This is a genomic window from Gardnerella leopoldii, assembly GCF_003293675.1.
In the GTDB taxonomy this organism is placed as follows: domain Bacteria; phylum Actinomycetota; class Actinomycetes; order Actinomycetales; family Bifidobacteriaceae; genus Bifidobacterium; species Bifidobacterium leopoldii.
On record NZ_CP029984.1, the window covers coordinates 1,435,815 to 1,551,157 of the forward strand.

102 protein-coding genes and 4 tRNA genes (1 of these 106 only partly in view) are annotated in these 115,343 nt (G+C 41.8%); 84 read left to right on the top strand and 22 right to left on the bottom strand.

Annotated elements, in window-relative coordinates:
- Window positions 1-221: 221 nt before the first annotated feature.
- The 4 genes from DOD25_RS05770 to rho all read left to right on the top strand — a co-directional run bounded on the left by DOD25_RS05770 (window position 222) and on the right by rho (window position 5,465).
- Window positions 222-1,130 carry a GNAT family N-acetyltransferase gene (locus DOD25_RS05770; protein ID WP_112928846.1) on the top strand — a complete coding sequence of 303 codons (909 nt, stop codon included), beginning with the start codon at window positions 222-224 and terminating at the stop codon, window positions 1,128-1,130.
- Window positions 1,130-1,444, top strand: coding sequence for a DUF2469 domain-containing protein (locus DOD25_RS05775; RefSeq protein WP_004105898.1), 315 nt, complete (start codon window positions 1,130-1,132; stop codon window positions 1,442-1,444). The genes DOD25_RS05770 and DOD25_RS05775 overlap by 1 nt, the downstream gene beginning before the upstream one ends.
- A gap of 91 nt (window positions 1,445-1,535) precedes the next feature.
- Window positions 1,536-3,155 (top strand): NAD(P)/FAD-dependent oxidoreductase, encoded by a 1,620-nt coding sequence (locus DOD25_RS05780; RefSeq protein ID WP_101885833.1) that lies wholly within the window; start codon window positions 1,536-1,538, stop codon window positions 3,153-3,155.
- Between the two features lie 339 nt (window positions 3,156-3,494).
- Complete coding sequence (gene rho, locus DOD25_RS05785) at window positions 3,495-5,465, top strand: transcription termination factor Rho (RefSeq protein WP_162720544.1); 1,971 nt, start codon at window positions 3,495-3,497, stop codon at window positions 5,463-5,465.
- Window positions 5,466-5,579: 114 nt separating this feature from the next.
- Here the strand turns inward: rho and DOD25_RS05790 are convergent, their stop codons facing one another.
- Complete coding sequence (locus tag DOD25_RS05790; protein ID WP_064340313.1) at window positions 5,580-6,785, bottom strand: pyridoxal phosphate-dependent aminotransferase; 1,206 nt, start codon at window positions 6,783-6,785, stop codon at window positions 5,580-5,582.
- A 282-nt stretch (window positions 6,786-7,067) separates the two neighbouring features.
- On the opposite strand from DOD25_RS05790, the gene DOD25_RS05795 reads away from it, so the two are divergent.
- From DOD25_RS05795 to nucS, 24 genes are all read left to right on the top strand, one after another.
- Window positions 7,068-7,529 (top strand): Lrp/AsnC family transcriptional regulator, encoded by a 462-nt coding sequence (locus DOD25_RS05795; RefSeq protein ID WP_004105907.1) that lies wholly within the window; start codon window positions 7,068-7,070, stop codon window positions 7,527-7,529.
- A gap of 11 nt (window positions 7,530-7,540) precedes the next feature.
- Entirely contained in the window at window positions 7,541-7,882 is a 342-nt protein-coding gene (locus tag DOD25_RS05800) for a chorismate mutase (protein WP_004574199.1), read from the top strand.
- Between the two features lie 147 nt (window positions 7,883-8,029).
- On the top strand, window positions 8,030-9,085 hold the full coding sequence (fbaA, locus tag DOD25_RS05805; protein WP_101892179.1) for a class II fructose-bisphosphate aldolase: 1,056 nt from the start codon (window positions 8,030-8,032) through the stop codon (window positions 9,083-9,085).
- Between the two features lie 116 nt (window positions 9,086-9,201).
- Window positions 9,202-10,503, top strand: coding sequence for an adenylosuccinate synthase (locus DOD25_RS05810; protein ID WP_012913739.1), 1,302 nt, complete (start codon window positions 9,202-9,204; stop codon window positions 10,501-10,503).
- Between the two features lie 95 nt (window positions 10,504-10,598).
- Window positions 10,599-11,102: a fluoride efflux transporter FluC gene (locus DOD25_RS05815; RefSeq protein ID WP_004574196.1), complete on the top strand. Its 504-nt coding sequence runs from the start codon at window positions 10,599-10,601 to the stop codon at window positions 11,100-11,102.
- Window positions 11,102-11,512 (top strand): fluoride efflux transporter FluC, encoded by a 411-nt coding sequence (locus DOD25_RS05820; RefSeq protein WP_004574195.1) that lies wholly within the window; start codon window positions 11,102-11,104, stop codon window positions 11,510-11,512. The genes DOD25_RS05815 and DOD25_RS05820 overlap by 1 nt, the downstream gene beginning before the upstream one ends.
- Before the next feature lie 39 nt (window positions 11,513-11,551).
- Window positions 11,552-12,919 carry a ClC family H(+)/Cl(-) exchange transporter gene (locus DOD25_RS05825; RefSeq protein WP_004574194.1) on the top strand — a complete coding sequence of 456 codons (1,368 nt, stop codon included), beginning with the start codon at window positions 11,552-11,554 and terminating at the stop codon, window positions 12,917-12,919.
- A gap of 123 nt (window positions 12,920-13,042) precedes the next feature.
- Window positions 13,043-14,218 carry an ATPase gene (locus DOD25_RS05830; RefSeq protein WP_112928848.1) on the top strand — a complete coding sequence of 392 codons (1,176 nt, stop codon included), beginning with the start codon at window positions 13,043-13,045 and terminating at the stop codon, window positions 14,216-14,218.
- Window positions 14,205-15,281 carry a CpaF family protein gene (locus tag DOD25_RS05835; protein WP_112928849.1) on the top strand — a complete coding sequence of 359 codons (1,077 nt, stop codon included), beginning with the start codon at window positions 14,205-14,207 and terminating at the stop codon, window positions 15,279-15,281. Before DOD25_RS05830 ends, DOD25_RS05835 begins: the two co-directional genes overlap by 14 nt.
- 29 nt (window positions 15,282-15,310) lie before the next feature.
- Window positions 15,311-15,886 (top strand): type II secretion system F family protein, encoded by a 576-nt coding sequence (locus DOD25_RS05840; protein WP_004574191.1) that lies wholly within the window; start codon window positions 15,311-15,313, stop codon window positions 15,884-15,886.
- 3 nt (window positions 15,887-15,889) lie between these two features.
- A complete protein-coding gene (locus tag DOD25_RS05845) occupies window positions 15,890-16,537 on the top strand; it encodes a type II secretion system F family protein (protein WP_004574190.1) in 648 nt (215 codons plus the stop codon).
- A gap of 138 nt (window positions 16,538-16,675) precedes the next feature.
- The gene (locus tag DOD25_RS05850) at window positions 16,676-16,951 is read left to right on the top strand and encodes a DUF4244 domain-containing protein (RefSeq protein WP_004574189.1); all 276 of its coding nucleotides are present in this window, start codon (window positions 16,676-16,678) and stop codon (window positions 16,949-16,951) included.
- Window positions 16,952-16,980: 29 nt separating this feature from the next.
- On the top strand, window positions 16,981-17,361 hold the full coding sequence (locus tag DOD25_RS05855) for a TadE/TadG family type IV pilus assembly protein (RefSeq protein ID WP_032835337.1): 381 nt from the start codon (window positions 16,981-16,983) through the stop codon (window positions 17,359-17,361).
- On the top strand, window positions 17,358-17,762 hold the full coding sequence (locus DOD25_RS05860; RefSeq protein ID WP_004574187.1) for an Rv3654c family TadE-like protein: 405 nt from the start codon (window positions 17,358-17,360) through the stop codon (window positions 17,760-17,762). Before DOD25_RS05855 ends, DOD25_RS05860 begins: the two co-directional genes overlap by 4 nt.
- Before the next feature lie 105 nt (window positions 17,763-17,867).
- Entirely contained in the window at window positions 17,868-20,273 is a 2,406-nt protein-coding gene (locus DOD25_RS05865; protein ID WP_112928850.1) for a DNA polymerase III subunit gamma and tau, read from the top strand.
- Between the two features lie 6 nt (window positions 20,274-20,279).
- On the top strand, window positions 20,280-20,888 hold the full coding sequence (recR, locus tag DOD25_RS05870; RefSeq protein ID WP_004105782.1) for a recombination mediator RecR: 609 nt from the start codon (window positions 20,280-20,282) through the stop codon (window positions 20,886-20,888).
- Window positions 20,889-21,017: 129 nt separating this feature from the next.
- Window positions 21,018-21,782, top strand: coding sequence for an aspartate kinase (locus DOD25_RS05875; RefSeq protein ID WP_112928851.1), 765 nt, complete (start codon window positions 21,018-21,020; stop codon window positions 21,780-21,782).
- A 63-nt stretch (window positions 21,783-21,845) separates the two neighbouring features.
- Window positions 21,846-22,415 (top strand): ACT domain-containing protein, encoded by a 570-nt coding sequence (locus DOD25_RS05880; protein ID WP_004105778.1) that lies wholly within the window; start codon window positions 21,846-21,848, stop codon window positions 22,413-22,415.
- A 101-nt stretch (window positions 22,416-22,516) separates the two neighbouring features.
- Entirely contained in the window at window positions 22,517-23,584 is a 1,068-nt protein-coding gene (locus tag DOD25_RS05885; protein WP_112928852.1) for an aspartate-semialdehyde dehydrogenase, read from the top strand.
- A gap of 52 nt (window positions 23,585-23,636) precedes the next feature.
- Complete coding sequence (locus tag DOD25_RS05890; RefSeq protein WP_004105772.1) at window positions 23,637-24,257, top strand: DUF5701 family protein; 621 nt, start codon at window positions 23,637-23,639, stop codon at window positions 24,255-24,257.
- A 109-nt stretch (window positions 24,258-24,366) separates the two neighbouring features.
- Window positions 24,367-25,068 carry an ABC transporter ATP-binding protein gene (locus tag DOD25_RS05895; protein ID WP_004105770.1) on the top strand — a complete coding sequence of 234 codons (702 nt, stop codon included), beginning with the start codon at window positions 24,367-24,369 and terminating at the stop codon, window positions 25,066-25,068.
- A gap of 85 nt (window positions 25,069-25,153) precedes the next feature.
- On the top strand, window positions 25,154-27,835 hold the full coding sequence (locus DOD25_RS05900; RefSeq protein ID WP_234025960.1) for an ABC transporter permease: 2,682 nt from the start codon (window positions 25,154-25,156) through the stop codon (window positions 27,833-27,835).
- A 225-nt stretch (window positions 27,836-28,060) separates the two neighbouring features.
- Window positions 28,061-29,494 (top strand): amino acid permease, encoded by a 1,434-nt coding sequence (locus DOD25_RS05905; protein ID WP_100066591.1) that lies wholly within the window; start codon window positions 28,061-28,063, stop codon window positions 29,492-29,494.
- Window positions 29,495-29,530: 36 nt separating this feature from the next.
- The gene (gene nucS / locus DOD25_RS05910) at window positions 29,531-30,238 is read left to right on the top strand and encodes an endonuclease NucS (RefSeq protein WP_004105764.1); all 708 of its coding nucleotides are present in this window, start codon (window positions 29,531-29,533) and stop codon (window positions 30,236-30,238) included.
- Window positions 30,239-30,335: 97 nt separating this feature from the next.
- Here the strand turns inward: nucS and DOD25_RS05915 are convergent, their stop codons facing one another.
- Entirely contained in the window at window positions 30,336-31,322 is a 987-nt protein-coding gene (locus DOD25_RS05915; protein ID WP_064340281.1) for an FKBP-type peptidyl-prolyl cis-trans isomerase, read from the bottom strand.
- A 79-nt stretch (window positions 31,323-31,401) separates the two neighbouring features.
- Between DOD25_RS05915 and DOD25_RS05920 the strand changes: the two genes are divergently transcribed.
- The 3 genes from DOD25_RS05920 to DOD25_RS05930 are packed head-to-tail and all read left to right on the top strand — an operon-like array spanning window position 31,402 to window position 35,322.
- Window positions 31,402-33,198 carry a hypothetical protein gene (locus DOD25_RS05920; RefSeq protein WP_101885841.1) on the top strand — a complete coding sequence of 599 codons (1,797 nt, stop codon included), beginning with the start codon at window positions 31,402-31,404 and terminating at the stop codon, window positions 33,196-33,198.
- Window positions 33,191-34,255, top strand: a complete 1,065-nt coding sequence (locus DOD25_RS05925) for a hypothetical protein (RefSeq protein WP_004574176.1) — start codon at window positions 33,191-33,193, stop codon at window positions 34,253-34,255. Before DOD25_RS05920 ends, DOD25_RS05925 begins: the two co-directional genes overlap by 8 nt.
- Window positions 34,256-34,296: 41 nt before the next feature.
- Complete coding sequence (locus DOD25_RS05930; protein WP_004574175.1) at window positions 34,297-35,322, top strand: tetratricopeptide repeat protein; 1,026 nt, start codon at window positions 34,297-34,299, stop codon at window positions 35,320-35,322.
- A gap of 99 nt (window positions 35,323-35,421) precedes the next feature.
- Here DOD25_RS05930 and DOD25_RS05935 read toward each other — a convergent pair.
- Window positions 35,422-35,495, bottom strand: a tRNA-Met gene (locus DOD25_RS05935).
- Between the two features lie 155 nt (window positions 35,496-35,650).
- Here DOD25_RS05935 and DOD25_RS05940 point away from each other — a divergent pair.
- The 20 genes from DOD25_RS05940 (at window position 35,651) to DOD25_RS06040 (ending at window position 55,607) form a co-directional block, all read left to right on the top strand.
- Complete coding sequence (locus DOD25_RS05940) at window positions 35,651-36,682, top strand: homoserine O-succinyltransferase (RefSeq protein WP_101885842.1); 1,032 nt, start codon at window positions 35,651-35,653, stop codon at window positions 36,680-36,682.
- Window positions 36,683-36,881: 199 nt separating this feature from the next.
- Window positions 36,882-37,736 (top strand): F0F1 ATP synthase subunit A, encoded by an 855-nt coding sequence (gene atpB, locus DOD25_RS05945; protein ID WP_004105753.1) that lies wholly within the window; start codon window positions 36,882-36,884, stop codon window positions 37,734-37,736.
- Between the two features lie 100 nt (window positions 37,737-37,836).
- Window positions 37,837-38,070, top strand: a complete 234-nt coding sequence (gene atpE, locus DOD25_RS05950) for an ATP synthase F0 subunit C (protein ID WP_101885843.1) — start codon at window positions 37,837-37,839, stop codon at window positions 38,068-38,070.
- Between the two features lie 60 nt (window positions 38,071-38,130).
- The gene (locus DOD25_RS05955; protein WP_101885844.1) at window positions 38,131-38,673 is read left to right on the top strand and encodes a F0F1 ATP synthase subunit B; all 543 of its coding nucleotides are present in this window, start codon (window positions 38,131-38,133) and stop codon (window positions 38,671-38,673) included.
- 98 nt (window positions 38,674-38,771) lie between these two features.
- Window positions 38,772-39,353 (top strand): F0F1 ATP synthase subunit delta, encoded by a 582-nt coding sequence (locus DOD25_RS05960; RefSeq protein ID WP_004105743.1) that lies wholly within the window; start codon window positions 38,772-38,774, stop codon window positions 39,351-39,353.
- A gap of 16 nt (window positions 39,354-39,369) precedes the next feature.
- A complete protein-coding gene (gene atpA, locus DOD25_RS05965; protein ID WP_032842365.1) occupies window positions 39,370-41,031 on the top strand; it encodes a F0F1 ATP synthase subunit alpha in 1,662 nt (553 codons plus the stop codon).
- A 3-nt stretch (window positions 41,032-41,034) separates the two neighbouring features.
- A complete protein-coding gene (locus DOD25_RS05970; protein WP_004574170.1) occupies window positions 41,035-42,039 on the top strand; it encodes a F0F1 ATP synthase subunit gamma in 1,005 nt (334 codons plus the stop codon).
- Window positions 42,040-42,045: 6 nt separating this feature from the next.
- Window positions 42,046-43,533, top strand: coding sequence for a F0F1 ATP synthase subunit beta (gene atpD / locus DOD25_RS05975; RefSeq protein WP_004105740.1), 1,488 nt, complete (start codon window positions 42,046-42,048; stop codon window positions 43,531-43,533).
- 2 nt (window positions 43,534-43,535) lie between these two features.
- Window positions 43,536-43,850, top strand: a complete 315-nt coding sequence (locus DOD25_RS05980; RefSeq protein ID WP_032835331.1) for a F0F1 ATP synthase subunit epsilon — start codon at window positions 43,536-43,538, stop codon at window positions 43,848-43,850.
- A gap of 863 nt (window positions 43,851-44,713) precedes the next feature.
- Window positions 44,714-44,899 (top strand): antitoxin VbhA family protein, encoded by a 186-nt coding sequence (locus DOD25_RS05985; protein ID WP_004105736.1) that lies wholly within the window; start codon window positions 44,714-44,716, stop codon window positions 44,897-44,899.
- Between the two features lie 20 nt (window positions 44,900-44,919).
- A complete protein-coding gene (locus DOD25_RS05990; protein WP_112928854.1) occupies window positions 44,920-45,639 on the top strand; it encodes a Fic/DOC family protein in 720 nt (239 codons plus the stop codon).
- 183 nt (window positions 45,640-45,822) lie between these two features.
- Window positions 45,823-45,975 carry an ATPase gene (locus DOD25_RS05995; RefSeq protein WP_080575116.1) on the top strand — a complete coding sequence of 51 codons (153 nt, stop codon included), beginning with the start codon at window positions 45,823-45,825 and terminating at the stop codon, window positions 45,973-45,975.
- 344 nt (window positions 45,976-46,319) lie between these two features.
- Window positions 46,320-47,351 carry an FAD:protein FMN transferase gene (locus DOD25_RS06005; protein WP_162720545.1) on the top strand — a complete coding sequence of 344 codons (1,032 nt, stop codon included), beginning with the start codon at window positions 46,320-46,322 and terminating at the stop codon, window positions 47,349-47,351.
- A 256-nt stretch (window positions 47,352-47,607) separates the two neighbouring features.
- The gene (locus tag DOD25_RS06010; protein WP_112928856.1) at window positions 47,608-49,326 is read left to right on the top strand and encodes an FTR1 family iron permease; all 1,719 of its coding nucleotides are present in this window, start codon (window positions 47,608-47,610) and stop codon (window positions 49,324-49,326) included.
- A gap of 95 nt (window positions 49,327-49,421) precedes the next feature.
- Window positions 49,422-50,066 carry an iron transporter gene (locus DOD25_RS06015; protein ID WP_112928857.1) on the top strand — a complete coding sequence of 215 codons (645 nt, stop codon included), beginning with the start codon at window positions 49,422-49,424 and terminating at the stop codon, window positions 50,064-50,066.
- Between the two features lie 72 nt (window positions 50,067-50,138).
- Window positions 50,139-51,410 (top strand): DUF2318 domain-containing protein, encoded by a 1,272-nt coding sequence (locus tag DOD25_RS06020; RefSeq protein WP_112928858.1) that lies wholly within the window; start codon window positions 50,139-50,141, stop codon window positions 51,408-51,410.
- A gap of 12 nt (window positions 51,411-51,422) precedes the next feature.
- Entirely contained in the window at window positions 51,423-52,757 is a 1,335-nt protein-coding gene (locus DOD25_RS06025; protein WP_004574160.1) for an ABC transporter permease, read from the top strand.
- Complete coding sequence (locus DOD25_RS06030) at window positions 52,747-54,066, top strand: ABC transporter permease (protein ID WP_004574159.1); 1,320 nt, start codon at window positions 52,747-52,749, stop codon at window positions 54,064-54,066. The genes DOD25_RS06025 and DOD25_RS06030 overlap by 11 nt, the downstream gene beginning before the upstream one ends.
- Before the next feature lie 50 nt (window positions 54,067-54,116).
- Entirely contained in the window at window positions 54,117-54,962 is an 846-nt protein-coding gene (locus tag DOD25_RS06035; protein WP_004105693.1) for an ABC transporter ATP-binding protein, read from the top strand.
- A 45-nt stretch (window positions 54,963-55,007) separates the two neighbouring features.
- Window positions 55,008-55,607, top strand: a complete 600-nt coding sequence (locus DOD25_RS06040) for an FMN-binding protein (RefSeq protein ID WP_004105691.1) — start codon at window positions 55,008-55,010, stop codon at window positions 55,605-55,607.
- Window positions 55,608-55,663: 56 nt separating this feature from the next.
- Here DOD25_RS06040 and DOD25_RS06045 read toward each other — a convergent pair whose 3' ends face one another.
- Entirely contained in the window at window positions 55,664-56,275 is a 612-nt protein-coding gene (locus DOD25_RS06045; RefSeq protein WP_004105689.1) for a hypothetical protein, read from the bottom strand.
- A 193-nt stretch (window positions 56,276-56,468) separates the two neighbouring features.
- Between DOD25_RS06045 and DOD25_RS06055 the strand changes: the two genes are divergently transcribed.
- On the top strand, window positions 56,469-57,209 hold the full coding sequence (locus DOD25_RS06055; RefSeq protein ID WP_004105686.1) for a response regulator transcription factor: 741 nt from the start codon (window positions 56,469-56,471) through the stop codon (window positions 57,207-57,209).
- The gene (locus DOD25_RS06060; protein WP_112928859.1) at window positions 57,203-58,420 is read left to right on the top strand and encodes a sensor histidine kinase; all 1,218 of its coding nucleotides are present in this window, start codon (window positions 57,203-57,205) and stop codon (window positions 58,418-58,420) included. Before DOD25_RS06055 ends, DOD25_RS06060 begins: the two co-directional genes overlap by 7 nt.
- 81 nt (window positions 58,421-58,501) lie before the next feature.
- Here the strand turns inward: DOD25_RS06060 and DOD25_RS06445 are convergent, their stop codons facing one another.
- From DOD25_RS06445 to DOD25_RS06090, 5 genes are all read right to left on the bottom strand, one after another.
- On the bottom strand, window positions 58,502-58,675 hold the full coding sequence (locus DOD25_RS06445; RefSeq protein ID WP_004105682.1) for a hypothetical protein: 174 nt from the start codon (window positions 58,673-58,675) through the stop codon (window positions 58,502-58,504).
- Window positions 58,672-58,965 (bottom strand): DUF2089 family protein, encoded by a 294-nt coding sequence (locus DOD25_RS06070; RefSeq protein ID WP_004574154.1) that lies wholly within the window; start codon window positions 58,963-58,965, stop codon window positions 58,672-58,674. The genes DOD25_RS06445 and DOD25_RS06070 overlap by 4 nt, the downstream gene beginning before the upstream one ends.
- Window positions 58,966-59,393: 428 nt before the next feature.
- The gene (locus tag DOD25_RS06080) at window positions 59,394-60,566 is read right to left on the bottom strand and encodes a sensor histidine kinase (protein WP_004574153.1); all 1,173 of its coding nucleotides are present in this window, start codon (window positions 60,564-60,566) and stop codon (window positions 59,394-59,396) included.
- Window positions 60,567-60,600: 34 nt separating this feature from the next.
- Entirely contained in the window at window positions 60,601-61,254 is a 654-nt protein-coding gene (locus tag DOD25_RS06085; RefSeq protein WP_004105678.1) for a response regulator transcription factor, read from the bottom strand.
- 34 nt (window positions 61,255-61,288) lie between these two features.
- A complete protein-coding gene (locus DOD25_RS06090; RefSeq protein ID WP_004574152.1) occupies window positions 61,289-61,750 on the bottom strand; it encodes a hypothetical protein in 462 nt (153 codons plus the stop codon).
- Window positions 61,751-62,320: 570 nt separating this feature from the next.
- Between DOD25_RS06090 and DOD25_RS06095 the strand changes: the two genes are divergently transcribed.
- Together DOD25_RS06095 and DOD25_RS06100 are read left to right on the top strand one after the other, a co-directional pair.
- A complete protein-coding gene (locus DOD25_RS06095) occupies window positions 62,321-62,533 on the top strand; it encodes a hypothetical protein (protein ID WP_004105675.1) in 213 nt (70 codons plus the stop codon).
- A gap of 190 nt (window positions 62,534-62,723) precedes the next feature.
- Window positions 62,724-62,984 carry a hypothetical protein gene (locus DOD25_RS06100; RefSeq protein WP_004105674.1) on the top strand — a complete coding sequence of 87 codons (261 nt, stop codon included), beginning with the start codon at window positions 62,724-62,726 and terminating at the stop codon, window positions 62,982-62,984.
- A 177-nt stretch (window positions 62,985-63,161) separates the two neighbouring features.
- Here DOD25_RS06100 and DOD25_RS06105 read toward each other — a convergent pair whose 3' ends face one another.
- From DOD25_RS06105 to nrdH, 5 genes are all read right to left on the bottom strand, one after another.
- The gene (locus DOD25_RS06105) at window positions 63,162-63,755 is read right to left on the bottom strand and encodes a hypothetical protein (RefSeq protein WP_004105672.1); all 594 of its coding nucleotides are present in this window, start codon (window positions 63,753-63,755) and stop codon (window positions 63,162-63,164) included.
- A gap of 353 nt (window positions 63,756-64,108) precedes the next feature.
- Window positions 64,109-65,203 carry a class 1b ribonucleoside-diphosphate reductase subunit beta gene (gene nrdF / locus DOD25_RS06110; protein WP_004105670.1) on the bottom strand — a complete coding sequence of 365 codons (1,095 nt, stop codon included), beginning with the start codon at window positions 65,201-65,203 and terminating at the stop codon, window positions 64,109-64,111.
- 97 nt (window positions 65,204-65,300) lie between these two features.
- Complete coding sequence (nrdE, locus tag DOD25_RS06115) at window positions 65,301-67,526, bottom strand: class 1b ribonucleoside-diphosphate reductase subunit alpha (protein WP_100066576.1); 2,226 nt, start codon at window positions 67,524-67,526, stop codon at window positions 65,301-65,303.
- A gap of 75 nt (window positions 67,527-67,601) precedes the next feature.
- Window positions 67,602-68,102, bottom strand: coding sequence for a class Ib ribonucleoside-diphosphate reductase assembly flavoprotein NrdI (nrdI, locus tag DOD25_RS06120; RefSeq protein ID WP_064621463.1), 501 nt, complete (start codon window positions 68,100-68,102; stop codon window positions 67,602-67,604).
- 3 nt (window positions 68,103-68,105) lie between these two features.
- Entirely contained in the window at window positions 68,106-68,366 is a 261-nt protein-coding gene (gene nrdH, locus DOD25_RS06125; RefSeq protein WP_004574150.1) for a glutaredoxin-like protein NrdH, read from the bottom strand.
- Between the two features lie 427 nt (window positions 68,367-68,793).
- On the opposite strand from nrdH, the gene gndA reads away from it, so the two are divergent.
- Window positions 68,794-70,248: an NADP-dependent phosphogluconate dehydrogenase gene (gene gndA / locus DOD25_RS06130; RefSeq protein WP_112928860.1), complete on the top strand. Its 1,455-nt coding sequence runs from the start codon at window positions 68,794-68,796 to the stop codon at window positions 70,246-70,248.
- A gap of 100 nt (window positions 70,249-70,348) precedes the next feature.
- On the opposite strand, the gene pgl is transcribed toward gndA, so the two are convergent.
- The 4 genes from pgl to DOD25_RS06150 all read right to left on the bottom strand — a co-directional run bounded on the left by pgl (window position 70,349) and on the right by DOD25_RS06150 (window position 76,276).
- Window positions 70,349-71,173, bottom strand: a complete 825-nt coding sequence (pgl, locus tag DOD25_RS06135; RefSeq protein ID WP_004574148.1) for a 6-phosphogluconolactonase — start codon at window positions 71,171-71,173, stop codon at window positions 70,349-70,351.
- Between the two features lie 54 nt (window positions 71,174-71,227).
- Entirely contained in the window at window positions 71,228-72,169 is a 942-nt protein-coding gene (locus tag DOD25_RS06140) for a glucose-6-phosphate dehydrogenase assembly protein OpcA (protein WP_004105661.1), read from the bottom strand.
- Window positions 72,166-73,746 carry a glucose-6-phosphate dehydrogenase gene (gene zwf, locus DOD25_RS06145; protein WP_004105660.1) on the bottom strand — a complete coding sequence of 527 codons (1,581 nt, stop codon included), beginning with the start codon at window positions 73,744-73,746 and terminating at the stop codon, window positions 72,166-72,168. Before zwf ends, DOD25_RS06140 begins: the two co-directional genes overlap by 4 nt.
- 103 nt (window positions 73,747-73,849) lie before the next feature.
- Complete coding sequence (locus DOD25_RS06150; protein WP_196776767.1) at window positions 73,850-76,276, bottom strand: acyltransferase family protein; 2,427 nt, start codon at window positions 76,274-76,276, stop codon at window positions 73,850-73,852.
- Window positions 76,277-76,579: 303 nt separating this feature from the next.
- On the opposite strand from DOD25_RS06150, the gene DOD25_RS06155 reads away from it, so the two are divergent.
- On the top strand, window positions 76,580-77,074 hold the full coding sequence (locus tag DOD25_RS06155; protein ID WP_004105658.1) for an inorganic diphosphatase: 495 nt from the start codon (window positions 76,580-76,582) through the stop codon (window positions 77,072-77,074).
- 151 nt (window positions 77,075-77,225) lie between these two features.
- Here the strand turns inward: DOD25_RS06155 and DOD25_RS06160 are convergent, their stop codons facing one another.
- Window positions 77,226-78,017, bottom strand: a complete 792-nt coding sequence (locus DOD25_RS06160) for a hypothetical protein (RefSeq protein WP_004574144.1) — start codon at window positions 78,015-78,017, stop codon at window positions 77,226-77,228.
- A 241-nt stretch (window positions 78,018-78,258) separates the two neighbouring features.
- Here DOD25_RS06160 and DOD25_RS06165 point away from each other — a divergent pair, with 241 nt between their 5' ends.
- From DOD25_RS06165 to DOD25_RS06215, 11 genes are all read left to right on the top strand, one after another.
- A complete protein-coding gene (locus DOD25_RS06165) occupies window positions 78,259-79,050 on the top strand; it encodes a response regulator transcription factor (protein ID WP_032835323.1) in 792 nt (263 codons plus the stop codon).
- Between the two features lie 20 nt (window positions 79,051-79,070).
- Window positions 79,071-79,724, top strand: a complete 654-nt coding sequence (nth, locus tag DOD25_RS06170) for an endonuclease III (protein ID WP_196776781.1) — start codon at window positions 79,071-79,073, stop codon at window positions 79,722-79,724.
- A 112-nt stretch (window positions 79,725-79,836) separates the two neighbouring features.
- Window positions 79,837-81,342, top strand: a complete 1,506-nt coding sequence (locus DOD25_RS06175) for an ABC transporter substrate-binding protein (protein WP_174164407.1) — start codon at window positions 79,837-79,839, stop codon at window positions 81,340-81,342.
- Between the two features lie 48 nt (window positions 81,343-81,390).
- Window positions 81,391-84,156 (top strand): valine--tRNA ligase, encoded by a 2,766-nt coding sequence (valS, locus tag DOD25_RS06180; protein WP_112928864.1) that lies wholly within the window; start codon window positions 81,391-81,393, stop codon window positions 84,154-84,156.
- Window positions 84,157-84,286: 130 nt separating this feature from the next.
- Complete coding sequence (gene argS, locus DOD25_RS06185) at window positions 84,287-86,083, top strand: arginine--tRNA ligase (protein WP_112928865.1); 1,797 nt, start codon at window positions 84,287-84,289, stop codon at window positions 86,081-86,083.
- Window positions 86,084-86,339: 256 nt separating this feature from the next.
- Complete coding sequence (brnQ, locus tag DOD25_RS06190; RefSeq protein ID WP_112928866.1) at window positions 86,340-87,842, top strand: branched-chain amino acid transport system II carrier protein; 1,503 nt, start codon at window positions 86,340-86,342, stop codon at window positions 87,840-87,842.
- Between the two features lie 374 nt (window positions 87,843-88,216).
- Window positions 88,217-89,497: an ABC transporter substrate-binding protein gene (locus tag DOD25_RS06195; protein WP_004105646.1), complete on the top strand. Its 1,281-nt coding sequence runs from the start codon at window positions 88,217-88,219 to the stop codon at window positions 89,495-89,497.
- A gap of 2 nt (window positions 89,498-89,499) precedes the next feature.
- Window positions 89,500-90,465 (top strand): carbohydrate ABC transporter permease, encoded by a 966-nt coding sequence (locus tag DOD25_RS06200; RefSeq protein ID WP_004105644.1) that lies wholly within the window; start codon window positions 89,500-89,502, stop codon window positions 90,463-90,465.
- Entirely contained in the window at window positions 90,449-91,291 is an 843-nt protein-coding gene (locus tag DOD25_RS06205; RefSeq protein WP_050397215.1) for a carbohydrate ABC transporter permease, read from the top strand. Before DOD25_RS06200 ends, DOD25_RS06205 begins: the two co-directional genes overlap by 17 nt.
- Window positions 91,292-91,346: 55 nt before the next feature.
- Complete coding sequence (locus DOD25_RS06210; protein ID WP_004105641.1) at window positions 91,347-92,741, top strand: glycoside hydrolase family 13 protein; 1,395 nt, start codon at window positions 91,347-91,349, stop codon at window positions 92,739-92,741.
- The gene (locus tag DOD25_RS06215) at window positions 92,738-93,802 is read left to right on the top strand and encodes a LacI family DNA-binding transcriptional regulator (RefSeq protein ID WP_032842347.1); all 1,065 of its coding nucleotides are present in this window, start codon (window positions 92,738-92,740) and stop codon (window positions 93,800-93,802) included. The genes DOD25_RS06210 and DOD25_RS06215 overlap by 4 nt, the downstream gene beginning before the upstream one ends.
- 27 nt (window positions 93,803-93,829) lie before the next feature.
- Here the strand turns inward: DOD25_RS06215 and DOD25_RS06220 are convergent, their stop codons facing one another.
- The gene (locus DOD25_RS06220; protein WP_064340643.1) at window positions 93,830-94,177 is read right to left on the bottom strand and encodes a phenylpyruvate tautomerase MIF-related protein; all 348 of its coding nucleotides are present in this window, start codon (window positions 94,175-94,177) and stop codon (window positions 93,830-93,832) included.
- An 84-nt stretch (window positions 94,178-94,261) separates the two neighbouring features.
- On the opposite strand from DOD25_RS06220, the gene DOD25_RS06225 reads away from it, so the two are divergent.
- From DOD25_RS06225 to DOD25_RS06270, 10 genes are all read left to right on the top strand, one after another.
- On the top strand, window positions 94,262-94,768 hold the full coding sequence (locus DOD25_RS06225; protein WP_032835361.1) for a GtrA family protein: 507 nt from the start codon (window positions 94,262-94,264) through the stop codon (window positions 94,766-94,768).
- 34 nt (window positions 94,769-94,802) lie between these two features.
- On the top strand, window positions 94,803-95,495 hold the full coding sequence (locus DOD25_RS06230) for a histidine phosphatase family protein (RefSeq protein ID WP_064340644.1): 693 nt from the start codon (window positions 94,803-94,805) through the stop codon (window positions 95,493-95,495).
- Between the two features lie 28 nt (window positions 95,496-95,523).
- The gene (locus DOD25_RS06235) at window positions 95,524-96,480 is read left to right on the top strand and encodes a hypothetical protein (protein ID WP_101892184.1); all 957 of its coding nucleotides are present in this window, start codon (window positions 95,524-95,526) and stop codon (window positions 96,478-96,480) included.
- 56 nt (window positions 96,481-96,536) lie between these two features.
- Window positions 96,537-98,099, top strand: a complete 1,563-nt coding sequence (gltX, locus tag DOD25_RS06240; RefSeq protein ID WP_112928867.1) for a glutamate--tRNA ligase — start codon at window positions 96,537-96,539, stop codon at window positions 98,097-98,099.
- A 190-nt stretch (window positions 98,100-98,289) separates the two neighbouring features.
- Window positions 98,290-98,362: transfer RNA gene (locus tag DOD25_RS06245), tRNA-Glu, on the top strand.
- 40 nt (window positions 98,363-98,402) lie between these two features.
- A tRNA-Gln gene (locus DOD25_RS06250) sits at window positions 98,403-98,474 on the top strand.
- A gap of 549 nt (window positions 98,475-99,023) precedes the next feature.
- On the top strand, window positions 99,024-100,316 hold the full coding sequence (locus DOD25_RS06255) for a metallophosphoesterase (RefSeq protein WP_004105623.1): 1,293 nt from the start codon (window positions 99,024-99,026) through the stop codon (window positions 100,314-100,316).
- A gap of 91 nt (window positions 100,317-100,407) precedes the next feature.
- Window positions 100,408-101,769 (top strand): UDP-N-acetylglucosamine 1-carboxyvinyltransferase, encoded by a 1,362-nt coding sequence (gene murA, locus DOD25_RS06260; protein WP_004109784.1) that lies wholly within the window; start codon window positions 100,408-100,410, stop codon window positions 101,767-101,769.
- A 190-nt stretch (window positions 101,770-101,959) separates the two neighbouring features.
- A complete protein-coding gene (locus tag DOD25_RS06265) occupies window positions 101,960-103,873 on the top strand; it encodes a serine/threonine protein kinase (protein WP_112928868.1) in 1,914 nt (637 codons plus the stop codon).
- 27 nt (window positions 103,874-103,900) lie between these two features.
- Entirely contained in the window at window positions 103,901-106,234 is a 2,334-nt protein-coding gene (locus tag DOD25_RS06270; protein WP_112928869.1) for a hypothetical protein, read from the top strand.
- An 88-nt stretch (window positions 106,235-106,322) separates the two neighbouring features.
- Here the strand turns inward: DOD25_RS06270 and DOD25_RS06275 are convergent.
- Together DOD25_RS06275 and DOD25_RS06280 are read right to left on the bottom strand one after the other, a co-directional pair.
- Window positions 106,323-106,395 (bottom strand) — tRNA-Ala (locus tag DOD25_RS06275).
- A gap of 115 nt (window positions 106,396-106,510) precedes the next feature.
- Entirely contained in the window at window positions 106,511-107,197 is a 687-nt protein-coding gene (locus DOD25_RS06280) for a DedA family protein (protein ID WP_004105614.1), read from the bottom strand.
- Between the two features lie 227 nt (window positions 107,198-107,424).
- On the opposite strand from DOD25_RS06280, the gene DOD25_RS06285 reads away from it, so the two are divergent.
- The 6 genes from DOD25_RS06285 to DOD25_RS06310 form a co-directional block, all read left to right on the top strand.
- Window positions 107,425-108,168 carry a teichoic acid transporter gene (locus DOD25_RS06285; RefSeq protein WP_112928870.1) on the top strand — a complete coding sequence of 248 codons (744 nt, stop codon included), beginning with the start codon at window positions 107,425-107,427 and terminating at the stop codon, window positions 108,166-108,168.
- A gap of 130 nt (window positions 108,169-108,298) precedes the next feature.
- Complete coding sequence (rpsO, locus tag DOD25_RS06290; RefSeq protein ID WP_004109774.1) at window positions 108,299-108,568, top strand: 30S ribosomal protein S15; 270 nt, start codon at window positions 108,299-108,301, stop codon at window positions 108,566-108,568.
- Window positions 108,569-108,932: 364 nt separating this feature from the next.
- Window positions 108,933-111,695, top strand: coding sequence for a polyribonucleotide nucleotidyltransferase (locus tag DOD25_RS06295; protein WP_004105607.1), 2,763 nt, complete (start codon window positions 108,933-108,935; stop codon window positions 111,693-111,695).
- Window positions 111,696-111,942: 247 nt separating this feature from the next.
- The gene (locus tag DOD25_RS06300; protein ID WP_004105605.1) at window positions 111,943-112,806 is read left to right on the top strand and encodes an aldo/keto reductase; all 864 of its coding nucleotides are present in this window, start codon (window positions 111,943-111,945) and stop codon (window positions 112,804-112,806) included.
- A gap of 14 nt (window positions 112,807-112,820) precedes the next feature.
- A complete protein-coding gene (locus DOD25_RS06305; RefSeq protein ID WP_004105603.1) occupies window positions 112,821-113,786 on the top strand; it encodes a polyphenol oxidase family protein in 966 nt (321 codons plus the stop codon).
- Between the two features lie 176 nt (window positions 113,787-113,962).
- Window positions 113,963-115,343: the 5' portion of a coiled-coil domain-containing protein gene (locus DOD25_RS06310; RefSeq protein ID WP_004574116.1), read on the top strand. It continues 53 nt past the right edge of the window; the window shows 1,381 of its 1,434 coding nt (coding positions 1-1,381); the start codon lies at window positions 113,963-113,965; its stop codon lies beyond the right edge, outside the window.

Here is a 115,343-nt window from a genome sequence, read left to right on the forward strand (position 1 = left end):
TAACGCTAATGTATAAACGTAAAAGCGTAATCAATATTCAAAAGTAAGTGCTGCGTACTTGCTGCATACTCAAATCAGATTTGTTTGTGTAGCAGGTGCGCAGAATTTACTATTTATCAACATTGCGAGGCATTTTTCGTCTTCTGGATTATCATATATTATGCGATGTGAGAATTATGCGAAGGGCTTAATTTTCAAAGGCACAATACAAGTAGGTGACTATGCAACAAACCAATGATGGTGTTATTAACTCTCGCGAGTTACCAAAATCTATAGTAATTCCTCAAATTCGTGGAGAGATGGCGCACCTTCGTCCAGCTACGTGCGATGATTTTCAAAGAATGGATGATTTGTGCGCATTTGATGGTGCTGCAGTTATTACTGGAAAGGATGCTAATTCAGAGCGTTCTATGGTTCATTCGTGGGTTGAAAGCTCTATGCAATGGACTAAAGATAGTCTTATTGGCGAAAATCCTTCTGAATCTTGTCGTTTTGCTGGCGATGTTCAGTTGCGTCACACTATTGCGTGGGCGATTGTTCCTGATGTTTTGGATGATTCAAATAACGCTTCCGGCGATATTATCGGCATGATTTTCCTTATAGATATTGACGGATGGTCTCGCAGTGCTCGAATTCAAGTTGTTTTAGGCAAAAATTATCGAGGAAGAGGCTATTCGCGCGACGCAATGCCTAGGGTTATGACTTATGCTTTTGCATCAGAGCCGACTGGTCTAGGGTTGCATAGAATTTGGGTAGGAGTTCCGGCAACTAATACTCGCTCACTTTCTGTATATCAATCTCTTGGATTTGTAAAAACCGGCACTGCGCGCGACGCATTATGGGATGCTCAAAATCAAAAATATCAAGATTTTGTTGTAATGGACACTCTTGTAGATGAATATGATGCCATTCGTTCGCTGGATGCGTTTGGTCTACACGTTATTGAAGAAAATCCTGGTGTAATCGAAGCTTTGAGCGCGCATGAACATTCTGTGGCTATACCTGTGCATCGTGATAATCTTGATGAAGCATGGCCGTACAATGCAAACGTCTCTGAAGGAAGTTCATCAAAAAAAGCTTGGTGGCGCATTATAGGTCGTGGACGCAATCGTAATACGGAAGGTAAGTAATGAGCGCCGAAGATCTCGACAACTATGAAACCGATGCAGAACTTGCGTTATATAAAGAATACCGTGATGTTATTAAGCTTTTTACTTATGTTGTAGAAACAGAGCGACGGTTTTATTTAGCCAATAAAGTTGATTTTAATGTGCGTTCAGCAGGTCAGGATGTTTATTTTGATGTTCAACTTACGGACGCTTGGGTATGGGATGTTTACCGCCCTTCGCGTTTTGTTAAAAATGTGCGAATAGTAACTTTTAAAGATGTAAATGTTGAAGAAGTACAGAAAACAGACATTGACATTCCTGAATCTATCGCGTGATGCGCGTATGCTCAATAAGGATATATAGAAATTGCTTACCTAGCACGCAAAGTGTTTTCGTAAAAATTTGATGTATTAAGATGGAGGACAAGTGACGGATACACAATCCCCAAAGGAATCTGTGGTAATTATTGGTGGCGGTCCGGCAGGGTTGACGGCAGCCTGGGAACTCGTTAAGGATGGCGGATCCAGCCGCTACGACGTAACAGTACTCGAAGCCACGCGTGAATTTGGTGGTATTTCGCGTACTGTGAAGTATAACGGCAATCGTATGGACATCGGCGGTCATCGTTTCTTCTCAAAAGATGACCGTATTATGCAGTGGTGGCGTGAAATGCTGCCTCTACAGGGTGCGCCTTCATATGATGATAAAAAGCTTGGTCGTCATCACGATTTGGAAGCAGGTGGACCTGATCCTGAAGTTGAAGATGAAGTGATGTTGAAGCGTCATCGCGTTTCTCGTATTTTCTGGAATCATCATTTCTTTGATTATCCAATTTCTCTTTCTGCAGCAACCTTGCGCTCTATGGGCTTTATTTTGACAATGAAAGTTGGCTTCAGCTATTTGTGGTCTATGATTCACAAATTGCCAGAAACTAATCTTGAGAATTTCTACATTAATCGTTTCGGCAAGAAACTTTATTCCATGTTCTTTGAGGGCTATACAGAGAAGCTTTGGGGTAGGCATCCAAGCCAGATTTCTGCCGATTGGGGTGCTCAGCGCGTTAAGGGTTTGAGCATTGTGGAAGTGTTGAAGAATGCTTTTTCCAAGCTTTTCCCTAAGAAAAAAGGCAAGAAGAAGGAAGTAGAAACCTCATTAATTGAGGAATTCTGGTATCCAAAGCTTGGTCCTGGTCAGTTATGGGAAACGGTTGAGCGCCGTTGCCGCGAAAACGGTGCTACTGTGCGCACAGACGCAAAGGTAGTTGCTATTAAGCAAGCAGACGGAAAGATTTCCAGTGTTGTAGTTGAAGATGCAAATGGAGAGCGTTCAGAATTGCACGCCGACCAGTTTATATCTTCTATGCCAATTAAGGATTTGGTAGCTGCTCTTGAGCAGGGTGCAGATGGTGACGAAAAGGCTGATGTTCCAGCAGAAATGCAACGCGTTGCCAAAGGTTTGCCTTATCGCGATTTTGTGACTGTAGGCTTGCTTGTTAAGCGCGTGCGTCTGCGTAATACTACTACTATTCCAACGCTTGGTAATCCTCCTATTGTTCCTGATTGCTGGATTTACGTGCAGGATCCTGGATATAAAGTCGGACGTTTGCAAATCTTCAACAACTGGAGCCCATATCTCGTTAAGGATGTTGATAACACTGTTTGGATCGGTCTTGAGTACTTCTGCGAAGAAGGCGACGACTTCTGGAATATGAGTGATGATGATGCTCGCAAGATGGCTATTGACGAGTTGACTCGTATGCAAGTTATTAATGGTGAGGAAGACGTTCTTGATTCTCATCGTGAGCGAGTTCCAAAGGCATATCCTGCTTACTTTGACACATACGCTCAGATGCCTGAATTGATTGATTATCTTGATGGCTTCGGTAATTTGTATTGTGTTGGTCGCAATGGACAGCATCGTTATAATAACCAAGATCATTCAATGGCAACTGCTATTGAGGCTGTAGAAGATATCCGAACTGGAGAAACTTCTAAGAAGAACGTGTGGTCTGTTAACACTGAAAAGTCGTATCACGAAAAGAAGTAGTAATTAATTCTCGTATAAATTTGAGCGTTTGATTTTAAAGCGCAAATAATTTAGCGATATAGCGTCAATAATACTGGGTGTTACCCATATTATTGGCGCTTTTTGTTTATTCTAATATCGCTTTAAAAGCTTTATAAAAATTGTAATAAAAAATACTAAATACTATGGCGCGTCGCGTTGTACAGCGTCGTATAGCTGTAGTAGCATACATAATGTTCGTTGTTATGTACATATGAATTGTTATGAAATGGCAGCGAGTTCGTGACGGATTTTTCCGTAATCTTCCATGTAAAGACTTGCCGGGGCTCTATTCCGTGTGAGTTAAGGAAAGGTAAAATTGTGGCAACAGGCCAGAATCTTGAAAAAATGAAGCTTTCAGAATTGAAAGATCTTGCAAAACAGATGGGTTTGCGCGGAACATCTACAATGCGTAAGCCTGAGTTGGTGGCTACACTGACGGCTGCTCGTAATGGGGGAGAAGCGCCTGCAGGTGTAAGTGTTCGTGTTCCTCGTGATGTTGTAAATCCTAATAAAACTGCAGATACTAGTACAGATATAGAAGATGCTGGATCATCGAAAGACAATAGTGATTTAGAAGCATTAGAAGTTTTGGTTCCCAATGCTACTTCAGATCGTCGCTATAGAGACGAAGAAGATTTTGGGAATAAAAATTATCGACGCGATGCGAATCGTAATAATACATTCCAGCGTCGTCGTTCCTCAGAAGATCGTGATGATAATCGCGATCGTAGAGAAGATGGTATGGACTCGCATGAGTTGGATCAAATTTTGGCAACATTGCCTGGTGAAGATTCTCATGCAGAGGGTGAACCGCGTCGTCAGCGTGTAGCTTCTCGTGACTTTGATAGAGAAGAACAGCAAAATCGTGCTGATCGTTTCCAGCGTCGTATGCGTGGTCGTGCACGTGATTACGATGAGTCTCGTTCAGATTATTCAGATCGGCAGAATCGTTCAGAACGCATGGATCGAGTAGAACGTGAAGATCGTGATGAACGTCGTGCTGAGCGTGGAGAACGTCAAGATCGCAACGATCGCAATGTTCGTCTTGATCGCGATGCACGTGATGCGCGCGATGCTCGCGAAGAGCATGATTTACGTGAGCCTCGTCGTGAAGAGCCTCAGGAAGAGCTCGTGCCAGTAGCTGGAATTGTTGATGTCTTAGAATCTTACGCATTCGTGCGCACTTCTGGTTATTTGCCTGGTCCTAACGATGTTTATGTTTCAATGAGCCAAATTAAAAAATATGGCTTACGCAAGGGTGATGCAGTTCAAGGCTCCATTCGTGCTCCTCGCGAAGGCGATCGTCGAAATCAGCGTCAAAAGTTTGTTCCTTTGCAAACAATCGATAGCATTAATGGAATGAGCGTTGAAGAAGCTCAGTCCCGCCCGCAATTTGCTAAGTTGACGCCGTTATATCCGCAGGAGCGTTTGAAGCAAGAAACTACTCCGAATCGCATGTTGGGACGTGTTATTGATTTAGTTGCCCCAATTGGTAAAGGCCAGCGCGGTTTGATTGTGTCGCCACCAAAGGCTGGTAAAACCATTACTCTTCAGAATATTGCAAATGCAATTACTACAAATAATCCTGAAGTGCATCTTATGGTTGTGCTTGTAGATGAGCGCCCAGAAGAAGTTACCGACATGGAACGTACTGTGCAAGGCGAAGTGATTTCTTCTACATTCGATCGTCCTGCAACAGATCACACTACTGTTGCTGAGCTTGCTATTGAGCGCGCTAAGCGTTTGGTTGAGCTTGGCCAGGATGTTGTGGTTTTGCTTGATTCTATGACTCGTTTGGCTAGAGCTTACAATATTGCAGCTCCTGCTTCTGGTCGTATTCTTTCCGGTGGTGTTGATGCTCAAGCGTTGTACCCACCAAAGAAGTTCTTCGGTGCTGCTCGAAATATTGAAGACGGCGGTTCTTTGACGATTATTTCTTCTGCATTGGTTGAAACCGGCTCTAAGATGGATGAAGTAATCTTCGAAGAGTTTAAGGGCACTGGAAATATGGAATTGCGCTTGAGTAGAGATTTGGCTGATAAGCGTCTCTTCCCAGCGGTAGATATTAATGCTTCTGGAACTCGTCGCGAAGAGTTAATTACTCCAGCTGCAGATTTGCCAGTTATTTATCGTTTGCGCCGTCTCTTTGGTGGTCTTGAGGCAGAGCAAGCGTATCAGACTTTGATTCCTCGATTGAAGAAAACTGCTTCAAACCGTGATTTCTTAGCTGCTATAACTCAACAAACTGGCACTGCTACGAATAATTCTTCTTCTACGACTATTGCGTAGTTCTTATTTCGTAAGGAATTAAAATTATTGCCCTTTGGATTATCTACCAAGGGGCAATAATTTTATTTATATTTATATTTATATTTATATTTATATTTATTAATAACTAATATTTTATGCAGCATGTAAAGCTTGTTGCGCAAGTGCAAATTTGCTTATGCGCGCTACGCCTTCTTTAAGTTCTTCTGCTCTTCCAGCGTAAGATAGTCGCACGAATCCGCTTCCTTCTGCGCCAAAGGCTTCTCCTGGTACAACAGCAACTTTTTCTTCATCTAAAAGTTTTTTGCTAAATTCTTCTGAACTTAAACCAGTTGGTCGAACGTCAACAAAAACGTAGAATGCACCTTGAGGCTCTATAAGACGCAATGCATTGCAATTTGCCAATCCGTCTATAACAAGCTGACGTTTTGCGCGATATTCTTCTCTCATTTCACGCACGTGATCTTGTGGACCTGTTAATGCAGCTACGCCGCCATATTGTGCGGTAGAATTTACAGAAGAATGCATCATTTCTGCAATTTTGCTGGTTTGCTCAATAACTTGACTTGGTGCAAGAATATATCCAATTCTCCAGCCTGTCATTGCGTAAGTTTTCGATAAACTTTCTACAATAATGGTTCGTTCGTGCATTCCTTCAGCTGCTGCAATAGATGGTGCTACAGCATTTCCGCAAGGTTCAGTTTCTGGATTGCTTGCGAATACGAATGGATGGTAGACTTCGTCAGAAATTACCCAAAGATCAAATTCTTGGCATAATTTTGCAATTTTTTCGAGTTCTTCTGCGGTTGTTACTGCACCGGTTGGGTTGCATGGAGAATTGATAATGATGGCTTTAGTGCGTGGTGATATAGCTTTGCGTATTTCTTCTGCATTAATATGCATTCCATGTTCTGGCTTAAGGGCTACAGTTACTGGAATTCCTTCGCACATTAGCACTTCTGCATCGTATGATGTGAAGTATGGAGATGGAATAATAACCTCATCTCCCGGATCTATTACTGATTTAATAGCTAAATATAATCCAATAGTAGCGCCGTCAACGGCTTGAATTTCTGTGTCTGCGTTGTAGTTTAAACCTTTTACTCTATTCGTATAATTTGCAGCTGCCTCGCGGAATTCTGGTATGCCTAAAACGTCTGTGTATTTTGTTTTTCCCTCTCGTAATGAGTTGCACGCGGCTTCAACAATGTGTGAGGAAGCAGTTTCGCCTGGTTCTCCTAGGCATAGTGAAATAGCGTCTGGTATTTGTTCTACACGGTCAAATACATCTCTAATACCTGAACGAGGTATTGAAATTGCATGTTTCGCTACTTTTGCCATGCTGTGCTCCTTTTTGATTGTTGGTTTTGATTTTATAAGAATAATCTTTAAAGGTTATAGGTTTCGTTTATACGCTTATTATGCGAATTGTACAACACTATTACGGCTGATGTTAAAAGAAAAAATTATTTTTAACATAATAATTTGTATTTTTTATTATTTTTTGAATAAATTTGTTCTTTTTCTGTAAAAAATACTGTACCATAAAAGAGACTGCAATGTGGCGCTACATAGATTCGTTTTAGATTCTCAATTCAGCGTCGACTGGAGAATGGAGGACGTATGGCTGGAAATCCTCATAAAGCTGAAACTAGTATAGCTATGGATTCAACTGATGCAATCATTGTTGATATTCTCGAACATGATGGTCGAGCGACGTTAACTCGTTTGGCTAAGGCTTCGGGTTTGTCTGTTTCTGCGGTTCAATCTCGAGTGCAAAAGCTTGAGCGTAAAGGTGTTATTACCGGTTATCGCGCCTTAATTGACTATGAGCGTCGTGGTTTACCTGTAAGTGCATTTGTGTCTGTTACGCCACTTGATTTTGGGCAGGAAGCTACAATACCTAACAAATTGCGTGATATTTCTGGTATTGAAGCTTGCTATTCGATTACTGGTAGTCCAAGTTTTATGCTGGTAGTGCGTGTTGCTACGCCAAGCAAATTGGAAGAACTTATTAATACCATTCATCGCATAGTCCCTGTCAGTACAGAAACAACTATGGTTCTGCAAACATATTTCGATTAAACGCCTTTAATATGTGTGATTTTTCTGAAACAACGGTTGACGCGCGCGATACATCTCTTACGACATGTTGCAAAGTTGCTGCCGAAGAGATTATTGTGTTGCGTCAATCTGTTGATAATTTTGATAATGCAATAATTGCGCTGCTTGCTGAGCGGTTTAAAACTACGAAACGAATTGGTGAGTTGAAGGCTGAAGCTGGATTTGCTCCTGAGGATTCTAAAAGAGAGCAGCAGCAAATAGAAAGTTTGCTAAATATTGCGGAAAATGCCGGATTAGATTCTTCGATTGCGTTGAAATATCACGAGTTTGTTGTTACTGAGGCTAAAAAACGTCATCAGCAAATGCAGTTTTGAGATTAGATGTTTCTGTTATTTTAATTGAGCTGAACTATAGAATCACAATCAGTTTGTAGATTTTGAAGATAGATTTTCGCATACCAGTATGTAATGTTTTTGTGCATATGCATAGCTATCTGAGTAATAAAGGCGGATAATACAAGTATGACTATTGCAACTGTTGAACGTTATGCGCATATGCTTGATGCTGCAAGTCGAGGTGGCTACGCATACCCTGCTATCAATGTTACTAGTACGCAAACTCTTAATGCAGCTTTGCAGGGGTTCGCTCAAGCTGAATCTGATGGCATTATTCAAGTTTCTGTCGGTGGTTCTGCTTATTTTTCAGGTCAATCTCTCAATAATCGTGTTGTTGGTTCAATAGCATTTGCAAAGTTTGCGCACGAAGTGGCAGCTCAATACCCTAATATTACTATTGCGCTTCATACAGATCATTGTGCTGAGCAATATTTAGATGGTTGGATTAAACCACTAATTTCTTATGAAACAGAACAAGTCAAAAAAGGCGAAGAGCCGTTATTCCAGTCGCATATGTGGGATGGTTCAACAGTGCCTTTGCAACATAATCTAGACGTTGCAGAACAGTTGCTTGACGCTTCGCAAAAATCTCGCACAATTCTTGAAATTGAGATTGGTGCTGTTGGCGGAGAAGAAGACGGGCATCGTGCTGATATTGACGAGAGATTGTATTCTACGCCTGAAGATGCTTTGCGTGTTGTAGATAAGCTTGGCTTGGGTGAACGTGGCAGGTATATGGCAGCGTTTACTTTTGGCAACGTTCATGGAGCCTATAAGCCTGGCGTTGTAAAACTGCATCCTAAATTATTGCAAGAAATCCAAAAAACTGTATATCAGAACTATCAAAATATTTGTGATACTCGCACCTTTGGCGCTTCTAAAAAGCCGTTCCTGCTGGTATTTCATGGCGGATCTGGTTCTACTGCTCAAGAAATTGCTGAAGCTGTGCGCTACGGCGTAATTAAAATGAATATAGATACTGACACTCAATATGCTTTTACTCGTGCAATTGCTGGTCACATGTTCAGTAATTATGACTCTGTTCTTAAAATAGACGGAGAAGTTGGCGAAAAGAAGTTATATGATCCTCGATCTTGGGGTCGTGAAGCCGAAAAAGCCATGGCTCAGCGTGTAGTAGAAGCTTGTGTGCAGTTAGGTTCTGCTGGTAAAGCACTGAAATAGTAAATTTTTTAATTTTATATATTTCTTTTTCTTATTCGGTAGTGGCATAGAGATAGTCTTAACAGGTAAGAATTGTGCTTATTTGAGCAGCGTTAGCTCAAAAATGGAGGTGCGGCATGCCTGGTATTGTGCTTATTGGAGCTCAATGGGGTGACGAAGGTAAAGGCAAAGCAACAGATTTAATTGGTTCAAAGGTTGATATTGTCGCACGTTTTAATGGCGGTAATAATGCCGGACACACTGTTGTTGTTGGCGATAAATCTTATGCATTACATTTACTTCCAAGCGGAATTATCAGCCCTAATGTTACGCCTGTAATTGGTAATGGTGTTGTTGTTGACCCAGAGGTATTGCTTGAAGAAATTGACGCTTTGGAATCTCGCGGTGTAGATTGCTCGCGCTTGCTTGTGAGCGAAGCCGCGCATGTTATTACTCCGTATCATCGAGTTATTGATAAAGTAACTGAGCGTTTCCTTGGTAAACACAAGATCGGCACGACTGGTCGTGGTATTGGACCTACTTACGCGGATAAAATTAATCGTGTTGGTATTCGAGTGCATGATTTATTTAATGCTGATCACTTGCGCGACAAAGTTGAAGCAAGTTTGCATCAAAAGAATCAAATGCTTGTAAAACTTTATAATCAACATCCTATTGATATTGATGCAGTTACCGCTCAACTTGTGGAGCTTGGCAAACGCTTGAAGAAATATGTTGCTGATACTTCATTAGTATTGAATGAAGCAATGGATGAAGGCAAAACTGTGCTGTTTGAAGGTGGACAAGCCACAATGCTTGACGTCGATCATGGCACTTATCCGTTTGTAACTTCTTCAAACCCTACTGCTGGTGGCGCTTGCACGGGTACTGGTGTTGGTCCTACTCGTATTACGCGCGTAATTGGAGTAGCGAAAGCGTATATTACTCGTGTTGGTGAAGGTCCATTCCCAACTGAACTTTTGGATGAGCAGGGTGACTGGTTGCGTGAGCAAGGCCATGAATATGGTGTTACAACTGGTCGTCCTCGTCGTTGTGGATGGTTTGATTCTGTAGTAAGCCGTTATGCAACTCGCGTAAATGGTTTGACGGATATTGTTCTTACTAAGCTTGACGTTTTGACTGGTTTGAAGGAAATCCCAGTTTGCGTGGCTTATGATGTGGCTTTGTCTGATGGAACAGTTCAGCGTATGGAAGAAATGCCTGTAGATCAATCACTATTTGCTTCTGCGAAACCAGTATACGAGATGCTTCCAGGCTGGAATGAGGATATTTCTCAAATCCATAAGTTTGAAGATTTGCCTCAAAATACGCAAAGTTATGTAAAGCGTTTGGAAGAGCTTTCTCATTGCCGTATTTCTGCTATTGGAACTGGTCCGCAGCGTGATCATATCATTAGTGTTCACTCACTAACTGACTGAAATTGTTTATTATTTTATGATCAACTTAGCAAAACGGCACTTCTCGATTGGGAGTGTCGTTTTGGTTTATGACGATAATTTCAAAAAGAGTGAAAATGAGTAAAATAAGCGGAAAAAATAAAAAAAATAATTGTCGATTATACTTTTTAGTTTTTATTGGTGGTACATGTGGAGCTTTCGTGCGCGCAGTAATTTCTTCTTATGCGCACACGATTCACCAAGTAGACGGACAATCATTTATATTTGGCCAGCTTACTTTAGGGACTTTTTTGTCAAATATGATTGCATGCTTTATTTTTGCTCTTGTTACTGCAATATCTGTTAAAGCTTTAACGCAAGAAAAGCAAACTTTGTATAAATATGCGCTAGGAACAGGCTTTTGTGGCGGATTGTCGACTATGTCTACTTTCGCGTTTGAAAGTGCAATGTCTTTCATGGCTCCACGCATGACGCTTGTTGTTTTGGGCATGCTTTTTTCGCTGCTTTTTGGCGTTTTTATGGCTTTTGTTGGTAATTGGGTTGGAGCAGGAATTGCGAATTGCATGAATAAAAAGCAAAGTCGATCTGTTGCAGAAGCTAATACTAAGGTGATGAAGTGATGAATTCTTTATACGTTTTTATTATGTTTATTTTGCCTTGCTTTTTTGGCGGTTTAGGTGCTGTTTTAAGATGCGCAATGACTAAAAAAATTTCAGCTGCTCATAAAAGCGAAGTTCCAGTTGCAACGCTATTTATCAATTGCGTTGCTTCATTTGCTATAGGTGTTGTGTCTAATGTTTTCATGGTTGCAGCTGCAATATGTGGAGTACGTTTTGCTTATTTGATGATTTTGGGATTTTTGGGTGGATTTTCCACGTTTTCTACTGCAATTTTTGAAGGTGTGGATCTTATTCAAAGAAAGCGCATAAAAGATGGAGTGTTCTTGCTTTTTGCAGAACTTATTGTTCCATTCTTTGCTGCTTCTGTTGGGTATATTGTTTCGCAAATATTGTTACTGCACGTAATTTAGTATTTAGAAGTTAAGTGTTGTGCGCAGAATCGAGTTGTAGTGAAGTTTAAGAATGCATTGAGCTTTTTAAGCAATAAGTTAAAGCAAATATCAAAAACTTTTTGCCAGCTTCGTTGGAAAGTAATATTAGCTGGGATATTTGTCGGCGCTGTTTCTGGTTCATTAGTAGCTTCTTACAGGCTTGGTATTGAATACGGTACGGATTTTGCGCGTTGGATGTATTTACAAATCCGGCATAACGCATGGTGGATTTTGCCATGTTTAATTTTTGCTGTAATTGCAGGTCTAATTATTGGCTGGATGAGTCGTAAAGAAAGTATGGCTTCTGGAAGTGGTATTCCTCAAGTCGTGGGGTATGTTAATCGCGGTTTGAATATGCGATGGCACACGATTCTGCCAGTGCGTTTTGTTGGCGGTTTACTTGGTTCTTTATTTGGATTGTCTCTTGGACGTGAAGGTCCATCTATTCAAATAGGTGCATGTGGTGCTCAGATGTTGTCTCGAATTTTCCGTAAAGGTAGGCGTGACGATATTAAAGAGCATTATGTGGTAACTGCTGGAGCTGCAGCCGGCTTATCTGCTGCGTTTTCTGCGCCACTTTCTGGAGTTATGTTTGCTATGGAGGAGATTCAGCACGGCTTAACTTCAATTGTTCTTATAGGAGCTGCTGCAGCTGCTTTATGTGCTGATTTTGTTTCGCAAACTTGTTTCGGATTGCGTCCAGTTCTTGATTTTGGTCAGATTCCAGATTTGCCGATGAACTTGCATATTTGGATTATTCCTCTTGGTATTTTTGCAGGTTTTGTAGGCTCGATAATGAATCGTTCGTTACTTGGTTTGCAAACATTATACGGATATTTGCCAAAGTGGATGCCTGTTGCTATTGCTTGCTTAATTGCAATACCAGTTGGCTTGTTCCTGCCTGAAGTTCTTGGTGGCGGATCTAATTTAGTGCGACTTTCTGAATATGGAAAAGCAAGTCTTGCAATGCTTTGTTTGCTATTTGTGGCAAAAATGTTGTTTACTTCTACAAGTTTTGGCTGTGGTGCTCCTGGCGGTATTTTTATGCCTATTCTTGCAGTAGGTGCGCTCGCAGGTGGTGTTGCTGCGCGCTGGATTACTAGCGTTTCAGCATTTGGCATTGATGCAAAATTTGTATCTGTGTTTGCAGTTTGCGTTATGGCTGGTACGTTGTCTGCATCTGTAAAAGCTCCACTCACTTCGATTTTGCTTACTGTTGAAATGTCTGGAACTATGATTCATACGCTCCCAGTTGCAGCTTCTGCATTTATCGCATTGCTTATTTCAGATATTCTAAAAACTAAGCCAATTTATGGTGAGTTACTTGAACGCTATATGAAAGTTAATAAAGATTTAGTATTGCCATCTGTAAATTCTATAAAATAGATGTTTTTATAGATAATTTTTGTGCAATATTTGCTTATTCTTAATATTTCCTGAGCTTTTAACCACATTGCATGAATATTGTTGAAAACTCATTGCTGTATGCGTTTCAATAGGCGCATGAGTATGAATATGAGTGTAAACAATAAATCAATTGGCGTTAAGCAGATTGATAAGAATTATAACAATGGCGAAGCTGTAGGCGCATTTAGAGATGTTAAACGTTATGTTTATCCTCCTCAAGTTGCAGATAAATCTATATACGAATCTGTGTCTAATGGTATAAAAATTGCGCCATGTATAGCTGACGATCATACTGTGATGACTCTTTTTCCTAAGGGTTCTCAAGATGTGGAGAGTTTTCAAAATACTGAACGCTCGCAAGATATTTCTATTAAGCATAAATCTCGTATGTTTAATAATGCTGAAGAAGATAATCTTATTGCGTGTGATTCTTTAGATCCATTGCCTAAAAATATTTTGGTTGGAATGTCTGCTGCAGATGGCATTGGGCTAAGCACTTCTCTATCTATTCTTTCTCGCTATATAAGTGAACAAGGCCATAGTGTTGCTCTTGTAGATGCTGATTTGACTCATGGCGGTTTAGACGTTCTGCTTGGTTTGGAATCAGATGAAGGTCGCAGGTTGCAAGAAGTTGATGCTCCCTTAGGTAGATGCGATGGCTATGTGTTGCGCAATGAGCTATTGCATTGGGATAATGTGGATGTTTTAGCATTTTCTCCATGGCATGGTAAATATCCTGAACCTTGGGTTTTAGAGGCTGCTATTAGAGGTCTAGCTGATGCTGTTGATGTAGTTATTGTAGATATAGGTTCTGGCGAGACTGCTATGAAGTCTTACCGTAATATTCCGCAATTTATTGACAGTGCGACTCTTGCTGCGGTTGAGCTATCTGTGCTTGATTTAGCAAGGTTTAGAGCGTTGCTACAAAAATTAGATACTTTGTGTGATTCTGGCGTAAAGTTCAACAAATTTGCTGTTGTGGGATTGCCTCCTCGTGGTTTAACGCAAAAATCTTATGTTTTAAGTATCGATGAAGCTTCTGAATATCTATCAACTACATTTCTTGGTTCTTTGCAACACGATGCTCGCATGTACACCGACATTATAGGGGGCTACGGTATTCGAAATGTGCCATCTTCAATGAAGGAAACCATGAAACGCATAAATAATTGGCTTATCGGAGATGTTATATCAAATACAAAAAATGCTGTAACTAAATATCGTCGTTCGCAATATCGTCGTTCGAAATACTCAAGAGGTAAATATGATCGTAAATAATATTCGTGATATCGATTTTGGAATTCTGCAGGAATTTGCCAATGACGTAAGAGTCACAGACATGGTTGTAAGCGAGTCTGGTCGTGTGTGGGTAGATTGTGGACAAGGTCTTAAGGAACGCGCAACTCGAGTTCCGCTTAACAACCCTGCTTTGTTAAGAGAATATGCTGTATGGCTTTGTGCACAATTAGGCAAAAGACTGGATGATGCGTGTCCTATTGCTGATGCTTCAAGTACTTCTGGCATTCGCATACATGCTGTTTTAGCGCCACTTGTATCTCAAGGAGCAGCATTGTCAATTCGTTTTCCTTCAATTAATCGTTATGATCTTGTTTCTTTGAGTGATCAAGGCATGTTTCCAAAAGAATTGTCTTGTATTCTAAGCGTTCTAGTTAAAAAGCGAGCAAATATAATGATCACTGGAAGTACTGGATCTGGGAAAACCACACTTATGAAGGCTTTGTTGGCTGCTGCTGATTGCGAAGATCGTATTGTATCTGTTGAAGAAATTAGAGAGCTTGGCGAGTTGACACAAAATCATGTTTCGTTAAGTGCGCGAGAAGCTAATGTAGAAGGTGTAGGAGAAATTGGCTTATCTCAATTAGTAAAAGCAACATTGAGAATGCGTCCGGATCGCATTATTCTTGGTGAATGTCGTGGGGAAGAAATTGCTGATTTGTTGAGAGTGTTTACTTCCGGGCATAAGGGTGGAATGACAACTCTTCATGCAGATGAAATAGAAAAAGTTCCCGCTCGTCTTATGGCATTAGGGTTATTGGCTGGGTTGGAGCCTGCAGCTTTATGTGCTTTAGCTGCTGGAGCATTCGATGTTGTTATTCATGTAGAGAGATCCTCTAACGGGCGTCGAATGATCAAAGAACTCGGTATTTTGCAATACGCTTCTAGCGCTTCGTTGCTGTGCGGCGTTCCCGTTTTGCAATTATCTTGTGGAATTGACGGCAGTATTGTCATGAAATTTTTGCCTGCATGGGTTAAGTTTTCAAATTATTGGAATCTTCCCGAAAATATGACCAGCATATGTGTTGACAGTTCAAATAATTAGTAGTCGATTGTGTTGCTTGGAGCATAAAAATGGATATTGAAGAAGTTCTTGCTGGAATGATTGCTGCATTACGTTCTGGTTCTACTTTTGCAATGATTGTTCACAGTGACTCTAAGTCTCAACAATGTATTTGCAGTAGTGCAGTTAATACAAAAATTATTTATAAATGGCTTTATGAACGTTGTTTTCCAAAGAAGCGCAATATGAATAAGACTCAACGTCGTCAGCTTGAAAAACATATGCATACTGTTTCTGAAAGTCTTATGGCTTCATATGAATTGAGTAATACTCTTGGTTGCGCTATGGCAGAATGTGTGGAAGCTACGGCAGCGTCATATCATGCTCAGAAGCGTGCAGAAGATTTACGTGCTGACGTAGCTGCAATGCCAAAAGCAACAATAAAATTACTTACTGCTCTACCTATTTTGGCTCTTTTTGCTGGTGAATTACTAGGTGGGCACCCTATTTTGATGTTAATTACAACAGTAAATGGATGGATTTTATTAACAATAGGTGGAATATGTTATGGATTGGGTTTGGCGTGGGTTAGTTCTATGTTGCAAATATCTCAGCATGCAATGGATGCTGCTTCTCTGGAAGGATGATTTATGGAGTCCACAAAGCAGCTTTTGTTTATTGTTCCATTGTTTGTTGTAATTGTTTGGCAATGGGTGAGTTTGAAATTAGAGTGCGATTCATTAGATAATCGTATGCGCTTTAACAGTAAAATTATGCTATTTAAATACGAATGGCGTAATTCAAAAGTTTCATATGTAGATCCTCTTCTTGGTTTACATATGATTATTGTTTCACTTCGTAGTGGTGTTGCTATTACTAGGGCTCTTAGTGCTGTTGGGCAAGTGTTTCCTTGCGGTCAAGGCATGTGGCTTTGCTCTGTTTCCAATGCTTTACTTGCAGGAGATACGTGGCATGAAGCATGGTCTTCTACTTATACTAGACAAGATAATTTTGAATTAGAAAATAAATCAAAATTTACTAATCGTAAAAACTTAGATTCTTCAGAAATATTAGCTAGATGGTTAATGACATCTTTAAAAGAATCATGGTGTTATGGTTCATCTCCAGTTCCTGTATTGTCTGCACTTGCTCAACATTATGAGAGAAATATGGCCAATATTGCTAGACAAGAAAGTTCTAGGTTGTCTGTGCGATTGCTGCTTCCTGTTGGATTATGTTTTTTGCCATCTTTTATATGCATAGGAATTTTGCCAACAGTTATGTCACTTATGCGCTAGCTTTTTAAAAATAAATTTCTAGAAAAATAAATTAGCTTTTATCCACAATGCAATTTTTTTATTTTCATTCGCAAAACAAGTTGTAATAATATTTCTATCCGAAAATTTCGGATAGTTTGAAGTGAAAGGTACAAGATGATGGTTGGGATAATGCAAAAACTTGTTGCACGATGCTCTGTGTCTATGCTTCAAGTAAATGAACAATTAGTGAATATTGAGTCATGTTTGTGTCAAAAAAGAAAATTGTACGCTGACGGTCTTAAAAATAAGGATTCTGGAGCTGTAACAGCTGAATATGCAGTAGTTATTATTGCTGCCACTGGTTTTGCTGCACTGCTAGTTGCTATTTTGAAATCAGATACGGTTCGCACAACGTTGACAGATTTAGTTAAAAAAGCATTGAAAATCGGCTAACGGCATGCTTTAGCGGATGAAATGAGCTTATGATGCGGAAAGTTATTGTGTGCAAAAGGTTGTTGCGCAAAATTAGTGATTATGACAGAGGGACGGTAACTGCTGAATTTTCTATTGTTTTGCCTTGTGCATTAATACTGTTATTTGTATTGATTGGCATAGGTAGAGCAGTTGTATGTACTATGAATTGTCATGATGCTGCTGCGCAAGTTGCGTATTATCTTGTGACTCATAAGGACGATAAAGCTGCCGCAAGTATCGTGCAGTCGGTCGCAGGTCAAGGAGCGTCGGTGAAAATAAGTCGTAGCAATAATATGGCGAATATTGTTGTTAAATGTCCTCTTATTCCTGATCCTCTTCATATTTTGCCGCCTCTAGTGGAAAGTCATGTAAGCCAGGTTTTAGTATGAGTAGGCGCAAGAATTTTGTGAAGCATTCAATAAATTTCATTCATAAGCGATGTAAGGGCATCGACTGCGGTTCTGGCACTATGCTTGGCATTATGCTAGTGATCGCAGTCTGCTCAATACTAGTGCTTTCTGCTATTTTATGTAATGTTCTCGGAGCTAAACATCAAGCTTATGCTGTTGCAACTTCTGCTGCTTTATCTGGTGCTTCTGCGTTGCAAAGGATGGAGGATAATGCGTGTGAGGTTGTTGCGCGTACTGTTGCTTCAAGCAATGCTTTTTTGAAATCTTGCAACTCTACTAGTAATGATGTAACTGTTCGTGTTTCTGTTGGGCTGAATATTCCATTTGCTTCTAACGTGGAAGTTTCTGCTAGAGCAGGACTAGAAGATTGCAATAAGTAGTGAGTAGCAAAAACGAATATAAATATCAGCAGTCGGGTGGCGGCTGCTGATAGTCTTAACTAAGATATATCGGGGAAATAGTTAGGTCGCGGTAGGTTAGGAAACATGGCACTTGCACTGTATCGTAGATATCGCCCTGACACGTTTGATGGTGTTATTGGGCAGGATCAGGTTACCATACCTTTGTCTAGAGCATTAGACCAAGGGAAAATAACGCATGCATATTTATTTTCTGGACCACGTGGATGCGGTAAAACAAGTTCTGCGCGAATTTTAGCTCGCTGCATTAATTGCGAAAAAGGACCAACTTCGCACCCATGCGGAGAGTGCCAAAGCTGTAAAGATTTAGCTACTGGCGGTGCCGGTTCCATCGACGTTGTAGAGATTGATGCTGCAAGCCATAACGGTGTCGATGATGCTAGAGAGTTGCGTGAGCGTGCAGGCTTCGCTCCTGCTCGTGACCGTTATAAGATTTTCATTCTCGATGAAGCTCATATGGTTACACAGCAAGGTTTTAATGCTTTGCTTAAGATTGTAGAAGAGCCGCCTGAACATGTAATGTTTATTTTTGCTACCACTGAGCCGGATAAAGTTATTGGCACTATTCGTTCGCGTACACACCATTATCCTTTCAGACTTGTGCCTCCAGAGGTAATGTCTCCATATCTTGAAGATATTTGCAAAAAGGAAGGTATTCTGCCACAGGCGGGAGTTCTTCGCCTTGTTATGCGCGCTGGTGCGGGATCAATGCGAGATACGTTATCTGTGCTCGATCAGCTTATGGTGGGTGCTGTTGATGGTTCAATTTCTTTGGATTCTGCGGTTGCTTTATTAGGTTTTACGCCTAATTCATTGATTAGCGAATTCATTGACGATCTTATTAATCATGATGGTGCTTCGATATACGATGTAGTTCGTCGCGTTATTGTTGGAGGCTACGATACTCGTAAGTTTGTAGAAGATTTATTAGGTAGAGTTCGTGATTTGTTGCTTATGGTATCTGCAGGCCCTAAAGCGGCTTCAAGCTTACTTAATGATGTTTCTCCAGAAGATTTGGAAATATTGAATAAGCAATCTGCAAGCATGACATTGCATGATTTAGCACGTATGGCTCAAACAATTAATGATGCTTTAAGTGCAATGGCTAGTGCAATTTCTCCTCGCATGAATTTGGAAATTTTAGTTGCTCGTTTGCTTGCAGACAGCGAAACTTCAAATACTGTTGCAACTAATTTGCGCATCAATAACGTGCAACAACAAAATATTTCCACTTCTAAGCAGAATATTCAAAATAAAGTATCTTCTGGTGCTCATTTCGTAGGTTCTACAAGCAATAAGAAATATGTTTCTGCAGATAGTGAGAATAATAGTACTTCAAATTCTTCACTACCTTCTGAAACTACAGCATCGCCTATTGCTAAAGCAGAAACGCAATCTGCTACAAACACAAAAGAAACGGAATCTAAAAAAGTGTTTTTGAACGATGCACATAATGCTAATTCAAAGAATGATTCCATGGATACTGATGCAATGTGGGATAAAGTAGTTTCAAAATTGCCTGATGACGTACGTGAGTATGTAACTCGTGAGTATGTTCCTACAGTGCAACTTACTTCAGCACAATCAGGTCGACAGCGTCTTATTTTGACTTTTAATGAGCCTATGAGTCAACATGCGTTTGCGCTCGCAGTATGCACTACTTCTCCATATGATGGACAAAAAGTGCCAAAAGTAGTAATGAATGAAGTGCATGAGATATTTGGCACGCAAGTAATGATTGCTCCTGCACCAGTTGCTGCTAATGGTGAACAAGTAGAATCTGTTGCTCGAATGGATCCGCAGAAGCTTGCAAAAGTTAAGCGCGATATTTTATTGCGTAAAACAGGTATATCTGCTGGTTTTAGTAATAAAACTGATTCTGATAGCAGCGGAATAAATAAAAATCCGACTAAAAAAGAATCTTCGGGTTTTAGTGGCGCTGATGGCTCCGCAGCATCAGTAGCTTCTGAAAATACTGCGGATGAGCTAAGTGATGTTGCGAATGCGGATGATGATGTTTGGGCAGACATGTCGTCTATGCCTATGTCGGATGTGATTGCAATGCCAGAAAACTCTTCTTCTGAAGAGTCTTCTTCTAAAGACTCTTCTATTGAAGATGAGCCTATGAATCATGATGACGAGATTACAATACATAAGAGTTCGCATTCTCATAACCGAGATGAAGCTATTTCTGGTGTCTTGGATCAAGCTAAACTACAGTCTCAAGTTCAGAATGCAACTAATACTTCAGAATTGTCTGCTGAATCAATTCAGACTACTGTTTCTCCTACGAATGGAGCTACTGCTGACGAATGTTCAATGGACGATGCTTCATTAGAATCAGCAACATCTGTAAGCACTGATGAGCTTAAACAAATTTTTGAAGTTAAATCTGTTGAAGAATTTGCTTCCACTGATCCTAAAAATCCTAAAAATGCGATTATGAGCGTTAAGAAAAAGCAAGAGGAGTAGTTTACAGTGCATAATTCATCGTCATATGATGGAGCAATTGGTCGCTTAATTGAAGCATTTTCAAAGCTTCCAGGGATTGGACCTAAAGGCGCTCAGCGTATTGCGTTTTACTTACTTTCTTCCTCGGATAAAGATGTTCAAGAGCTAATAGACGCAATTAATAACATGAAAGAAAGTGTGCGTTTTTGTGATGTATGCGGAAACGTATGTGAGCAGAGTCCTTGCATAGTATGCGCAGATCCTCGGCGTGATCATAGCAAAATTTGCGTAGTTGAAGAACCTAAAGACATTATGAGTATTGAGCGAACTCATGAGTATTCAGGTGTTTATCATGTTCTTGGTGGTGCAATTAACCCAATGGCAAATGTTGGGCCTGGGGACTTAGCAATTACGCAATTACTTGAACGTCTTAAAGATGCAAAAGTTCAAGAAATTATTCTTGCGCTTGATCCTGATATAGAAGGTGAAGCGACTGTTACGTATTTGGCTCGATTGCTCGATCCTCTAGGAATTAAAGTTACTCGCTTGGCAAGTGGATTGCCTGTTGGTGGAGATTTAGAGTATGCGGATGAGATCACTTTAGGTCGTGCATTTTCTGGCCGTCAATCTGTGTAATTTTGAATATTGTTTTTATGTGCACAAATTATTATCAATAAATAGGGCATAGTTGGTAGTCTGATATCGAAGCCATTATTCGGCATATCCTGTGCGTTTATCAATATTGACATGAGCAAGGGGTAAAAATTGGCGCTTATCGTACAGAAATACGGTGGTTCTTCTGTAGCGGATACGGATTCCATACAACGTGTTGCCAAACGCATTCTTTCTACAAAAGCAGAAGGCAATGATGTTGCTGTTGTAGTTTCAGCGATGGGAGATACAACTGACGATTTAATTGATCAAGCAATGAGTGTAAATACTAATCCTCCTGCTCGCGAAATGGATATGCTTATGACAGCAGGCGAACGAATTTCTATGAGTTTGCTTGCAATGGCTATTCATGCTCAAGGATCTCATGCTTATTCTTTTACTGGTTCTCAAGCTGGATTTATGACAGATACTCAGTTCGGAGCTGCGCATATTCGTGCGGTTAAGCCTGATCGTGTCAGAAGAGCTCTTAGCAAAGGCAGTGTTGCAATTGTTGCCGGGTTCCAAGGAATTAACGAAGTTGGAGATGACACGACTCTCGGTAGAGGTGGTTCGGATACTTCAGCTGTAGCTCTTGCGGTTGCTTTAGGTGCTGATATATGTGAGATTTACACGGATGTAGATGGAGTATTTACTGCAGACCCACGTATTGTGCCAACTGCAAAACGTATTCCTGTAATCGATTATGATTCGATGCTTGAAATGTCATCTTGCGGTTCGCGCGTACTTGCTTTGCGTTGTGTTGAGTACGCTCAGCGTTTTGGCATGCCTCTTCATGTTAGAAGTTCATTCTCGCATAGGAACGGAACGCTTATAGTTCCAAATAATATTAATCCGAACGATTTGCCTAATCTGAGTTAGAAAATACAAAACTAAATATTAATAGATAATGTCAAATAATCTTCGAGCTTAAAGGCGGTAACAATGGTAAACCACGATATTCTTTCGACTATGGGCGATTTATTTCCTGATTTAGGTCCGGAAACTCCTGTTATTTCTGGCGTTGCTCATGATCGCAGTGAGGCAATGATTACGGTTCGCGGTATTCCAGATATTCCTGGTATGGCTGCGAAAGTATTTACAACTCTTGCAAAAGCAAATGTAAATATTGACATGATTGCGCAAGCAAGTGCTTCTACTGGTACAGCAGATATTTCTATTACTGCTCCAGGAGCGTCAATGGAAGCAGTCCGTAAAGTTCTAGAAGAAGCGCATGATGAATTGAAATTTACTTCTATGGATGTCGTTCCAGTAGTAGGAAAAGTAGCTGTTGTTGGCGTTGGTATGAAAACACATTCAGGTCTAGCTGCTACCTTCTTCACTGCGCTAAGTGAACATGGTATAAATACTTTGATGATTTCTACTTCGGAAATTCGTATTGCTGCCATGGTTCCTGTTGAACAAATTGATGAAGCTGTTCGTGCTTTGCATACTGCTTACGGTTTGGACGCAAGCCAAGTTGAAGCAGTAGTGTACGGCGGAAGCGGGCGCTGAAGCAATTTAAATTATTAAATTAACTAAATTATTAAATTAACTAAATTGTAGAATTGTAAAAACTGTAGAAATTATACGTACTTACTTTTAGGGGAGTCTCGATGACAATTATCAACGAAAAAGGCGTGAACGTGGCAGTGCTCGGCGCAACTGGCCAAGTTGGTATGGTAATGCGTCGAGTGCTTGACGAGCGCGATTTTCCAATAAAAGATTTACGTTTTATGGCTTCCGCTCATTCTGCTGGCACAGTTTTGCAATATCGTGGCAAAGACGTAGTCGTAGAAGATGTAGAAAAAGCAGATTTGCACGGAATTGACATAGCTATTTTTTCTGCAGGCGGCGGAACTTCAAAAATTTGGGCTCCGAAATTCGCTGAAGCTGGCGCAATTGTAGTAGATAATTCTTCGCAATGGCGTATGCATAACGATGTGCCTTTGGTAGTTGCGGAAGTAAACCCTGAAGATTTAGATACTATTCCAAGAGGAATAGTAGCAAATCCAAATTGCACAACTATGGCTTGCATGCCTGTATTAAAGCCGCTTGCTGATGCTTTTGGATTAAAACGTTTAATAGTTTCGTCTTATCAAGCTGTTTCTGGCGCCGGTCGAGCAGGTGCTTTGCAACTCATGAATGAGGCTCAAGCTGCATTAAACCAAGGAGCAGATAAACTCGTTTTCGACGGTAGTGCAATAGATTTCCCTGAACCTACAAAAGTTGCTCGTACTATTGCTTTTAATGTAGTGCCTTTTATTGGTTCAATAGTTGATGACGGTTCTGAAGAAACTGACGAAGAACAAAAATTGCGCAATGAAAGCCGTAAGATTTTGCATTTGCCAAATCTTGCAGCCTCATGTACTTGTGTGCGCGTAGGTGTTTTCACTGGTCACGGCATGAGTGTAAACGCTGAGTTTGAGCATGATGTAACTCCAGACATGGCTCGCGAAGTATTAAGCAAGGCTGAAGGAGTTGAGCTTAACGATATTCCTACTCCTCAGCTAGCGGCAGGAAAGTCTGCAAGTTATGTTGGTAGAATTAGGCAAGACCAAGCGATCGATGGAAATAAGGGATTGGCACTTTTCATCACTAACGATAATTTGCGAAAAGGTGCTGCACTAAATGCTGTGCAATTGGCTGAAATTATTGCTAAAAAGCGTAATTTCCTAAACTAATTATGGTTATATTGCGCTCGCGATTATGTAAGATTTTGCGTAAACTGGAATTATGTCAATAGCATCTGAAGAAATACAGCAGCAACTCGATCGTATAGTGGCACTTGGGTATCCAGATGTGGCTGATATGAGTGCCGATGCTTTTCGTAAGTTGGCAAATCCTATATTGTGTGCGCTTGAAAATAGTAGTTTAGGTGCGAATATTTTATTGGTTCCTACGCGTGAATTAGTTTCGCCTGAATCGTTGATTTCTCGTACGAGTATTAATCGCATGGCTGGATTCACCACTATGCCTCCGCGAGATATCATAAGTTTTCTTCCCAAAGACGGGTATGAGTTTCCTAAAGGCCCGTTCTATATAGTCGTCGATCCACATACTGGCTCATCGTATTTGAATCGAGAGCCTGATGTCGCTCGTAAGCTTATTGATTCTGATGAACGTTTGCCTCTTACTCTTGAGGAAGGGCTTGCTATTGCAACACAGCATCCAGATTGGCTTGAAAGCAAGAATGGATTTAATTTGCTTGGTTCGCAAAGCGCAGATGGGCGTGTGCCAAGTATATGGATGAGTCAGTGTGCTCCGCGTTTAGGTGCTGTTTGGCCAAATTCTCGTCATACTTGGCTTGGTAATGCATATTGCATGGAAAGATGTGGAGTGTCGTCGCTGAAGTAAGTTAGCGAATTTTGCGCTCATTTAGTAAAATAGTACGAAATATAACGGTAGATAATACAAATAAAGAGAAGTTGAATTTTTATAGTTTCTCATATTGTGAAGGTGCATTGTGGCATATATAACTTTTGATCATGTAGTGAAAGAATACCCATCAGGTTCTGGTGCTGTGCGAGCTTTAGATGATGCCAGTTTTACTGCACAAAGCGGTGAGCTTACAGTAATCTTAGGTGCATCTGGCGCTGGAAAAACTACAGCATTAAATATTTTGGGCGGTATGGATACTGCGACAAGCGGTCGTGTTGTTGTTGGCGATTGCGATGTTACTAAGCTAAAAGGTCGTAATTTGGTTCGCTACCGCAGAGAAGACATTGGTTTTGTTTTTCAATTTTATAATTTAGTTCCAAATTTAACTGCTCTTGAAAACGTAGAGCTAGCTTCGCAAATTTGTGCAGATCATTTTGACCCTGCTCAAACGCTTATTGATGTTGGCTTGAAAGAAAGGCTTCATAATTTCCCAGCGCAACTTTCTGGCGGTGAGCAGCAACGCGTATCTATTGCGCGCGCTCTTGCTAAAAAACCTAAACTATTGCTATGTGACGAGCCTACTGGTGCTTTGGATTATGAAACAGGTAAGGCAGTATTGCAATTATTGCAAGATATTTGCCGAACTGAAGGCATGACAGTGCTGATTATTACTCATAATGCTGCCATTGCTCCGATGGCTCACAAAGTTGTTCGTTTCCGTTCTGGAAAAGTTGTAGACGAAACTGTGCAAGAACATCCTATGGCTATAGCCGATATTGAGTGGTGATTAGGTGGTTGTTATGCGGAAAGTAGCAGCAGTTTCAAAGCAATCTGATAATAAAAATGCCAATAATGGTGGTGAAGTTAAGCGCATGCATTCGTTGCTGCCAATAGTATTTATTAGCGCAATTAGAATGTGGGTTCGCGAATGGCGCCGCTTTTGCGTTCTTGCGGTTATTGCAATGCTTGGCGTTGCTGTTATGACTGGTATTTATGCAGGATGCAACGACATGTTTCTCGCTACTAACGATATGTATGCGAAATTGCATGCTTATGATTTGCAAATCGTATCTACTCTTGGTTTAACTAAAGACGATGTTGCAGCATTACGCGCGTTGCCAAGTGTGAGTGAAGTTGAAGCAGAGCGTTCTTGGAAAGCAACAGCGCACGCAACAGATGATGCAAAGTCTTCATACGCAATGAATTTCGTGCATTATGTAGAATCACAAAAAAATCTTAATCGCTTGCATTTGCTTAAGGGCAACATGCCTAAAAATAATAGTGAAGCTGTTGTAACTCAGCGATTTTTACACGATAGTGGATTGAGCATTGGCAATGTGATAGTAGTCAACGTGCAGCAAAATGCGGGCGTTGGAAGTCTTGGTTCTTCTAATTCAAAGTCTAAAACTTATCGTTTACGCATAACTGGTAGCGTGCTAGATAGCAACGATTTAAACAATCCTGATGGCTATCAATCTAAAGCATTTCGTAACTCTGTGACGTCTAGATACCCAATATTTACTTCTGCTGCTCCTGATAACGTGACTAGCTTGCCGTATACAGCAATATCGGTGCGTTTGAATGATGCTCAACGTGTCAATGTTTTTTCTAAAGATTATCGTGGCATCGTCGACGATGCGTCTGAACAGATTCAAGAACGCGTGCAATCTAAACGCGAAACAGCTCGACGTAATCAAATTATCGACAAACAAGTTAATTTAGAATTAAAAAATATTATTGCAAACGATCCCAGGCTTCAGCGCGCTCCAAATTTTGTTAAAGAGCAAGCAAAAAAGCAAATTTGTAAACAAATTAAGTCAGAGATTCAAAAACGTGTTCCTCAAGCTCAATGGCATATATCTACTCGCATAGCTAACGATAGTTATGCGAGTTTGCGTTCTGATGTTGCTTCAATACAGTCACTTGGATACGCTTTCCCAGCAGTATTTCTTGTTGTAGCAATGATGATGAGTTTAACTGCTATGGCTCGTATGGTTGAAGAAGAGCGAGGGCTTATTGGCACATACTTAAGTTTGGGATACGGTCGTTCTACTGCAGTAACAAGACATGCTTTCTTCGCAATATTCGCGTGTTTTGTTGGCGGCGGAATTGGCGATATTATGGGTTTTCTTGCAATCCCTTCACTTTTACTAAAAATCTTGCGTGGTTTATACGCTGTGCCAGACGTTAGGTTGAAGTATGATTGGCTGTATGGCTCTTTGTGTGTGCTAGCATTTGTGATTCCTGTTGCAATATGCACAATCGTTGTTAGTTGGCGAGAAACAAAGCAAGTTCCTGCAGCTTTGTTAAGACCAAAAGCTCCAAAAGCTGGTTCTCGCGTTCTTCTTGAAAGGTTGCCTTGGATTTGGAAGCGAATGAGTTTCTTAAATAAGGTTACCGTTCGCAATTTGGCGCGATTTAAAGGCAGATTGTGCATGACTATTGGTGGAGTTGCTGGTTGCACAGCGCTTATTGTTTGCGGTCTTGCTTTGAACGATACTGTTGCGACCTTGGGTATTCGCCAATACGAGGGAATTTATCGATACGATATGATTTCTATCTCGGCTCCAGGATCTTTCCAAAATATGAAGAAAAGCGTTGAGCAAGACAAGTCAAACAATAAAGTAGAAACTATACTTCCGGCTTATGTGGGCTCTGGAGAAATAGCTAAAAGTCAATCAAATAAGTCGAATAGTCGTCATGTTGAGGATGCGGAAAGCGTGCAGTTGATTGTTGTAAAAGACACAAAAGCTTTGTCTCATCTTGTAAATTTGCAGGATGTGAACAATAATTTGCAAACTATTAAACTTACGGATGAAGGTCCGTTGCTTTCTCAAAGCGCTGCTGCATCTCTGGACATTACTCGTGGTAGCGAAATTAATGTGACGAATACTAGTTTTAAACGTGCGAAGGTTAAAGTTAAAGCTATTGTTCGTAATCTTATCGGTTCTAATATTTACATGACTGAACGTTGCTACGAACGCTTATTTAATGGTGAAAACAGTAAGCTTCTGAAACATAATGCGTTAATTTTGCGTTTGCGCGGTAGCGATAATAATAAAATTAAATATGCTGACAAGGTTTCTGAACGTGACGGTGTGCTTGCTGTTATGAATATTACGCGTATGAAGCATGCTTTTAGTTTTGATCTTATGAATGCTGTTGTTGCTTTAATCGTAACTTTGGCTGCTGGCTTAGCTTTAGCTGTGCTTTTTACTCTTGCAAGTACTAATATTTCGGAACGTACTCGCGAAATGGCTACGCTGAAAGTTCTTGGTTTTTATCGTAGAGAAGTTCATTCCTATGTGCATAAAGAAATGCTTACTTTAACTGTTATCGGCATTGCAGTTGGATTGCCATTAGGAAGGCTTATTGCAGGATTGTTAACTAGCGCGCTTCGTATGCCGTCTTTGTATTTTGAAGTTGAAGTAGCTCCTTTAAGCTATTGCATTGCTGGCGTTGCAACACTAATTTTTGCGTTAATTGTGCAATGGGCTACCAACCCAGCTTTGGATCGCATAGATCCAGTAAGCTCACTTAAAAGTGTGGAATAGTTGCGCGAATTGTAGAATGCGTAATGAATAGTTAAGGGTTCCTATAAAATTAGAAATTCGTGGCTATTAAGGAACGGAGTTGTAATAATGAGTGAGACTGTGAATAGTGACATTAATGTAGGTTCTAAACAAACAGAATCTACAGAGACGCACAATAGCACATCTTCTCATAATCAATCTTCTAGCGTATCTGCGCAAGAAAATGCAAGTAGCAATACAAACCAAATGGAGCGTAGTCTTACCAAGCGTCATGTGCAATTTATTGCTATTGGCGGCACAATTGGAACAGGTTTGTTCCTTGGTTCTGGAAAATCAATTAGCTTAACAGGTCCGAGTATTGTATTCGTTTACATTATTGTGGGCTTGATTATGTTCCTGCTGATGCGTGGTATTGGTGAGCTAATGTACAAGGATCCAAACCAGCATACTTTTATTAGTTTTATTACGCGTTATCTTGGCAGAGGTTGGGGTAATTTTGCTGGATGGTCGTATTGGTTTGTGCTTGTACTTATTGGTATGAGCGAAATTACGGCAGTTAGTACGTATTGCGTCACATTCTTCCAAACTTTCGATATTGACGTAAGTCATTGGAAATGGCTTATAGAAGTAGTATTTTTAGCGGCTTTAGTGTGCATAAATTTGGTAGCTGTAAAGCTATTTGGGGAAACTGAGTTTTGGTTCTCAATGATTAAAATTACGCTAATTGTTGCTCTTATTGTTACAGCCGTAGTTATGGCTTTAGTTGGTTACCATTACTCTGCAGCTCCTTTGCATGGTGGCGTAATAAGTCCTGCTGGTCACGCTGGATTAGATAATATTTTCAACAATTTTTCGCTTATGCCAAACGGATGGCTTTCTTTCTTAATGAGCTTCCAAATGGTGTTTTATGCGTACCAGCTTATTGAGTTTGTTGGTGTGACTGTTTCGGAAACTAAGAATCCTCGTCAGGTTTTACCAAAGGCTATTAACGAGATTATTGTGCGCGTACTAGTTTTCTATGTTGGCGCTCTTATAGCGATTATGCTTATTGTGCCGTGGCAACAGTTTAAAGCTACGAATGCGGAAGGCGTATTTATGTCACCATTCATTATGGTGTTCCAATACGCAGGATTGCATTGGGCTTCTGCGCTTGTGTTCTTTGTGGTTATTACAGCTGCTTCTTCTGCGCTTAATTCTTTGCTGTATTCTGCTGGTCGCCACATGTATCAGATTGCGCTTGAGTCACCTTCGCCTCTTTTGGGTAAGTTGCGTAAGGTTTCACGCACGAAGGTTCCTGCTCGCGCGATTTTGTTCTCGTCTGCTTTGATTCTTCTTTCGCCAATTATTAATTCGATCCCTGGCATTCATGGTGCGTTTATTTTGTTTGCTTCGGCTTCTTCTGCAGTGATAATCATGATTTATATTTTGATTATGGTTACGCATCGTAAGTACCGTGAATCTGCTGATTTTATGCCAGACGGTTTCGTTATGCCGCATTATAAGCTTTTGAATTCTATTACTATAGCGTTCTTTGCTTTTGTGTATGTGACTTTGTTTATTAGTGACGATACACGAGCTTCTGCAATTGGTGGACTAGTGTGGCTCGTATTGTTCGGCGGATACTGCGCCTTACATCAGCATTGGCAGAATCGCGATTTAGCTGAAGCTTTGGGGAAGTAGGGTACTTCTTTACTTGATTTCTGTTATGCTTGCTGTGTGCGAATTATTGTTGCAGATTGCAGTGCAGAGTATACAGGTAGGTTAAATGCCACGCTTCCTTTAGCTAAGCGAGTGTTGCTTATTAAAGCAGATGGCAGCGTACTTATTTTTTCTGAGCTTGGTGCGTATAAACCTCTTAATTGGATGGTAGCTCCTTGTACTATGCGTGTTTTACGTAAAGAAGATAGCGGCGAATCCGATGCTGGCATTGTTGTAGATGGCTGTATTTTGCGTGTTGCTGCTGCTAAAAGCGATGATTTGCTTATGATTTCGCTTGAGCATGTTTATAGTGATAATACTTACGATTTGGGTGAGGATCCTGGCTTAGTTAAAGATGGTGTTGAGGATCATTTGCAACGTTACTTGGCTGAGCAGATTGAACGAATCGGCGATGGTGCCACGTTGGTGCGCCGTGAATATCCTACGGCTATCGGCCCAGTGGATATTATGGCTCAGGACGCGGATGGTGTACATGTCGCTATTGAGATTAAGCGGCATGGCGGTATCGACGGCGTTGAGCAACTTACGCGTTATTGTGAGTTGCTGAATAGAGATCCGTTACTTAAGCCGGTTAGAGGTATTTTTGCTGCGCAAACTATTAGTCCACAAGCCCGTGTTTTGGCTGAGGATCGTGGATTTACTTGCTTAATATTGGATTACGATGAAATGCGTGGAGTCGAGTCCAACGATCTTCGTCTGTTCTAAATATGTGTTCTAAATATGTAAAAACCCCTCGGGAAGGAGGGGTTTATTATTTATGAATCGCTAGTTAATTTTGCAACAGTTTGCAAAATTACAAATCTCACGAAGCATAAAGAATATCGACTACAAAGTACAGCGTGGCATTTGCAGGAATAGTTACGTTTCCGCGCGCGTCCTTCTTTTCTTCTTTGCCGTAGCCATCTTCTGGTGGGATTACCAAAAGAACTTGGGAACCAACTTTCTTTCCAGTTAAGCCTTTAGTCCAACCAGGGATTACTCCTCCAGCAAGTTGGAAGTCTGCAGGTATGCCACGAAGCCAAGAAGAATCAAACTGATGAAGTTTGCCGTCTTTATCGGCAGTCCAACCAGTGTAATGAGCGGAAACTGTGTCTTTTGCAGTTACTTTTTTGCCGGTTCCTTCAATCAAAGTCTGAGAAACAAGCTTTCCGTCTGGAACGTAGTTATTTTTATCTAAGGTTGGTGCTCCAGATTTATCAAGAGTTACCTTCGGCAAATTTGCGGGAATATTCGTAACAGCTTTGCCTGTTGCTCTAGTTAGAGATTTTGATCGCGAAACCATTGTAAGAACCATAATATATGAAGGATTTTTGGCTCCTCCGCTTACGCCCAAAGCAATAGTCGTATTAATTTTTTTGCCCTTAATTAAAGCGTAATATGGTCGGCTTGTAGAGTTTTTATTAATGGAAATTGAGCAATCAACTTTGCCTTCTTTCCAAGTATTCATAAGCTCTTTGCCGGTTTTGGAGTCGAACACAATGCCCTGAGAGCATACGCGATCGCCTTCTTTAATTGTTTCTCCGTTGCCTCGTTGCAAAACGGCATAAGTATTTTGCTTTACTTTTACAGGCGTTTTCAGCGTTATTTTAGGCTTTTTGCCCAGCTCTCCCGATGCGCTTACGCCTTCCAGCAACTGCATTCCAGCTTTTTGAGCGTTTTCATCAGTTAAATTGTTATTGTCAGAATTTTCTCCGCATGAAGCAAGCACTACGCACATTGCTACTGCGCTAATAGTTGCGAAAGCGCGAAGTAAAAGAGATTTTTGTCCTAATGTTTTGATTTTTTTCATAGCCTCACATTACCGCTTGACGCTGATTTTTACATCAAAACATGCAAGTAATATTAAAAGACTGTAGAATGGTATCGTTATGACAAATATAGAAGATGCTTCTGATACAGAAGGACGACCAATGCGACGACCAATGCGACGGCTCACTTTGCGCAGTAAAATCATGCGCGGCGTTGTAGCTCCATTTTTTGCTTTGCTTGCAGTATTAAGTGTTGTTCTTGGTGTTGCCAACTCAACATTTTGGAAGCCTAGTAATGTGGTTATTGCGTACGCTAAAGTATCTGGAACTCGTTATATTGTCACTGATCCTGGTGTTTTGAATCTTGTAGATAACAGGGTTCGTATTAGTGTCGCTGCTTTGCATACGCGTAAGCCTATTTGTGTTGCTGTAGGTTTAACGAAAGACGTAAGAGGCTGGGTGGCAGGTTCTCCAGTACAAAGAATTACTGGTTTGCGTGATTGGAATAATCTTTCAGTTTCTGAAGTGTCTGGTAGAACCTCTGTGCAAGCGGGTGACTCTGTGGACATTAAGGATCCTGACGTAAAATTCCAAGAATCTAATTTATGGCCTATAGTTACATGCCAGCTTGGTTTAGCGAAATTGGCAATAAATACTGCAGATTATGTTCAATCTTCTGGTTCTGCGTCATACGATCATGCTGTTGCAAACGGCACAATGTCTAAATCAGGCACTCGCTCTAGTAAGTCAAATAGCTCTGATACTGCTTCTTCTGCACTGCGTTCGCAGGCTGCTAGACGTGTTTTGCTAATTGATTTGGGGGATAATGTACCGGAAGCTTCCATAGAATTGCGGTGGCGTCGTAATCAAATTCCAGATTTTGCAACGCCTTTATATTTTGTAGGAGCACTTTTTGCAGTATTAGCTATACTTTCTGCAACTATTTTTGCAATGGCTCCGCATCGTCGTCGTAATAAGCAATTAATAGCTAGCCGTTCAGGAGCGTTGGCAGTAAAGTCTGCACAGCGTGACGAAGTCACCTTTGCTGAGGCGATTTCTGGAACCATGTCTGGTATTTTTGGTCACAAACGACACAAGAAGGATTCTGGAAGTCACGCAAGGCATGGGGGTCATGCACGTCGTCGCAAAGATTCAATGCAAAGCGGCGACTCAAATGGTATGCAAACTCGAATTGCGTCTGCTTCTACAGCGGTTGCATCTACTGATTCTTTGGCTGAAACTACTGTTATTGCACAAGATGAAATGCTTGCGTTTGCCGCGCGCTTTATGCAGCAACATGACGATAATTCTTATTTAGATGACTTAGGCAATGTTGATGATGAATTTAATGATTTGCACAATCAGGATGCTGCGGCAAACGGGGAAGATTTAGCAAATGCGGAAGATATAGGAAATGCGAAATATTCTGGAAATTCAGCAGAATCAGCAAATTCAGAAAATAAGCAATATAAGCGGAATTCTCAGAATATTAAGACTCCGCGAAATAAGAAAAAATCTTACGCAAGCGCGTCGGATGGCAATAGTCTGAACGATCATAAGGATAAGCATCAGCAGCAAAATAAGTATGCACAGCAGAATAACAAGAGGCGTAACCGTCAGAACGATAGAAACAATGCTAATAATTCTGAAAAGTTTGCAAAGAAACGTTTAGAAACGGTCAAGCCTTCAGATAGTAATAGCAAGATTTCACATGAATCTAGTAAGAAAAAGCTTAATGATCACGAAAACTATCGCAACTCAGAATCAAACAAACGTCAAAATTCGTCTAAAAATAGCAACGATAAGCAGTCTCGCATAAAACGAAATGGGTTTAGAGGAGACGGCAGTAACGGTCGCTACAGAAAAAATGGGAAAGGCTACCGCGGTAATTCTTCAAGTGAGCGAGGAAATGAATAAAATGCGTAATACTAATGTCGATATTCACCGCGTAAACAGTAAAAATAGAGGCGTATTGCGCAACAACATAGTCACATTAATAGCATGTGTTGTATCAACGGTTATGGTAACTGGATTATCTGCTTGCGATGGGCAGGTGCCGAAACCTGCTGAAGCGCGTAGTAATCAAGAGTTGCCTAATGTGACTATGCTGCAAGAAAAAGATATCCGCTTGGGGTTGCTTCGCACTCTAGAAAAGGCAAACGACGAAAAAGATGTGGATTCATTATCTCAAGCAGTTTCTGGACCTGCTCTCGATATTCGCACGAGCGAGCTTACGATTGCAAACAAAACTGGAAACTTAGATCCTAAGACCACTATTCCACGTGAAGCCGCGCAAACTATTGTGCCAACTAATTCTGGTTGGCCAAGAGATTTAATGACTATTACAACTACTACTAAAGATCAACAGTCAAAACGTTTGCTGGTTTTACGTCAACAGAGAGCGCGTTCGAATTATAAACTTTGGGCTGTTGCGCGCTTATTCCCTGGAGTGCATCTTCCTAAATTTGCTGTGCCAAGTATTGGTTCTTCAATGGGTAAATCTAACGATACTGGTTTGGTGATGACTCCAGATGAAGCGGTAGCTGCGTATGCAGACGTTTTACAAAATGGTGAAAACAGCAAGTACGCGAAGCATTTTGCTGACGATTATTTGCGTAAAAAGTTAGTTGAACTTTCTAAAGCAGTGCAAGCTGGAATGGAGCGAAATAAAGGCTCTCAAGAACAAATCTTTACACCAAATCTCAAACAAATAAGCATTATGCGTTCAAGCGATGGAAGCGATTTGGTTGTTGCGCGCATAGATTCTGTGTGGACTCGTAAAGCTGGTGAAGGGCGTGAATCTCGTCCTGCTTCTGATGAAGAAAAAGCATTATTTGGCGATGGTAAAGCAAAAGGTACTATGCGAGTAACTTACGTAAATGTTATTGCTCTAGTAGTTCCTCCAGCTAGTTCTCATATGAAGATTATTCCTGTTGGTGCTGAGCGTCAGCCTATTAAGGTAGAAGCTTTATAAATTTTGTAAGTACAATTTAGTGTGCTTGGAAAAGAGGAAAAATGGTGAGTAGTAAAGCGCAAGGCATGAATCCTGGCGGATTTTCGCTTGCTGGGGCTGTAGATTTAGAAGGCGTAAAGCGTCGCGTAGAAGCTCAAGCTAAGCAAGCTGCTAAAGCTGCATCGGGCTCTACTGGTTCTTCTGCTCCAAAAGCTGGCGGCTATGTAATCGATGTTAATGAGCAGTCTTTTCAGGCGATGGTGCAAACGTCTGTAAGTTTCCCAATTGTTATTTTGCTTTGGCAAGCTAATGACGAGGCCTATTATGATGTGGCACAGAAATTAGCGGATGCTGTTAACGCGCTTGACGGTCGTATGCAGTTAGCTCGTATCGACTCTGATGAAAGCCCAAGTATTGCTCAAGCATTGCAAGCGCAGCAGCTTCCTGCAATTTACGGTTTAATTGGCGGACGTCCTATGCCTATTGCGCAAGGTTTACCTAGCGACGAGGAATTACAGCAGATTTGTGGCACTATTTTGCCGCAATTGGTTCAGGTTGCTGAACGCTCTGGTGTTGCTGGAACTGCTCCTTTTGTGGAATCCTCGGTTGAGAAAAAGTCTGAAATGTCTAAAGACTCAGATCAAGATAGTTCCGGGAATAACTCTGTTGAGAATGTTCCGCCTGCTCATGAGCAAGCTCATTCGCTTGCTATGAAGGGTGATTATGAAGGTGCTGCACGCGAGTATGCAAAAGTAATGGAAGCAGATCCTCATGATGTGCTTGCATCGCGTGAACATGCAAAAGCTTTGTTGCTTTCGCGTAATACTAATACTGATGTTGCTGCGGTTAGAAAGGCTGCTGGCGATAATAAGGATGATTTAGATTCGCAGCTTGCAGTAGCAGATGTAGATATGATTGACGGTCATATTGATGACGCTTTTGGGCGACTGCTTGACTTCCTTGCATCTGGTCATAAGAGTGATGCGGATGCTATTCGTTCTCGTATGCTTGAGTATTTTGCCATACTTCCTGCAGATGATGAGCGTCTTGCGCGCGCTCGTCGCCGTCTTGCAATTCTTCTTTATTGATTATTGCGCGATGACGCTTTTGGGCGACTTATGTAGTATTAAACAAAAAAGCCAAGAACCACAACAATCGTGAGAAATTTGTGTGATTCTTGGCTTTAGTAGCGGGGCATGGATTTGAACCATGGACCTCTGGGTTATGAGCCCAGCGAGCTACCGAGCTGCTCCACCCCGCGTCGGCTACTTTTAGCAGCTCTATCTACGATAGGTGCAAATTTAGATTTGTCAACTTTCGGGCGTGTCTCGCTGTATTTGGTTAGAATTTTACGATTCGTGTACATGAGTGACATAGACATAATAAACATAAACAAGTGTGGAGTATAATAAACACATGCCTATTAAGATTCCTGAAGGATTGCCAGCGCGAAGCATATTAGATGCTGAGCGAATTTTTGCATTGGAACGCCCAGAAGCAGAACAGCAGGATGTTCGACCACTTCGTTTGTTGATTTTGAATCTTATGCCCAAAAAAATCGAGACAGAAACTCAGCTTTTGAGACTCATCTCTAAGTCTCCTTTGCAAGTTGACGTCGATTTTATGAAAACTTCTACGCATGTATCGACACATGTTAGCGCTGATCATTTAGTAAAATTCTATGAAAATCTTGACGCACTTCGTAACAACTATTACGACGGATTCGTTGTGACGGGCGCTCCTGTTGAGCATATGGAATTTGAAGAAGTCGACTACTGGCACGAATTTACGCAAATTCTTGACTGGGCATCAACACACGTTTTCTCAACAATGTATTTGTGCTGGGGCGCAATGGGTGCGCTTTACTATCGATATGGCGTAAAAAAGCATGTTCTCAGCAAAAAAGTTTTTGGCGTGTTCCCGCAATATTTGCAGGATGAGTACTGTTTTCTTACAAATGGTTTTGATGAAATCGCTTTACAACCGCATTCTAGAATAGCGAGTGTTGATGTTGACAGCATTTCTGCAGATCAGCGTTTACAAATTCTTACGTATGGTCCCGAATCTGGTCCGGGATTAGTTGCTACGCGTGATTTTTCTGAAGTTTTTGCGCTAGGACATTGGGAATATGGCAAAATGACTCTTGCGCAGGAATATGAGCGTGACATGTTAAAAGGTTTGAGCAACGTGCCATTCCCTTACAACTATTTCCCTCATGACGATCCAAAATTAGAGCCACTATTTTCTTGGCGTGCGCACGCGAATTTGCTTTGGCGCAACTGGCTTAATTGGGTGTACGAAACTACGCCTTACAATCTTTCTGATATTTCTCATTTAAGAGCTGCTGGAAGGCTTGGAACTGAACGTTCTATAAGGCATGAGCCGGCTTCTCCGCGCTCCGATAATTTTTATCCATTTGACGGCATTAAGTACGGTATGAACAAATAAATTTTGAAGTTGCGTAATTATGTACAAGCAAAGAGTACAATCAGCAATTAGATATATTTTTCGTTTCGTGCCCCGCGCCTTACGAAATATGAAACATATGATCTAGTTGATATATATGCCGCGAGAATGATTGAATTGAGTATGTGAGTGAGCGGCACTGAATTGAGGCGTGTGAACGGATTGCTATAAGGAGGCACTTATGGATGTGATGGTTGATGTTTTACAGAAGACCACGACTGTAGCTTCTACTGTAGCTTCGAATAAACCAGAGCTACCTGATATTAGTGAGTTTTTGCCTCCAGAGATTTTGTTCCAAGGCACTCCATTTGCCATGAACCGAATTGTTATGGTGCGTATTATTATGGCCGTAATCGTTATGATTATTTTTGGCATTGGAGCAGCTCGCGCAAAAGTGGTTCCAGGAAGATTCCAAAGCGTGCTAGAAATTCTAATGGACTTTGTGCGATTTAACATTGTGTACGAAATGATTGGCGAAGAGCGCGGCAAGCGTTATGTGCCAATGATAACAACTCTTTTTATAACAATATTTTTCTTTAATCTTTGCTCAGTTATTCCAGGCTTAAATATGGCTGCAACAGCAACTATTACAGGGCCATTAGTGTTTGCTCTTTGGGTTGTATGCCAATACTTAATAACTGGAATTAGAGAAAAAGGATTCCTAACGTTCTTCCGCGAATCCTTGTTCCCAGCAGGCGTGCCATGGCCAATTTACTTTATTCTTACGCCATTGCAGCTTCTGGAATTGTTGATTGTGCGACCACTTTCGCTTACAATCCGTTTGTTTGCGAATATGATTGCTGGCCATTTGCTGGTGGCCACTTGTCTAGTATTCACCAACTTCTTTGTGGTGGATTCCAGCAATAAACTCCTTGCCTTAGGCGGTGCATTATGGCTGCTTGGTGGCATTCTGTTTACAGTATTCGAAGTAATAGTCGCAGGCTTGCAGGCGTTTATTTTTACCGTTCTTGCATCTGTGTATATTTCGGAAAGTTACCCCGAGAAAGAAGAAAAATCTGCTGTTGCTATTGCATAAATAGGTAAAACTAATTAAAGCTAGTTAAAGCAAACAGATAAAACAGGTTTAATAATCTTAGGGTTTATAACTGGTTACTGTTCCTAAAGAAAGGAAACCAATGAATAGTATCATCGCTCTCGCAGGATTGACGGGCAACCTTAGCATTCTAGGCTTTGCTGTTGCTACTCTTTCCCCTGCTATCGGAATGGCAATGGTTGTAGCCAAGGCTATGGAATCCACTGCACGCCAGCCAGAAGTTGGCAACCGTATTCAGTTGTTCATGTTTATTGGCTTGGCATTCATTGAGGTTCTGGGCTTGCTCGGATTCGTTGCCTACATTATGGGAAGCTGAACCGAACGAAACAACTCGTTCCAACGCATACAAGTGTTGAAAGAATAGAAAGGACAAGCCATGGCATATGCAGCCGAAACTAATAAACTGGCGTTGTTCTTGCCGGAGCCTTACGACGTTATATGGTCGCTGGTTGTTTTAGTTGTTCTTGCAGCGTTTTTCTACAAGTTCGTTATGCCTAAATTCCAGGCAATTCTTGATGAGCGTGCAGAAAAAATTGAAGGTGGAATGGCTAAGGCTGCTAATGTGCAGCGTGAAGCAGATGAGTTAAAGAGCCAGATTGAAAACGAACTTTCTCAAGCTCAAACTGATGCTGCAAATACTCGTGAAGAGGCTCGATCGGAAGCTTCAAAAATTATTGGCGAAGCTAGACAACGCGCTGAAAAGGATGCTGCGAAGATTATCAGTGAAGCACAGCATTCTATTGAGGCTCAGCATAAGCATGCCATGTCCAGCCTCCAAGGAGAAGTGTCGGTTCTTGCAGCAGCTTTAGCTGGCAAGATTCTTGCATCCAAATTGGATGACGATACCGTCAGTTCCAAGATTATTGATCATGTGATCGATGAAGTTGGAGACACTAAAAATTCGGATCAAAGCAAGTAAAGTAATGTGCAAAACTGAATAATCGCAAAATAAAATTACGGTTATTTCGTTTTGTATTATTTGCGTTACTTCGTTTTTACAGAAACGAGGAGGTAAGAATGCCAGAAAAGGCAGCGCGAGTAAACGATAGTTTGTCGCGTTCTTCGCTTGCTCAGGCCATCTCAGATGCGCACGATGAAGCGCAGCGCATTTCGGACGAGCTTTCGTCAATGATGGACATGATTGATAAGTATCCTGAGCTTTCTGATGCGATTACTGATCCGAATAGGTCTTCGGAAGATAAGTCTCGCCTTATTGACGAGCTTATTGGAGGTAAGGCGCACCCTGTTGTATTGCGCATTATGCATTATCTAGTAGGAACTTGGCACGGAGGTGCCGAAAGCGGTAAAACAGGTAGCTTCGGCGGCGCTTGGTCAGGATTTGAGCGTGAAGCTGGAGAAACATTGGTTACAGTCACTACTGCTCAGCCGCTTACAGATAAGCAAATTAAGCGTTTGATTGAAATCTACAGCGATAAGTTGGGTCATCGTGCATACATTAACCCAATTGTGGATCCAAACGTGCTTGGTGGCATGCGTATACAAATCGGTGATCAAATAACCGATCGCACCATGTTGATGCAGCTTAAGCAGTTGCAGCGTTCTGCACGAAATGGTGCTTGGACACAGGCAGTGAAGTAGTAAATTAAGGAGAATTATGGCGGAACTATCTATTGATCCCGCCCTGATACGCAAGGCACTCGACGGGTTCGTTGACTCGTATAAGCCTGCAGACATGCCAACGCAAGAAGTTGGCTATGTTGTTACGGCTGGTGACGGCATTGCACACGTAGCTGGATTGTCCGGCTGCATGGCAAACGAGCTGCTCACATTCGAGAACGATACCTTGGGTCTTGCGTTCAACCTTGATGCACACGAAATCGGCGTTGTTATTCTCGGCGATTTTACAGGCATTGAGGAAGGGCAGGAAGTATACCGCACAGGCGAGGTGTTGTCTGTGCCGGTTGGTGACGCTTATCTTGGTCGTACCGTTGATCCGTTGGGTAATCCAATCGATGGTTTGGGTGCGATTGAGTGCAATGAGCGTCGTATTCTTGAAGCCCAGGCTCCAGACGTTATTCACCGTCATCCAGTCGATGAACCATTGTCTACTGGTTTGAAGGCTATTGACGCAATGACGCCAATAGGTCGTGGTCAGCGCCAGTTGATTATTGGTGATCGTCAAACAGGTAAGACTGCAATCGCAATAGATACGATTATTAACCAGCGGGCTAACTGGGAAACTGGAGATCCAAAGAAACAGGTTCGCTGCATTTATGTAGCAATCGGTCAAAAGGGTTCCACTATTGCTTCAGTGCGTCAAAGCCTTGAAGAAGCAGGAGCTATGAAGTACACCACAATCGTGGCAAGCCCAGCTTCTGATTCTGCAGGTTTTAAATACATTGCACCTTACACTGGTTCTGCAATCGGTCAGCACTGGATGTACAACGGCAAACACGTTTTGATTGTTTTCGATGATTTGTCGAAACAAGCAGAAGCATACCGTTCAATTTCCCTGCTTTTGCGTCGTCCACCTGGGCGTGAAGCTTACCCAGGCGACGTGTTCTACTTGCACTCTCGTCTGCTTGAACGTTGTGCTAAGCTTTCTGACGATTTGGGTGGCGGTTCTATGACCGGTCTTCCAATTATCGAAACCAAGGCAAACGATGTTTCTGCATACATTCCAACCAACGTGATTTCTATCACCGATGGTCAGATCTTCTTGCAGTCTGATTTGTTCAACGCAGGTCAGCGTCCAGCAGTAGACGTTGGTATTTCCGTGTCTCGTGTTGGTGGCGCAGCTCAGGCTAAGGCTTTGAAGAAAGTCTCCGGCATGTTGAAGATTTCCTTGGCTCGTTACAAGTCTTTGGAATCCTTCGCAATGTTCGCTTCTGATCTGGATGCAGCCTCAAAGGCACAGCTTACTCGCGGTGCTCGTTTGACTGAGCTACTTAAGCAGAAGCAGTTCTCTCCTCGAGCAATGGAGCAAGAAGTTGTTTCTGTGTGGGCTGGTACTCATGGAAAGCTTGACGATATTCCTGTGAAGGATGTGTTGCGTTTCGAAAGCGAATTGTTGGATTACTTGGATAAAGGAACCGACATTTTGCAAGTAATTCGCGATACTGAAGACTTCACTAAGGAAACTGAAGCTAAGCTTGATGCAGCCATTGATGATTTCCGTAGGACGTTTAAGACATCTGCTGGCAAACCTTTGATTGTAAAGGATTCTTTGCCGCCGGCTGAAAACCCTGCTCCTGTTGAGAAGGAACAGCTTGTAGCTAAGCCAAAAGCAGACAGTCGCGAGCCTGAGGGGAAGTAGCGTATGTCCTCCCAACTTGCATTGAAATCGAGAATTATTTCCACACAGTCTTTGGGTAAAATCTTTAAGGCTCAGGAAATGATTGCGTCTTCTCATATCGCTAAAGCGCGAGATATTGCGCTTAATGCTAAGCCTTATAGTGACGCAATTTTCGATGCCGTGCAGGCGTTGGTAGCTCATCACGAAGCAAATATTAAGCATCCTATTTTTGGTAAAGAGCATGCCGGCAATCGCGTAGCAGTTTTGGCTCTTACTTCTGATCGTGGTATGGCAGGTGCGTTTACGTCTTCGATTATTCGTGAGACTGAAGCACTTCTTGCAAAACTCGATGCAGAAGGTAAGCATGCAGAACTGTACGTGTACGGTCGACGTGGTGCAACTTACTACAAGTATCGCAATCGCGATGTGGCAGGTACTTGGGAAGGTTCTACTGACCATCCTGACGTTACTATTGCTGAAAAGATTTCCGATACTTTAATGGACGCTTATATGACGCCGGAAGCAGAAGGCGGAGTTTCGGAACTGTATATTGTGTTCACTGAATTTATAAATATGGTGAGGCAAAAAGTTCGTACGTTACGCATGCTGCCAGTTGAGCTGGTTCCTTTGAAGGACGGTGAAGAGTTTTCTATGCATCGTCCTGACTATGAAGCAGCATCTGGTCCTTCAGCAGCATTGTCGTCTACGAGCGCAGTTTCGGCTCGTGAAGAAGCAGTGAGTCGCAGCAATCCAGAAGCTGTGGAGTATTGCTTCGAACCAAGCCCGGATGAAGTATTGGATGCTGTTTTGCCGAAGTATATTCAGTCTCGTATTCACGAGTGCTTACTTACTTCTGCTGCTTCCGAAACGGCAAGCAGACAGAACGCTATGCATACGGCTACAGATAACGCCCGCAATTTGGTGGATGATTTGACAAGAAAGCTTAATGCTTCTCGTCAGGCATCCATTACTCAAGAACTTACCGAGATTATCGGCAGCGCTGATGCGCTGAATAATGAGGAGGATTAGGAGCATATGGCTGAAAATCAGACCACAGCGCCTCCAGAAGCTGAGCAGGAGGTCGATCCAACAGCTGGTCGCGTAACCCGCGTTCAGGGTTCCGTGATTGACGTTGAATTCCCAGTCGGCTATCTGCCGGATATTTACAATGCTCTCAAAGTCGATATTGCTACCGTTGGTAACACGGAAGGTGATACCGTTCACGAGATCACGCTGGAAGTTGAGCAGCACCTTGGTGATTCGACTGTGCGTGCAGTTGCTTTAAAGCCTACTGACGGTTTGGTTCGTGGTGCTTTAGTGCGAGATACTGGCGGTCCAATCTCTGTACCTGTTGGTGACGTTACTAAGGGTCACGTGTTCGATGTTACAGGCAACATTTTGAATGCTAAGCCTGGCGAGCATATTGAAGTAACTGAGCGTTGGCCAATTCACCGTAACCCACCTGCTTTTGATCAGCTTGAGTCTAAGACTCAGATGTTCGAAACTGGTATTAAGGTTATCGATTTGCTTACCCCTTACGTTCAGGGCGGTAAAATTGGTCTGTTCGGTGGTGCAGGCGTTGGTAAAACTGTGTTGATTCAGGAAATGATTCAGCGCGTTGCACAGAATCACGGTGGTGTGTCTGTGTTTGCTGGCGTTGGCGAACGTACCCGTGAAGGTAACGATTTGATTGGCGAAATGGCTGATGCTGGCGTTTTGGAGAAAACAGCACTTGTCTTTGGTCAGATGGATGAGCCTCCTGGGACTCGTCTTCGTGTGCCTCTTACCGCTTTGACTATGGCTGAGTACTTCCGCGATGTGCAGAATCAGGATGTGTTGCTGTTCATCGATAACATATTCCGCTTTACTCAGGCTGGTTCTGAGGTGTCCACTTTGCTGGGTCGTATGCCTTCCGCAGTTGGTTACCAGCCAAACTTGGCAGATGAAATGGGTGCATTGCAGGAGCGTATTACTTCTACGCGCGGTCATTCCATTACGTCGCTTCAGGCTATTTATGTGCCTGCAGATGATTACACTGATCCTGCACCTGCAACAACCTTTACGCACTTGGATGCAACTACTGAGCTTTCACGTGATATTGCAGCTAAGGGTATTTACCCAGCTGTGGATCCTTTGACTTCTACTTCTAGAATTTTGGATCCGCGTTACGTTGGTCAGGCTCATTATGATTGCGCAAACCGCGTTAAGGCTATTTTGCAGCGTAACAAGGAGCTTCAGGACATCATCGCTTTGATTGGTATCGATGAGCTTGGTGAGGAAGATAAGACTACTGTGAGCCGCGCTCGTAAGATTGAGCAGTTCCTTGGTCAGAACTTCTATGTGGCTGAAAAGTTCACTGGTCGTCCAGGTTCTTATGTGCCAGCAGACGAAACCATTGAGGCATTCACTCGCATTTGCGATGGTGTTTACGATGAGATTCCTGAGCAGGCATTCTCTGGTATCGGTGGCATTGATGATCTTGAGCGTCGTTGGCACGATATGCAGCAAGAGTTTGGTGCGTGATTATGTCGGAGAAGCAAGTAAAATCGCTGCACGTTAGTGTGGTGGCAGCCAGGCATCCTGTTTGGGAAGGTGACGCCAAGTTCGTGGTTATTCCTTCTGTGAATGGCGCTATGGGCGTGCTTCCTGGACATGAGGCTGTGCTTGCGTTGATTGATCACGGTTTTGTGAAGGTTGACGATTTGAAGGGTGTGCGTCACGTTTTTAAAGTGACAGACGGCTTCTTCTCTGTTGATTCTGATCATATTACTATTGCTGTTGAGCATAGTTGTAACGTTGATAAAGACGGCAACGTGCTGCCTAACGCTAAGGTGATTTAGGCTTACGTATAAGTGAAGTAAGCGAAAAGGCAGGAGTTTGGGTATCCCGAGCTCCTGCCTTTTGTTTTTGGCGCGCGTTGTAAAGTTTCTGACGTTTTTTGGTGTGTAGACGACTTTTTCTTTACTCGCGTGTAAAGTTTCTGCCGTTTTTCTGCTATTTCGCGACTGTTTCTTTACATGACTGTAAAGTTTCTGACGTTTTACAGCCTTAATCCGACCGAAACTTTACGCCGCTGTAAAGTTTCTGCCGCGCAGTGGTGCGAGGTTTGTTATGAGCTTTGGCTTGGTTTCGGTTTGAGCTTTGGTTTGGGTTTAGGCTTTGTTTTGGTTTGAGCTTTGGTTTGAGTTTAGGCTTTGGTTTGGGTTTTGGGATTGTGTTGGCGATAGTAGCAGTATCGCGCTCCAATTTGGGATCATCGTTAATTTTGTTTTCAGAATCGCAGTATGCAGTATTTTTCACTTTTGAAAATAGATGCGTAGTTTCACTTTCAAAACTTTAATATTTTTTCACTTTTGAAAGTGAGTACCTATTTGCGTTCGCGCGCGAAGGCTCTTTTCTTTATGCATTTTCCGATTGCGTTCTGTTTTTTGTGTTTTGCGGCTTGTGCAAATATCATCTGACTTCGCAAAATTAAAAAATTTTCAAATTTGCGAAGTGGGATTTGCTTAGTTTTAAAGTGCGTAAATCATGTTGCACCGAAACTAGTGGCGTTATGTTGCCGATGCTGGATTCGTCAAATCGCAAAATGTGCTGTAAGTAAAATGTGTTGTAATTGAATATGCTGTAATCAAAATGTATTGCACATAGTAAAATAGTTAATAGTTGTTTTTGATTTGGGTGCGTGTGTTGGCAGGGAGAAGAAATGATTGATAAAGAAACGCAACGTAGGCGTCAAGAAAATTTGGGTCTTGCAATAGCTTCAGGCAGACTTGAAGGCAATTCGCCTTCAAAAGAGTTTCTTTATGACGCAAATCAATATGCTAAAGGTCTTATAACCAGTGACGAATTTGTTGCTAGAATGCGTTCTAGATATGGCGTAATGGATTAAGTTATTGGGTTGTGTGCGTCGTGGAAACAGTTTTTGACCCTTATCTTATTCCTCACACAAGGGTATTGAAGAACAAATCTAATATAAATAATCAGATTGAATTAGATAAATATGAGAACGATGCTGTTCTCACAAGATGTTCTATTTTGTACGAAAATTTGCCGCATGCTGAAGGAACTGTTAAGCAATTGCAGTGGATTCATCATTATCTTTTCCAGGATGTTTACGATTGGGCTGGTCAGATTCGCACTATTGACATGTCTAAAGGCGGTGGCGAGCCGTTTCATCCGCTTGAATATATGGGCGTTGGGATTCGCTACTGTGAGCAAACGCTTAAAAATGATAATTTATTGCAAGGTTTATCTATTGACGAGTTTATTAGTACGCTAAGCGTAAATTACAATAATTTTAATGTTTTACACCCATTTCGTGAGGGCAATGGTAGAACGCAACGCGTTTTTTGGGATATAGTTGCGCGAGATGCTGGATACCATTTCGATTGGGGATTAATAACGCAGCGTGTTAACGACGAAGCTTCAATCCAGGCTAAAGATGCTAACGATACAAAGCTTCTTGAAGATATGTTCCACATTATTACAAAGCCTTTGCAGGTTGAGCTTTTAGCGCAGCAGCAGTTTGCGCATCTTGTTGAAGAAGAATACGAATACGCGCCGAATGTGGCTAGTGTTTTGCAAGATAAGGATTACGCTGCGTATAAAACTCGTTACGGCATAGATTGAATCTAGCAATTATGTATCGCTATAGTGTGCAATCTAAACTTGCAAAAATACAAAGTTTGAGTTATCAATAACCTAAACTTAGGAAAAATCGAAGTTTAGGTCATGAATGACTTAAACTTGTGAAAAGTTGATTTTGTTGCGACTTCTGCTTGCGAAAAGCTTTATATTCAAGTAACTGAAAGCATGATGGATGAGTCTATGCGCGAGCGAGAGTTAAAGCCGCTTCGGAAGATTCAGAATAATTATGAAAAGCTGGTTATTACTTTGAGTAAGGCTTTAGATGATGATTACGACGGCATTCGTGTTGAAAACATTGTTGATTGGTTGCTTAAGTAGCGTTGTTTATTTGTTTCTTAGCTAGTTGTTATGGGTATTCATTAAAACGCGTAAATCGTGCTACGCAGAAACGAGTTGCGTTATGTTGCCAGTGCCGTAAATATTTCTATAATGCGTTTTTGCAAAAATTTTGGTATAGATGAATATTTTTTGCACGCTATGCCTTCATTTTGCCAGAATGTAGGTATAGGCGAATGTTTTTGTGTGCTATGCTGCTATTTTTTAAAAATGTCGGTATAGAATGAGACTGTCTGTAAACTATGTCGACATTTTGCTGTTTTTGTTGTTTTGTTGCGGATTTTGACGAGTAACAGAGAGTTTTGACTTAGGGATTGAAGCAAGCGATGTTTAGGAATGTTGTTGCGATTGAGCGCGCGCTTGGAACGGGGATTATTATCTCTAGCAGCAAGCCGATTTCGCAGCGCGTGCAGAAGCGGATTCGCGCTTTTGTTGAAGAGTATGAATCGGTGCTTTCGCGCTTTCGTGAAGATTCGTTTGTTTCGCGCATGGCTCGTGCGGAGCATGGCGGTGAGTTTGAGTTTCCGGCGTGGACACAGCCGCTTTTTGCAATTTACGACGAGTTTTACGATGCCACTCGAGGAGCTTTCGACGCTTGTATTGGCGCGGATTTGCTTGCGCTTGGCTACGATAATTCTGTGCAATTCGTTCCGGAGCCGGCTGGCAGTGCGAACAAGGATAGTGGCAGTGTCAGTGGCAGCTGGAGCAAATATCGCCGCTCTCTTCCAGTTAAGTGGGCAGATATTTCTCGAGATGACAGCGGCACAACGCTTCACACAAATCAGCCAGTGCAGCTTGATTTTGGGGCAGCTGGGAAGGGTTATTTTGTAGATCTTGTAACGAATATTCTTAAAGACGAGCTTGGTGACGATTCGCTTTCGGATTGCGATTTTTTGGTAAATGCCGGCGGTGATATGCGCGCTTGCTTTAGCGATGAAGATTACCAAATAAAAGTTGCGCTGGAAAATCCTTTTGATACAACGCAAGCAGTTGGAGTGGCATCAATTGCAAGCGGAGCGTTGTGTGCTTCGTCTGCTGCAAGAAAGCGTTGGAAAGTAAAAGACGCAAATTGCCTTGCAGACAATGCTTTTGAATCTAATTTAATTGCAACTCATCTGATTAACGCTTTAGACGGCGTTCCTTCGCAAAAACTTTCTGCAAGCTGGGCGTATATTCCTGCTAAAACTTGCGCTTTTCCAACTGCTTATGCCGACGCGCTCGCAACTGCGCTTTTTGTTTCGCAAGAAAACGATTTGCAAAAAATCGTGCAAACTACAAGCGCTGAGTTTGCGGTAATCTCGCCAAATCATGCGCTTCGCAAAACGCGCGCATTCCCAGCGTATTTTTTTGCTGCATAATCGCAAAAAGATTGATAATTATCGTTATCAATATCATTTTTGTAATATTTGCGTGTTTTTTGCGTAGAACTATATCAATCTACATGATATGTCGATATTATGTACCTGTGGGGCCTTTGTAATGGCAAGTTTTAGTTGGGTGCGCTCAATTTGGGGTAGAGCGCGTAGATATGCAGAAATGCGTTAACGCAAAAGGCGTAAAACGCGTGAGAAGTGCGGAATCGCAAGAAGACGCGGAAGAACGCGAGGAGATGTTATGCGCGCGTATGTAAAAGTGCGCCGAATTATTCGTGACTCGGCTGCACTGATTCTGGCTGTGTGCATGTTGGTAGGTTGCATAGTGAGTTCGTTCGCTACAACTATTCCAGCTTTTGCAACAGATGCGGATCGTTCATATACTAGCTGGACAGAAGTTTCTAAAGCAATTAATAAAGAATTGCTACAAGGTCAATCAGAATACAATAGTGGCAATAATTCTGGAGCTGCAACTCGATTTGAAGCAGCATACAATTCCGTTTATGTTGCTTCTAACATGATTACGGTTGTGCGAGATGCAATCGGGCAGAATAAAGTTCAGGCACAAACTGATCAATTCCAGCAGCTACAAACGCTTGTATACCAGCAAAATCAAGGTTCACAAATAAGTGCTGTTTCAACGGCTCTTTCAGTGGATGTTGCACAAACTGCATCTAGTCTCGATGCCAACTTAAAAGTGGATAAGCCAAATGTTTATGCACAAAAGTTGCGTGCGCAAATTAAAGCAGAGCGCAAAAAGCTTGATGCTGCAAAAAAGAAAAACCTTGGGCGCAATGGTCGTACGTGGGGTCAAGTTGCTCGAGAAATGAACGTTATTCTCGACAAGTCTGTTGCAAAATACAAGTCTGCAAAAGGTAATAAAACTCAAGTAGCATCTGCAGTTGATTTAATTAATGAAGCCTATTACCAGTATTACGAAAAGCTTGGTTTCGAGAAGAACGTGATGAATGCAATAAGCGGAAGTCGCGTTTCGACTGTCGAGTATCAATTCAAAGAGTGCCGCCAAACAATGAACAACGGCGGAACTATTGAGCAAGCTAAAAAGTTCGTAACGGATCTTAAAGCGATGCTTATTGAAGACGCAGCAAAATTAGACAAAGGCGCATCTTCAAGCGCAAATCCATTTATGCAATTCATAACTAGCTCATTCGGTCAGGCTTTCGTAATTTTGCTTCGTGAAGGTTTGGAAGCGTTGCTAGTTGTTGCAGCAATTATTGCTTACCTTGTTAAATCCGGTCACAAGAATATGGTGAAGTATATTTACCTAGGTATTGCGGCTGGAATTGTGGCATCTCTTGCTGTAGCTGCACTATTCGGCTTGCTATTTAATGGTTCTGGTCCGCAGCAGGAGATTACAGAAGGCGTTGTTGCATTGTTCGCAATGCTTATGCTGCTTTACACGAGTAATTGGATGATTTCTAGATCTTCAGTGCAAGCATGGAATAAGTATATTAGTGAGCAAACAACGGCAGCAGTTTCTAAGGGAAGTTTGGTTTCTTTAGCGTTATTGAGTTTCCTTGCGGTGTTCCGCGAAGGTGCTGAAACTGTAATCTTCTATCAAGCAATCTTTGCAGTTTCAAACGGAGCTGACTCTATGATTTGGGGGGGCTTCATTTCCGCTGCTGCAGTTCTTGTAGTGATATTCTTGCTGATTCGTTTCGCATCTGTGCGCATACCAATTCGCCCATTCTTTACTGGAACAAGCGCTCTTATGTCTGTTCTCGTAGTAATTTTTGCGGGCGGTGGCGTGCACGCGTTAATCGAGGGCGATGCTCTCGAAGGAATGTATATTCAAGGCTTGCCAACTAACGATTGGCTTGGGTTCTATCCGTATGTTGAGACGATTGTTGCTCAAATTGTGGCAGCAATTGTTGTGATTTCACTGCTTTGCGTATCTATTGCGCGAAGTCGTGGGAAACGCGCGATAGAAAATAAATAAGCAAAACAACAAATAACCAACTAATAAATAATTAATAAACAACCAATAACAACAATTAAATAAAAGTAACTAACAACAAATACAGAAGGTTAGATATGAAGAATAATAAAATGACAGCAATTGCAGCTTTAGTTCTTGCTGGACTGCTTGCGCTCGCTGGATGCGGTTCCAATGGCAATTCAGCTAAAACTGATGCTAAGTCACAAGCAACCGAGCAGAAGTCTGATAACAAGTCTGATGACAAGGGCGGCGATAAGGGCTTTGAGGAGGTTCCAGTTGGTCCTCACCAAGATCAGAACATTGGACCTCTTACTATTGGTGCCGTGTACTTCCAGCCAGTTGATATGCTCCCAGCCGGTATGGGTTTGAAGGCAAGTGAAGCAAGCTTCCACCTTGAAGCCGATATCCACGCTAACCAAAAAGGTACAAAGCTTGGCTACGGTAAGGGCGAGTTCATTCCAGATTTGACTGTGAATTATGAGATTGTCGATAAGGCAAGCGGTGAATCCGTTGGCAAGGGTACTTTTATGCAGATGAACGCTTCCGATGGCCCTCACTACGGTGCAAACGTTAAGCTTGACAAGGCTGGAAATTACAAGCTCGTGCTTTCTATTGAATCCCCAGAAAAGAAGGGTTGGATGCTTCACGTCGATCCTGCTACCGGCGTAACCGGTCGCTTCTGGACTGAGCCAATTAAGGCAACCTTCGACGATTGGAAGTACACTCCTCGTCAGTGGTAGTGATAGCTAGTTAATAATTAGCGATTAATTAATAATTTTAGTAAATAATAAGTAACAGCAAAGGAGGGAGTTATGCTCAGACTGTTTGTGGCAGTTATGCCTGGGCTGCTCCCTCTTACGCTACTCACAATGGGATTAAGCACATCGCTCACTGTTGGCGAGGGGCGAGATAAGCCTCTAAGCGCACGTTGGAGATTGTATGGGCTGTCTGCAGGCACAGTTGCAGCTCTTATTTTTGCTATACTTCGCGCATCTGTGGTAATTAATCAGCGAAACTTTGTTAATATGCCGGCGTTGTGCATTGCAGTTCCGCTTGATATTGCTGCAATTATTGTGGTTATCTTTTCACACAAAATAGTAAGAAATTGGCGTAATTGCCCGCTTTTAATGCACATAAGTAACGCAATTGGTGCATGTTGCTTAGCGTTTACTGTGTTTTATGCTTTGCCAGATGTTATTTTGCAGCTTACTATTTTCGTAGATTCAAGCACTCCGCCTTTTACATCAGACATGTTGCTTCGAGCGCTTGGTTTTGTGCTTGGAGTTATTGCTGCTATTTGCTTAAGCCTTATGGTTCGTTCTTTGCGCACTACATCTAACGCGATTTCTTTCAAAATCGCTGTAGTTTTAAGCATGATTATTTTGCTAGTGCAGCACATAACTTCACTTTTGCAGATTATGCAAGGAAGCATTCTGCTTTATATGGATGACTTTTCTTTCAGCGTGCTTGTTTGGCTAATTAATAACGCTCCGTTAATGATTATGGCGCAAATTAGCGTGTTTATGATTCCTGCTGCTGCATCCGTAATAATCGGCTTTAAAACGGCTGTAGTTGGTGAAAATGCTGCAGAAATTCGCACGAAGCGAGCGTTTAAAAGGAAATCTCGAAAGTCTGCGCTCGCAGCTCTTTTGGCTGCTATCACAGTAATACTTACGCTTACTGTAGGCGTATCTATTATGAATATTAAACCAACTCTTACGCCTCCAGAACCGTACGAATTGCACGATGGTGTTGCGACTATTAATTACGTTCAAGTTTCAGATGGTCATTTGCATCGCTTCCAATACAAAGCAAAAGACGGCACTGTTATGCGCTTTATAATCATTAAAAAGAATGGTGGAGCGTATGGCGTTGGCTTGGATGCTTGCGAAAACTGTGGAGATGCAGGCTACTATGAAAAAGACGGTAAGATTATTTGCCGTAAATGTGACGTAGCAATTAATTTGGCAACTATCGGTTTTAAAGGTGGTTGCAATCCGATTCCGTTCCCGTATAAGGCTGGGCATGGCAAAATCACAATTCATACTGCTGATTTAGACGTGCTCAGTTCGCATTTTAAGTAAGGGAGAGTTGCTATGTTTATGATGCGCATGGTTGCTCGATCTCTTGTGCGGCAATTGAAAAAGCGTGTGTTAATTGCGCTCGTAGTGTGCTTAAGCGCGTGCGTTAGCGTGTCAATGCTTAGCGTTGTGTATGACGTTGGAGACAAAATTAACGCAGAGCTTAGTTCATATGGTTCAAATATTGTGGTTCAGCCAAAATCTAGCGCTGTTGTAAATGATTTGTATGCTTCTCGAGAGCAGATTGATACTAATGGTTCTGGGAGTTTAAAGGCTGCGGAAAGCCACGAGTCTACTGCTTCGCTAAAAGAATCTGATGCTGCAAAAATAAAAATGATTTTCTGGGCGTTTAATATCACTAATTTTGCGCCAAAAATAAAAGTTCACGCAAATCTTGAAGCGAAATCTTCTGGCGATTTGGTAGTGCCTATTATTGGAACTTGGTTTAATCGTAAGCTTGCGCTCGCTTCCGGGGAAACAACGGTTGTTGGTGTTAGGGGTTTGCGCTCTTGGTGGAAGATTAATGCAGGTCGTTGGGCAAAAGATAATAAATCTGAAGCAATGGTAGGTGCGCAGCTAGCTGAGCATTTGCACTTAAAAATTGGTCAGCGTTTGCGTTTGATTCGTGACGGGCGCGAGGTTTCGTTGCGCTTGGTTGGCATATACGATTCTGGCGACGACGATAATAACGCAATCTACGCAAGTTCTAGCGATGCTCAAAGCCTTGCAAATAAGCCGAATAAGGTTGATTCGATTGAAGTAAAGGCGCTTACTACTCCTGAAAATGATTTAGCGCGAAAGGCTGCTAAAAATCCGGCAGCGCTCAGCCAGGAAGAGTGGGAAACTTGGTATTGCACGGCTTACCCGAGTTCGATTACTTACCAAATTGAGGAGGTAATTCCTGGAGCTGTTGCAAAGCAGGTTCGTCAAGTTGCAGCTCTTCAGGGTAACGTATTAAATAAGACGCGCGCTGTTATGGTTTTGATGACTGCGTTAAGTTTAATTGCTGCGGCTGTTGCTGTGGCGAATCTTATGGCTGCTTCAATTTCTGAGCGTTCCGGTGAGCTTGCATTGCTTAAGGCTTTGGGTGCGCGTGATGGTGCTGTTGCTCGTCTTATGCTTATGGAAACTGCGGTTATTGCGTTTGGTGGAGCGTTACTCGGCATGGCTTTGGGATTTGCAGTGGCGCAGATTATTGGTTTTACAGTGTTCGACTCTGCGATTTTGTTCCGACCGATGGTATTTGTTCTGGTGTTCGTGCTGCTTGCGTTGACTGTGCTTGCGGCTGCAGGCTCGTCGATTCGTTCGATTTTGAGTGTGCGTCCTGCGGAGGTGCTTCATGGCAGGTAAATCTTATATGACTTCCAACAATTCTATGTTTATTACCATGCTATTTAGCGCGGTATTTCGTAGAAAATCGCGTGCTTTGATGGCTGTTATTGCAACGCTTGTTGGTGCTGCCACGCTGTTTTGTTTAGCTGCAATCTGCCTTGTTGTGCCTCAGCAAATGAGCGATGAAATGCGTGCGTATGGAGCGAATATTATCGTAACTCCAATTGAGGGCGAGTGGAAAAACGGTATTGATCGCGCAATGGTTTTGCACACAAATGATATGGTTCTTGCAAAAGGTGCTATGCGCTCTGCTACGTATCGTTACGAAAACGTGCGTATTAACGCAGCTCCGTATGTTTTAGCAGGAATAGACGTTCGTTCAGTAAAGTCGCTTAATAAGCATTGGAATGTAGACGGCTCTTGGCCTAGCAGTGGAAATGTTATGGTTGGGCGAGATGTAGCTCTTGCGATGGGCTTAAAAATAGGTTCTCGAATTGCGATTGCGTATAGATCCTCGGATAATACTGCCGGCTCGCATAAGCCAGCAGAGAAGTCTGAAAATAAGGCTGCAAATAAATCTGCAGATAAACCAGCGCAAAATTCTGTTGCAAATTCTTCAGAAGAATCTGCACAAAATTCATCTCAACAAAAGCTCGTTGAAGGCAGAGTCTCAACAGATATTATGGATACTCACGGCACAACTTTCCGCGTTTGTGGCATTTTGGACACAGGCGGCGCAGAGGATTCCATGTTATATGCGCTAAACGCAGATGTAAATTCTCTTACAGGAGTTAAGCGTGGTACGGATGTTATTGCTTACTCGTCTTCTGCTCCTAGTGTTGATGCTGTTGTGAGAAGTATTAACGACATGACTTCTATGCGTGTGCGCGCTCAGCAAGTTACTAAAGTTACTGCTGCTGACACTGGTATTATCACTATGCTTCGCAGCCTGTTCTGCATTGTGTCGCTAGTTGTTCTAGTGTTGATGATGGTTGGCGTGAGCACTACGATTTCTTCGATTGTGCAACAGCGTCGAAATGAAATTGGTTTGCGCAAAGCTTTGGGTGCGAGCGCACGGAGTATTGGCGTGGAGTTTACTGCTGAAGCTGGATTATATGGCTTCGTTGGTGGCGTTGCTGGTACCGCAGTAGGGTATGTGTTTGCACGTTTGCTTGCAGCAATGGTGTTCTCTAGAGATTTGGGCGTGAATTGGTGGCTTGTTGCGTTCTCGGTGGCGTTTAGCATTATTGCATCTTGCGTTGCTGCGTTGCCGCCTGTTTTGCGCGCTTCAAAGATCGATCCTGCGATTGTGCTTCGAGAAGAATAATTTTAAGCGTAAATTTAGAGATTGTTTAAGATTTGAGTTAAGGATTTAATATGACAGAGAATGTAGAAAATAAGTTGGAAGGCGCGGAGTCTAAGCCAAAAATGCTGTTGACTTTGGATCATATTTCCAAGATTTACGGATCTCTTCGCGCGGTTGACGATTTGTCGCTTACTGTGCCAGAAGGCGAGTGGCTTTCTATTGTTGGCTCGAGTGGCTCTGGCAAAACAACACTTATGAACATTATTGGCTGCATGGATTCGCCTTCCAAGGGTTCCGTGTCTTTGCAAGGTCGCAAACTTGAGGATTTGAATGCCGGTCAGCTTGCTGACGTTCGTAAAAACGTAATTGGCTTAGTTTTTCAAAAGTTTTATCTTGTGCCGCATTTAACGGCAGTTGAAAACGTGATGGTTGCGCAATACTATCATTCTGTTGTTGACGAAGCTCAGGCAATGGATGCTTTGGATCGAGTTGGCTTGAAGGACCGCGCTCACCATTTACCAAGCCAGCTTTCTGGCGGCGAGCAGCAGCGTGTGTGCGTTGCTCGCGCGCTTATTAACTGTCCGAAGTTGCTGCTTGCGGATGAGCCGACTGGTAATTTGGATGAAAAAAATGAGCAGATTGTGCTCGATTTGTTTAAGCAGCTGCACAATCAAGGGACTACGATTATTGTTGTAACTCACGATTCTCTGGTTGCTCAATGCGCGGATCGCGAAATTATGCTTAATCACGGTGTGCTTGTTGGTGAGCGTTGGAATAATGAGAGTGCGCGCAAAGCGTACGAGGCGATTGGTGGCAAGCCTGCGTTTACGAGTGCTCACGTTGATGAAAGTGTTGTGGAAGCTTTGCAAGACCATGAGCCTACTAAGTCGCCTAAATTAGCGAATTTAGATGATTAGTTGCGCAAGATTTTAAAATATACAAGATTTAAAGGCGATGATTTTATGATTTCAGATAATATGTTTCACGATGTTTCACGCGATGATTTGAAATCCAAAAAAGTTGCAAAAACCGTTGCTACGCTTGCAATTGTAGCTGCATCTTCTGCTATGTTGTCGGCTTGCGGTGAACCTAGTGCTGTGCCAATGAATGATGAGTTTGCTGGCAATTCTGGTCAGAGTGCAGATGATGGTGGTAATCCTTCAGGCAAGTACAATGCTGGTGCTCAGCAATCTAAGTCTTCAGCTCAAAGTGAAGATTCTGGGGATTCTAAAAACCAGTCTAAAACTGATACTGGTAATTACAAAGATGGTGACTATAAAGTCAAAGCTACGTATGGTCCTGTTGCAGAAGACAGTTTTGATGTACGCTTAAGCGTTGCAAATGGAAATGTTAGCGATGTGCAGATAACATCTCATCCGTTTACGCCGATTTCAAAAGGCCACATGGACGCATTTTCAAAAGCTATACCTGGCAAAATTGTTGGAAAGTCACTAAAAGATTTGCATATTTCGGTTGTTGCTGGAGCAAGTTGGACTAGCGATGCCTTCAACAAAGCGCTTGATGTTGCTCGCCAAGAGGCCTCAATTCAACCCGTGCAATAAATGTACTCAAAACTTAGTGCTCAACGTAATGGTAGATTGCCAATAAGCTTAAATCCTTAAAAATCGCTTTTATCCGTAGGGTGACCTTGTGGGCGCTTTATGACTCGACACAAAATCACTAATGCTAAGACACCATTTGCAATTCCGTAGTAATAAATCCAAGGAACGTGAATAAGCCCACAAATAAAGCATGTAATAATATTTGTTAAATTATTTGAGTAATTGTTAAGTATTTGCTTATTTTGCAATTCGACTTTTTTGCGTTTTAGTGCGACAACTTTGTTTTCTTCGGCACTTTCGCTTTTGTCGTTTTCTGAGCCGTAGCTGTTTTTAACATTGTTGTCATAGTTATCGCAATTATCGCAGCTATCGTAATTTTCAGTATCGCAAGCCTTTTTGCTGCCTGTGCTCTTAAGTTCACTATCTCTACTTATACTGTTAGTGTTATCGCTATCAAGCTCAGCTATATTATTTGTGTTACTTGCATTTTCGCCTTCAAGAACATTTTTGCGCAAGAAAAAATATGCATAAGAATACATTGCAACAGAAAGGAGTCCTAAAACAAGCCACAAAACAAAAAAGCCAAAACTACGCATAAAAGCAGCTGCTGAGGCAAACGCCATCGCAGCTACTTCTGCGGAGTGCAATACTACTAGTCGTTTTGTCATATAATCCTGCTGCAATCATTATTGAAAATGAGTTTTCAACGCAACCAAAAGTCGCATACTGTCACTTATTATAATCACATTTGACTTACATGCATTACTTGTAATCATTTCTTGCTACACAATTTGCTCTATTTTGTGCGCACTTATAAAGTAAAATATAAGAAAAGTAGCGTGAAATTGCAAGAAAGCCATTATGCCAAAAACGTATGCAATAGTAGATAACGATCCATTAGTTTTAGCGGTTATGCGAAACGTGCTCAGCAAGCTTTTGCCAAGCGAGTACGCGTGCAAATGGTGCGTAAAATCTGGAGCGCAAGCTTTGGAATACTGCCAAGTAGCAAAAACTACTCCGGATTATATTTTGATTGATATGTCAATGAAAGACATGTCTGGAGTAGACGTAATACGCGCAATTCGTGAGAAAAACAATAGCATTATTTTAATTGGTATGACTTCGTATGACTGCAGATCCTATGCTTCGTCAGTAGCGCAAGTTGGTGGGCAGGCAATGGTTGCTAAAGACAATTTCAAAGGTTTGGCAGAAGCTTTGCAATATTGCGATAATCAGCACGTGTATGGCTGCCGTTGCGTTAAAGACGTTGCTTACGATTTTGCTACACCGCAAGAATCTTTTATTAGGCTTTCTAAATCAAGATCGCGTAGCGTTTTGCCGCCTCAAGAACTAAAAATCATGGATCTGCTTGCTAAAGGCTACACAACGAATCAGATTGCGGCTCAACTTGGTCTTATGCCAAACACTATTAACACGCATATTCATAGAATTTACAAAAAATTGCATGTTTCTAACCGAGTGCAAGCAATATCCGCATTTGCTGCAATGCAAAATCGTGAGCAAAATAGCAATCTGCAATATTTGAATGATTCGCCGCAGAATCATACGAATATTTTGCAAGAAACGGATAACGCATGTTAATGAAAACATTTTCGCGCGTTATTGAGTTGGTTAAAAGCTGGAAAATTCAGCGAACTTTATTCATAATATTGGCGATTCTTGTAGTGTCAATGGATGTGCAATCTTGTAATACAGCTGGGTTGTGGCACAATCCATTACAATCTGCGTGCCAATACGTTTGGATGTTTGCAACTTTTCTTATGATTGCTTTTCCGCGTCAAATATCACTCGTAACTCCGATTTTTTATTGCGTAACGTTAGCAGTACCAGGCGTAAATGCAACTTGTGTGCTTTTTGCGCTGCTCTCTGGCATGCTTGTTGCAGGCTTTTACGATTCGTGGAAGTATTTGCTTTGCGCTTACATAGTTTCGCTTAATATTATGTACTTTGCAAAAATGGCGTACATTCCGCTTACTTTTCCTTGTTTTGTTCTTATTTCTATGATTTGTGGCTACGCTTTGCACAAATATTTGAACATGTTGGAAGAAAATAATCGCGCAAAAATGGATATTGTACGGAGTAAGTTCCAGTCTTATATTGCGTCTGTTGCGTTGCAATTGCATGACGATGTGAACAATGAGATTACTGATATTACGTTGCTTGCGACGGATGCTTTATATGTTGAGAACAATGAACATACAAAAGAATCGTTAGAGCAGATTATTGAACATTCGCGTAATGCACTTTCCAAAGCGAGACTTGTTATCAGCCTGCTTGAGCAAGCTGAACAAAAGTATGATGATTCTTTAGATTCAAATATTGCTAGTACGCAGTTTGTTTATAGTTCTAATAACAATGATTGCATGAATTTGACTGATCTTTTATGCAATATTCGTGCGCGTTTACAGGCTGAACGGCAAATTTGTGAGCAGCTTGGGTACTATGGCTCTTTAATAGTGGTTGATAAAAGTTCGGGGAGTGGTGATTTTGCTGCATCTGCAACTGTTAGTACTGAAAAAGCTCAATGTGCTATTCGCATGTGCAGCGAGTTGCTTACTAATATTCGCAAGCATTGCAATACTAGCGTTGACTTTTCTATGAACGTTACTGTTGATGAGCGAGAATGCAAAATAATGTGCATGAATTCGTTGTCGAATAAGTTTGGTGGAAGGCTTGTTTTTGGCAAAGGGTTACTATTCCACAAAAAATCTGTGGAACGTTTAGGTGGATCTTTAAACGCGCAAAAAGATGATGACACTTGGCTGGTCAATGTTGTTATTCCACTAAACTAGCAGTACTTAAACTCTCGAGTTATCGTGGCAGTTTTTGCGAATTTTGCAATTTTTGCCACGATAACGTGTGATTTTTGTGTTTTATAAGTCTTGTAATACAATTCTTTTATCTTCTGCAGACTGCTTAGATGACTTATCGTCTTTTTTAAGAGAATGCGCATATCGAATAAGACTTCTTGCAATAAAGAACACTAATACGCATATAACAAGTGCAATAAGAATGTCAATTATTGGACCAAATAATGCATAGCTCATGATTCATCCTTTCTTTTTCTATATTCGTTTATGAGTGTTCGAGCTGTGTCAACATCGTATTTATCGTCAATAGCAAGACTCTTTACTAAAAGAACGAACGGGTCTTCTGGTTCATTGTCGCTTATGTGCAGCTTTTCAATGAGCCGGTTAAGCCTGATTCTCATCGTTGGGTAAGAGACTTGATACATTTGCGACATTTCTTTTAACGATCCAGACGATAATACAAAGTTCTTTATAAACGACATATCTTCGTCTGTGAGATTAGCCATCCATTTTGGAATATGATCCATATCACCCCTTTCGTCAACCTATAAAACTTTAATTAAATTAAACTTTTATTAAAAATATTAAAGTTGTTATATGAGTTTGTCAAGAATAAACATGAGAGATATGACACAAAGCGGCATTTTTATGTCGCCAATGGATACAAAATTTAGTCATTTTGCTTAGAGCTAAGAACGTTCAATAAGTTTATAATTTCATCAAGTTCGCTTGAAAATGTTATTCCTTTTGTATAACTATATTTTTTAAGCAAGTTATCGTGGCAAAAATTGCAAATCTTACAAAAACTGCCACGATAACGTGTATGACATAGCAACGAAACAGCATTCTGCATTGCAAATTAACCGCTTACTTGCATCTTCTGTGCAAAGCTTCGTCCAAATACTCGATTAAAACGTGTCCAAATACTCGATTAAAGCGCAAGAAAGCACAATGACTATTTCTCTACATGAAGTGGAACATGTACATTAATAATCCACGAATCGCCATCTTCAATAACTTTAAAAGTTCCGCCAACTCGTTCCGCAAGCATCTTATGAAAACGCAGTCCATATCCTAATTGCAAGTTAGCAAGAACGCCTCGTTGCGCACTATTTATACACGTAATATGACATTCATGGTCATTAAGCATTACATTCATGGCGTATTCTTTAGGTTTTGCAGCATGCTTTTTTACGTTCGCAAGCAGTTCTCGGCAAATATACTCAATCTGAGCACATTCTTCAAAAGGCAAATGTGCTGATCTCGAATTTTCAGTAGCTAAATCACTACTCAAGTCAATGGAACCAATATAGTCAAGCTTTTCAAATGACTTTTGTTCACAGTCAAATAAAACACGTAAGCCTGTGCAAAAATCTTTATAAAATGTAGTCGATTGCATAACATCGCCAGTGCTTGCAGTTGTAGCATTGTCAAGAAGAGAAATAATATTACGTGCTCTATGAACAGTTGTAGTAGCACGTTGAAGAATCTCTCGCGAATTTTCATGCTCTTGGTCATGAGTTGTTTGAGGTTCAATAGATTGTTGAGCTATCATCATAATGCTGGAAAGCTCATTAGTTACTTCATCGTGCATGCGAATTGCTGCAATAGTGGCATATTTTTGAAAAATGTTGTAACGCTGTGCAAATAACTGTTCTTGCTGTTGGTGAATAGTGGAAATATAGTATTTTACGATTGCGCTAGAAATAAGAGTGATAAGAAGCCACCACGCTAACACATAAGCGTTTTGAAAATCGCAGATAATAAAGAACCATGAAGAAACTCCGCAAGAAGAAAGCACAGTGTACCAAGGTTGAGTAATTACAGCAATTGCTAAACAAATCAATATGGTAAGCATCATAGATGAGTAGTTGATATTTGGCGCAATAATTACCAACGGCATCCAAATAAGCACAATAAAAGATGCTTTACGAGGCCATATTGCAATACATAAGCAGATTACAATCCATACTATTTCAACCGTAATTGCATGCCAATTAGAGTAGTAATGAAGATTATTATAGGAACAAATTTCAAGAATCAAAGTACAACTTATGATTGCGCCAATTCCAATTTTCTGCCAGGCATCATGCGGCAAAAAATTGATCATACGCGTTAATAATTTCATAACTACCTACTTTTACATGTTAATTTCTTACACGTTATATGTCATGCGAATATTTTGCGAGCGCAGCGAGCGCTTGCATACGACTTTTAACTTGAAGTTTTCCATAAATACGCCGTAAGTGCGTGTTGACTGTTGAAACTTTCACATTAAGCTGATCTGCAATCTCTTTCGTAGAAGATCCCTGTTTGCACAAGCGCATAATTTCCGATTCTTGAGGAGACAAAACTGAAGTCTTCGGAAGTTGAGAAATCATATTGAATGATTCTTGCGGAGTGTGAAAATAGTCAATATATTGTGGCAATTCTGGGCAACCGTAGCTTGTTGTGCGCGATTGAATAGCTGCAACTATGTCTGCTAAATTGTCTTTATGTACTAGCGCTTGACCACCCGACTTAGCAACTTGCAATACGTATTCATCCAGCATGTAGGAAGTAATGCCAATCAAAACAATATTGCTATTGCGCTCGCGAATTGCCTTAATTACATCAACACCACTCATTTCTCTCATTGACATATCTACTAAAAGTATGTCAGGAGTATTTTCTGTAACGCAACGATGAATAGCTTGTTTTGCAGAAGAACACATCCATGCACAAACAAAGTTTTCAGGCAAACGACTTCTCAGAAGAAGTTGCATATATCGCAATACAAGCGTGTCATTATCAACAATTGCGTAAGTAGTGTTCATACAATATATGGTATCTTGTTTTGGAATCCGCTTATCAAGAGATGTGCGATTGTATTGTTTTTCTCAAATTATCAAGATTGTACACATTAAAGTGCCATACGCTAGCACTTTCCGTTGGCACACTCCATTCTTCGGTTTTACCATTCGCAGTAAAGCGAATTATTTGGGTTGTTGGCTTATTTATAACTTCAAAATTAGTGAGTTGATTCCACGGAATGCGATGAAGATGCTTATCGTCTAATTTAGCTAGATTACCCGAGCCTAAAATGGTATTCGGATTAACAACAATAAACTCATTATTAGTGGCAGCAACAATACGCGCATCAACACTTTGCGCTACATAGAATAATTTAGGTAACAAAAATAGTTTGAGTAAATCTTTCCACCAAGGGTCGTATTTCATGGTAAATACATACGTCTTATCAACTGAAAGATTGTGATCTTTAAAGTACTTGACGATATCTTCTTCTCGTATACCGCGCAAAGGATTGGTCATAATAAGCACCTCCTTGTGATTCTTGTTTTGTAAATTACCAACATACTAACGTTCAAATTTTATCTACACAAATAGGCGTACTTATTTTTAACGATAGCGTTTTTAGAAAACTTTTTAAAACTTTTACGATTAGCAGTTTGTATGTTCTCAACAATCAACATTTAAGAACATTTCCGTTTTGGAACCATTCTTAAATAAAGACATATTTATGGAGTTATCGTGGCAAAAATTGCAAATCTAACAAAAACTGACACGATAACGGATGTGTTTGGGTTGATTTTTGCAGCATAAAAATTTCTACTGAGCCCAAAAATAACAATCACAAGTATTGCCAATTTTACTGTGTCACTAAATATAGTTACAGCTGATTACATGACAGTATTTTTTTATTACACTGAGAGCCATTGCACAATTTATTTGTACAGCAAAATAACGTTTTAAGGAAAGGAATTATGCGGTGAAGCGCTTAGCAAAGACAGTGTTAAAGAAACTCGGTGGTTCTGTTGGTATTGCATTTCAATTGGGTATTGCGCATGGCAATGTCGTGACCAGTGGGGTAGGTGAATCATTATGAAAAAGCAAATTTTGGCTTATTTTAAGCGACTTATCAAACGAGAAGCTACTTATATGCCGTTGACATTTATTGGCTTGCTTGGAATTTTTGCAATATTTAGTGGCAATACAATTGCTTACATTTCATCTCCAAATAGGTGGATTGAAACATTTGTTTTTACACTTATTGTTGCTTTTGCACGTGCCTTCATACCTGATGATCGTTATTGAACAATTTATTTCATAAAGATTAGCGAAATGCACACAGCACTTCGCTAATCTTCTATTTCATATTTTCTAAGTTATATTACGGTAGATTTTAATCCTATTTAGTTGTTTTTTATTTATCAGTAACTTTTTGGTTGCTGTCTAGGATGCTAATATGCAATATTCATAGATTACATTAAGAAGAAGGAATATCATGAGTCAAGATTTTGGAGTAAAAAATTGGAATCCATCTGCTGCAGCAAATACTAGTGACGATGACGATGAGCTTTCTGAAGAAGATTTTGATAAATTGGCTGCAGAGCTTGAGCAATTCTTTACCAAGTATGTAGTGTTAGAAAATAATAAGTTTGTAGTTCATGACGATGCGATTATTGCCGATGGTTATGGAGAATATTTAGAAGGCTTTCACATCTTAGCAGAAAAATTCACTGCTGGTCTTGAAGAGGACAGATAGCGTAAATTAACCACGATAACGCGTATAACATAGCGACTGTGCAATTAAAGTTATACGATACAGTCGCGTAATCAGTTAAAAAATATTGCCTGTTCATCAACGATATTGATTAACAGGCAATATTTTCAAAACAACAAAATTTGGCAAATAGCCTAAATTTTGTGGCTAAACCATTTACTATTTTGCTACGTCAAGAACTACTAAACGTTGTCCGCCATAAGTTCTGGCATCAAGACAGGTTTGAATAAAGTAAGCAGATTTAGGGAATTGCTCAACATATCCTTTGAACTGGCTTAACAATTTATCCGCGCTGCCTCCTCCTTCAAAGTCTTTATAATCTGCCACTTTATAGTCTTTGCCGTTTAATTTAACTGGTGTGCCCTTTTGAAGTTTCTTTAATAACATTCCTGAAGTATTTAAACGGTCGACGACCATGTAGTGACCAGTAATGACTTGGAACCAGTCGTCTTGAAGTGTCCAATGATAAAAAGCATCTTTCACGTAGGCCAACTTATCAGGATAAGCGTCCCAAATAACGGGTTTAGTTTCACCTAGTGCTTCAAAAGTTCCTTTTTCGCCTTTCACAAAAGCCTCAGGAACGTTCTTTTCTGAAGGTTTTTTGATTGATTTTGAATGTTTTTTAGTTGACTGATGGGTTATTTTCGTAGACGCTGAATTGTTTGCTTTGGAGCTACCGCAGGCCGCTAGCCCCACCAGCGAACTGAATAGCACTACAACACAAAGTACTTTTTTATAAGTCATTTTCCCCATAACTGACCTTCTTTCTTCGTATAGATGTGACTAACAACTGCTAGGCATCCTTATCAATTTGGATTCCAAACTTGAGCGCCTGCTCAGTTCAGCCCAAAACGCTTAGTTTAAACGGAGGATGAATTGATAGTCACTGCTGATTTTTGCATAAAGGGATTAACAAAACCAGTTTCTTTTCCATAGTGTACCATAAAGGCTGAGGGGGCTCATGTTACTTTCTAATTTTTCAGTTTTTATGTATACGATATTTTGGTTCAATAATTGACTTAGATAAATTAAATTGGTTAACTAATTAAATTAATTAGTTAACCAATCGAACAGTCAGTTAATCAAATAAACAATCAATTATGCGACTAGAAGTCCCAATCGTCGTCGTCGGTTTCAACAGACTTTCCCATGATGTAGCTGGAGCCAGAGCCGGAGAAGAAGTCGTGATTTTCGTCGGCAGCAGGAGATAGAGCTGCGAGAATTTCTGGGCTTACGTGAGTTTCTTCTTCGCTGTACTTAGCAGGATAGCCAAGATTCATCAAAGCCTTGTTAGCGTTATAACGAACGAAGTCAAAAACGTCATCGTGGAAGTCAAATCCTTCGTAAATCTGACCAGAATACTCAACTTCCAAATCGTACAAAGTATCGAGCAAGTTCATAGTGAACTTTTCAAGATTCTTCTTATCGTTCTCGCTTCTAAGCTCCAAACCGCGCTGGAACTTGTAACCAGAATAATAGCCGTGAATCGCCTTATCGCGCAAAATCAAACGAATCATATCGGCAGTGTTCATCATCTTTCCGCGAGAAGCAAAATAAAGCGGAAGGTAGAATCCCGCGTAAAGAAGAAGTGAAGAAAGCATAGTTGCAGCAATCTTGCGTTTAAGCGGATCTTCGCTCTCGTACTCGCAAAGCACAGTGGTGACGCGCTGCTGCAAAACATCGTTGCCAACAGCCCAACGGTAAGCTTCGTCAATTTCCTCGCTAGAGCAAAGAGTAGAGAAAATAGAGGAGTAGGAGCGCGCGTGAATCGACTGCATAAAAGCAATATTCGTGTAAATAGCCTGCTCGTGCTCAGTGCGAGCGTGCTCAATCTGGCAAAGCTCGCCAATAGTTGCCTGGCTAGTATCAAGCAAAGTCAAGCCCGTAAAAACGCGAGTAGTGGTCTTGCGTTCAAGATCGGTGAGGGAACGCCAAGAAGGAATATCGTTGCTCAGCGGCACTTTTTCAGGAAGCCAGAAGTTAGCAATAAGACGATTCCAAACGTCCAAATCCTTGTCGTCAACAATATTATTCCAATTAACTGGGCGTACACGCGATCCGTGATGGTAGCGGTACTGAGATGGTGTGATAGAAGCTGCCATCATAGCGTCATCTGCGATTACGCGATTTGTGCCGAAAGGCTTATCGAGGCTACTGCGCAATGCTGTTGGATCGAGCGCAGTTGTATCGAGTTCTGTCATAATTACTCCTGATCTTGTGTTTACGTTTTACAAAATTTTTAAGTTTTTTTATTTAATTTGGAAATATCTACGTAGCTAAAATTTTTATCACTACTACTTATAGTGTGCAGCTTACGCAACCTTCAATTTCCGTACCTTCCAAAGCTTTCTGGCGAATACGAATGTAGTAAAGAGTCTTAATGCCCTTGCGCCATGCGTAAATCTGAGCCTTATTCAAATCGCGAGTAGTCGTAGTGTCTGGGAAGAACAAAGTAAGCGACAATCCCTGATCCACATGCTGAGTTGCTTCAGCGTAAGTATCAATAATTGCCTTCCAGCCAATCTCGTAAGCATCCTTAAAGTACTGCATATTGTCGTTCGTCATGTATGCTGCAGGGTAGTAGACGCGACCAACTTTGCCCTCTTTACGAATCTCAATGCGAGAAGCAATTGGGTGGATTGAACTCGTGGAATGGTTGATGTAAGAGATTGAGCCAGTTGGAGGAACAGCCTGCAAATACTCGTTGTAAATGCCGTCGCGCAAAATCTCGTCGCGCAGTTGCTCCCAGTCTGAAACACTTGGAATCGCAACATTGAAACGAGCAAACAAATCGCGAACCGCTTGAGTGCGAGGCTCAAGAGAACGACTTCCATCAGTGTATTTATCGAAATAGTTGCCTTTTCCTGCAGGCTTAGCGTAGGCACTCGTTTTAAAGCTTGCAAAAGCGTGTCCGCGCTCTACAGCCAAAGCGTGAGAAGCCTTATAAGCGTGGTAAGCAACAGTCATAAAGTACATGTCTGTAAAGTCAAGAGCTTCCTCGCTTCCGTACTGCATGTGCTCGCGAGCAAGGAAACCGTGCAAATTCATTTGACCCAAGCCAATAGCGTGACCTTCTGCGTTTCCGCGACGAATCGAAGGTACAGAATCAATCGAAGTATGCTCAGAAACAGAAGTGAGCGCACGTACCGCCAAATCAACGCTTGCACCCAAGTCACCATCCATTGCCTTAGCAATATTAAGAGAGCCGAGATTGCAAGAAATGTCGCGGCCAACGTGACTATAAGATAAGTCAGCGTTATAAGTGCTTGCTTCCTGAGTTTGCAAAATCTCGGAGCACAAGTTGCTCATAGTAATGCGACCCTTAATAGGATTTGTGCGATTCACAGTATCCTCAAACAAAATGTAAGGGTAGCCAGACTCAAACTGAATTTCCGCAAGTGTCATAAAGAATTCGCGAGCGTCGATGTACTTCTTGTGAATGCGAGGATTTGCAACCATCTCGTCGTAATGTTCAGTAACAGAAATGTCTGCAAAAGGCTTGCCATATTCGCGCTCAACATCGTAAGGGCTAAACAAAGCCATCTTTTCTTTGCGCTTAGCAAGCTCAAAAGTAATATCTGGAATAACAACGCCTAAAGAAAGCGACTTAATACGAATCTTCTCGTCCGCGTTCTCGCGCTTAGTGTCGAGGAAACGCATAATATCTGGGTGGTGAGCGCTAATATACACAGCACCAGCGCCCTGACGAGCGCCAAGCTGATTAGCGTAAGAGAATGAATCTTCCAAAAGCTTCATAACAGGTACAACGCCACTCGACTGATTTTCGATGCGCTTAATAGGAGCGCCAAGCTCGCGCAAATTCGTAAGCAAAAGAGCCACGCCGCCGCCTCGTTTAGAAAGTTGCAAAGCAGAATTAATTCCGCGCGCAATAGACTCCATATTATCTTCCAAACGCACGAGGAAGCAGCTCACAGCCTCTCCGCGCTGAGCTTTACCAAGATTCAAGAACGTTGGAGTGGCTGGCTGGAAGCGACCTGCAAGCATTTCGTCCAAATAGTTGAGCGCTGCTTTTTCGTCGCCGTCTGCGAGTTCCAAAGCGACTGCAGCTGCGCGTTGAGCGAAGTTTTCCAAATACTGTTTGCCGTCGAAAGTCTTTAAAGCGTAAGAAGTGTAGAACTTAAAAGCACCTAAGAATGTGCCAAAAGTGTGGTGAGCGGCTTCTGCATGCTCGTAGAATTTATCGAGAAACTCATCGCTGTATTTGTTGAACACGTTGCCGTTGTAGTAATAGTTGTCAATCAAATAGTTCAAGCGTTCGCGAGTTGAAGCAAACTTCATGCTGTGTTCTTGCACGTAATCCGAAACGTAAAGCTTTTCTGCTTCCTGATCTTTATCAAACTGAATGCCTTTTTCTGGGTCAAAAAGACCGAGCATAGCGTTAAGAACGTGGTAGTCGCGGCTGTTGCGAATGCGCTCTGCTGTTGTGCTGGCAGTTGTGCTTGCAGAATCAGTGTGATCAAGATTAAGCGAAGTAGATTCGCTCATCGGATCTGTGCTATTCATGGGGTTTGTTCCTTTCTTCATGCGTTATTTTTGTTTTTCAAACGCTGTTTGTTTTGTTTCTTTTACTTATTTCGTTTATTTCGTTTGTTCTGTTTCTTTGAGTTGTTTTAAAAATCTCGGTATCCCATGCGCTACTTTTTCTATATCTTCTGCAGTTCCCGTGAGTTCAAACGAGTACATATTTGGGATTTTGCACTTTCCTGCAATTTGACCGCCTGCAGCGCAATATGCTTCTCCAAAATTTGTATTTCCGGAAGAAATTACCCCGCGAATAAACGAACGATTTTCGCGATTATTTAAGAATTTGCGAACTTGCATTGGTATTGCTTTCGCAATATTTCCACCGCCGTAAGTTGGAACAATCAAAACGTACGGTTCGCGCACGTTTAATTCCGGCTCTTTAGGGCGAAGTGGTATGCGGTACACGTTTACGTTATTGCTTGGAAAATCGCAATTTTGCACAAATCTTAACGTGTTTTCGGAAACTGAGGAAAAGTAGACTACAGCTCCGATTGATTCGCCTTGTGCGCGCGATTCAGGCTCGCTTTGTTGTGTTATATTTTCTTGCTCACACATTTCTTATGCTTCTTTTGCTGCCTCTGCGGAAGTTCCGAGTTTATCCGCAATTTGCGCAATTAGATCTGGACGGTACCCACTCCAGGATGCGTCGGGAGCAATGACTACTGGAGCTTGACGGTATCCGGCATTTCTTAACTGTTCGAGTGATTCAGGGCTTTTTGACAAGTCTACTGTTTCAAAGTTCACGCCAAGTTTTGTGAACTGTCGCTTAGTTGCATCACACTGTGGGCAATGAGGTTTAGTAAACACTGTGATAGTCATTTCAATCTCCTCTGGCGATGGGGGAATTTTGCAATTCCGTGTTGTATCGACAAAAGCCAAGTAGTTAGCTTACTCTGAATAAGCACTATTTATAGTGGTGTGTCGACTGTGTAAACACTATATATAGTTATTATTTAAAATAGCTAAAAATAGCGTGTTTGTAAGCGTGTCGTGTTTTATGAAGTGAATATGAGCTTAGTTTTAACGATTAAAAATGTAATCTATTTCACAGAATTTATATTTGGAACTACTTAACTTGCATATTGTTAAGCCTTGTGCATATCCGCCTATAAAATTATTAAGTGCGTTTCTTGAAGGGGCGTAACGCAAAATAAAAAGTTGTGCATTTTGTAGATAATGCAGATTGCTTGGGTGCGCAAAGCATGCGTGCAAATAACAAAACAAGTACAAGATAAGAGGTGTCATTATGACTCAAGCTCAGGCAAATATTGGTGTTGTTGGTTTGGCTGCCATGGGTTCGAATTTAGCGCGTAATCTTGCGCATCATGGAAATACAGTAGCTGTTTATAATCGTCATTATTCGCGCACTGAAACTTTAATGAATGAGCATGGCAGTGAAGGTGCTTTTGTGCCTTCAAAAACTGTTGAAGAATTTGTGGCTTCTCTAAAGCGTCCGCGCACCGCAATAATTATGGTAAAAGCTGGTGCTCCTACTGATGCTGTGATTGAAGAACTTGCAAATGCTATGGAGCCTGGAGATATTATCGTCGACGGCGGAAACTCTTATTTTGAAGATACGATTCGCAGAGAGCGTGACATTCGCGCGCGTGGTCTTCATTACGTTGGTTGCGGTGTTTCTGGCGGCGAAGAAGGTGCTTTGCGTGGTCCTTCGATGATGCCTGGTGGCACTGAGGAATCTTGGAAGACTCTTGGTCCTATTTTGAAGTCTATTGCTGCTGTTTCTGAAGGTGAGCCTTGCGTAACACATATTGGTACTGACGGCGCTGGTCATTTTGTGAAGATGGTTCACAATGGCATCGAGTACTCGGATATGCAGCTTATTGCCGAAAGCTACGATTTAATGCTTCGCGGCTTGGGCATGAAATCCGACGAAATTGCAGACGTGTTTAGCGAGTGGAATAAGGGCGAACTTGATTCTTATTTGATTGAGATTACGGCTGATGTGCTTCGCCAGAAGGATGCTAAAACTGGTAAGCCTTTGGTTGAGATGATGGTGGATCACGCTGGCATGAAGGGCACTGGTACTTGGACTGTACAGTCTGCGCTTTCTCTCGGAATACCAGTTACCGGTATTGCTGAAGCCGTGTTTGCTCGCGGACTTTCCAGCCAGGTTGCTTTGCGAGAAGCTGCTGAAAGCCAAGGTTTGACTGGTCCGGATGTGCATTTTGATTTGAACGATGCTGAGCGTAAGGCGTTTATTGAGGATATTCGCCAAGCTTTGTACGCTTCTAAGATTGTTTCTTATGCTCAGGGATTCGACGAGATTGCTGCTGCTGCAATTGAGCATGATTGGAAGATTGACCAGGCTGCGGTTGCTCGCATTTGGCGTGGTGGATGCATTATTCGCGCTCAGTTCTTGAACCGCGTTTCTGAGGCTTTTGAGTCCGGTGAAGCGAGCGTTTCTTTGCTTTTTGCACCGTACTTTAAGGATGCTATTGAAAAGTCGCAGGCTGCTTGGCGTCGTGTTATTGCGCGTACAGTTGAGCACGGGGTTCCTGTGCCAGCATTCTCTAGCTTGCTTGCATACTACGATGGATTGCGTTCCAAGCGTTTGCCAGCTTCGCTTATTCAGGCTCAGCGTGATTTCTTCGGCGCTCACACTTACGGTCGCATTGACGAGCCAGGCGTATTCCACACTTTGTGGGCAGAGCCTAATCGCCCAGAAGTAAAGCAAGATTAAAACAAATAATATTTAGAGATAACAGACCTTTGCATTATTATGCAGAGGTCTGTTATTTATTGTTCTGAGTATTATGCATGTTGCTAGAAAGCTATACAAGTTACTTAATAGCAGCTTGCAAAGTTTCCGCGGTGGTTAGCCAAGAGATTTCGTCAGTTCCGTTTGCAAAAGACGCAGGATATTCTGGATTATTATCACCAGAAAGTACATTCATTAAAGCAGCGCCTTTTTCTACTCCGGCAGTCAAGAACCAAGTGCGGTGGCTGTGAGCCAGCACAGGAACTGTAAGAGACAATCGCATTGGCGGAAGTTTAGGGGAGTGATTTACTCCAACAACAATGCGATCGCGATTATTAACCTGCGGTAATCCTGGGAAAAGTGAAGCCATATGCGCATCCGGCCCCATGCCAAGAATTGCTAGATCAAACACTGGCTCTTTGCCAAGTATGCTCACGATTTCTTCCTCATAGTCGCGCGCTGCAGCGTCTAAAATAGCGTCATTTTCAGCGTCGCTGGCTGCTACAATTTCCTCCGCATTACGCTCATCTGCAGGCATTTCGTGAATATGAGATTCTGTCAAAGCTTTGTTAGAAGTAAGTAAGTTAAGAAACATTTCGCGAGCCTTGCGCGCATTGCGATCCTCGCTATCATAAGCTACGAAACGCTCATCTGCCCACCAAATATGCACTAAATTCCAATTAATTGCTGGTAAAAGCGGGTTATTAGCAAGCATTTGGAACATGCGTATTGAATCTGTGCCACCAGTAAGTAATAAATGAAATGGTTTATTGAGATTTTGCACATCATTCTGTGATTCCATAATAAGCGTTACTAGACGTTGGGCTGCAACGGCTGCAAGCACATCGCGATTATCGTATCCGTAAATACTTGCGTTATGTGCAAAAGTAACTTCATTATTTGTCATAGTTGTTCCTTTTATGCAATTAAAAATATTTCACGAATTGTTTCACGTAATGTTTCACGCATTTTCTGAAGGATTATCTCGCACCAGCTGCGCATAAATTTCGTCAGGATCAATGCGTCGCAATTCTTCGCTTAAGCAATCATCCAGAGTGCGAATAGGAAGCGCAATAGGTTGTGCAGCCTGTCCAGGCAGGCTAATCAAAGCTTGATCTCCGCCAGCAGGGCGAGTGAGTGACAATGTGCCATCCTTGCGTTCTAAAGTTACGGAAGTAATAGCTTGAGCTTCAGGATTTTCAACTATTTCTACAGGAACGTGCAAGCTACTCTTAATCCAAGCTGCTAGTAAATGCAGAGATACGTAATGAGTAGGACCCACAACCTTCGCGCTAAGAATAGGCAAATGTGGAGGTTGATCGAGCATAGAAGCAAGTAACGCGCGCCAAGGAGTTAAACGCGTCCAAGACAAATCTGCATCTTGCGGAGACCAGTTTTTACGCAAGTTTTGCACAGTTTTAAGAGTATCGTCTGCTCGCTGTGCGTCAGTAATTCTGCTACTTGCCATAGCTCCAAGCAAATCGTGAGCAGGATCTTCCGGAGCGTTTGTTGGCCACCATGCAACAACCGGTGCATCTGGCACAAGTAGTGGAATGACAAGCGTATCCGGATGACGAACTAAACCGTTGTGCGGATACAAAATAATAATTTCGCCAGCTCCAGCATCTGCCCCAAAACGTACTTGAGCATCGAGATTCGGCACAACCTCACCGCGCTCAGCAGCGTGCTCGCTAGACCAATCTCGAACCATTGCAATAACTCGGCAAGGATGCTCGCGGCTAGCTGTGTTTGCTGCATCAAGTGCATGCTCTAACTCTTTAAGAGTTGTATCAATAAGCAAAGTGAGCACTCGACCAGTAGCAGATTCGCCGCGCTCTTCGTGCAATTCGTCGATTTTTGCTGCAATTTTGCTTGTATTAGTATCAGGAAGGTTGATAATCATGGCAGCCTCCAATGGCGATTATCTCGAGCAAGCATAGCATCAGCTTCTGCTGGACCCCATGTTCCAGCGCGATATGGTTGCGGTTGTGTGCCAAGCGAACTCCAGAATTCCTCAATAGGGTCAAGAATTTTCCAACTTAAATCTACTTCTTGCGTAGTTGGGAATAGCGGTGGTTCGCCAAGAAGTACGTCAAGAATCAAGCGCTCGTAAGCTTCAGGGGAACTTTCAGTAAAAGAGCGTCCGTAACTAAAGTCCATAGAAACGTCTCGAACTTCCATAGCAGTTCCGCCAGGGACTTTCGCACCAAAGCGCATAGTAACGCCCTCGTCTGGTTGCACTCGAATCACAATAGCATTGCTACCAAGCTCTCGAACTGCAGTAGACTCAAACGGCAAATGCGGAGCACGCTTAAAAATAACAGCAATTTCCGTAACGCGCTTGCCTAAACGTTTTCCGGTTCGCAAGTAGAACGGAACTCCAGCCCAACGGCGAGTATCAACGTCAAGTCGCACTGCAGCGTACGTTTCAGTAGTGCTTTTAGGGTCGATTCCTTGCTCTTCCAAGTATCCAACAGCTTTGTAAGAGCCTTGCCATCCTGCTGCATACTGTCCTCGAGCAGTATTGGCAGCCAAGTCTTGAGGTAGTCGGATTGCGGATAGAACTTTCGTTTTTTCAGCAGTCAAATCGCTAGCGCGGAAACTTACAGGCTCTTCCATAGCAGTAAGCGCCATAAGTTGAAGCAAATGGTTCTGAATCACGTCACGTGCAGCACCGATTCCGTCGTAGTATCCGGCTCTTCCGCCAATGCCAATATCTTCAGCCATCGTAATTTGCACGTGATCGACGTAATTTGCGTTCCAAATCGGCTCATACATTGCGTTAGCAAAGCGGAAAGCCAGCAAATTTTGCACAGTTTCCTTGCCTAAATAATGGTCAATTCGGAACACAGAATTAGGATCAAAAACTTCAGAAACGACGCGATCCAATTCTCGTGCGCTCGCTAAATCGTGGCCAAAAGGCTTTTCAATAATTACGCGTCGCCAAGCATGCTCAGAAGAGTGCGAAAGACCTGATGCTGCAAGCTGTTGGGCAACAACTGGGAAGCTGGAAGGCGGAATAGACATGTAAAAAGCGTGATTTCCGCGAGTACCTCTGTCTCGATCAAGTTCGTTCACTGTTTTGCTTAAACGCTCAAACGCGGACGCATCGTCAAAGGTGCCGCGTACGAAACGTATGCCTTTAGCGAGATTAATCCAAGTTGACTCACGAAATGGCGTTCTGCAATGCTGCTCAATATTTTCGCGCACAAAGTTTACGAAATGTTCATCCGTCCAATCGCGTCTCGCAAAACCAGTTAAACCAAATCCTGGAGGCAAAAGCCCGCGATTAGCTAAATCATATACTGCTGGCATAAGTTTTTTGCGTGCTAAATCGCCAGTAATGCCAAAAATTACTAGGCTGCACGGACCCGCAATGCGAGCTAAACGCAAATCACGTGGATCGCGCAAAGGATTCGTCCAAGTAGATACGCTTTCCCCAGCGTCTTGCAAATCACGTAGTGTCCTCAACTCAGTCATAGATACTATCGTAATATTTCGTAGCTATTTTCACCACGCAAAACACAATTTATTATGCTTAATAACAGTATTAAAAAGTTTTAGCGCGTTATAACTCTAATTTTCAGCCGCCGCATACAGCTAAACGAATCATCTTCGCGTATTGTGGACCGCCAATTGGAGTTAAGTGAACTCCATCGTCAGTCAAATATTCCGAGTGACCATTACTCAAACCATGCCAGTCTATAATGCCAACATTATGATGAGTTGCTGCGAACTTGCGTAAGCTATCGTTCGTTGCATCCTGCCAAGGTTGCGGAACTCGTGTGGTAACGAAATAAACAGGTCTACCTTTTGCGACATCAACCATGTGTTGAAGCACGCTATCGTCATGAGGAGGACCGTTGGTTCCAAGAGCGAAAATCACCACATCTCCAGCGTGTTTTGCCGAAATATCTTTCTCGTATTCATCAGCTCCGTGGAAAATTTGTCTACTCACTTTTCCATCTATATAAGCGTTAGGCATAACTTGCATCAAATATGGTTTAGCGCCTTCAGTAATGGAATCTCCAACCATAGTTAAGTTTACGGAACAAGTATTGCGTCGTTTGTCGATCCGCGTATGAGTAGTAACAAGATTTCGTGGAACTTTTTCTGCAATAGGGAAGAGAATACGATACTTCGATGGTGTAGGTGGAAGAGACTGTTTTACTACATTCTTTTGCACACCTTTTGGAACTGCTTTTTCTTTTGTTTCTTGCTTAGAATTAGTTTTGTCAAAAGCAGTAGGTTTTTTATTTGACGATGAAGATTGCTCTACTTGTGCTGTCAATTCTGGGCGAAGCTGCATTGACCTATGCTTGGCTATATCCTGCCAATTTACTGGCAAGATAATTAACGACACAATAATTATGCAGCACAAAGTTAGTGAGACAGAGCGAATAAGCTTAAATAATTGTTGATCTTTTATTGGCTTTTCAAATAACTGATACAAGCATTCTGCAAGTGCAACTATTACTAGTGCTTGCAAGATTTGCTCTCCTGTAGAAATAGCAGTTGTTCTATTTGCTGGGTTGAATAATTCAAGAACAGGGAAGTGAACTAAATAAATTGCAAAAGAGCGTCTGCCGATATAGGCGAGTGGAGTCCATGCAAATATTCTTGAGCAAATATTATCAGTTTGCGTGCAAGACCATAGTATTAGTGTGCAAGCGGCTGCTGTTATTGTGTATCCGCCAAAAACAAATACTGAAGATGTGCCTTCTGCATACACGAAGCAGTAGCACAACACAATTGTTGCCAATAACCCAACGCAAGATCGCTGCCATGCACGAAGTGGATTATAAAAAACAGTTTTTGGCTTATTGAATGCGTTATTTGGAAGTTCTTGTATATCTGGAGTTACGCCATTATCTGATAAATCAATTTGTAATCCTTTACGCAAGTCAGCAGGTATTCCATCTTCAATAAACTCTTTTTCTTTATTTGCGCAGGATTTATCTGATTTTTTCGTTAGTGCTGAATTATCTACACTACTGTCTAACTTAACTGATGAAGCTAAGCTGACCGATATGTTCTTTTTGCCCATTAGCAAATGTAATGCATGAATAAGCCACGCGTGGAATGAATGTTTGACAAACCAAGCACCGTACATTGCTAGCATTGCACCCATTAAGAATTCTGATGCTCTCGTATCTAGAGAATAGTAGACGCGAGCTGGAGTTGTGTAATTGTTAAATAAGTAGGCAAAAGTAAAAGTAAGAATAGAAGAAAGTATGGCTAAGCCTGCTGTGATATACATGCGTATTAGCTTGCTACGCACGAATTTAATAAGTGCAGCAAGGATAATAGGCCATATAACAAAAGCCTGCATTAAAAGTCCGAGATACCAAAGATGTTTGATAGGAGAAGGTAGTCCGGACTGTTCAAAATATGAAAGTTTACGGGCAACATACATTATATTGCTAAAGAATCCGGAGCCTGAAAGAGCATCCGCTTGTAACTTTGGTAGTAGACTTGGCGAAAAAAGCCACATAATTGGTGCTGTTATAGCGATAATTCCAAGTGTTGACGGCCAAATTCTTTTTACGCGCTTTAGTAAATACTCCCAGTAATGCTTGATTCCTTGAGTATTTTTATTATTATCTCCGATATTTTTTGTATTTTTTGCGTTTTCATCTGCGTTTAAATAGCGCAGAACTGATCTCGTACAAAAATATCCTGCCAATACCAAAAATAGTGTTACTCCAAGGAATCCTCCCATAAGAAGGCTTGGACGCATATGAAAGCATACAATACCAATAATTGCTAAAGCTCTTAAACCGTCTATTGCTTTATTTCGCTTCGAAACAGTATTTGTAGGTAAAGTAGATGATTGTTTATTTTCAGCTTTTGCGCTATGAATAGTTTTTTCTACGGTATTATTTGCGTTTGCTGAAAGATTAGTTGAGGTCGTTTTACTAGCATTTTTTTCTGCAGGAACCTTCTTTGTTTTGAAGGATTGATCTGCTTGTGAAGCAGTGGAAGTGTTCACGCATCTCTTTTTTGTCATCTTGCCTACGCTTCGGTAACCATACTGGTATGTATGCAACATATCGTGTGTAAAACGTAGCAATAGTAACTGTGTATTAAGACACTTTTATAGCTTAAAGCGTGTCTTGTTGCTATGCCTAGGATGTGCTAGAAATATGTGATTTTATGCTACTTCTGTAAGTGATACAAAACGTTTATCATTTAACGAAATTTGTTAACAAAATTTTGTTTTATATGCTCTATTGCTGTCGTTCGTCGGTGCGCGCTAAAGTGAGATAGAACAGTTATATGAATTGTTATTAAAGTTATCAAAGGAGCCAATATGGCAGAAACTTTTAACGTTGTGGTAGAGATTCCACGCGGTTCTAAGAACAAGTATGAAGTGGATCACGAAACTGGTCGCGTATTCTTGGATCGCACCCTTTTCACAGCTATGGGTTATCCAGATGATTACGGTTATATTGATGGCACTTTGGGCGAAGATGGCGATCCACTTGACGCTCTTGTTATGATTCCAAATTCTGTGTTCCCAGGATGCGTTGTTGAGTGCCGCGCCGTTGGCTTGTATCACATGGTTGATGAAGCTGGCGGAGACGACAAGGTTTTGTGCGTTCCAGCAGACGTTCGTTTTGACGACATCAAGGATATCGATGACGTGAACGAGTATCATAAAGCTGAAATCAAGCACTTCTTCGAGCAGTACAAGGCTTTGGAGCCAGGTAAGGAAGTTCTTCCTGGTGACTTCTGGGCTGGTGTAGAGCAGGCTGAGAAGGAAATCGTCGCAGCTCGCAAGCGCTTGGAAGAAAGCGAAAAATAAGTTTCGCTTTTAATGAGTAAAACAATAAAGATTAAAAGCTAATAAATAAAACGTCGAAGACACATACCGTGTTTTTCGACGTTTTTATGTAAGTGCGTGCTGCTTTCAAAAGTAAATTAAAATGTAACGTTGCATACGCTTTTAAATAATTTTAAGCAGCTACTAGCATTCCAAGGCCTGCAATATACACGAGCATTCCTGAAAGCATTATTGGCAATATAGAAATGGCGATATCGTGCGAAACTATTCCAGTTTCGTATTCTTCATAATTGTTGCGAACCCACAAATATGAAAGTCCTGATAGCGCGATTAGCATAAATATGCACAGTACTATAACGAGTATTCCACCGTCTAAATTGCGAAGCGATGGCATAAAGCTAATAATTGACGGCAAAAATAGCCAACCCGGAAGTGCTGCACAAGCAATACTTGCAGTAAGCGTGTGCGAAAGATTTCGTACTAAATTTGTGCGATTCTCGCGCAGCATTTGCCTCAAGAATGTTACAAATGTTGCTGCTACAAGAATTAGAGCAAAAGATACAGCCCAGCGTTCGTAAGGGTGAATTGCAGCAATGAACTTACTCATCGACACAGTTTCGTTATCAATAATGACGCTTTTTGGTAGCCATCCCTTTAATACTCCGGTTGCAAACCATGTAGAAGCAATTCCTGCGCATAATGCAATAGCTCGGTCAATTACATTTCCGTGCAGTGGCCACAACGCTATAAATGTAAGCATTATGATAAGGCATAATATAAGTGTTATTTTTGCTGTTGCGATTGGCAATATTGCTGCAATTGCGAGAAGTACTACAACAAAAATTTGGCTTACAAACATCGCTAATGCGTTCATGCTAGGTATACGGGTATGTTTTTGAACATTTACGCAAGAATTATCATTTTTCTGCATCTTATTATTGCAGATACGTGTTTCATTGCTCATACACACTCCCTAGTGCTGTAAGTTTTATATTTATAAAGCGTAATATGTTCATAAAATATTAACAAATTACTTTGTTTATTTACTAATGTAGCCTATAACCTGCACTGCGCTTTATTGTGTTGATATTTTTTATCTTTAGAAGATGCAAGTGTTGCAGTTGTCGCTATTTTTCGCAGTATGGTTTACAATTCCTGTAAAGGCTGAATTTGCTACTACATCAATTGTTTGTTGGAGGCATCATATGACTGATATCACATTGATGACTTCGTGTGCTTCTCCTTCTTCAGTTTTACCTTCACTTACTTTGTTATCTCATAAAGTGCGTTTACTTTCTTTGGATACGTCAAGTTTGGCAAAACTGCCCGCACAAACCATTCTTTTGCTTGATGCGCGTGAGGATTTAGCTCTCGCTAAATCAATGTGTTCTTCTCTGCGTGTTGCAAATATTACGGTTCCTGTCATATTAGTTATAACTGAGGGTGGTTTTACTGTAGTAAATCCTTCGTGGAACATTTCTGATGTTGTGCTTACTAATGCTTCTCCGGCAGAAGTAGAGGGTCGTTTGCGTTTGGCTTCTTTGCAACACGGATCTTCTGATGATTTGTTTGTGCATTCGCAAGGCTCTGAAATTGATGATTCTTTCAATTCAGACAATGGAACTATGCGTTCTGGAGATCTTGTTGTAGATATGCGTAGCTACACAGTGAGTTTGCATGGTCATCCTGTTGATTTAGCTTATAAAGAATTTGAATTGCTGAAATACTTTGTGCAGCATCCGCGCAGGGTGTTTACTCGTGCTCATTTGTTGCAAGAAGTATGGGGTTACGACTACTACGGTGGCACTCGTACTGTAGACGTTCATATTCGTAGGCTTCGTGCAAAACTTGGTGTTGAATATGAACATCTAATTGGCACAGTGCGTAATGTTGGCTATCGCTTTGATCCTTCGGAGTCTGATGAGAATAGCGAAATTTCCGAAAGCAGTGTTGAAGATGATTCTGAAAATGATGCAGATAAGCAGTCTGCGCAATAATGATTTATCGAAGCTCTAATATGCGAGAATCAAAACAAGCGAAATTAGTTCGTATTTATGCAGAGTACGATTTATTGTGCAAAGAAATACCGGAGCCGAAGTGTGCATTAAATTTCAAAAATCCATTTGAGCTACTAATCGCTACTGTATTAAGCGCGCAAACTACGGATAAGCGCGTGAATATCGTGACGCCTGAACTCTTTTCTATTTTTCCCAACGCGAGTTCCTTAGCTGCTGCTCCTGTATCTCAAGTTGAGTCAATTATTTACCCTCTCGGATTTTATAGAGTAAAAGCACAGAATATTATTTCATTATCTGCATGTTTGCTTAATAATTTTTCTGGTATAGTGCCATCAAATATGGAAGATTTAATATCGTTGCCGGGTGTTGGTCGTAAAACTGCCAATGTTGTTCTTGGCAACGCATTTGGATTACCGGGGTTTCCTGTAGATACTCACGTAATACGTGTTACAGGTCGTCTTGGTTGGCGTAAGGTTCAGAATCGTCCAAATCCTGTTGCTATTGAGCGCGAAATAACTGCTTATTTTGCTCCTAAAGAGTGGACTAATCTTTCTCATAGACTTATTTTGCATGGCAGAAAAATTTGCACTGCTCGGAATCCAAAATGTGTTTCATGCCCTTTAAATACAACATGTCCGTCGGCAATTATTTAAAGCGTGTTGTTTCCAATTCAGATATTGATATAGACTGTAGGTTATGTCAAGAACAGGCAAATATGCGTATCGCACTTCCAGGTCAGCTCATGCTCGCACTAATGCAGACTGGATGCCATGGGTTGTGTTTGTAGTTGTGTCTGTAATAATGAGCGGCATTTTGTGGTGTGGATGGCAAATATACCAGGGTCATTCGCCTTTTGCTGCAATAATGCATCCAGCTAGTAACTCAGTGCTAAAAGTTGGTTTACGTACTGCTCCTGAATCTCTTGATATTAGAAACGACGACAGTGACGCTTTACAGCAAGCTTTAATTGGTAATGTTTACGAAACTCTTGTTAAACGTGGCGATGATAATAGTTTGCAACCAGGTCTCGCGAAGTCATGGGATATTTCGAAAGACGGCTTAACATATCGTTTTAATTTGCGTCAAGGTGTGCGTTTCTCTAACGGTAGTGAGATGACTTCGAATTCCGTATTACAATCTTTGAAACAAGGCATCACAAATAATTATCCTGGTTATAGCGCACTTACAAATATTAAAACTGTTAATAATCCGGATGATTACACTTTAGTAATTACACTTAATAATCCAGATGCTTTACTCCTACGTCGTCTTGCTGGACGTGTTGGCATTGTCTATGACACAAAATCGATGATCGACTATGCAAGTGCTGCTCTTGGCACAGGTCCTTTCACTGTAAGTGACTACAATAAAGGCAATTCTTTAGTATTACTTCGCAACGATAAATATTGGGGAACCCCTGCTTCTTGTGCAAGTATTACTTTGCAATATTTCAATAGCGATACTGCTCTAGCTGAGGCAATGGAAAAGGGCAATATTCAAATGGCAGTTCCGCTTGAAGGTAACGAAAATAAGCGTCTTGCTGCTGTTGCTAATACGCAAATGGTAGAGGGTCAGAGCACAAGAGTGCGATTTATTGCAATAAATACAACAGTTTCATCGATTTTCTGCGATGAGCAGGCTCGTAAAGCTGCGAGATACGCTTTGAATGCGCAAACTGTACTTGCAGCTGATGGCAATGGTGGTGTTCCAGTAGGAGGACCTATTGATCCTCTTTCAACTGGTTATGAAGATTTAAATGGATTGTATCCTTATAATCCAGGCAAAGCTGCTCCCTTGTTCCATTACTTTAGCGCAAGCTATTTAGGAACTATCAATTTTCTTGTTCCACAGGGCGAAGGTGGAGTTGGGCGCGAGCTTTCAAAACAGATTAGTTCCGTGAGTGGTTTTAAGGTCAATCTTGAAGAAGTTGATCAACAAACTATGCGTAAGCGTATTAGTGAAGGTAAGTATGATCTTGCGCTTACTACGAGCAATCGTACTTTAGATGAAGGCATGTTTGCAGAAAGCGGTTCTCCGTTCGTTTTGCAAGACGCGCGTGCTCAACAAGCTTGGGCCGATGCGGTTCATTCTAAGAATGCAAACGAATATGAGGCAAATGCTCGTGCATATGCGCGCGAAGTAAGCAATAATGCTGCAGCTCACTGGTTATATGCTCGAAAGAGCATTATGGCTGTAAAGTCTAATGTAAGCGGCTATACGAAAAATATGACGGATCAGCTTCTGCCATTGCAGAGCGTAGTGGTGAAATAGAAAAGCGTAAGATTTGCGTTGTCGCGCTGAGTTTCTAATATTCAGTTCATGAGTGAACAGGATAATAACACAGTAAAGCACGCACATTTAACGCCTCTTCCTAACAAAGTTGGCGTTGATGGTCTTGAAGACAAGTGGCGTAGCAATTGGGACGAAGCTAAAACTTACGCATTCCATAATTCTCGCGACCGTAAGGCCGTATATTCTATCGATACTCCACCTCCAACCGTTAGTGGCCACTTGCACGTAGGTCACGTATTCTCTTACACGCATACGGATGTCATTGCGCGATATAAGCGCATGCAAGGCTTTGACGTGTTCTACCCAATGGGTTGGGATGATAATGGCTTGCCAACAGAGCGCCGCGTACAAAACTATTACGGTGTGCGAGTGGATACTTCGTTGAAGTATGACCCTGATTTTAAGCCGCCTTTTGAAGGCACTGAAGGCAAGAAAATTGAAGCTAAAGATCAGGTTCCTGTAAGCAGGCAGAACTTTATTGAGCTTTGTGAGCGCTTGACTTCTCAAGATGAGAAGCTTTTTGAAGCATTGTGGCGCAGGCTTGGTCTTTCTGTAGACTGGTCGCAAACTTACCACACGATTGGTGAGCAGCCTCGTCGAGTTGCACAAAAAGCGTTCCTTCGCAATCTTGCTCGCGGAGAAGCTTATCAAAAAGATGCTCCGGGATTGTGGGATGTGACTTTCCAGACTGCTGTTGCTCAGGCTGAGCTTGAATCGCGCGAATATCCTGGTTTCTACCATAAGATTGCGTTCCGTTTTGAAGATGGTACGCCAATTTATATTGAAACTACGCGCCCAGAATTGCTTGCTGCATGCACTTCTTTAATTGCAAATCCAGAAGATGAGCGTTACAAGAAGTACTTTGGTCAGGAAGTTTATTCGCCACTGTTCAAGGTGAAGGTTCCGATTTTGGCGCATTCTGCTGCTCAAATGGACAAGGGTGCTGGCATTGCAATGTGCTGCACTTTCGGTGACGTAACAGACGTTGAGTGGTGGCGCGATTTGAATTTGCCAACTCGGCCGATTATTCAGCGTAACGGTCGCATTGTTATGACGACTCCTGATTGGATTACGGATGAGTCCGGTCGCGAAATGTTCGAGAAAATTGCTGGCAAAACCACGTTCTCTGCTCGTAAGGAAGTTGTTGAAGCTTTGCAAGCAGCTGGAGATATGGAAGGCGATCCAAAGCCAACAAAGCGTATGACGAACTTCTACGAAAAGGGCGATAAGCCTTTGGAAATCGTCACTTCTCGCCAGTGGTATTTAAAGAACGGTGGCACAGACGAAAAGCTAAACACTGAGCTTATTGAGCGCGGCAAGGAACTTAACTTCCACCCAGACTTTATGCGCGTGCGCTATGAGAATTGGGTTCACGGCTTGAATGGTGACTGGCTTATCTCTCGCCAGCGCTTCTTCGGTGTGCCATTCCCACTTTGGTATCCAGTAAACGAAAATGGGGAGGTGGATTACGAGCATCCTTTGACGCCTAGCGAAGATCGTTTGCCAATCGATCCAACTATTGACGTTCCAGAAGGATTCGATGAATCTCAGCGTAACCAGCCAAATGGCTTTACTGCTGAGCAAGACATTATGGACACTTGGGCTACATCTTCCTTAACTCCACAAATCGTGACTCGTTGGGAAGAGCCAGGTGAGGAAAATCAAGCTCTGTTTAAGGCTACTTTCCCAATGGATTTGCGTCCACAAGGCCAGGATATTATTCGTACTTGGCTGTTTAGTACTGTTGATCGCGCACATCTTGAAAACGGCTGCTTGCCTTGGAAGCATGCTGCACTTTCTGGCTGGATTCTTGATCCTGACCATAAGAAGATGTCTAAATCTAAAGGCAACGTGGTTGTGCCAAATAAGCCAATCGAAGAGTTTGGTGCTGATGCTGTGCGCTACTGGGCAACTTCAGCAAAACTTGGCTTGGATGCAACTTACGACGAAGGCCAAATGAAGATTGGCCGACGCTTAGCTATTAAGCTTTTGAATGCTACTAAGTTTGCGCTCGCAATTGGTCGTGAAGATGATGAGCATCAGGTTCTTGAGCCTGCTAGTGCGGATTGGGATTTTGCAGACGTTACGGAAGTTTTGGATCGCTCTGTTATGGCAAAGCTCGCATCCGTTATTCGTACCGCAACTGATGCGCTTGAATCTTACGAGCATTCCAAGGCTTTGGAAGCAATCGAAACATTCTTCTGGGAGTTCTGCGACGACTATATTGAGCTTGCAAAGAATCGCGCTTACGGTACTGCAGAATCAACTGGACGCACTCCAAGCGAAGCTGCTGTAAAGTCTGCTCGCACAACTCTTGGCCTTGCACTCGATGCTTTGGCTCGCTTGCTTGCTCCTTACTTGCCTTACGCTACTGAAGAAGTGTGGAGCTGGATGCATGACGGCGAAGGCTCTGTGCATCGTGCTAGCTGGCCATGCGCTAAGGCGTATGAGGCTGCTGCAAACGGTGTTTCTGCAGATACTTTGGCTTACGCGGGTGAAGCTTTGGCTACTTTGCGCAAGATTAAGTCTGAAGCAAAAGTTTCTATGAAGACTCCTATTTTGCAAGTGACTTTGAACGTAGCAGAAAATGCTTACAAGGCTGTCGAGGAGACTTTGGATGACGTTGCTGAAGCTGGACGCGTTACTGGAGAAGTAAATCTTAACGCTGTTAAGGCAGCAGTTGCTGGAGATTCTTCTGATTCTGCATCTGATTCCGCGGAATCTGATGCAGCTAACGTAAACGTTTCTGTTGCTCAAAGCGAACTCGGCGAAGCTCCTGCAAAAAAGAAGTAGCTGTAAGTAGTTGCAAGTAATCGAAAATAATTAATCGCAAAACAAAAGCGCTGGAAGTCAATCTTCGACTCCAGCGCTTTTTGTGTATTGTAATCGCGAAGCATCGCGCGGTAACGCTAGACTGTAAACCATGAATCCAGAAAGCTTAAGTGAATTAATTGAAAAAATTGCTAAAGATTTAGTAGCAAGCGGTAAAGCTGGCAGTCTAACAGAAGATTTGATTCCTGCTGCCGAAAAACTTGCAGTTATGCGACCAAAGGATCGCGCACACGGTGATTGGGCTACGAATGTTGCTATGCAGCTTGCTAAAAAAGCTGGTATGAAGCCTAGTGATTTAGCCGAGCTTTTTGCTGAGAGTTTGCAAGAAGCGGAAGGTATTGCGTCTGTAGAAGTTGCAGGTCCTGGCTTTATTAACATAACGCTTGATTCTGCTTCTGCAGCGGCAGTCGTAGACGAGGTCTTAAAGCAAGGTGCTGATTTTGGCAAAAATACGCACTTAAGCGGCAAAACTTTGAATCTTGAGTTTGTTTCCGCAAACCCAACTGGTCCAATCCACATTGGTGGAACTCGCTGGGCTGCAGTTGGTGATTCCATGGCTCGAGTCTTGGAAGCGAACGGCGCAAAAGTTGTGCGTGAATACTACTTCAACGATCATGGCGAGCAAATTAACCGTTTTGCAAAGTCTTTAGTTGCTGCAGCTCATGGCGAAGAAACGCCTGCAGATGGTTACAAAGGCGCGTATATTAACGAAATCGCAGACGCTGTTATAAAAGATGCGCAAGCAGACGGCGTTGATGTTTTTTCTTTGCCAAGAATTGATCTTGGAAAAGACGAGGAAGGTTTGCCTCTTGGCGAAGGCGATTCCGAGCAGCGCGAAGAGTTCCGCAAGCGCGCAGTGCCAATGATGTTTGCCGAAATCCGTAAGTCCATGCGCGATTTTCGTGTTGATTTCGACGTGTGGTTCCACGAAAACAGCCTGTACGAGGATGGCGAAGTTGAGCGTGCTATTGCAGATTTGCGTTCTCGCGGAGACATTTTTGAAAAAGATGGCGCAACTTGGTTCGAATCCACTAAGCATGGCGACGACAAAGATCGCGTAATTATTAAGTCTGACGGCAATTACGCTTACTTTGCTGCAGATATTGCGTACTATCGCAACAAGCGCCATCGCGAACAGAATCCTGCGGACGTAGCGATTTACATGCTTGGTGCGGATCATCACGGCTATATTGGCAGAATGATGGCAATGTGCGCGGCTTTTGGAGACAAGCCAGGCGAAAACATGCAGATTCTTATTGGTCAGCTTGTAAACGTTATGAAAGATGGCAAGCCTGTACGCATGAGCAAGCGCGCAGGAAACGTTATTACGATTGACGATTTAGTTGATGCAATTGGTGTTGATGCTTCGCGCTACTCGCTTGCTCGCACAGATTACAATACAAGTGTTGATATTGATTTGGATTTGCTTGCTTCTCACAGCAACGATAATCCTGTGTATTACGTGCAATACGCGCACGCACGCAGCTGCAATGTGGCTCGCAATGCTGCGGACGCTGGAATTACGCAAGATGGTGCTGATTTAAGCTTGCTTAATACCGAGGCTGACGGCGAAGTGTTGGCTGCTTTGGCTCAATGGCCTGCTGCTTTGGCTCAAGCTGGCGATTTGCGCGCTCCACACAGAGTTGCGCATTATCTTGAGGATTTGGCTGCAAGCTATCACAAGTGGTACAACCTTGAGCGCGTTGTGCCAATGGAGTTAACCGACCCTGAAAATCGTTTGCCAGAAGCCGATCGTGAATCTCAGCGCATTGCAAAGTGCCCAGAGCCAGCTCGTGCTGCAGCTCGCTTAAAGCTTAACGCTGCTGTGCGCACAGTTATTGCAACTGGTCTTGATTTGCTTGGAGTTTCTGCTCCGGAAAAGATGTGATTTTGCTTATTTTATATAAGATTTAGAGCAAAGCTATAGAGCATTTTTGATTACATAGGACGTTGGTAGTTTGCCAGCGTCCTTTTTATTTTTTATTAGAGACACGCACGAATTATAAGTTTCTATCGATTAAGTACATGCAATTTATTAATATACCCTCTAATATTATTTTCGCTTTAAATCCACAAAATTACAAAGTAAGAGATTTAGCTGAATAGTATATAAATACAAATTTATCCTTATGGGAGGTGTAAGCATGAGCGTCACAACACAAAGTGTCAACACAGATAGTGCCCCGAAAAAAAGGAACTTGACCATTATTGAGTCCGCGTACGTGGCGGTCATGTTGTTTGGTATGTTCTTTGGCGCAGGAAACCTGATTTTCCCTGTGTTCCTTGGAGCTAATGCAGGAAACAATTCCGCTCCTGCAGCATTAGGCTTTATTATTACCGGCGTTGGTTTGCCATTGCTTGGTGTTACGGCTCTTGCGATGAGTCGCGCAAACGGTCTTTTTGAACTTTCTAGTAAGCCGAGCAAAAAATACGGCATGTTCTTTACTTGTGTGCTGTATTTAACAATCGGACCATTCTTTGCAATTCCTCGCTGCGCAACAACTTCGTACACTGTTGGTTTGGAGCGCGTCGTTCCACAAGACGGAAACGGTCAATTGTATTTGTTCTTGTTCTCTGTGGTTTTCTTCGCGTTAGCATTCTTCTTTGCTATGAAGCCTAGCGGAATACTTACATGGGTTGGTAAAGTTCTTACGCCGATATTCCTGGTTTTCTTAGGTATTCTGGTATTTACTGCACTGTTTTCTCCTGTAAGCGGCGCTTCTGCGGATGCTGCTCCTATAGGGAAGTATGTTAATGAATCATTCTTTACAGGATTCTTAGATGGCTACAATACAATGGATGCTTTAGCTAGCTTGGCTTTTGGCATTATAGTTGTTAGTACTATTCGATCCTTTGGCGTAAAAGACCCTAAAGATGTGGCAGTGAATACTGTGCGATCTGGATTCTTTAGCTGCTTGCTTATGGCGTTGATTTACGTCGCAATTGTTGTTGTCGGTGTGCGTAGCCGTGCACTGTTTAAGCCTGCTGAAAACGGTGGCGTAACTTTGGCGCAAGTTGCACGCTACCATCTTGGAAACGTTGGTTTGCTTGTTCTTGCTGCAACTGTTACTCTTGCATGCTTAAAGACGGCAGTTGGTTTAATTGTAAGCTGCTCGGAAACCTTCTCTAAGTTATTCCCTAAGGGCCCTAGCTATCGCGTTTGGTCTGTGTTGATTACGCTTGTTTCGTTTGGTCTTGCAAACTTTGGTTTGAGCACAATCATCGAATATGCAGTTCCAGTATTGATGTTCTTGTATCCACTGTCAATCGTATTGATTCTTTTGGCTTTGTGCGGTCGACTTTTTGGAAATTCCAAAGTCGTGTACGCTTGGACACTTGGTTTTACTGGTGTTGCAGCTGTATTTGACTTTTTGAATAGTTTGCCAACAGCTTTGCGCAACGCATTGCATATGAACGATATGTTGGTGGTTGCTCAAAACTGGTTGCCGTTCTCGGAATTTGGCATGGCTTGGGTTTGCCCTGCTGTTGTTGGATTTGTTGTTGGCTATGTCCGCATGGTTTTATTTGAAAACAAGGACATGGAAGAGGTGGCTCGTCTAGCTGCTGGTCCAGATCTTGAAGGCAGTGTTGCTAGCGAAAATGATTCATATGCTTCCATTGATTCTCAGTTTTGCGAGCAAAATTAGAAAATCATGAAATAACCGTATAAGCTAAATAAACCGCCATATTTTGTTGCGTAATTTTTCGTAGCAAAGTATGGCGAATTTTATATAAAACGCACGCTTGACTTATTTATTGGAACGATTTAGTATATTTCAATAACGAACAAAATAATGTGCAATCTAAAAGTAATTCTCGCTTAGCCAGTAAAGCAAGATACGAAAAGGCACACGTCTAGTGCTCGGCGCTGAGGCATTAGCAAAATGGTTGTTCATGAGTGAAAGGAGTAAACGACGCTGTTTGCGGCAGAAGTCTGGCGTTGCTATATATCAAATGGTGCATTGGGCGGTATGCCCAAGAACCTTTAAGTTTCTCTAAATATTTCTAAGGAAGAACAACGATGTTGAAACTAAAAAAGTTTGGAGCAATCTCTGTGATGCTCGTTGCTGCGCTTTCGCTTACCGCATGTGGTGGCGGCACAAGCTCCACGAGTAATGCTCAAGGTAAAACAACCGTTTCTGTTTGGCATTATTGGGATGGCGCTAATGCAGATGCCTTCGATAAAAAAGTAAAAGCATTTAATGCTTCGCACAAGAACATTGAGATTAAAACTACAAATGTTCCTAATGCTGATTTCTTAACAAAATTACGCGCATCTGCTACGTCAAATACTTTGCCTGATATGGCCATAGGTGATTTGATTTGGATGCCTCAAATGGCACAAATTGGTAAGTCTGCAGACTTAAAAAAGCTTCTCAAGCCTGAAGTAATTGACAATATTAACCCTGCATTAAAGAATTTTGGGTCAATTGATGGTCGCTTAGTATCCGTTCCAATGTCAGCCAATAATCTTGCTTATATGTACAATCGCACAATATTTAAGAAGGCTGGTTTAGATCCAGATAAGCCGCCAAAAACTTGGGCTGAATTAAAGCAAATGGCAAAGCAAATCAAAGATAAGACTGGTCTTCCAGGATACGATTTGCCAACCGAAGCAGGAGACAGCGGTGAGGCTCTTACCTGGAACTTCCAAGTCAATCTTTGGCAAGCTGGGGGTGAATTCTTAAAGAAAGATAACTCTGCTGCTGCTTTTAACACTCCTGCAGGTAAGAAAGCTGCCAATTTCTGGATGGATCTTATTAAAAGTGGAGTGAGCCCATATGCTGGATGGGGCAAGTTTGAAAAAGGTAAAGGTGGTTCTGCGCAGGAAGGTTCTTGGATGGTAGGTATTTGGGCAGCGGATCCTCCATTTGATTTTGCTGCAGCTCCTTTACCAACTCCTGAAGGTGGTAAACCATCTACTAATCTTGGCGGAGAACAAGCCATGTTGTTTAACAATGATGATGCAAAAGTAAAAGCTGCTGCTGAATTTGTGACTTGGTTCTTGCAGGACAAGCAAGTGCTTGATTGGTGTGAATCTACTGGTTTCCTGCCTGCGACAAAGAGTGCTGCTAACAATGCAGAGTATCGTTCATGGGTTGAAAAGAAAGAGCCTCGCTTACTTCCATATATTGAACAAATGGCAACTGCTCATACTCGTCCAAACACCAAACTATATCCACAGATTTCGTTGGCATTCGCAAAGGAAATGGAAAAAGCATTTTCTGGCGAAGTAAATGTTGGAACTGCATTAAAGAATGCAGAAAAAGCAGTCAACGAAGTAATATCGCAAGGTAAGTAATCATGCGTAATCCGATAGTACAGTTGAAAAAGAACAAGTCAGCTGCTAATGCAGAAGCAAAGGCTAGTAATGGTAAGCTGATTCGTGATAGTCGTAAAACTGTAGGTAAATGGGAGCAAATTCTCACAGCATGGGGATTGTTGCTTCCTGGATTAGTGATTCTCGTCATCTTCACTTTTTATCCAATTATTTCTGCAGCTTATACGAGCTTAACAAATTGGAACGGGTTTTCTGTAAATCCAGATTTTATTGGATTGAAGAATTATGTGAAACTATCTCAAGATCCAGAATTTTGGAATAGTTTAACCGTGACTGTTATCTATGCATTTGGTGTAGCTGTGCTATCGGTTGTTTCGGGGTTGCTTTTTGCGGTATTACTAGATGCGCCAATTCGCGCTCGCGGATTGTATCGCACTATATATTTCCTTCCTGTCGTTACCTCCTCGGTGGCTGTAGCAATTGTGTGGAAATATATGTTGGATCCATCGGGTCTTGTAAATTCTGTACTCTCATCCCTAGGTATTGCAGGACCCGACTGGCTCCACAACAAGTGGCTAGCATTACTTGCTACTACACTCCTTACAGTTTGGAAGAACTTAGGTTTTAATATCATTCTATATTTGACTGCTTTGCAATCTCTTTCTAAGTCGACTTATGAAGCTGCAAGTCTTGATGGTGCTACGAGCTGGCAACAGCTGCGTTATATTACAGTTCCTCTGCTTAGACCAATGACATTCTTTGTGGTTGTGCAAGCGCTGATTAGTAGTTTCCAATCATTTGATTTAATTTATGTGTTTACTGAAGGCGGTCCTCGAGGTGGCACTGACGTACTAGGAATGTTTATGTATCGTCAAGCATTTAGGTTAGGCAATTTCGGTTATGGTACGGCAATTGCTATAGCGTCGCTGGTGTTAGTTCTTATCGTAACTCTTGTGCAATGGAAGGTAAGTAATGCAGAAAATAAGTAAGGTTTTTACGAGATTGCGTTCGTTGCATCTTGCTCGGCATATTGTACTCATTATCGGTGCAGCTTCGGTACTTATCCCATTTATGTGGATGTTTACAACGTCGTTGCAAACAAAAGCCGAAACGTATGCCGTTCAGTCAGTGATTCCAACATCATGGCATTGGGAAAATTATCTGCATGCGTGGCAAAGCGCTCCGTTTGCAAACTATTATATTAATAGCTTGATCATGTCGGCAATTATTGTAGTTGGTCACCTTGCGTTTGATGCTATGGCAGCTTTTGCTTTTGCGCGATTAGAGTTTCCTGGAAAGAAAATATTATTCGTGCTGCTACTTTCTGCTTTCATGGTTCCTGCTTTCGTAACAGTTATACCTATGTACGGTATTATCGCTCAGTTGCGTTGGATTGATACTATGGCAGCTTTAACAGTTCCGCGTTTGGCTGATGTATTTGGCATTATTTTGCTACGCCAACATTTTACTACTATCCCGCGTGAGCTAGATGAGGCTGCAAGAATTGACGGATGTTCAAGCCTTGGTATTTTTATTAAAGTTATTCTGCCGCTTTCTAAGCCAGCTCTTGCAACTCTTGGTGTATTCTCATTCCTATTTGCATGGAATGATTTTCTGTGGCCTCTGTTGGTTACAAATGCAGAAGAAATGCGTACTATTCAAATCGGCTTGAGTGGTTTTGTTGGACGTTATGGTACGTCATGGAACTATTTAATGGCTGGAACTTTGACGTCAACTTTGCCATCAATTATTATTTTCTTCTTCTTCCAAAAAGCTCTTGAACGAGGAATCGCTTCTACAGGTCTTAAAGATTGAAGAAGTGCTAAGACGTTTACAATTTGTAAAATTTACTATTTGTTAGGAACAAGTCATGCAACCTGAATGGGTAAAATCAAGTGTATTTTATCAGATTTTTCCGGAGCGTTTCGCAAATGCAAATGCCTCTATTAACCCTAATCCTGTAGAATCATGGGATAAATCTCCAACTAGGGACAATTTTTTCGGTGGTGATTTGCAAGGGATCAGTGAGCATCTGTCATATCTTGCGGATATGGGTGTCAATGCTTTGTATCTTACTCCAATTTTCCAAGCGGATACGAATCATCGCTATGATGCCACTGATTATTTCAAAATTGATTCACGTCTTGGTAATGACGCAGATTTTGATGAGTTTATTAAGCGTGCTCATGAATTGCAGATTCGTGTAGTTTTAGATGGTGTATTCAATCATTGTGGAATAGGCCACTGGGCGTTTCAAGATGTTGTACGTAACGGCGAACAATCGCAATATGTTAATTGGTTTTCGGTAGAGGGCTTTCCTGTAGTGTCTCATCCGGAACCGAATTATAAAACATGTTCCGGCTGTTACTATTTACCAAAATGGAATGTATATAATCCAGAAGTGCGTAGACATCACTATAACGTTGCTAAATATTGGTTAAATCGTGGTATTGATGGCTGGCGTTTAGATGTTCCATATTTCGTCAATAAAACATTTTGGAAGGGTTTCCATAAAGTAGTGAAATCTTTTGGGGATGATAAATACTTAGTAGCTGAAGAATGGCGTAACCCTTCTCAATGGCTTACTCCGGAACTTATGGATGGAACCATGAATTATACAGTTCGTGATTTAGTCCTAGGTTTTTGCGCTGATGAAACGTTGGATGCTTATGATTTTGCAGATGGTATGAATGCTTTGTATAACGATATTCCAGAAGAACATCGTTCTTGTATGTTGAATTTGCTTGGGAGTCACGATACTGAGCGATTGCTTACGCGTACAAAAGCTCATGAATATGCTTGGGATACGTCTGCTGAAGACGCTGAGAATTTAGCTTATGCGCTGTTATTCGCTGCTGATGGTGCTCCTATGGTGTATTACGGCGATGAAAATGGTATGGAAGGAGAAAATGATCCGGGTTGCCGCGCTCCTATGATTTGGAATGAGAATGCTTGGAATTTATCTGTTCGTAAAACAGTTTGCAAATTAATGCGTCTACGTAGAGAAAATGCTGCTCTCCAATATGGCAGGCAGCATGTAGCTGCTTTAGGTAAACATACTGTGTGTATTACGCGCAACTTACCTTCGGGGCGTGCATGCTTATGTTTAGTGCATCGCGGATCTGGAGCTTACATCAATTGTGATGATTTGCCGGTGCGTATGGATCGTTCGCTATTTGGTGTGCCAAGTATAATAGGTAAGCAATACCGTATGGGAGAAAAATCCATTATATTGTATGAAGGTGAAGCAGTGGGGAAGCTATGAATGTTCGTAGAGTGACTATTAAGGATGTTGCAGAAAAAGCTAATGTTTCCAAGTCTGCAGTATCTTTTGCATATAATGATCCGTCAAAACTATCTGAGGCGACGGTTGAACATATTATGCAAACTGCTGAAGAAATGGGATATGTGCGAAGTGCAACAGCTAGAGCATTGCGTACGAATTCTTCGAATGCTTTGGGCTTGTTGCTGCCGCAAGGTATTGATACGATTTTGCAAAATCCCTATTATTCACTTTTGATTCAGGGCATTGGGCAGGTTTGCCAGTCGGAAGGCTACACTTTGATGCTTGTTCCTCCGCTGAGAGGTTCAATGTTAAAAGCTATTCCTACAGCTGCAGTAAGTGGTTTTATAATTTGCGGCTTGGAAGCTGAACGTGCAGAAGTTGTTGAAATTTTGAATAAGCATGTTCCTGTAGTGATTGTGGATCCTGCTCAACCTATTAACGTTCCGACTGTAGAAGTTGACGATGAGCATGATTTTGAAGATTTAGTAGATCGACTTATTGATTTAGGTCATAGAAATATTGGTATTGCGGCAATTGAAACGAAATCGCATACTGATTATCCTGGGTGGCAAGGAATAGTTGGTAGGCGCATGGCAAGTGTTGTGCGCGCGCTTAAAAAGCATAACTTATCGCCGGAAGATAAAGAAATTACCGTTATAGAAACGCCCTGCACATATCAGGGTGGCACTGATGTTTTCAATAAAATGTGGAATGATACTAATCTCGAATACAGACCTACTGCGATTGTGTCGTTTAGCGACATTATTGCGCTAGGCGTGCTTGGAGCAGCTCAACAACAAGGGCTACGTGTGCCTGAGGACCTTTCCATTACTGGTTATGATGATTTGCCTTTGTCTACAATTTGTACGCCACGATTAACTACGGTTCATCAGCCAATTACTTCAAAAGGACGTTTGGCTGCAGAAAGTTTGATTGATCAAATACGCTTTGATGAAGAAGCTTTGCCTGTTTCGCATAAAAAACTAGGAACTGCCCTCATCGTGCGTGAATCGGTTGGGGCAGCTCCTCTTAAGAAGTAATTGGCTTAATATATTTTGCAGTTTTGACTAGAAGTTGCCGCCGTTCCAACCCCAGTCAGTAGTTGCAGTGTAACGAATATAAGTGCGATCCTGTGGAATCCCAAGCTCTCGCTCTAAAGCTGCCATAATCTGCTCAGTTAACTTTTCCCAAGCAGACCCTGGCACGCTGGAACCAAACACGTTCACCTCAACGTAAGCTGCAGGCTTGGAATCGTCTCCTGCAAAATAAATCGGCATATTGTCCTCGAATGGGCACATGAGCCAATGCTCGCTTTTTCCTGGAACTGCGCTAATTGCTTTGCCATAAGCAGTTTTTAATGCGTCACGCTGGGCAGGTGTTGTGCTTACAGAAACATGAGTATGAATAACTGGCATAATCGCTCCTTTGCTAAATTTAGTAAGCTTTATTACGTAACAATTATATGTTATTTGTTAGCAGCCGCGTGTTTAATGGATATTATGAAAAAGCTTATTGAACAGGTTGTAAAGTTTGGAATTGTGGGCATTATTGCCCTTATTATTGACGTTGCGCTACTCAATTTATTAATGCTTGCGCACTTAAATAATGTGGTTGCGGGTACGATTTCTTTCGTAATCTCACTTATCTTCAACTATATTGCCAGTATGAAATACGTCTTTAAACATCGTGAAGATATGGCAAAGTGGATGGAGCTTCTGATTTTTGTTATTTCCGCAGTCATAGGTTTGCTTATAAACGATTTGATTATTTGGGCTAGTACGTTAGGAATGGCTGAAACTTTACGCGGATCTGCAGTATACGTTTTGCGCACAAATATAGGAAAACTTGTAGCTACTGTTGTTGTTGCTGTGTGGAATTTTGTTATACGAAAGTGGCTGCTCGATGATACTAAATCTCAACAGCCTGGGTATGTTGCGCAAGAAGATACTAGTTTTGCTCACCGCTTGGGAATGTGGTCGCTTAATCATACAAAAAACCGCAAGTAATTGTTTTAATGTTTTAAACAGAAAGTAGAACGCAATGCCAGCTACGACAATTCATTTTGTGCGTCATGGAGAAGTTGATAATCCAAATCACGTGTTGTATGAGCGTCTTCCTGGATTTCATCTTTCGGCTCGCGGAGTGAGGATGGCGCAAGCTACAGCAAAATATATTGCCACTGTTCCGCAAATGCGCGGAATTACTGCAATTTATTCGTCTCCTCTTGAGCGGACTCGTGAAACAGCGCGTGAAATCGAAAATGCTTTGCGCAAGATTGCAGATTCTTCCTATGTAAAAGCGCACTGTGATGAAGATTCTGCGCAATCTCAAGAAAGCGACATTATTTTAGATAAACGCTTAATTGAAGCTGGAAATAATTTCCGCGGAAAACGCATAGGCTACGGTGAAGGCGCGCTGTGGAAAAACGACAATTGGAAGCTTGTTGCGAATTTGTGGAAGCCAAGTTGGGGAGAAAGCTACCGCAGTATTGCTACTCGCGTTGGTGATTTTGCGCGCGAGCAGGTTCGTAAGCATCCTGGTGAGCAAATCGTTGCAGTTACTCATGAGTCGCCAATCTGGTCTTATAGACACCTACTGGAAACCGGTCACGCTGAACATAATATGCTTCTTCGTCACACGGCTTTAGCTTCGATTACTTCTATTACTTACGATTGTGAGACTTTGCGTGTGCTTTCAATTACGTATGTTGATCCTGCTGGGCGAGTGAAGTAAGTAACATATAATGCGAAGGAGCATTGAAATGGTTAATTCTGTTGATTCTGTCAAAGATTCTGAAGATATTAAAAATAATGAAAAAAGTATGCTAATGCTGAATGATGCAGCGCAATCTGCCGCAAAACTAACAGAATTATGGCCATTGACGGAAGCGCGACACTTAGATAACGACGCAAAATATGCGGAAAATCTTGAGGTGCGCTCAATGCGAGCAATAGCGCGAATACTCACGAATCTTGACGTTACCGTTCCGGATGCTGAATTTGTGTATGAAGGCGCGGATGAAATTCCTGGACGTCCGCAAGAAATAGTAGACGCGCTACTTGCTGCCGCCGATGCTTACGACAATATGGATTCATGCTATGAGCCTAACTATGATGAAGCAGAAGAAGAAATACTAGAAAATAGTAATAATATAAATTCTATTTTTAGTAAGATTGCATCTCATTCTGCCGAAGATTCTAATGCAATAAATGCAGCAGCCGATACGTTAAATGTTGAAGGTAATTGGAGTATTAACAATATCGACTTTGCAATTAATTATGCGAAACAAATGGTTTCTTGTTATGAAAATAAATCATTGGAAACGCAAAAAATTATTGTAGTTTTAAGCTTACTAACAAATCTAATTAAAAAAACTAACGAGATTTGCGAAACTTTACCAATCTTCTTATATATTAACGAAATATGTGAGTGTGCTGGTTTGCCGCGAATGATGTTCAAGGATGCTCAATGGCGTGAGATTGTTGATTGTGTGCGCAATTCTAGTGATAAGTGTAATTGTGATATAAGTGCGTTGGTCAATTTTATTTCGCCGCTGCTTATTTCAGAGTGGGAAAAGCATCGTGAAGACGTGCTGTGGGATCCTGAAGTTGCGAAGAAGCTCGCAAAAGAAGAGGATGATAGAAAGTCCCGCGAGGCTCTTGCTGCGAAGTTTGCGCACGTTGAGGGTAATAAAGAATCTACGCAGGCGCTTGATTAGTTTTTAGGTTGACTTATGTTTGATGCGAATGCTGCACGTCCGTAACGCGCGGCACAATGGAACCTATGACTGATATCGAGGAAACTCAAGAAGTTGCTAATAATGCAACAAAATCCGCAAAGCCTGAACTTCCAAAGAATGTTCGCGTGCGTTTTTGCCCTTCGCCAACCGGTACACCTCACGTAGGTATGGTTCGTACCGCGCTATTTAACTGGGCGGAGGCTCGCCATACTCACGGCAAATTGCTGTTCCGTATTGAAGATACCGATAATGAGCGCGATAGTGAGGAAAGCTACCAGCAGATTATTGAGGCTCTTCGTTGGCTCAATATTGATTGGGACGAGGGCATTGATGTTGGTGGAGATAACGGACCGTATCGCCAGTCCCAGCGCATGGAAATTTATAAAGACGTAGCACAAAAGCTTTTTGAAGCAGGATACGCTTATGAATCCTTCTCTACTCCTGAAGAAATTAAGGAGCGTAATATTGCTGCTGGTCGTCCTGCTGAATTTGGTTACGATGGCTACGATCGCAATCTTACGGAAGAACAGAAGCAAGCTTTCCGCGACGAAGGTCGCAAACCTGCACTTCGCTTGAAGATGCCAAATGAAGACATTACTTTTAACGATTTAATTCGTGGCGAAATCACCTTTAAAGCTGGATCTGTTCCAGATTATGTGATTGTGCGCCCGAATGGCGATCCACTTTATACGCTTACAAACCCTGTTGACGATGCGTTAATGGATGTGAACGTTGTTTTGCGCGGTGAAGATATTCTTAGCTCCACGCCTCGTCAGATTGTGCTTTACCGTTACCTTATGGAGATGGGCATTGCTAAGGAAACTCCACTTTACGGCCATATGCCTTACGTTATGGGCGAAGGTAAGAAGAAGCTTTCCAAGAGAGACCCTGAGTCCAACTTGTTCTTGCATAGAGATAACGGATTTATTCCAGAAGGCTTACTGAACTACTTGGCTTTGCTTGGCTGGTCGATCGCTCCTGATCGTGACGTGTTCACTATGGACGAAATGATTGAAAAGTTCGATGTGCGAGACGTTAAGGCAAATCCTGCACACTTTGACTTAGACAAGGCGATTTCCATCAACGCTGAGCATATTCGTATGCTCGATCCGCAAGATTTCTTGAATCGTTCTGTGCCTTACTTGCATAAGGATGGCGTAGTTAGCGCAGATAATTGGGATGCGTTAACTGACCGCGAGCGTGAAGTACTCACAGCTGCAGCTCCTCTTGTACAGCCTCGCGTGCGTTTGCTTGGTGAAGTCGCTGGAATGGTTGGAAGCCTGTTAAGCGAAGATGGCTACATTGCTCCAGATGACGACGCTCGTAAACAGTTGAAGGAATCTGCAGGCGAGGTTCTTGACGCTGCGCTCGCTGCTTTGAAGGGTGTTGATGTCGCTGATTGGCACACTGATTCCTTGCATGAGCTTTTGAATAAGAAGCTTGTTGAGGAAGCTGGTTACAAGCCGCGCTTGGCATTTGGTCCTGTGCGAGTTGCACTTTCTGGCCGTCGCGTTTCTCCGCCACTGTTTGAGTCCATGGAAATCGTGGGCAAAGACGTGACTTTGGCGCGTTTAGCTGGATTGCGTGAGCATTTGTAAATCACCAATAATTTATAAGCTCAAATAAAATTTGAACAAGGTGGGAACGTGGCACTATTGCCACGTTTCCACCTTGTTATTTGTTTTATGTTTCGTTTAATATATTTTCGACACGCCGCGGTTGCGTATTGAGTTGTTATGTTGTAAAGTCGCTATTTGTTGCGTCAAGAGGCGTAGCTGATAAATGAAAGCCCCCGTCGTCTAGCGGTCTAGGACTACGCCCTCTCACGGCGCCAACACCGGTTCAAATCCGGTCGGGGGTACGAAGACGGAACGGTCCCAAGAGCCGCGAAGCCTGCCAATTGGGGTATGGTGTAATTGGCAACACAGGTGATTCTGGTTCATCCATTCTTGGTTCGAGTCCAGGTACCCCAGCGAATAGCTCTCGTAGAACGAGGGCTTTTTTGTTATCTATCTGTATTCCTGCGATTTGCCTCAGCGCGCGACCTTTTCTTTACGCGGCTGTAAAGTTTTGGTCGGATTAAGGTGATGAAACGACAGTTTCTTTACATGCGTGCTCAGTTTTTGCCGTTTACCGCGCTTGTACACGCTTATCCCGTTTACTACGCTTGCCGCACGCTTCTTATGCAGCCTTAAAATCAAAAACCCCGGTGCGTGACCGGGGTTAGAGAAAGAAGAGAAGAAGAGAGGTTTAAGTTATTAAAGTCAAATTCAACTACTTGCTTGTAGTTTATTTCCTTTTGATGTATATATAATAACCACCTTATGCTGAGTGCAGTAATGCGATTACCTGTGAATTGTCTGTGAATTTGTAACTATTTTACTGAAATTGCACGTTTTTATCGCTTTTGGGTTATTTCTTATCAGTATTTGCTTAATTTAGTATTTTTGAATGTAAATAATTTATGTAAACTTGCGAACAAAATTGAGTGAGTCGCGGCATATCTGCCGTATGCTTAAAGTATGACTGATTCTGCACAATCCGAAGCTAATGCATCTGCGGCACTTCCTTTATCTGTTTCGGCGCGTTTAGGACGTTTGCAGTTCCATCTTTCTGGTAAATTCCGAGTGCTTCAGTGTGCAGATGTTCAAGATGGGTTACGTATTTCACAAGACACCATTCGACTTATTGCTTCTGCTTGCGATGCTGTGCGACCAGATCTTGTAGTTTTTAGCGGAAACCAGATTGCAGGTTATGAAAAAGTATTTGCAAAAACTTTTCAGCGTAGACGCTGGCAGGAATCTTCCAATATTTCGTCTTCTGATAAGAAGCAATTGGTTGATAAAGTGCACGAATTCGTTGCTAAGTTAATGAAGCCACTAGAAGATCGCAGTATTCCATGGGTTGTTACTTATGGTAATCATGATTTCCAGTGCGGTCTAAATAATGAAGAGCTTGATAAGATATATCAAGATTTTCCATGTTGCATGAATCGTAGTGCTTCTAGTACATCTTCTGCAAGTGCTATGCAATCGACAAAATGTGTGTTGCCAAAGCAGATTATTTTTACATGCGAGCCTGGTACTTTTGCCTTGCCTGTTATGGATGAAAAGCATGAAAAGGTTGTTTTTTCAATAGTTTTAGTTGATTCTGGAGATTATGCTAAATCAGGCGGCTATGGTAGCCCTTCTAAAAAAACTATCGAGTTTATTTCTGGTCTTTCTTCTTATTTGCCTGAGCATATTTGTGTTTTTCAGCATTTTCCATTGCCGCAATATTATCGTGTTCTTCGCGAAGTTCCGCAAGAACTTGCTGCGCGCGAACATGCTATCGAGGGGTATCGTACTTTTGCTGGCCGCTATTATGCTCTTGACGAAAAACATGTTCTGCCAGATGGGTATTTAGGTGAAGGAATTAGCTGCCCTGACGTCGATAGTGGCGAATATGCTGCTTTGCTTGATGCCGGAGCTTTTGCGCTAATTGCCGGTCACGATCACCGCAATTCTTTCGCAGCTAAAGATCCCGAGAGTAATATGCTATTTGTTGCTACTCCTACATGTGGTTTTGGATCTTACGGTCCTGAACCTGCTAAAAGAGGCGTGCGCTTGCTCGAATTTGATATTCGTCATCCGTTTGAACCGCGTACGCAAATGCTTGAATTTGGGAATCTTGTTGGCAAACCTTCTTCCAAAAAAGCCTATACTTATGCTCTTACAGCTGAGTCTGAGCATGAATTGCCAGAAGTAGATTTATTGCGTAAACCATCATTGCTTACTAGATTGATTCGTCGATGGCGTCAACGATCTACGCGCTAATTTAATCAGTTTTAATAGATTGCATGAGCGCGTTGGCAAATATGCCGGTATTATAGTGAATAGTGTTTTAGCGCGAACGAAAGAGGTAAATGTGTCCGCACACAATACGGCTGAACAGAACAACAATAGTGGCATTGACGCTGCAGATGTGTTGCATGTAGAAGGTGGTAAGCCGCTTAATGGCACTATTAAAGTGCGTGGCGCAAAAAACTTTGTTAGCAAAGCTATGGTTGCAGCTTTGTTGGCACCAGGTAAGTCTGTTCTAAAAAACGTTCCTGAAATTCGCGATGTTCATGTAGTTTCTGATCTGTTGCGTTTGCATGGTGTTGACGTTGAGGTTAATGGACCTGAAGGCATTGTGACGATTGATGCCACAAAAGTGCAGCTCGCAGATGTAGCTGACGTCGACACTCTTTCTGGTTCGTCTCGTATTCCAATTCTTTTCTCTGGTCCTCTTCTTCATCGTCTTGGGGAAGCGTTTATTCCTGCGCTTGGAGGATGCAATATTGGTGGTCGTCCAATTGATTTTCATCTTGAGACGTTGCGTAAACTTGGTGCAAATGTAGATAAAGATCATGAGGATGGTATTCATATTACTGCACCTAATGGCTTACATGGCACTAAAATTCATTTGCCTTATCCTTCTGTCGGTGCAACCGAGCAGACTTTGCTTGCAGCGGTTCTTGCAGAAGGTCGTACAGAGCTTTCCGGAGCTGCAATTGAGCCAGAAATCATGGATTTGGTAGCCGTTTTGCAAAAGATGGGTGCGATTATTTCTGTAGACGTTGACCGTACTTTCCGTATTGAAGGAGTAAAAGAGCTTCAAGGATACACTCATACGTCATTAACTGATCGCATTGAAGCAGCTTCTTGGGCTTCTGCTGCTCTTGCAACACACGGAGATGTGTTTATTAAGGGCGCAACTCAGCCAGAAATGATGACTTTCTTAAACGTGTTCCGTAAAGTTGGCGGACAGTTTGATGTTACAGATAAAGGAATTCGTTTTTGGCATCCGGGTGGGGATTTGCATCCTGTTGCTATTGAAACCGATGTACATCCTGGTTTTATGACTGATTGGCAGCAGCCTCTTGTTGTTGCGCTTACTCAAGCGAAGGGCTTGAGTATTGTGCATGAAACTGTTTATGAAAATCGTTTTGGCTTCACGAAGCCACTTGTGCAAATGGGAGCTATGATTCAGCTTTATCGTGAATGCTTAGGTTCGCTTCCTTGCAGGTTCCAGCAGCGCAATTACAAGCATTCTGCAGTTATTTTCGGGCCTACTCCGTTGACTGGTCAAGATATTGACGTACCTGATTTGCGCGGAGGCTTTAGTCATTTAATTGCAGCTCTTACTGCTCAAGGTCCGTCGAATGTGCGCGGAATTTCGCTAATTGATCGAGGATATGCAGATTTTAGAGGCAAACTTTTAGCTTTGGGTGCTAATATCGACTGATATATTCTTCTACTTCTTCTACAAAACGTGAGTTTTGTAGGTTTATAAGCTTTTATCCACAATGCTATAAAAAGCTTTTTTACGCATAAATTTATCGGTACAGTAGTCGCAACTGTAATTCAATTACTCAAAAAATTAACTGAAATATTTGATGAGTAGTTGTAGTTTTCAATATTGCGGAGGCGTAACGATGGTTTGTGTAGGCGGACGCTATCAGCTGCTTGGTGAGCTGGGGCGTGGTGGCACTTCAACAGTCTTTCTTGCTGTTGACACCGTTTTGCACAAGCAATGGGCTGTTAAAGAAACGCTTTTGCAAGGAGACGAAGAGTATCAACAGCATATTATTCAATCCTTACGCGCTGAAGCGAATGTTTTAAAGGAATGCGATCATCCAGCTATTCCGCGAATTGTTGATTTTTTTGAAGAAAATGGTAGAGCTTATGCTGTTCGCGATTATGTAAAGGGGCGTTCTTTAAAATCTATTGTAGAAGAATCTGGATTGCAAAATGTTGAAATTGTTCTTGATTTAGGTATGCAACTTTGCTCAATACTTTCTTATTTACATTCGCATTATCCGCCAATTATATACGGTGATCTTAAGCCTTCTCAGGTTATGATTTCAGAAGATGGCACAGTCCGTTTGATTGATTTTGGTGCTGCAACGCAATTATATGCAAACGGGGGAGTGCTTGATTTACGCACAATAGACCAGTGCGACGCTCGATTTACTACTAATATTTTTACTGCTCCTGAAATTTTGAATGAAAACTCTGCAGCAACTACTTCAAGCGATGTGTATTCGATTGGAATGACATTGCGTTACGCATTATTGCCAGCTGAAGTGTCTAAAACAGACGTGCAATCTGCTGTACTATTGCCTCATGAGAATCGTGAAGTAGTAGAACAATTGGTGTCTGTGCTCGCAATAGCTACAGCTACTAAACCATCTCATAGATATAAAGATTGCGAAGAAATGTTTTCTGCACTGGAAGCGTGTGAGCATACAGAAAAACATTCACAACAATGCGACACTTCTGCGAATGTATTGCGACGTAAACAATGCAAAAATAGTTCTAAGCCTGGAAAAAAGCGCTATGCAATTACGGCATTAATTGTTATAGTGCTAGTTTTTATAGTAATTTTATTCAACTGCTTAGGTTTATTTGTGGGGAATGCTTTTGTAAATCGAAATAAGCAATCTTTTGATGGTGGGTCAAGTAGTAAAAGAATTGAGGCAATACGCAAAAATAATAAAAGTTACGATTCTTACATGCAATTAGCTGAGCGTGAAAGCAATTCGGATATTGCGTGTCGCTATATTTCTCATGCAATGCAAGTGCAAAATAGCATGCGCAATAAGAAATATATAAGCAAAATGTCATTTAAACCTCTCCAAATTTTATTGCAAATTCAACTTGCAGATCAGCAATGGAGTGCCAACGAAGAGCAATGTTTTGTTGGTTTGATTAATAAATACGAGCAAAACTTGCGTCCTGTAAATAAAGATTGGTTGAATATTTCTATAGAAATAGGTAAAGCGTATTGGTACTATTTTGCAGGATTTTCTGGAAAAGTTTCGCAAACAGAACGATTATCTCGTATGCGAGTAGCAAAAGTATGGTTCCAAGAGGCTCAAAAATATGAGAAAGATGCAAATGAAGCGTCTTCGCAAACTGTAGAAACTAATTCTGATGGCATATCGCATACTGTTTCAAATCAAAAAATGTTAAGCGCGTACATCGCTATTTCTGACGCTTATGCGCAGCTTGTTGATGTTTCTAAAGATTGTGCAAGCGTAGAAACATATAAAAATTATGTGAATCAATTACAGCAGTTAATGCAAATTGTTGAGAAAGATCACGGAGATGTCTTATTCGTGGATACTGGAGAACTAGTTTTGCAATCAATTCATTCGTGGTTGCCGATGTTTCTAGAAAGTGGATCCAGTAAACAAGAAATTCAGCAAATGTGCGACAAGGCAGAATATCTTCTTAAACAAGCGCATGTGTCAAATGATGAAGCTGTAAGTAGAAAGAAAAACGCAATCGACAGTGTCAAAAAAGTTCAAGACGAAATTAATCTAGCTTTTTTGCAAAAGGAATAAAAGAAATAATAAAAAAGGGGGGAATAAATGTGTAAACAAAGAAATTTGGGGGATATGTGTTTTTTCAAGCGACTTAAATGCGGTTGCGCTCGCATTGGTGTCTATATTGGGATTATTGCATTTATTAGTGTTGCTATAGTTGCTGCATTATTGCCACTTAATTCTATTGCGTATGCGAAAAACAGCTATAACGCAGCCAAAGGATTGCATATAGCAAATGTTTCTGTTATGACAAAACAGAAAACTGTTCGCACTCAAGGCGAGTACATGTTTACTAAACGTTCTGCTTCGCTACTTATAACTTTTGATGGATTGGACGCTTCGGAAATTAGGAACGCGCATAAAGCTACTGTTAGCGTTGGAAGATATCAAATAGTGAGTGCCAAAGCTGATTTAGCTAAGATTGAGGCGGTGTCGTCGCTAGTTAATATTCGTTATAAGATCCGATCTCGAGTATTAGGAATAGTAAGAGTTGAATTGCAAAAAGAAGGAATATATGATTTGCAAGATATCTCTATAAGACTTGCTGCTGTAACAATGCATCCTAAACGCATATGGGGAGGAGTTGACTCTAATCCTCATGTTTCAAAGCAAACTAACTATATTTCTAATGAAAATAGACTTTCTGTCAACAAATTGCGCTCTCGTAAGCCAATATTAAGCATTCCTGATTCAGTTCTGAATGCCTCAGATTTAACAAAAGATAACTCTTATAGCAAGCGTTCACGATATATTGTTATTGATAAAATTGCTCCTCGCTTGAGTGTTAGCTATGATAACAACGCATCGTATGAAGGCAAATATTTTCGTAATAATCGAGCTTCAAGAATATTAATACAGGATGATTCGTTCGTTTTCTCGTATTTGCTTCATGATTCTTATCCTATTGCGAAAGTTTTTGCTGATGGTAAACAGGTTATGGTACTTACAGCTAAAAGCTTTAAAAACGATGGCGTGCATACAAATATGTGGTATGCTGATGTTTCTTTTTCGGGGGATGCTTCTTGGAATGTTCGCTATTGTGTTGAAGATCTATCAGGTAATGTGAGTTCTTCTATCAGTAATAAATTCATTATTGATACGCTTGCGCCAACTGTTTCTATTACTGGAGTGCAACAAGGCGGAGCATATTCTCATGCTGTAGTTCCAACATTAGTTATAAAAGATCGTTGGTTAAAACCTGAAAGCGTAACGTATTCTCTGAGAAGAATGCGATATGCTAAGGAATTGCGTTCTTTTGTGCCTAGAAAAGCCGATTCGCAAAGCGTAAGTGTGCAATACGCAGGTTTTTATAATGGAATTCAAGACGATGATGTGTATCAACTTCAGTGGAGTGCTAAAGATTTAGTAGATCATGTTATTTCTGGTAAGTTGCAATTTTCTATAAATAGAAGCGGTTCATCATTTAGTATAGATAGTTCCACTAAAGCAATGAATCGTAAACAATTGCAAAATGCTAAAGATATTCATATTGAAGAACTCAATCCTAGCGGATTGGCAAGTCCTGCAAAAATTAGTGTTATGCAAGACGGTGTAGAGAAGATTTTGTCAAAACAGGATTTTTCTGTAAACAGTCGCATAGATCATGGCTGGCAACGATTGACTTACACTATTTTCAAACGGAATTTTGCCGATAATGCTCATTATCGTGTACGTGTTATGTCAGTAGACAAAGTAGGAAATCATTCTTGTAGCGAAAGTGCAGTTAGCAAAAAAGAAGGAATGTTGCAATTTGCACCAGCTTCCGTGCAATTTACAGTAGATAATCTTGCTCCAATCGCAACAGTGTTTGATATGCAAAATAATTCTACTTATCGCACTAATAAAGAAGGAAAAACTTTACGTATTAGTGCAAAAGATAACATAGCATTGCAATATGTAACAATCGATGTTGATGGTAAAACAAATCGCATTTGGAACGGTAAAGATGTGAATAAATCAGTTTTATCTACAAAACTAAAACCAGACGGTTTTACTCATGACGTATTAGTAAAAGCTGCAGATTATGCGGGAAATATAACAATTTTGCAATATAAAAATGTAAAAATTGTTTCTATTGCAAATAAGCTTGTAAAAAAATCTGAAGCAGATAAAAAATCTAAAAATAGCGAGAGTAAAGACACTGATAGTTCTGATGATGGTTCAGATGATGGCTCCGACAATAGCTCCGATAACGATGATTGGATAGCTCGTTCGCAAGTGAAAAAATCGGAAAAATCTTTTGAAAATGCTGATTCCTTTAAACGAAACTCGGTAAATTATATAGGAATTGTGGCTTATATTTGTGCTGGAATTATAGCAATTCTTTGTGCTGTATTAGGAATTAGCATTATTTTTAAAAAGAAAATTAACAATCAGTAAACTATTCTAATTAGTTTTGCTAGATTTGATAGGCATTGTGCAAGAAAATAAAAAGCCCACTGCGGTGGAATGAATGCAGTGGGCTTAGTGGAGCTAATGGTAATCGAAACCACGACCTCTTCGATGCGAACGAAGCGCTCTACCAACTGAGCTATAGCCCCAATGTCTAAGACAAATCATCTTACGACAACTCTGCACACTGTACTACAAAGCTTGTATAAAAACAACATTTCTTGTAGTGCAGCGTGCTTGAGTGTCGTAAGTTAAAATACTAGTTTATTTGTTTTCTTTATTAAGTTTTGCTGTTTTCTTTGCTTTGTGTGCTTTGTATAAACCAATAAAAGTTGGTACAAGCGAAATAAGCAAAATTGCAACAATTACTAATTCAAAATTCTTCTGTACGAAATCAATCTTGCCGAAGAAATAACCAAGAAATGTGAAAAGCGACGACCAAATGAGACCGCCTAGTACAGAAAATGGTGTGAAGCGTATCCAACGCATTCCAGAAATTCCGGAAATAAACGGCATAAAAGTGCGTATGAATGGGAAGAATCTACCCAAGAATACTGCCAGCGGACCCCATTTATCAATCATTTTTTCGGTTTTTGCAACTCGTTCTGGAGTGAGCGCTTTTACTTTCCCAGATTCTACAATCTTTCGTCCGAAGAAATGACCAATAAAGTAATTGCACTGATCGCCAATAATTGGGGCTAGCCACACTACGGCAAGTAATAGTGGAAGTGGAAGCGCGCTATGACCTGTTTGAGCGTCAGGAGCTGCAAAAAAGCCTGCTGCAAAAAGAAGTGAATCTCCTGGGAGGAATGGGAAGAATACTACGCCTGTTTCAATAAAAACAATGAGAAAAATAAGGCCTAATGCTGGAGCTGTGCCCATTGCAATCCAACTTGCAATAGCTGAGCGTGGATCCTTGAGTAGGTTAACAATAAAATGAATAAATCCCATAATGTCCTGTCATAAATTTTGCGTATTTAGTGACGCTTGTTAATTAAAAATCAAGCGAAACAACTGTTATTTTGAGACTAGCAGTCGCCATAAACGGTTGACACTTTTTGTGCACACGCTATCAGTTAATTGCGTTATAACATACAATAATAATTAGTAATGTAATGTTGCATGGTTAAAACTTGAGAAATTGCTTGGCGATTAAAGATTGGCAGGAGAAGTAACGCATGAAGTTAAATGATGAGCATGATGGTGAACATCCACAAAGTTTTGCTCCGCTAAGGCCTAGAAAACGTTCTGCTCGCGTAATCAATGCCAATGAAGTTCCGAAAAAGAATGATGATTCGAAAAGCAAAATTCCTGACGAATATTTAAACATTGGTTTGCCGGAAACAGACTTATCGATTGCTGATTTTTCTCGTAAGCATTCTAATCCAAAGAATTGGTGGATTTATTTTGGCGTTCTGCTTGTTGCTATTGTTATTCCGTATTGGATTGGTCGCACTATGGCAGCTCGTCATACTTCGTGGGTTATTTCGCATTGCTCTGGATTATCTTCGCAAGGTGTTGTTTTTATTTCGTGGGTAATCACAGTGTCTGCTTTTACAAGTCTTGCTATGGCGTTAATTGACACTCATCGTTGGATTTGGCGGATAATGTTTGCTGTTTTTCTGGCTTTAGAACAACTTATTGCCGGATTATGCATGCTAAACATGAGCTTTTGGTATTCGACGTATGTGGTTTATGGTCACGCTTCAGGTTTAGCGAATGCGGCAAATCTTGGCATTATTTCTGCAGGTATTGGAGTAGCTGTATTTGCTGTCATTTTTGTTGGTTTGCTTGTCATTGTTCCTAAAACCTCGGCTTTGAATGTTCTTACGCGTAGTTGGGCGTCGTTCATAATGTTTTATGCGATTGAGGTTTTGGCAATATTAGCGGTTATTTTTGGTGGTTTTTTGACAGCAATGTAATATTTAGATTTTGCGAAAATGAGTTGTTTGCAAGTGGTTGTACAATAAATATTTGGCGTGTAACGCCCGCGGATTGAGAGCGCTACAGCAGAAGGTTGTGGCACCGCGCAGTGATATTAAGGAGGACGCCGTGGCATTAACGGCTGAAGATAAGAAGAACATTATCAACGAATACGCGACGCACGAGGGTGACACGGGTTCCCCAGAAGTGCAGGTCGCTTTGCTTAGCAAGCGCATTGCTGACCTTACTGAGCACTTGAAGGAGCACAAGCACGATCATCATTCTCGTCGTGGTTTGTTGCTTATGGTTGGTGATCGTCGTCGTCTTCTCGATTACTTGAAGCGTGTTGATATCAACCGTTATCGTTCTTTGATTGAACGACTCGGCTTGCGTCGATAGTCTTATTGCCCGGGCTTAAGCTCGGGCTTTTGTATTATTTATACGTTTTGCTTAATTATTAAATACATAAATTGTTCACTCATGCGCAATATTTGGGGAAAGTGTAGTGGGCAATATTTAAAATTTATAACTAAAAAGTAATTTATAACTAAAAAGAATTAACAAATAATTCAACACATAATTGAAAATTGAAGCATAACTTAATACGGATGATTGAAGTAACCGAAACAAAAAACACTACGAAATATTGACGTAACGCAAGTGTTGCAAAGAGTGCAAATATTCGCATATAGGTAATAATGCGAAGTCGTCAATGTTATTACGCATGTTGGTTGATTAGGTAAGTTAAGAAAAGGAGGAACCCGTGGAGGGTCCCGAAATTAAGGCTGTAGAAGCCGTTATTGATAATGGTTCATTTGGTAAGCGTACGCTACGCTTTGAAACTGGTCGACTTGCTCAGCAAGCAGATGGTGCTGTTGCCGCATATTTGGATGACGATTCCATGATTTTGTCGACGACGACTGCAGGATCTAGCCCGAAGGAAAATTACGACTTCTTCCCATTGACTGTTGATGTGGAAGAAAAAATGTATGCTGCTGGAAAGATTCCAGGTTCGTTCTTCCGCCGTGAAGGTCGTCCTTCTAACGAAGCAACGTTGGCATGCCGTATTATTGATCGCCCGTTGCGTCCATTGTTCCCACACACTTTACGTAACGAAGTGCAAGTTGTTGAAACAATTTTGGCAATTAATCCAGATGATGCTTACGATGTTATTGCTTTGAATGCGGCGTCTGCATCTACTATGATTTCTGGCTTGCCATTTGAGGGTCCAGTTTCCGGCGTTCGTTTGGCTTTGATTGATGGCCAGTGGGTTGCTTTCCCACGTTGGAGTGAGCGCGAGCGTGCAGTATTTGAAATTGTTGTGGCTGGTCGTGTGATTGAAAATGGCGATGTTGCTATTGCAATGATTGAAGCTGGTGCTGGTAAGAATGCTTGGAATTTGATTTACAATGATGGTCAAACCAAGCCAGATGAGCAAGTTGTAGCCGGAGGTTTGGAAGCTGCAAAGCCATTTATTAAGGTTATTTGCGATGCTCAAAATGAGTTGAAGCGTATTGCAGCTAAGGAAACTAAGGAATTCCAACTCTTCCCAGAATATACTGACGAACTTTATGCTCGTATTGACGAGATTGCTCATGCTGATTTAAATGAAGCTCTTTCTATTGCTGAAAAGCTTCCTCGTCAAGATCGTATCGCTGAAATTAAAGAAGGCGTGCGTGCTGCAATCGCTGAAGAATTCACTGATATGGACGAAGCCGAAAAGGAAAAGGAACTCGGCAATGCGTTTAAAGAATTGCAGCGTCAAATTGTTCGCCGTCGTATTTTGACTGAAGATTATCGTATTGATGGTCGTGGTTTGCGCGATATTCGTACGCTTTCTGCAGAAGTTGATGTTGTGCCTCGCGTACACGGTTCTGCACTCTTCCAGCGTGGTGAAACCCAGATTTTGGGTGTGACTACTTTGAATATGCTTAAGATGGAGCAGCAGGTTGATGCGCTTTCTGGTCCACAGACTAAGCGTTATATGCACAACTACGAAATGCCTCCATACTCCACTGGTGAAACTGGTCGCGTTGGTTCTCCAAAGCGTCGTGAAATTGGTCACGGTGCTTTAGCTGAGAAGGCTTTGGTTCCAGTATTGCCTGGACGCGAAGAGTTCCCATACGCTATTCGTCAGGTGTCTGAAGCTATTGGTTCTAACGGTTCTACTTCTATGGGTTCCGTTTGCGCTTCTACGCTTTCTTTGCTTGCTGCTGGCGTGCCTTTGAAAGCTCCAGTTGCTGGTATTGCTATGGGCTTAGTTTCTGGCGATGTTGATGGAAAGCATATCTTTAAGACTTTGACTGATATTCTTGGTGCAGAAGATGCATTTGGTGATATGGACTTCAAGGTTGCTGGTACTTCCGAATTCATCACTGCTTTGCAGCTCGATACGAAGCTTGACGGTATTCCAGCTGATATTTTGGCTGCCGCTTTGCAGCAGGCACATGAAGCTCGTACAACGATTCTTGAAGTTATTAACGAGTGCATTGATTGCCCAGCTGAGATGAGCCCATTTGCTCCACGCATTATTACAACCACAATTCCTGTAGACAAGATTGGTGAAGTAATCGGACCTAAGGGCAAGATGATTAACCAAATTCAGGAAGAAACTGGTGCTGAAATCGCTATTGAAGATGACGGTACTGTTTACATTTCTTCTGAAGGCGGCGAAGCTGCTGAGAAAGCTAAGGGAATCATCGATTCTATTGCAAATCCTCGCGTGCCAAAAGCTGGTGAAACTTTTACAGGCAAGGTTGTTAAGACCACAAGTTTTGGAGCTTTTGTGAATTTGACTCCTGGAACTGACGGTTTGCTTCACATTTCACAGATTCGCAATTTAGCAAATGGTGAGCGCATTGACACTGTTGAAGATGTGCTGAAGGAAGGCGATAATGTTGAAGTTATCGTACAAAGCGTAGATGAGCGTGGCAAGATTTCTTTGGCTATTCCAGGTTTTGAAGATCAAGAATCTTCTGCTCCAGCGGTGCGTGAAAATCGTTCCCGCGGTTCTCGCGACGATCGCGATTCTCGTGATTCTCGTGGCGATTACCGTCGTTCTCGCCGTGACGATCGCGATAATCATGATCGTGCGGATCGTGCAGAGCGTCCTCGTCGCCGCATGCGCGATGATCGTGACGATCGAGATCGCATGGATCGAAATGACCGATACGCGGATCGCGATAACCGTTATGATGACCGCAGCACTCGTCGCGACGACCGTCGTGCAGATCGTGATGACCGTTACAGTGATAACGATTTTGATGAGCGTCCTCGTCGCCGCGTGCGCGATGATCGTGACGATCGTTACGAAAATCGCGACGATCGTGAAGAGCGTGCAGACCGTGACGACCGTGAAGATCGTTCAAATCGTCGAGATTCAGAAAATCGTCGCGTATCTGATCGAAAGCCGCGTTATGCAGCTGATGACGATCACTATGACGAGTATCGTTCGGCTCGTGAAGAGCGCGCAGAGCGTCCTCGTCGCCGCGTGCGTCGCGATTTTGATCCATTTGAGGAAGATTAATCGCGCAAATAGTATTAAAGCAAAATTATTGCTAGATACTAAGTAAAAAATAAATATTCGTAGAAATGCCTTCAAGCTGCGTTTGCGTTTGGAGGCATTTCTTTTAGATAGCTATTTAAATGTTTTATGTAATCTGTGCAATAAAATAAAATATAAAAAGTAGTAAAATATTGTGACTGCGTAAAGTAGCGTAATGCAATAATAAATACTTACGGAAAATATAAAACTTACAAAATAGGGGTGAAATATGGTCATGCATCGCGCATTAGGTTCGTTTGATACAACCGCTATTGGTTTTGGCGAAATGCCATTGACAATAGAAAATAATCTTGGTCACGATATGGGAATTAAGACAATTCACGCAGCTCTTGATGCAGGTTGTACGCATATTGACACAGCTTGGGCATATTACTGCTCTGGCAGCGAGGAACAAACTGGTGAAAAGCTTGTTCGTGAGGCTTTAGAAAGCTGGAAAGGCGACAAATCTTCTATTTTAGTTGCAACAAAAGTCGGTCACTTCCGTAACTTTACTGACGGACGACCAACGTGGGGTAAGGATGGTAAGCCAGAGCATTTGATTCGTCACGCTAAAGAGTCTGCAATGGCTTTAGGCGTTGACACTATTGACTTGCTTTACTTCCACAGGCCAGATCCGGAAGTTCCATACAATGAGTCTATTGAAGCAATGCAACAGTTGCTTGACGAAGGTGTGGCTCGAGAAATCGGTATTTCTAACGCTTCTGTAGAGCAAATCGATATTGCACGCAATATTTTAGGAGAAAAGCTAGTAGCAGTGCAAAATCAATATTCTCCAGTTCATTTAGAGAATGAAGATACGTTGCAATATTGTGAAAAGCTTGGAATTGCTTTTGTTTGCTGGAGTCCTCTTGGTGGATTCCGTCATCCTTATGACGAGCATCTTTTCGATCCATTCCGCAAAGTTGCAGAAAATCATGGCGTAAGCTATCAGCAAGTAGTTTTGGCTTGGGAACTAGCTAAAGGCGATCACATATTCGTAATTCCTGGAGCTCACAGACCAGCTACAATTTTAGATAGTTTGAAAGCTTCCGATTTGCAATTAAGCAATGAAGAATTGGCTTATTTAGGCTGAAAGAAAACAATAAAATGCAAGAAACAAGCGTAACTGGTATGCCGTTGCCTCACGAAGATGAGGACGGTACGCCAATTCCTGTGACTATTCCGGTGGCTTTAGGAACTCACACTCATGCAGTTTTTACTACTAGATTGGGTGGAATTTCTGAAGGCTCATTTGCTTCACTTAATTTAGGCGGACGCGCAGGAGATAGTGAGGAGGCTGTAGCAAGCAATCGCGCAGCTTTACAAAAAGCTTTGCAAGCTGACTTGTCGCTTGTTGCTCAAGTTCATAGCAGAGAAGTATTTGACGCAGATAGTGTAGTAGATTCATGGAATACTTCTTACGGCTTTGATGCAACAGGTTTTGCGGATTCGCAATTGAGAATTGAAGCAGATGCGCAAGTTTCAACTGCGTGCTCGCTTGCATTAGGAATGTTTGCTGCAGATTGTTTGCCAGTTTTACTTGCGGACGACGAAGCTGGAGTAATCGCTGCAGCGCATTGTGGGCGAAAAGGATTGATGGCTGGAGTGCTTGATGCTGTTATCGAAGCAATGTGCGAAAAGGGAGCTGAGCGTTCTCGTATAACAGCAGTGCTCGGTCCATGTATTTGTGGAGATTGCTACGAAGTTGGTGAGAGTATTGCGCGCGATTTTGAAAAACGTTACCCGCAAACTGTAACAAAAACTCGTTTCGGTGGAATCGGTATTGATATTGCTGAAGCTGCTCGCATTGATTTAGCACTCGCAGGAGTTGCGAATATTGTTGACGCTTTGCCGCGAGTTACAGCTGCAACGCAATATTTATCTGAAGATGAGGAATTGCGTACGATTTGCGAAGTAGATGGGGAAGGTGAATCTTTGCCAGAACGTTTGCAAAATTTGCAAAACCCAATGTGCACTTTGGAAAATCCACTCTGGTATTCTCATCGACGTGCTAGTTTAGCTGGAAAATCGCATGAAGGTAGACTTCTTGCTTTAGTAATTCGCGACAAATAATCACATATGCTATATAAACAGTACTGTATTTGAGCTAGGTAGTAAGTGCAGTTGTGTGAGCTTAGCAAAAACGTGCGCAACACACGAGTGTTTTTTGCTTGTAAGTGATAGCGTTGATTCTGATGGTGTAGCACAGCGTTTTGTGCAGCTGTGTGGGGGCTTGTGAAAGGAATATTATGGTGGCTGATTTATTCCCAACCGCGTTGCGTGGGTACGATAAAGACAAGGTAAATGAAGCATTTGCAAACTATGAGCGTACTATTTCTCGTCTGCGTGAACAAGTGCGTTCAAGTGATGAATCAATTTTGCAATTACAAGCGCAATTGCAAGAAGAAAAAAATAATGTAAAACGTGCCAAAAGCGGAAATACTTTTGCGTCTTTAGGTGCAAATGCGCAACAATTGCTGGCATCTGCAGAGCAAACTAGTTCTCAATTGCTTGAGCGCGCTAAGCAAGATGCTGCATCAATTAAAAAGAATGCACAAGCACAAGCCGGAACTTTGCTGAACAATGCAAAGCTGGATGCTGCACATTTAATGCAAGAAGCACAAACTAAAGCAGACACAATGCTTTCCAATGCCACGCAAAAGTCGACACAACTTATGCAAGCTGCGCAAGAAGATTCTGCACGTTTGCGCGATACTACTGCTAAAGATGTGCAAGCTCAAAAAGACGCTGCAGAATTAGCTTTACAAAACGCTCAAGAAGAACATACAAAGCGTATGGCTTCAGAGCGCGCGCAACAAGAAAGCAGTATTTCGCAACTTAAGTCGGAAGCTGCTCAAAAAATTGCTGAGCAGCGTGCGGCTGCAAACGAAGAGATTGCGCGTGCTAAGGCTGAAACAAACGATCAGATTGAATCTGCTCTCGCTGAAGCAAATAAAAAGCTTGCTGATATGCGCGAACACGCTTCGAAGATGATGGCTGACGCACAGCGCAAAGCTGGCGAAATTACGGATGCTGCTGCCGCTAAAGCTCAAGAAATTGCAGATGATGCTCAAGTTGAACGTACGCGTACGTTAAGCCAAGTTAGTGCAGAAGTTGAGCAGATTCGCGCAGATATTGCTGCTCAACAGGAGGAAGCTACAAAGAAAGTCAATGCCTTGCTTTCTGGCTTGAAAGAGAAAGAAAGTGCAGCTCAGGAAGAAGCAGATGCTTTGGTTGCTCGCGCAAAAACTGTTCATCAAGAAGCTGACGAATATGCAGCGCAAACGCATCAGGCTGCGGATAGTCAGGCTGCTGATATTGTGCGCAAAGCTATGCAGGAGGCGACTGCTCAGGTTGAAGAGCGTAGAGCTGCAGCACAACAAGAGCTTGATGGCATGACGACTCGATTAACCCAATTGCAGCATCGTGAGGCAACTATTACGCAGCGAGTTACGGAATTGCGCTCGCTGTTTGCGAATGCTTTCTCTGGATTTGATTTTGGAGATGCTCAACAAAACCAACAAGTTGCGCAAGCTTCTGACGATAATGAGGATTCGGCGAATGCTCAATCTTCTGCGGATGCGAAGCAGGCTCAGCGAGATGTTCAAGCTGCGTTGGCTGAATCTGAGG

Bases quoted from the DNA above. Each gene is read 5' to 3' on its own strand.
- DOD25_RS05770 (WP_112928846.1), top strand. From the start codon at position 222: ATGCAACAAACCAATGATGGTGTTATTAACTCTCGCGAGTTACCAAAA.
- DOD25_RS05775 (WP_004105898.1), top strand. From the start codon at position 1,130: ATGAGCGCCGAAGATCTCGACAACTATGAAACCGATGCAGAACTTGCG.
- DOD25_RS05790 (WP_064340313.1), bottom strand. From the start codon at position 6,785: ATGGCAAAAGTAGCGAAACATGCAATTTCAATACCTCGTTCAGGTATT.
- DOD25_RS05795 (WP_004105907.1), top strand. From the start codon at position 7,068: ATGGCTGGAAATCCTCATAAAGCTGAAACTAGTATAGCTATGGATTCA.
- DOD25_RS05800 (WP_004574199.1), top strand. From the start codon at position 7,541: ATGTGTGATTTTTCTGAAACAACGGTTGACGCGCGCGATACATCTCTT.
- fbaA (WP_101892179.1), top strand. From the start codon at position 8,030: ATGACTATTGCAACTGTTGAACGTTATGCGCATATGCTTGATGCTGCA.
- DOD25_RS05810 (WP_012913739.1), top strand. From the start codon at position 9,202: ATGCCTGGTATTGTGCTTATTGGAGCTCAATGGGGTGACGAAGGTAAA.
- DOD25_RS05815 (WP_004574196.1), top strand. From the start codon at position 10,599: ATGAGTAAAATAAGCGGAAAAAATAAAAAAAATAATTGTCGATTATAC.
- DOD25_RS05820 (WP_004574195.1), top strand. From the start codon at position 11,102: ATGAATTCTTTATACGTTTTTATTATGTTTATTTTGCCTTGCTTTTTT.
- DOD25_RS05830 (WP_112928848.1), top strand. From the start codon at position 13,043: ATGAATATGAGTGTAAACAATAAATCAATTGGCGTTAAGCAGATTGAT.
- DOD25_RS05835 (WP_112928849.1), top strand. From the start codon at position 14,205: ATGATCGTAAATAATATTCGTGATATCGATTTTGGAATTCTGCAGGAA.
- DOD25_RS05840 (WP_004574191.1), top strand. From the start codon at position 15,311: ATGGATATTGAAGAAGTTCTTGCTGGAATGATTGCTGCATTACGTTCT.
- DOD25_RS05845 (WP_004574190.1), top strand. From the start codon at position 15,890: ATGGAGTCCACAAAGCAGCTTTTGTTTATTGTTCCATTGTTTGTTGTA.
- DOD25_RS05850 (WP_004574189.1), top strand. From the start codon at position 16,676: ATGGTTGGGATAATGCAAAAACTTGTTGCACGATGCTCTGTGTCTATG.
- DOD25_RS05855 (WP_032835337.1), top strand. From the start codon at position 16,981: ATGATGCGGAAAGTTATTGTGTGCAAAAGGTTGTTGCGCAAAATTAGT.
- DOD25_RS05860 (WP_004574187.1), top strand. From the start codon at position 17,358: ATGAGTAGGCGCAAGAATTTTGTGAAGCATTCAATAAATTTCATTCAT.
- DOD25_RS05865 (WP_112928850.1), top strand. From the start codon at position 17,868: ATGGCACTTGCACTGTATCGTAGATATCGCCCTGACACGTTTGATGGT.
- DOD25_RS05880 (WP_004105778.1), top strand. From the start codon at position 21,846: ATGGTAAACCACGATATTCTTTCGACTATGGGCGATTTATTTCCTGAT.
- DOD25_RS05885 (WP_112928852.1), top strand. From the start codon at position 22,517: ATGACAATTATCAACGAAAAAGGCGTGAACGTGGCAGTGCTCGGCGCA.
- DOD25_RS05890 (WP_004105772.1), top strand. From the start codon at position 23,637: ATGTCAATAGCATCTGAAGAAATACAGCAGCAACTCGATCGTATAGTG.
- DOD25_RS05900 (WP_234025960.1), top strand. From the start codon at position 25,154: ATGCATTCGTTGCTGCCAATAGTATTTATTAGCGCAATTAGAATGTGG.
- DOD25_RS05905 (WP_100066591.1), top strand. From the start codon at position 28,061: ATGGAGCGTAGTCTTACCAAGCGTCATGTGCAATTTATTGCTATTGGC.
- DOD25_RS05915 (WP_064340281.1), bottom strand. From the start codon at position 31,322: ATGAAAAAAATCAAAACATTAGGACAAAAATCTCTTTTACTTCGCGCT.
- DOD25_RS05920 (WP_101885841.1), top strand. From the start codon at position 31,402: ATGACAAATATAGAAGATGCTTCTGATACAGAAGGACGACCAATGCGA.
- DOD25_RS05925 (WP_004574176.1), top strand. From the start codon at position 33,191: ATGAATAAAATGCGTAATACTAATGTCGATATTCACCGCGTAAACAGT.
- DOD25_RS05930 (WP_004574175.1), top strand. From the start codon at position 34,297: ATGGTGAGTAGTAAAGCGCAAGGCATGAATCCTGGCGGATTTTCGCTT.
- DOD25_RS05940 (WP_101885842.1), top strand. From the start codon at position 35,651: ATGCCTATTAAGATTCCTGAAGGATTGCCAGCGCGAAGCATATTAGAT.
- atpB (WP_004105753.1), top strand. From the start codon at position 36,882: ATGGATGTGATGGTTGATGTTTTACAGAAGACCACGACTGTAGCTTCT.
- atpE (WP_101885843.1), top strand. From the start codon at position 37,837: ATGAATAGTATCATCGCTCTCGCAGGATTGACGGGCAACCTTAGCATT.
- DOD25_RS05955 (WP_101885844.1), top strand. From the start codon at position 38,131: ATGGCATATGCAGCCGAAACTAATAAACTGGCGTTGTTCTTGCCGGAG.
- DOD25_RS05960 (WP_004105743.1), top strand. From the start codon at position 38,772: ATGCCAGAAAAGGCAGCGCGAGTAAACGATAGTTTGTCGCGTTCTTCG.
- atpA (WP_032842365.1), top strand. From the start codon at position 39,370: ATGGCGGAACTATCTATTGATCCCGCCCTGATACGCAAGGCACTCGAC.
- DOD25_RS05970 (WP_004574170.1), top strand. From the start codon at position 41,035: ATGTCCTCCCAACTTGCATTGAAATCGAGAATTATTTCCACACAGTCT.
- atpD (WP_004105740.1), top strand. From the start codon at position 42,046: ATGGCTGAAAATCAGACCACAGCGCCTCCAGAAGCTGAGCAGGAGGTC.
- DOD25_RS05980 (WP_032835331.1), top strand. From the start codon at position 43,536: ATGTCGGAGAAGCAAGTAAAATCGCTGCACGTTAGTGTGGTGGCAGCC.
- DOD25_RS05985 (WP_004105736.1), top strand. From the start codon at position 44,714: ATGATTGATAAAGAAACGCAACGTAGGCGTCAAGAAAATTTGGGTCTT.
- DOD25_RS05995 (WP_080575116.1), top strand. From the start codon at position 45,823: ATGATGGATGAGTCTATGCGCGAGCGAGAGTTAAAGCCGCTTCGGAAG.
- DOD25_RS06005 (WP_162720545.1), top strand. From the start codon at position 46,320: ATGTTTAGGAATGTTGTTGCGATTGAGCGCGCGCTTGGAACGGGGATT.
- DOD25_RS06010 (WP_112928856.1), top strand. From the start codon at position 47,608: ATGCGCGCGTATGTAAAAGTGCGCCGAATTATTCGTGACTCGGCTGCA.
- DOD25_RS06015 (WP_112928857.1), top strand. From the start codon at position 49,422: ATGAAGAATAATAAAATGACAGCAATTGCAGCTTTAGTTCTTGCTGGA.
- DOD25_RS06020 (WP_112928858.1), top strand. From the start codon at position 50,139: ATGCTCAGACTGTTTGTGGCAGTTATGCCTGGGCTGCTCCCTCTTACG.
- DOD25_RS06025 (WP_004574160.1), top strand. From the start codon at position 51,423: ATGTTTATGATGCGCATGGTTGCTCGATCTCTTGTGCGGCAATTGAAA.
- DOD25_RS06030 (WP_004574159.1), top strand. From the start codon at position 52,747: ATGGCAGGTAAATCTTATATGACTTCCAACAATTCTATGTTTATTACC.
- DOD25_RS06035 (WP_004105693.1), top strand. From the start codon at position 54,117: ATGACAGAGAATGTAGAAAATAAGTTGGAAGGCGCGGAGTCTAAGCCA.
- DOD25_RS06040 (WP_004105691.1), top strand. From the start codon at position 55,008: ATGATTTCAGATAATATGTTTCACGATGTTTCACGCGATGATTTGAAA.
- DOD25_RS06045 (WP_004105689.1), bottom strand. From the start codon at position 56,275: ATGACAAAACGACTAGTAGTATTGCACTCCGCAGAAGTAGCTGCGATG.
- DOD25_RS06055 (WP_004105686.1), top strand. From the start codon at position 56,469: ATGCCAAAAACGTATGCAATAGTAGATAACGATCCATTAGTTTTAGCG.
- DOD25_RS06060 (WP_112928859.1), top strand. From the start codon at position 57,203: ATGTTAATGAAAACATTTTCGCGCGTTATTGAGTTGGTTAAAAGCTGG.
- DOD25_RS06445 (WP_004105682.1), bottom strand. From the start codon at position 58,675: ATGAGCTATGCATTATTTGGTCCAATAATTGACATTCTTATTGCACTT.
- DOD25_RS06070 (WP_004574154.1), bottom strand. From the start codon at position 58,965: ATGGATCATATTCCAAAATGGATGGCTAATCTCACAGACGAAGATATG.
- DOD25_RS06080 (WP_004574153.1), bottom strand. From the start codon at position 60,566: ATGAAATTATTAACGCGTATGATCAATTTTTTGCCGCATGATGCCTGG.
- DOD25_RS06085 (WP_004105678.1), bottom strand. From the start codon at position 61,254: ATGAACACTACTTACGCAATTGTTGATAATGACACGCTTGTATTGCGA.
- DOD25_RS06090 (WP_004574152.1), bottom strand. From the start codon at position 61,750: ATGACCAATCCTTTGCGCGGTATACGAGAAGAAGATATCGTCAAGTAC.
- DOD25_RS06095 (WP_004105675.1), top strand. From the start codon at position 62,321: ATGAAAAAGCAAATTTTGGCTTATTTTAAGCGACTTATCAAACGAGAA.
- DOD25_RS06100 (WP_004105674.1), top strand. From the start codon at position 62,724: ATGAGTCAAGATTTTGGAGTAAAAAATTGGAATCCATCTGCTGCAGCA.
- DOD25_RS06105 (WP_004105672.1), bottom strand. From the start codon at position 63,755: ATGGGGAAAATGACTTATAAAAAAGTACTTTGTGTTGTAGTGCTATTC.
- nrdF (WP_004105670.1), bottom strand. From the start codon at position 65,203: ATGACAGAACTCGATACAACTGCGCTCGATCCAACAGCATTGCGCAGT.
- nrdE (WP_100066576.1), bottom strand. From the start codon at position 67,526: ATGAATAGCACAGATCCGATGAGCGAATCTACTTCGCTTAATCTTGAT.
- nrdI (WP_064621463.1), bottom strand. From the start codon at position 68,102: ATGTGTGAGCAAGAAAATATAACACAACAAAGCGAGCCTGAATCGCGC.
- nrdH (WP_004574150.1), bottom strand. From the start codon at position 68,366: ATGACTATCACAGTGTTTACTAAACCTCATTGCCCACAGTGTGATGCA.
- gndA (WP_112928860.1), top strand. From the start codon at position 68,794: ATGACTCAAGCTCAGGCAAATATTGGTGTTGTTGGTTTGGCTGCCATG.
- pgl (WP_004574148.1), bottom strand. From the start codon at position 71,173: ATGACAAATAATGAAGTTACTTTTGCACATAACGCAAGTATTTACGGA.
- DOD25_RS06140 (WP_004105661.1), bottom strand. From the start codon at position 72,169: ATGATTATCAACCTTCCTGATACTAATACAAGCAAAATTGCAGCAAAA.
- zwf (WP_004105660.1), bottom strand. From the start codon at position 73,746: ATGACTGAGTTGAGGACACTACGTGATTTGCAAGACGCTGGGGAAAGC.
- DOD25_RS06150 (WP_196776767.1), bottom strand. From the start codon at position 76,276: ATGACAAAAAAGAGATGCGTGAACACTTCCACTGCTTCACAAGCAGAT.
- DOD25_RS06155 (WP_004105658.1), top strand. From the start codon at position 76,580: ATGGCAGAAACTTTTAACGTTGTGGTAGAGATTCCACGCGGTTCTAAG.
- DOD25_RS06160 (WP_004574144.1), bottom strand. From the start codon at position 78,017: ATGAGCAATGAAACACGTATCTGCAATAATAAGATGCAGAAAAATGAT.
- DOD25_RS06165 (WP_032835323.1), top strand. From the start codon at position 78,259: ATGACTGATATCACATTGATGACTTCGTGTGCTTCTCCTTCTTCAGTT.
- nth (WP_196776781.1), top strand. From the start codon at position 79,071: ATGCGAGAATCAAAACAAGCGAAATTAGTTCGTATTTATGCAGAGTAC.
- DOD25_RS06175 (WP_174164407.1), top strand. From the start codon at position 79,837: ATGCCATGGGTTGTGTTTGTAGTTGTGTCTGTAATAATGAGCGGCATT.
- valS (WP_112928864.1), top strand. From the start codon at position 81,391: ATGAGTGAACAGGATAATAACACAGTAAAGCACGCACATTTAACGCCT.
- argS (WP_112928865.1), top strand. From the start codon at position 84,287: ATGAATCCAGAAAGCTTAAGTGAATTAATTGAAAAAATTGCTAAAGAT.
- brnQ (WP_112928866.1), top strand. From the start codon at position 86,340: ATGAGCGTCACAACACAAAGTGTCAACACAGATAGTGCCCCGAAAAAA.
- DOD25_RS06195 (WP_004105646.1), top strand. From the start codon at position 88,217: ATGTTGAAACTAAAAAAGTTTGGAGCAATCTCTGTGATGCTCGTTGCT.
- DOD25_RS06200 (WP_004105644.1), top strand. From the start codon at position 89,500: ATGCGTAATCCGATAGTACAGTTGAAAAAGAACAAGTCAGCTGCTAAT.
- DOD25_RS06205 (WP_050397215.1), top strand. From the start codon at position 90,449: ATGCAGAAAATAAGTAAGGTTTTTACGAGATTGCGTTCGTTGCATCTT.
- DOD25_RS06210 (WP_004105641.1), top strand. From the start codon at position 91,347: ATGCAACCTGAATGGGTAAAATCAAGTGTATTTTATCAGATTTTTCCG.
- DOD25_RS06215 (WP_032842347.1), top strand. From the start codon at position 92,738: ATGAATGTTCGTAGAGTGACTATTAAGGATGTTGCAGAAAAAGCTAAT.
- DOD25_RS06220 (WP_064340643.1), bottom strand. From the start codon at position 94,177: ATGCCAGTTATTCATACTCATGTTTCTGTAAGCACAACACCTGCCCAG.
- DOD25_RS06225 (WP_032835361.1), top strand. From the start codon at position 94,262: ATGAAAAAGCTTATTGAACAGGTTGTAAAGTTTGGAATTGTGGGCATT.
- DOD25_RS06230 (WP_064340644.1), top strand. From the start codon at position 94,803: ATGCCAGCTACGACAATTCATTTTGTGCGTCATGGAGAAGTTGATAAT.
- DOD25_RS06235 (WP_101892184.1), top strand. From the start codon at position 95,524: ATGGTTAATTCTGTTGATTCTGTCAAAGATTCTGAAGATATTAAAAAT.
- gltX (WP_112928867.1), top strand. From the start codon at position 96,537: ATGGAACCTATGACTGATATCGAGGAAACTCAAGAAGTTGCTAATAAT.
- DOD25_RS06255 (WP_004105623.1), top strand. From the start codon at position 99,024: ATGACTGATTCTGCACAATCCGAAGCTAATGCATCTGCGGCACTTCCT.
- DOD25_RS06265 (WP_112928868.1), top strand. From the start codon at position 101,960: ATGGTTTGTGTAGGCGGACGCTATCAGCTGCTTGGTGAGCTGGGGCGT.
- DOD25_RS06270 (WP_112928869.1), top strand. From the start codon at position 103,901: ATGTGTAAACAAAGAAATTTGGGGGATATGTGTTTTTTCAAGCGACTT.
- DOD25_RS06280 (WP_004105614.1), bottom strand. From the start codon at position 107,197: ATGGGATTTATTCATTTTATTGTTAACCTACTCAAGGATCCACGCTCA.
- DOD25_RS06285 (WP_112928870.1), top strand. From the start codon at position 107,425: ATGAAGTTAAATGATGAGCATGATGGTGAACATCCACAAAGTTTTGCT.
- DOD25_RS06300 (WP_004105605.1), top strand. From the start codon at position 111,943: ATGGTCATGCATCGCGCATTAGGTTCGTTTGATACAACCGCTATTGGT.
- DOD25_RS06305 (WP_004105603.1), top strand. From the start codon at position 112,821: ATGCAAGAAACAAGCGTAACTGGTATGCCGTTGCCTCACGAAGATGAG.